The organism is uncultured Pseudacidovorax sp. (assembly GCF_913773995.1).
Lineage (GTDB): Bacteria > Pseudomonadota > Gammaproteobacteria > Burkholderiales > Burkholderiaceae_C > Xenophilus.
Genome location: NZ_CAJYES010000226.1, coordinates 55,645 through 165,163, shown reverse-complemented (window position 1 = coordinate 165,163; position 109,519 = coordinate 55,645). Strand labels below are relative to the sequence as shown.

The 109,519-nt window shown below is 70.4% G+C and carries 106 protein-coding genes and 1 pseudogene (2 of these 107 running past the window's edge); 47 read left to right on the top strand and 60 right to left on the bottom strand.

What is annotated here, in order from left to right; genetic code table 11:
* Nucleotides 1-1,838: the 3' portion of a phosphoenolpyruvate carboxykinase (GTP) gene (locus tag QZ772_RS21515; protein ID WP_295530788.1), read on the top strand. Its footprint begins 16 nt before the window's first position; only the last 1,838 of its 1,854 coding nucleotides appear in the window; the start codon falls outside the window, past its left edge; it ends in the stop codon at nt 1,836-1,838.
* A gap of 286 nt (nt 1,839-2,124) precedes the next feature.
* Here QZ772_RS21515 and QZ772_RS21510 read toward each other — a convergent pair whose 3' ends face one another.
* Nucleotides 2,125-2,631, bottom strand: a complete 507-nt coding sequence (locus QZ772_RS21510) for a hypothetical protein (protein WP_295530785.1) — start codon at nt 2,629-2,631, stop codon at nt 2,125-2,127.
* A gap of 116 nt (nt 2,632-2,747) precedes the next feature.
* Between QZ772_RS21510 and QZ772_RS21505 the strand changes: the two genes are divergently transcribed.
* Entirely contained in the window at nt 2,748-3,731 is a 984-nt protein-coding gene (locus QZ772_RS21505) for a LysR family transcriptional regulator (RefSeq protein WP_295530782.1), read from the top strand.
* Between the two features lie 66 nt (nt 3,732-3,797).
* On the opposite strand, the gene QZ772_RS21500 is transcribed toward QZ772_RS21505, so the two are convergent.
* Nucleotides 3,798-3,938 (bottom strand): hypothetical protein, encoded by a 141-nt coding sequence (locus tag QZ772_RS21500; protein ID WP_294366310.1) that lies wholly within the window; start codon nt 3,936-3,938, stop codon nt 3,798-3,800.
* Nucleotides 3,939-4,117: 179 nt separating this feature from the next.
* Between QZ772_RS21500 and QZ772_RS21495 the strand changes: the two genes are divergently transcribed.
* Both QZ772_RS21495 and QZ772_RS21490 read left to right on the top strand, forming a co-directional pair.
* Complete coding sequence (locus QZ772_RS21495; RefSeq protein ID WP_295530776.1) at nt 4,118-4,945, top strand: metallophosphoesterase; 828 nt, start codon at nt 4,118-4,120, stop codon at nt 4,943-4,945.
* 47 nt (nt 4,946-4,992) lie between these two features.
* A complete protein-coding gene (locus QZ772_RS21490; protein WP_295530773.1) occupies nt 4,993-5,196 on the top strand; it encodes a hypothetical protein in 204 nt (67 codons plus the stop codon).
* Nucleotides 5,197-5,258: 62 nt separating this feature from the next.
* On the opposite strand, the gene QZ772_RS21485 is transcribed toward QZ772_RS21490, so the two are convergent.
* The 17 genes and pseudogenes from QZ772_RS21485 to QZ772_RS21405 all read right to left on the bottom strand — a co-directional run bounded on the left by QZ772_RS21485 (nt 5,259) and on the right by QZ772_RS21405 (nt 24,032).
* Nucleotides 5,259-6,065, bottom strand: a complete 807-nt coding sequence (locus QZ772_RS21485; protein ID WP_295530769.1) for a crotonase/enoyl-CoA hydratase family protein — start codon at nt 6,063-6,065, stop codon at nt 5,259-5,261.
* A 38-nt stretch (nt 6,066-6,103) separates the two neighbouring features.
* Nucleotides 6,104-6,994 (bottom strand): SDR family oxidoreductase, encoded by an 891-nt coding sequence (locus tag QZ772_RS21480; protein ID WP_294366301.1) that lies wholly within the window; start codon nt 6,992-6,994, stop codon nt 6,104-6,106.
* The gene (locus QZ772_RS21475; RefSeq protein WP_295530765.1) at nt 6,991-7,815 is read right to left on the bottom strand and encodes an enoyl-CoA hydratase-related protein; all 825 of its coding nucleotides are present in this window, start codon (nt 7,813-7,815) and stop codon (nt 6,991-6,993) included. Before QZ772_RS21475 ends, QZ772_RS21480 begins: the two co-directional genes overlap by 4 nt.
* Nucleotides 7,815-8,996, bottom strand: a complete 1,182-nt coding sequence (locus QZ772_RS21470) for an acyl-CoA dehydrogenase family protein (RefSeq protein ID WP_295530762.1) — start codon at nt 8,994-8,996, stop codon at nt 7,815-7,817. The genes QZ772_RS21475 and QZ772_RS21470 overlap by 1 nt, the downstream gene beginning before the upstream one ends.
* Nucleotides 8,997-9,045: 49 nt before the next feature.
* Complete coding sequence (locus QZ772_RS21465) at nt 9,046-10,608, bottom strand: long-chain fatty acid--CoA ligase (RefSeq protein ID WP_295530759.1); 1,563 nt, start codon at nt 10,606-10,608, stop codon at nt 9,046-9,048.
* 20 nt (nt 10,609-10,628) lie between these two features.
* Nucleotides 10,629-11,711: a CaiB/BaiF CoA-transferase family protein gene (locus tag QZ772_RS21460; protein ID WP_295530755.1), complete on the bottom strand. Its 1,083-nt coding sequence runs from the start codon at nt 11,709-11,711 to the stop codon at nt 10,629-10,631.
* 122 nt (nt 11,712-11,833) lie between these two features.
* Complete coding sequence (locus QZ772_RS21455; protein ID WP_295530752.1) at nt 11,834-12,715, bottom strand: thioesterase family protein; 882 nt, start codon at nt 12,713-12,715, stop codon at nt 11,834-11,836.
* 29 nt (nt 12,716-12,744) lie between these two features.
* Entirely contained in the window at nt 12,745-14,394 is a 1,650-nt protein-coding gene (locus QZ772_RS21450; RefSeq protein WP_295530749.1) for a long-chain-fatty-acid--CoA ligase, read from the bottom strand.
* Nucleotides 14,395-14,431: 37 nt separating this feature from the next.
* Nucleotides 14,432-15,646: an ABC transporter substrate-binding protein gene (locus tag QZ772_RS21445; RefSeq protein ID WP_295530747.1), complete on the bottom strand. Its 1,215-nt coding sequence runs from the start codon at nt 15,644-15,646 to the stop codon at nt 14,432-14,434.
* 132 nt (nt 15,647-15,778) lie between these two features.
* Nucleotides 15,779-16,603 (bottom strand): enoyl-CoA hydratase-related protein, encoded by an 825-nt coding sequence (locus QZ772_RS21440; protein WP_295530744.1) that lies wholly within the window; start codon nt 16,601-16,603, stop codon nt 15,779-15,781.
* Between the two features lie 38 nt (nt 16,604-16,641).
* Nucleotides 16,642-17,649 (bottom strand): branched-chain amino acid ABC transporter permease, encoded by a 1,008-nt coding sequence (locus QZ772_RS21435; RefSeq protein ID WP_295530741.1) that lies wholly within the window; start codon nt 17,647-17,649, stop codon nt 16,642-16,644.
* A 4-nt stretch (nt 17,650-17,653) separates the two neighbouring features.
* Nucleotides 17,654-18,526 carry a branched-chain amino acid ABC transporter permease gene (locus QZ772_RS21430; protein ID WP_017761967.1) on the bottom strand — a complete coding sequence of 291 codons (873 nt, stop codon included), beginning with the start codon at nt 18,524-18,526 and terminating at the stop codon, nt 17,654-17,656.
* 7 nt (nt 18,527-18,533) lie between these two features.
* On the bottom strand, nt 18,534-19,259 hold the full coding sequence (locus QZ772_RS21425; protein ID WP_295530738.1) for an ABC transporter ATP-binding protein: 726 nt from the start codon (nt 19,257-19,259) through the stop codon (nt 18,534-18,536).
* Complete coding sequence (locus QZ772_RS21420) at nt 19,243-20,091, bottom strand: ABC transporter ATP-binding protein (RefSeq protein WP_295530735.1); 849 nt, start codon at nt 20,089-20,091, stop codon at nt 19,243-19,245. The genes QZ772_RS21425 and QZ772_RS21420 overlap by 17 nt, the downstream gene beginning before the upstream one ends.
* A gap of 131 nt (nt 20,092-20,222) precedes the next feature.
* Complete coding sequence (locus QZ772_RS21415) at nt 20,223-21,407, bottom strand: acetyl-CoA C-acetyltransferase (RefSeq protein WP_295530732.1); 1,185 nt, start codon at nt 21,405-21,407, stop codon at nt 20,223-20,225.
* Nucleotides 21,408-21,525: 118 nt separating this feature from the next.
* A pseudogene (locus QZ772_RS21410) lies at nt 21,526-23,493 on the bottom strand (FUSC family protein).
* Between the two features lie 80 nt (nt 23,494-23,573).
* Nucleotides 23,574-24,032, bottom strand: coding sequence for a MarR family transcriptional regulator (locus tag QZ772_RS21405; protein WP_295530730.1), 459 nt, complete (start codon nt 24,030-24,032; stop codon nt 23,574-23,576).
* Between the two features lie 187 nt (nt 24,033-24,219).
* On the opposite strand from QZ772_RS21405, the gene QZ772_RS21400 reads away from it, so the two are divergent.
* Together QZ772_RS21400 and QZ772_RS21395 are read left to right on the top strand one after the other, a co-directional pair.
* Nucleotides 24,220-24,477 (top strand): type II toxin-antitoxin system Phd/YefM family antitoxin, encoded by a 258-nt coding sequence (locus tag QZ772_RS21400; protein ID WP_295530726.1) that lies wholly within the window; start codon nt 24,220-24,222, stop codon nt 24,475-24,477.
* The gene (locus QZ772_RS21395; protein WP_295530724.1) at nt 24,474-24,887 is read left to right on the top strand and encodes a type II toxin-antitoxin system VapC family toxin; all 414 of its coding nucleotides are present in this window, start codon (nt 24,474-24,476) and stop codon (nt 24,885-24,887) included. Before QZ772_RS21400 ends, QZ772_RS21395 begins: the two co-directional genes overlap by 4 nt.
* A 163-nt stretch (nt 24,888-25,050) precedes the next feature.
* Here the strand turns inward: QZ772_RS21395 and QZ772_RS21390 are convergent, their stop codons facing one another.
* The 3 genes from QZ772_RS21390 to fadB form a co-directional block, all read right to left on the bottom strand.
* Nucleotides 25,051-25,488: a GNAT family N-acetyltransferase gene (locus tag QZ772_RS21390; protein ID WP_295530720.1), complete on the bottom strand. Its 438-nt coding sequence runs from the start codon at nt 25,486-25,488 to the stop codon at nt 25,051-25,053.
* 111 nt (nt 25,489-25,599) lie between these two features.
* A complete protein-coding gene (locus QZ772_RS21385) occupies nt 25,600-26,382 on the bottom strand; it encodes an SDR family NAD(P)-dependent oxidoreductase (protein WP_295530717.1) in 783 nt (260 codons plus the stop codon).
* A 66-nt stretch (nt 26,383-26,448) separates the two neighbouring features.
* Nucleotides 26,449-28,599 (bottom strand): fatty acid oxidation complex subunit alpha FadB, encoded by a 2,151-nt coding sequence (gene fadB, locus QZ772_RS21380; RefSeq protein WP_295530713.1) that lies wholly within the window; start codon nt 28,597-28,599, stop codon nt 26,449-26,451.
* Nucleotides 28,600-28,746: 147 nt separating this feature from the next.
* Here fadB and QZ772_RS21375 point away from each other — a divergent pair, with 147 nt between their 5' ends.
* The 5 genes from QZ772_RS21375 to QZ772_RS21355 all read left to right on the top strand — a co-directional run bounded on the left by QZ772_RS21375 (nt 28,747) and on the right by QZ772_RS21355 (nt 34,724).
* Nucleotides 28,747-31,419 (top strand): LuxR C-terminal-related transcriptional regulator, encoded by a 2,673-nt coding sequence (locus QZ772_RS21375; protein ID WP_295530710.1) that lies wholly within the window; start codon nt 28,747-28,749, stop codon nt 31,417-31,419.
* 48 nt (nt 31,420-31,467) lie between these two features.
* Nucleotides 31,468-32,298 (top strand): crotonase/enoyl-CoA hydratase family protein, encoded by an 831-nt coding sequence (locus QZ772_RS21370; protein WP_295530707.1) that lies wholly within the window; start codon nt 31,468-31,470, stop codon nt 32,296-32,298.
* On the top strand, nt 32,295-32,753 hold the full coding sequence (locus QZ772_RS21365; RefSeq protein ID WP_295530704.1) for a GNAT family N-acetyltransferase: 459 nt from the start codon (nt 32,295-32,297) through the stop codon (nt 32,751-32,753). The genes QZ772_RS21370 and QZ772_RS21365 overlap by 4 nt, the downstream gene beginning before the upstream one ends.
* A gap of 111 nt (nt 32,754-32,864) precedes the next feature.
* Nucleotides 32,865-34,094, top strand: a complete 1,230-nt coding sequence (locus QZ772_RS21360; RefSeq protein ID WP_295530701.1) for a nucleoside recognition domain-containing protein — start codon at nt 32,865-32,867, stop codon at nt 34,092-34,094.
* 120 nt (nt 34,095-34,214) lie between these two features.
* Entirely contained in the window at nt 34,215-34,724 is a 510-nt protein-coding gene (locus QZ772_RS21355) for a flavin reductase family protein (protein WP_295530698.1), read from the top strand.
* 29 nt (nt 34,725-34,753) lie between these two features.
* Here QZ772_RS21355 and QZ772_RS21350 read toward each other — a convergent pair whose 3' ends face one another.
* The 3 genes from QZ772_RS21350 to QZ772_RS21340 are packed head-to-tail and all read right to left on the bottom strand — an operon-like array spanning nt 34,754 to nt 37,863.
* A complete protein-coding gene (locus tag QZ772_RS21350) occupies nt 34,754-36,160 on the bottom strand; it encodes an aldehyde dehydrogenase family protein (RefSeq protein WP_295530695.1) in 1,407 nt (468 codons plus the stop codon).
* A gap of 28 nt (nt 36,161-36,188) precedes the next feature.
* Nucleotides 36,189-37,118, bottom strand: a complete 930-nt coding sequence (locus QZ772_RS21345) for a 2-oxoglutarate and iron-dependent oxygenase domain-containing protein (RefSeq protein ID WP_295530692.1) — start codon at nt 37,116-37,118, stop codon at nt 36,189-36,191.
* Between the two features lie 25 nt (nt 37,119-37,143).
* Complete coding sequence (locus QZ772_RS21340; protein ID WP_295530689.1) at nt 37,144-37,863, bottom strand: GntR family transcriptional regulator; 720 nt, start codon at nt 37,861-37,863, stop codon at nt 37,144-37,146.
* 125 nt (nt 37,864-37,988) lie between these two features.
* Between QZ772_RS21340 and QZ772_RS21335 the strand changes: the two genes are divergently transcribed.
* From QZ772_RS21335 to QZ772_RS21305, 7 genes are all read left to right on the top strand, one after another.
* Nucleotides 37,989-39,008 carry a tripartite tricarboxylate transporter substrate binding protein gene (locus QZ772_RS21335; RefSeq protein WP_295530686.1) on the top strand — a complete coding sequence of 340 codons (1,020 nt, stop codon included), beginning with the start codon at nt 37,989-37,991 and terminating at the stop codon, nt 39,006-39,008.
* Nucleotides 39,009-39,018: 10 nt separating this feature from the next.
* A complete protein-coding gene (locus QZ772_RS21330; RefSeq protein WP_295530683.1) occupies nt 39,019-39,768 on the top strand; it encodes a sulfite exporter TauE/SafE family protein in 750 nt (249 codons plus the stop codon).
* A 51-nt stretch (nt 39,769-39,819) separates the two neighbouring features.
* On the top strand, nt 39,820-41,235 hold the full coding sequence (locus tag QZ772_RS21325) for an amidohydrolase family protein (protein WP_295530679.1): 1,416 nt from the start codon (nt 39,820-39,822) through the stop codon (nt 41,233-41,235).
* Between the two features lie 61 nt (nt 41,236-41,296).
* Nucleotides 41,297-42,187, top strand: coding sequence for a DMT family transporter (locus QZ772_RS21320; RefSeq protein ID WP_295530676.1), 891 nt, complete (start codon nt 41,297-41,299; stop codon nt 42,185-42,187).
* Nucleotides 42,188-42,281: 94 nt separating this feature from the next.
* On the top strand, nt 42,282-43,217 hold the full coding sequence (locus QZ772_RS21315) for a glutaminase (protein ID WP_295530673.1): 936 nt from the start codon (nt 42,282-42,284) through the stop codon (nt 43,215-43,217).
* Nucleotides 43,218-43,236: 19 nt separating this feature from the next.
* Nucleotides 43,237-44,139 carry a 2-dehydropantoate 2-reductase gene (locus tag QZ772_RS21310; protein ID WP_295530670.1) on the top strand — a complete coding sequence of 301 codons (903 nt, stop codon included), beginning with the start codon at nt 43,237-43,239 and terminating at the stop codon, nt 44,137-44,139.
* Entirely contained in the window at nt 44,136-45,317 is a 1,182-nt protein-coding gene (locus QZ772_RS21305; protein WP_295530667.1) for an MFS transporter, read from the top strand. Before QZ772_RS21310 ends, QZ772_RS21305 begins: the two co-directional genes overlap by 4 nt.
* On the opposite strand, the gene QZ772_RS21300 is transcribed toward QZ772_RS21305, so the two are convergent.
* The 3 genes from QZ772_RS21300 to QZ772_RS21290 all read right to left on the bottom strand — a co-directional run bounded on the left by QZ772_RS21300 (nt 45,281) and on the right by QZ772_RS21290 (nt 48,215).
* Complete coding sequence (locus QZ772_RS21300; protein WP_295530663.1) at nt 45,281-45,871, bottom strand: DUF3253 domain-containing protein; 591 nt, start codon at nt 45,869-45,871, stop codon at nt 45,281-45,283. The genes QZ772_RS21305 and QZ772_RS21300 overlap by 37 nt on opposite strands.
* A gap of 10 nt (nt 45,872-45,881) precedes the next feature.
* Nucleotides 45,882-46,940, bottom strand: a complete 1,059-nt coding sequence (locus QZ772_RS21295) for a phosphotransferase (RefSeq protein ID WP_295530661.1) — start codon at nt 46,938-46,940, stop codon at nt 45,882-45,884.
* Between the two features lie 144 nt (nt 46,941-47,084).
* Nucleotides 47,085-48,215, bottom strand: a complete 1,131-nt coding sequence (locus tag QZ772_RS21290) for a citrate synthase/methylcitrate synthase (RefSeq protein WP_295530659.1) — start codon at nt 48,213-48,215, stop codon at nt 47,085-47,087.
* Nucleotides 48,216-48,300: 85 nt separating this feature from the next.
* On the opposite strand from QZ772_RS21290, the gene QZ772_RS21285 reads away from it, so the two are divergent.
* Nucleotides 48,301-49,479 carry a citrate synthase gene (locus QZ772_RS21285; protein ID WP_295530656.1) on the top strand — a complete coding sequence of 393 codons (1,179 nt, stop codon included), beginning with the start codon at nt 48,301-48,303 and terminating at the stop codon, nt 49,477-49,479.
* Nucleotides 49,480-49,545: 66 nt separating this feature from the next.
* On the opposite strand, the gene QZ772_RS21280 is transcribed toward QZ772_RS21285, so the two are convergent.
* Nucleotides 49,546-50,448 (bottom strand): LysR family transcriptional regulator, encoded by a 903-nt coding sequence (locus QZ772_RS21280; protein ID WP_295530653.1) that lies wholly within the window; start codon nt 50,446-50,448, stop codon nt 49,546-49,548.
* Between the two features lie 114 nt (nt 50,449-50,562).
* Between QZ772_RS21280 and QZ772_RS21275 the strand changes: the two genes are divergently transcribed.
* Complete coding sequence (locus QZ772_RS21275) at nt 50,563-50,853, top strand: hypothetical protein (RefSeq protein WP_295530649.1); 291 nt, start codon at nt 50,563-50,565, stop codon at nt 50,851-50,853.
* 9 nt (nt 50,854-50,862) lie between these two features.
* On the opposite strand, the gene QZ772_RS21270 is transcribed toward QZ772_RS21275, so the two are convergent.
* Together QZ772_RS21270 and bla are read right to left on the bottom strand one after the other, a co-directional pair.
* Nucleotides 50,863-51,288 carry a DUF1330 domain-containing protein gene (locus QZ772_RS21270; RefSeq protein ID WP_295530645.1) on the bottom strand — a complete coding sequence of 142 codons (426 nt, stop codon included), beginning with the start codon at nt 51,286-51,288 and terminating at the stop codon, nt 50,863-50,865.
* A 154-nt stretch (nt 51,289-51,442) separates the two neighbouring features.
* Nucleotides 51,443-52,372 carry a class A beta-lactamase gene (gene bla / locus QZ772_RS21265; protein WP_295530642.1) on the bottom strand — a complete coding sequence of 310 codons (930 nt, stop codon included), beginning with the start codon at nt 52,370-52,372 and terminating at the stop codon, nt 51,443-51,445.
* Between the two features lie 177 nt (nt 52,373-52,549).
* On the opposite strand from bla, the gene QZ772_RS21260 reads away from it, so the two are divergent.
* Genes QZ772_RS21260 through QZ772_RS21250 form a run of 3 tightly spaced genes read left to right on the top strand, consistent with a single transcriptional unit; the run spans nt 52,550 to nt 55,679 of the window.
* The gene (locus tag QZ772_RS21260; protein ID WP_295530639.1) at nt 52,550-54,208 is read left to right on the top strand and encodes a hypothetical protein; all 1,659 of its coding nucleotides are present in this window, start codon (nt 52,550-52,552) and stop codon (nt 54,206-54,208) included.
* A 57-nt stretch (nt 54,209-54,265) separates the two neighbouring features.
* Nucleotides 54,266-54,736, top strand: a complete 471-nt coding sequence (locus QZ772_RS21255; RefSeq protein ID WP_295530637.1) for a CopD family protein — start codon at nt 54,266-54,268, stop codon at nt 54,734-54,736.
* Between the two features lie 46 nt (nt 54,737-54,782).
* Entirely contained in the window at nt 54,783-55,679 is an 897-nt protein-coding gene (locus tag QZ772_RS21250) for a DMT family transporter (RefSeq protein ID WP_295530635.1), read from the top strand.
* Between the two features lie 22 nt (nt 55,680-55,701).
* On the opposite strand, the gene QZ772_RS21245 is transcribed toward QZ772_RS21250, so the two are convergent.
* The 4 genes from QZ772_RS21245 to QZ772_RS21230 form a co-directional block, all read right to left on the bottom strand.
* Nucleotides 55,702-56,181: a hypothetical protein gene (locus QZ772_RS21245; RefSeq protein ID WP_295530632.1), complete on the bottom strand. Its 480-nt coding sequence runs from the start codon at nt 56,179-56,181 to the stop codon at nt 55,702-55,704.
* Entirely contained in the window at nt 56,178-56,948 is a 771-nt protein-coding gene (locus QZ772_RS21240) for a hypothetical protein (RefSeq protein ID WP_295530630.1), read from the bottom strand. The genes QZ772_RS21245 and QZ772_RS21240 overlap by 4 nt, the downstream gene beginning before the upstream one ends.
* Before the next feature lie 61 nt (nt 56,949-57,009).
* On the bottom strand, nt 57,010-58,248 hold the full coding sequence (locus QZ772_RS21235; protein ID WP_295530627.1) for a CaiB/BaiF CoA-transferase family protein: 1,239 nt from the start codon (nt 58,246-58,248) through the stop codon (nt 57,010-57,012).
* A 2-nt stretch (nt 58,249-58,250) separates the two neighbouring features.
* Complete coding sequence (locus QZ772_RS21230; protein ID WP_295530624.1) at nt 58,251-59,450, bottom strand: acyl-CoA dehydrogenase; 1,200 nt, start codon at nt 59,448-59,450, stop codon at nt 58,251-58,253.
* Nucleotides 59,451-59,657: 207 nt separating this feature from the next.
* Here QZ772_RS21230 and QZ772_RS21225 point away from each other — a divergent pair, with 207 nt between their 5' ends.
* Nucleotides 59,658-60,557 (top strand): LysR substrate-binding domain-containing protein, encoded by a 900-nt coding sequence (locus tag QZ772_RS21225; protein ID WP_295530621.1) that lies wholly within the window; start codon nt 59,658-59,660, stop codon nt 60,555-60,557.
* Between the two features lie 87 nt (nt 60,558-60,644).
* Here the strand turns inward: QZ772_RS21225 and QZ772_RS21220 are convergent, their stop codons facing one another.
* On the bottom strand, nt 60,645-61,631 hold the full coding sequence (locus QZ772_RS21220) for a LysR family transcriptional regulator (protein WP_295530618.1): 987 nt from the start codon (nt 61,629-61,631) through the stop codon (nt 60,645-60,647).
* 135 nt (nt 61,632-61,766) lie between these two features.
* Between QZ772_RS21220 and QZ772_RS21215 the strand changes: the two genes are divergently transcribed.
* Together QZ772_RS21215 and QZ772_RS21210 are read left to right on the top strand one after the other, a co-directional pair.
* Nucleotides 61,767-62,753, top strand: coding sequence for a tripartite tricarboxylate transporter substrate binding protein (locus tag QZ772_RS21215; protein WP_295530615.1), 987 nt, complete (start codon nt 61,767-61,769; stop codon nt 62,751-62,753).
* Between the two features lie 30 nt (nt 62,754-62,783).
* Nucleotides 62,784-63,584: an alpha/beta fold hydrolase gene (locus QZ772_RS21210; protein WP_295530612.1), complete on the top strand. Its 801-nt coding sequence runs from the start codon at nt 62,784-62,786 to the stop codon at nt 63,582-63,584.
* Between the two features lie 97 nt (nt 63,585-63,681).
* Here the strand turns inward: QZ772_RS21210 and proC are convergent, their stop codons facing one another.
* The 6 genes from proC to QZ772_RS21180 form a co-directional block, all read right to left on the bottom strand.
* A complete protein-coding gene (proC, locus tag QZ772_RS21205) occupies nt 63,682-64,500 on the bottom strand; it encodes a pyrroline-5-carboxylate reductase (RefSeq protein WP_295530609.1) in 819 nt (272 codons plus the stop codon).
* A 321-nt stretch (nt 64,501-64,821) separates the two neighbouring features.
* The gene (locus tag QZ772_RS21200) at nt 64,822-65,175 is read right to left on the bottom strand and encodes an alpha/beta hydrolase (protein ID WP_295530606.1); all 354 of its coding nucleotides are present in this window, start codon (nt 65,173-65,175) and stop codon (nt 64,822-64,824) included.
* Between the two features lie 239 nt (nt 65,176-65,414).
* Nucleotides 65,415-66,695 carry a biosynthetic peptidoglycan transglycosylase gene (locus QZ772_RS21195; RefSeq protein WP_295530603.1) on the bottom strand — a complete coding sequence of 427 codons (1,281 nt, stop codon included), beginning with the start codon at nt 66,693-66,695 and terminating at the stop codon, nt 65,415-65,417.
* A gap of 27 nt (nt 66,696-66,722) precedes the next feature.
* On the bottom strand, nt 66,723-67,301 hold the full coding sequence (locus QZ772_RS21190) for a hypothetical protein (protein WP_295530600.1): 579 nt from the start codon (nt 67,299-67,301) through the stop codon (nt 66,723-66,725).
* Nucleotides 67,288-68,172, bottom strand: coding sequence for an exosortase Q (xrtQ, locus tag QZ772_RS21185; RefSeq protein ID WP_295530597.1), 885 nt, complete (start codon nt 68,170-68,172; stop codon nt 67,288-67,290). The genes QZ772_RS21190 and xrtQ overlap by 14 nt, the downstream gene beginning before the upstream one ends.
* A 17-nt stretch (nt 68,173-68,189) precedes the next feature.
* Nucleotides 68,190-70,256 (bottom strand): VIT and VWA domain-containing protein, encoded by a 2,067-nt coding sequence (locus QZ772_RS21180; protein ID WP_295530594.1) that lies wholly within the window; start codon nt 70,254-70,256, stop codon nt 68,190-68,192.
* Nucleotides 70,257-70,600: 344 nt separating this feature from the next.
* Here QZ772_RS21180 and QZ772_RS21175 point away from each other — a divergent pair, with 344 nt between their 5' ends.
* Nucleotides 70,601-73,045, top strand: a complete 2,445-nt coding sequence (locus QZ772_RS21175; RefSeq protein ID WP_295530591.1) for a penicillin-binding protein 1A — start codon at nt 70,601-70,603, stop codon at nt 73,043-73,045.
* A gap of 88 nt (nt 73,046-73,133) precedes the next feature.
* Here the strand turns inward: QZ772_RS21175 and QZ772_RS21170 are convergent, their stop codons facing one another.
* The 5 genes from QZ772_RS21170 to QZ772_RS21150 form a co-directional block, all read right to left on the bottom strand.
* Nucleotides 73,134-73,523, bottom strand: a complete 390-nt coding sequence (locus QZ772_RS21170) for a DUF4440 domain-containing protein (protein WP_295530588.1) — start codon at nt 73,521-73,523, stop codon at nt 73,134-73,136.
* A 67-nt stretch (nt 73,524-73,590) separates the two neighbouring features.
* Complete coding sequence (gene creC / locus QZ772_RS21165; protein ID WP_295530585.1) at nt 73,591-75,060, bottom strand: two-component system sensor histidine kinase CreC; 1,470 nt, start codon at nt 75,058-75,060, stop codon at nt 73,591-73,593.
* Entirely contained in the window at nt 75,057-75,860 is an 804-nt protein-coding gene (gene creB, locus QZ772_RS21160; RefSeq protein WP_295530582.1) for a two-component system response regulator CreB, read from the bottom strand. The genes creC and creB overlap by 4 nt, the downstream gene beginning before the upstream one ends.
* 1,168 nt (nt 75,861-77,028) lie before the next feature.
* Entirely contained in the window at nt 77,029-77,475 is a 447-nt protein-coding gene (cueR, locus tag QZ772_RS21155) for a Cu(I)-responsive transcriptional regulator (protein ID WP_295530579.1), read from the bottom strand.
* 31 nt (nt 77,476-77,506) lie between these two features.
* Nucleotides 77,507-77,713 carry a heavy-metal-associated domain-containing protein gene (locus tag QZ772_RS21150; RefSeq protein ID WP_295530576.1) on the bottom strand — a complete coding sequence of 69 codons (207 nt, stop codon included), beginning with the start codon at nt 77,711-77,713 and terminating at the stop codon, nt 77,507-77,509.
* A 178-nt stretch (nt 77,714-77,891) separates the two neighbouring features.
* Between QZ772_RS21150 and QZ772_RS21145 the strand changes: the two genes are divergently transcribed.
* A complete protein-coding gene (locus QZ772_RS21145) occupies nt 77,892-80,153 on the top strand; it encodes a cation-translocating P-type ATPase (protein WP_295530573.1) in 2,262 nt (753 codons plus the stop codon).
* Between the two features lie 88 nt (nt 80,154-80,241).
* On the opposite strand, the gene QZ772_RS21140 is transcribed toward QZ772_RS21145, so the two are convergent.
* Nucleotides 80,242-81,351: an alkene reductase gene (locus QZ772_RS21140; RefSeq protein ID WP_295530570.1), complete on the bottom strand. Its 1,110-nt coding sequence runs from the start codon at nt 81,349-81,351 to the stop codon at nt 80,242-80,244.
* 183 nt (nt 81,352-81,534) lie between these two features.
* On the bottom strand, nt 81,535-82,143 hold the full coding sequence (gene gstA, locus QZ772_RS21135) for a glutathione transferase GstA (RefSeq protein ID WP_295530566.1): 609 nt from the start codon (nt 82,141-82,143) through the stop codon (nt 81,535-81,537).
* A 229-nt stretch (nt 82,144-82,372) separates the two neighbouring features.
* On the opposite strand from gstA, the gene QZ772_RS21130 reads away from it, so the two are divergent.
* The 11 genes from QZ772_RS21130 (at nt 82,373) to QZ772_RS21080 (ending at nt 90,438) form a co-directional block, all read left to right on the top strand.
* Entirely contained in the window at nt 82,373-82,558 is a 186-nt protein-coding gene (locus QZ772_RS21130; RefSeq protein WP_114801744.1) for a DUF1328 family protein, read from the top strand.
* Nucleotides 82,555-82,749 carry a hypothetical protein gene (locus QZ772_RS21125; protein ID WP_295530564.1) on the top strand — a complete coding sequence of 65 codons (195 nt, stop codon included), beginning with the start codon at nt 82,555-82,557 and terminating at the stop codon, nt 82,747-82,749. The genes QZ772_RS21130 and QZ772_RS21125 overlap by 4 nt, the downstream gene beginning before the upstream one ends.
* 155 nt (nt 82,750-82,904) lie before the next feature.
* Nucleotides 82,905-83,156: a type II toxin-antitoxin system Phd/YefM family antitoxin gene (locus QZ772_RS21120; protein WP_017760147.1), complete on the top strand. Its 252-nt coding sequence runs from the start codon at nt 82,905-82,907 to the stop codon at nt 83,154-83,156.
* A gap of 3 nt (nt 83,157-83,159) precedes the next feature.
* Nucleotides 83,160-83,579 carry a type II toxin-antitoxin system VapC family toxin gene (locus QZ772_RS21115; RefSeq protein ID WP_295530561.1) on the top strand — a complete coding sequence of 140 codons (420 nt, stop codon included), beginning with the start codon at nt 83,160-83,162 and terminating at the stop codon, nt 83,577-83,579.
* Nucleotides 83,580-83,613: 34 nt separating this feature from the next.
* Nucleotides 83,614-85,560 (top strand): tRNA uridine-5-carboxymethylaminomethyl(34) synthesis enzyme MnmG, encoded by a 1,947-nt coding sequence (gene mnmG, locus QZ772_RS21110; RefSeq protein WP_295530558.1) that lies wholly within the window; start codon nt 83,614-83,616, stop codon nt 85,558-85,560.
* Nucleotides 85,557-86,210 carry a 16S rRNA (guanine(527)-N(7))-methyltransferase RsmG gene (rsmG, locus tag QZ772_RS21105; RefSeq protein WP_295530555.1) on the top strand — a complete coding sequence of 218 codons (654 nt, stop codon included), beginning with the start codon at nt 85,557-85,559 and terminating at the stop codon, nt 86,208-86,210. The genes mnmG and rsmG overlap by 4 nt, the downstream gene beginning before the upstream one ends.
* Before the next feature lie 81 nt (nt 86,211-86,291).
* Nucleotides 86,292-86,906 (top strand): LysE family transporter, encoded by a 615-nt coding sequence (locus tag QZ772_RS21100; protein WP_295530551.1) that lies wholly within the window; start codon nt 86,292-86,294, stop codon nt 86,904-86,906.
* 37 nt (nt 86,907-86,943) lie between these two features.
* A complete protein-coding gene (locus tag QZ772_RS21095; RefSeq protein ID WP_295530549.1) occupies nt 86,944-87,837 on the top strand; it encodes an AAA family ATPase in 894 nt (297 codons plus the stop codon).
* Between the two features lie 35 nt (nt 87,838-87,872).
* Nucleotides 87,873-88,436, top strand: a complete 564-nt coding sequence (locus QZ772_RS21090; protein WP_295530850.1) for an alpha/beta hydrolase — start codon at nt 87,873-87,875, stop codon at nt 88,434-88,436.
* On the top strand, nt 88,436-89,404 hold the full coding sequence (locus QZ772_RS21085; protein ID WP_295530546.1) for a ParB/RepB/Spo0J family partition protein: 969 nt from the start codon (nt 88,436-88,438) through the stop codon (nt 89,402-89,404). The genes QZ772_RS21090 and QZ772_RS21085 overlap by 1 nt, the downstream gene beginning before the upstream one ends.
* Nucleotides 89,405-89,589: 185 nt before the next feature.
* Entirely contained in the window at nt 89,590-90,438 is an 849-nt protein-coding gene (locus QZ772_RS21080; RefSeq protein ID WP_295530847.1) for a CsgG/HfaB family protein, read from the top strand.
* An 82-nt stretch (nt 90,439-90,520) separates the two neighbouring features.
* On the opposite strand, the gene QZ772_RS21075 is transcribed toward QZ772_RS21080, so the two are convergent.
* Nucleotides 90,521-91,945, bottom strand: a complete 1,425-nt coding sequence (locus QZ772_RS21075; RefSeq protein WP_295530543.1) for an FAD-linked oxidase C-terminal domain-containing protein — start codon at nt 91,943-91,945, stop codon at nt 90,521-90,523.
* 80 nt (nt 91,946-92,025) lie between these two features.
* Here QZ772_RS21075 and QZ772_RS21070 point away from each other — a divergent pair, with 80 nt between their 5' ends.
* The 3 genes from QZ772_RS21070 (at nt 92,026) to QZ772_RS21060 (ending at nt 94,359) form a co-directional block, all read left to right on the top strand.
* Nucleotides 92,026-92,610 (top strand): cob(I)yrinic acid a,c-diamide adenosyltransferase, encoded by a 585-nt coding sequence (locus QZ772_RS21070; RefSeq protein ID WP_295530540.1) that lies wholly within the window; start codon nt 92,026-92,028, stop codon nt 92,608-92,610.
* Nucleotides 92,611-92,619: 9 nt separating this feature from the next.
* The gene (locus QZ772_RS21065) at nt 92,620-93,534 is read left to right on the top strand and encodes a LysR substrate-binding domain-containing protein (RefSeq protein ID WP_295530537.1); all 915 of its coding nucleotides are present in this window, start codon (nt 92,620-92,622) and stop codon (nt 93,532-93,534) included.
* Between the two features lie 84 nt (nt 93,535-93,618).
* Nucleotides 93,619-94,359, top strand: a complete 741-nt coding sequence (locus QZ772_RS21060) for an OmpW family outer membrane protein (RefSeq protein ID WP_295530534.1) — start codon at nt 93,619-93,621, stop codon at nt 94,357-94,359.
* Nucleotides 94,360-94,427: 68 nt separating this feature from the next.
* Here the strand turns inward: QZ772_RS21060 and QZ772_RS21055 are convergent, their stop codons facing one another.
* The gene (locus QZ772_RS21055) at nt 94,428-95,666 is read right to left on the bottom strand and encodes a D-amino acid dehydrogenase (protein WP_295530531.1); all 1,239 of its coding nucleotides are present in this window, start codon (nt 95,664-95,666) and stop codon (nt 94,428-94,430) included.
* Between the two features lie 307 nt (nt 95,667-95,973).
* Here QZ772_RS21055 and QZ772_RS21050 point away from each other — a divergent pair, with 307 nt between their 5' ends.
* Nucleotides 95,974-96,867 (top strand): transporter substrate-binding domain-containing protein, encoded by an 894-nt coding sequence (locus QZ772_RS21050; protein ID WP_295530528.1) that lies wholly within the window; start codon nt 95,974-95,976, stop codon nt 96,865-96,867.
* Nucleotides 96,868-97,183: 316 nt separating this feature from the next.
* Here QZ772_RS21050 and phaP read toward each other — a convergent pair whose 3' ends face one another.
* The 6 genes from phaP to QZ772_RS21020 form a co-directional block, all read right to left on the bottom strand.
* The gene (gene phaP, locus QZ772_RS21045; protein WP_295530524.1) at nt 97,184-97,702 is read right to left on the bottom strand and encodes a TIGR01841 family phasin; all 519 of its coding nucleotides are present in this window, start codon (nt 97,700-97,702) and stop codon (nt 97,184-97,186) included.
* A 74-nt stretch (nt 97,703-97,776) separates the two neighbouring features.
* Entirely contained in the window at nt 97,777-98,061 is a 285-nt protein-coding gene (gene minE / locus QZ772_RS21040) for a cell division topological specificity factor MinE (protein ID WP_295530521.1), read from the bottom strand.
* A gap of 5 nt (nt 98,062-98,066) precedes the next feature.
* Nucleotides 98,067-98,879: a septum site-determining protein MinD gene (gene minD / locus QZ772_RS21035; RefSeq protein ID WP_295530518.1), complete on the bottom strand. Its 813-nt coding sequence runs from the start codon at nt 98,877-98,879 to the stop codon at nt 98,067-98,069.
* A gap of 74 nt (nt 98,880-98,953) precedes the next feature.
* On the bottom strand, nt 98,954-99,700 hold the full coding sequence (minC, locus tag QZ772_RS21030; protein WP_295530515.1) for a septum site-determining protein MinC: 747 nt from the start codon (nt 99,698-99,700) through the stop codon (nt 98,954-98,956).
* A 112-nt stretch (nt 99,701-99,812) separates the two neighbouring features.
* A complete protein-coding gene (locus QZ772_RS21025; RefSeq protein WP_295530513.1) occupies nt 99,813-101,105 on the bottom strand; it encodes a solute carrier family 23 protein in 1,293 nt (430 codons plus the stop codon).
* Between the two features lie 95 nt (nt 101,106-101,200).
* Nucleotides 101,201-101,623: a hotdog fold thioesterase gene (locus tag QZ772_RS21020; protein ID WP_295530511.1), complete on the bottom strand. Its 423-nt coding sequence runs from the start codon at nt 101,621-101,623 to the stop codon at nt 101,201-101,203.
* A gap of 307 nt (nt 101,624-101,930) precedes the next feature.
* On the opposite strand from QZ772_RS21020, the gene QZ772_RS21015 reads away from it, so the two are divergent.
* Nucleotides 101,931-102,263, top strand: coding sequence for a hypothetical protein (locus QZ772_RS21015; protein WP_295530508.1), 333 nt, complete (start codon nt 101,931-101,933; stop codon nt 102,261-102,263).
* A gap of 4 nt (nt 102,264-102,267) precedes the next feature.
* Here the strand turns inward: QZ772_RS21015 and QZ772_RS21010 are convergent, their stop codons facing one another.
* Both QZ772_RS21010 and QZ772_RS21005 read right to left on the bottom strand, forming a co-directional pair.
* Nucleotides 102,268-102,981 carry a glutathione S-transferase N-terminal domain-containing protein gene (locus QZ772_RS21010; protein ID WP_295530505.1) on the bottom strand — a complete coding sequence of 238 codons (714 nt, stop codon included), beginning with the start codon at nt 102,979-102,981 and terminating at the stop codon, nt 102,268-102,270.
* Nucleotides 102,982-103,099: 118 nt separating this feature from the next.
* Nucleotides 103,100-104,017, bottom strand: a complete 918-nt coding sequence (locus QZ772_RS21005) for a LysR family transcriptional regulator (RefSeq protein ID WP_295530502.1) — start codon at nt 104,015-104,017, stop codon at nt 103,100-103,102.
* Between the two features lie 73 nt (nt 104,018-104,090).
* On the opposite strand from QZ772_RS21005, the gene QZ772_RS21000 reads away from it, so the two are divergent.
* The 3 genes from QZ772_RS21000 to QZ772_RS20990 all read left to right on the top strand — a co-directional run bounded on the left by QZ772_RS21000 (nt 104,091) and on the right by QZ772_RS20990 (nt 108,955).
* Nucleotides 104,091-105,524, top strand: a complete 1,434-nt coding sequence (locus tag QZ772_RS21000; protein ID WP_295530498.1) for an aspartate aminotransferase family protein — start codon at nt 104,091-104,093, stop codon at nt 105,522-105,524.
* A gap of 135 nt (nt 105,525-105,659) precedes the next feature.
* Nucleotides 105,660-106,637 carry a tripartite tricarboxylate transporter substrate-binding protein gene (locus tag QZ772_RS20995; protein WP_295530495.1) on the top strand — a complete coding sequence of 326 codons (978 nt, stop codon included), beginning with the start codon at nt 105,660-105,662 and terminating at the stop codon, nt 106,635-106,637.
* Nucleotides 106,634-108,955 carry a N,N-dimethylformamidase beta subunit family domain-containing protein gene (locus QZ772_RS20990; protein WP_295530491.1) on the top strand — a complete coding sequence of 774 codons (2,322 nt, stop codon included), beginning with the start codon at nt 106,634-106,636 and terminating at the stop codon, nt 108,953-108,955. Before QZ772_RS20995 ends, QZ772_RS20990 begins: the two co-directional genes overlap by 4 nt.
* A 46-nt stretch (nt 108,956-109,001) precedes the next feature.
* Here QZ772_RS20990 and QZ772_RS20985 read toward each other — a convergent pair whose 3' ends face one another.
* On the bottom strand, nt 109,002-109,519 hold the 3' portion of the coding sequence (locus tag QZ772_RS20985; protein WP_295530488.1) for a feruloyl-CoA synthase. The gene runs 1,288 nt beyond the window's last position; only the last 518 of its 1,806 coding nucleotides appear in the window; its start codon lies off the right edge, out of view — the gene reads right to left on this strand; it ends in the stop codon at nt 109,002-109,004.

Here is a 109,519-nt window from a genome sequence, read left to right as displayed (position 1 = left end):
TGCAGGCCCCCGACTACGTCAAGAATCCCAAGCTCGTCGCCTGGGTGGCCGAGATGGCGGCCCTGTGCAAGCCCGAGCGCATCCACTGGTGCGACGGCAGCCAGGAAGAATACGACGCGCTGTGCAACCAGCTGGTCGAGGCCGGCACCTTCAAGCGCCTGAACGCGGCCAAACGGCCCGGCTCCTTCCTCGCCTGCTCCGACCCGAGCGACGTCGCCCGCGTCGAGGACCGCACCTTCATCTGCAGCGAGAAGAAGGAAGACGCCGGCCCCACCAACAACTGGATGGCCCCGGCCGAGATGCGCACCACGCTGCAGCCGCTGTTCGACGGCTGCATGAAGGGCCGCACCATGTATGTGGTGCCCTTCAGCATGGGCCCGCTGGGCTCGCCGATCGCCCACATCGGCATCGAGCTGTCCGACAGCCCGTACGTGGCCGTGAACATGAAGATCATGACCCGCATGGGCCGCGCCGTGTACGAGGTACTGGGCGCCGAGGGCGAGTTCGTGCCCTGCGTGCACACCGTGGGCGCGCCGCTGCAGCCGGGGCAGAAGGACGTGGCCTGGCCCTGCAACAAGACCAAGTACATCGTCCACTACCCCGCCACCCGCGAGATCTGGTCGTACGGCTCGGGCTACGGCGGCAACGCGCTGCTGGGCAAGAAGTGCTTCGCCCTGCGCATCGCCTCCAACATGGGCCGCGACGAAGGCTGGCTGGCCGAGCACATGCTGATCCTGGGCGTGACCAGCCCCGAGGGCAAGAAGTACCACGTGGCCGCCGCCTTCCCCAGCGCCTGCGGCAAGACCAACTTCTCGATGCTCGTGCCGCCGGCCGGCTTCGAGGGCTGGAAGGTCACGACCATCGGCGACGACATCGCCTGGATCAAGCCCCAGGCCGACGGCAGCCTGCGCGCCATCAACCCCGAGGCGGGCTACTTCGGCGTGGCACCGGGCACCAACTTCAAGACCAACCCCAACTGCATGGCCAGCCTCGACAAGAACGTGATCTTCACGAACGTCGCGCTGACCGACGACGGCGACGTGTGGTGGGAAGGCATGGAGGCCGACGCCCCCGGCAAGGCGATGCCCGCGCACCTGATCGACTGGCAGGGCAAGGACTGGACGCCGCAGATCGCCCGCGAGACCGGCGCCAAGGCCGCCCATCCCAATGCCCGCTTCACCGTGGCCGCGACCAACAACCCGGCGCTGGACGAGGCCTGGGACGACCCCAAGGGCGTGAAGATCGACGCCTTCATCTTCGGCGGCCGCCGCTCCACCACGGTGCCGCTGGTGACCGAGGCCCGCAACTGGACCGAAGGCGTCTACATGGCCGCCACCATGGGCAGCGAGACCACCGCCGCCGCCGCCGGCCAGCAGGGCGTGGTGCGCCGCGATCCCTTCGCCATGCTGCCCTTCATGGGCTACAACATGAGCGACTACTTCCAGCACTGGCTGGACCTGGGCAAGAAGCTGCAGGCCTCGGGCGCCAAGCTGCCGCACATCTACACCACCAACTGGTTCCGCAAGGGCGACGACGGCAAGTTCGTCTGGCCCGGCTACGGCGAGAACATGCGCGTGCTCAAGTGGATGATCGACCGCATCGAAGGCCAGGGCCAGGGCGACGAGCACGTCTTCGGCGTGAGCCCGCGCTACGAAGACCTGAACTGGACTGGCCTGAACTTCAGCCGCGAAGAGTTCGACAAGGTGACCAGCATCGACAAGGCCGCCTGGCAGGCCGAACTGAAGCTGCACACCGAGCTGTTCGAGCAACTGGCGCACCATCTGCCGGAAGAGCTGCCGCAGACCAAGGCGGCCATCGAGCAGCGCCTGGCGGCTTGAAATAAGCACCCCCCATGCCGCTTCGCGGCTCCCCCCTCCCTTGCGCCTTCGGCTTGGAGGGGGGGCACCCAGCGGCCTGGCAAAGCCAGTTCCGCGGGTGCCCTGGCATGGCCTGCTCCGCGGCCTTTGGATTCTGTTGCCCGACGTGCGTGTCTGCGCCCGCAGCCACGCGGTCCCGCAGCCAGCGCATCCGGCCCTGTGCGAGCCGCAGACGCAAAAAAACCGCCCGAGGGCGGTTTTTTTCGTGGGCGCTTGCAGCCTTCCGGGGTGGCGAGCCAGGCTGCGCTCAGTAGTAGCGGGCCAGGTGGCTGGCGGTGGCCTGGTGCACGCGCATCTTGGTCTGGGCGGGCACGGCGCTGTCGACCGACGAGACCGACTCGGCGCGGGTGATGGCCGCCTGCAGGTCGTTCATGATGCGGGTGTCGCGGTGCGCGGCGGCCAGGAAGCGCTCGTCGGCGCGGGCAGCGGCCTGAGCGCGCTGCAGGCTGTTCCAGCGCTCGACCAGGCCGATGGCCAGGCTCTGCGCTGCGCCGGCGGCGTACAGCGACAGGCCACCGAACACCAGGGCCCAGAGCACCATCCAGGCGGCCAGCAGGCTGCCGTCGGTGATCTCGGCGACGAAGCGCTCGGCCACCACCAGCGTAGCGGCCAGCAGGGCGGCGACGACCATCATGAGCGCGCCGCCGCGGGCCTTGAAGCTGCGGCCGGCACCGCGGAAGTAGGCGGCGGTTTCCTCGGCGCGGCGGACGCCGGGGTGCGAGACGGGTTGGTCGACGTGGACGAAGGTGGTCATGGCAATCCCCTCCTAGGGAAGAAAACGGTGGGCAACAGTGCCGATGGGCTGAATATTAGGGTTTGCCCCAGTACTCTTCCACTTTATAGTGGTGATGCCCTTCATTCACTGGAATGATGAACGTCAACTTCCGTACCCTCGACCTGAATCTGTTGCGCGTCTTCGATGAAGTGATGGCCGAGCGCAGCCTCACCCGCGCCGCGCGCAATCTCTCGCTGACCCAGCCCGCGGTGAGCAATGCCCTGCGCCGCCTGCGCGAGACGCTGGGCGACGAGTTGGTGCACCGCGCCGGCAGCGGTGTCGAGCCCACGCCGCGGGCCCTGGCGCTGTGGCCGGTGGTCCGCGACGCGCTGCGTCACATCCAGCACGCCATCGCGCCCACGGCCTTCGAGCCGGCGCAGGCGGACGACAGCTTCGTGCTGGCCATGGCCGATGCCACTGCCACCGAGCTGATCCCCGGCGCCGTGCGACTGCTGGAGGCGGAGGCGCCCGGCATCTCGCTTCGGGTGGTGCCGCTGAACACCCGCGATCCGCGGTCGCTGCTCGACCAGGAATCGGCCGACATGGCCATCGGCCACTTTCCGGCGGTGATGGCCGACCTGACGGCCCGCACCCAGGCCGGCGAAGCCGTGGCCTTCGAGTCGCACCGCCTGTACGTGGGGCGCTATGTGTGCGTGATGCGCAGCGGCCATCCGCTGGCCGCGCAGGAACTGACGCTGGACACCTTCTGCGCCGCGCGCCACCTGCTGGTGAGCTTTTCCGGACGGCCCTGGGGCTTCGTCGACGAGGCACTGGAGGCCATCGGCCGTCGCCGGCGCATCGTGTTGACGGTGAACCAGTTCTTCACGGCCGGCAAGGTGGTTGCCGATTCGGACCTGCTGACGGTGCTGCCGCGTCATTTCGTGAGCAGCACCGGCGTCAGCGACGGGCTGGTCGTGCGTGAGTTGCCGCTCACCCTGCCGCTGGTGCATGTGGATGCGCTGTGGCACCGGCGCATGCAGGCGGCGCCGGGTCATGCGTGGCTGCGCGACCTGATCGTGAGGGCGGCGGGCGACGCCTTTGCCCGCACGTTGGCGGAATACGTGCTGCCGCGCGCCTGAATCACTTGCGGCCAGGGCCCGCCGGCGCCCGGGTTGCCGTTGATCTCGCGCCAGCCGGACGACACCTCAGCGGACGACGCGCAGCCAGGCGGAAGCGGCTTCGCGCAGTTCCTGCGCGTGGTGCGGGTCCAGGCCGGCCATGGCGTCGGCCGATTCGAAGAGATCGGCGGCCGGGCTGGCGGGCACGGGGGCGGCGGTCGGTTGCATCCAGCGGGACCAGAAAGTGAACAGGGAAGACATGATGTTTCGCGGCTCCACGCCGCGTGTGTGTAAGTATGGGTAGAAGAATAGGGTTTTCCCTAGTTTTCACAACCCCATCTCCATGCATTCCGCGCATGGCGCCGCCGCGACCGCGACATGGGCTGTGAATTTCTACACTGGTGCGCATGAAGATCCAGCTGCTGTCGGACCTGCACCTCGAGACCTATCCCGAATTCGTCGCCCAGCCCGCGCCCGGCGCCGAACTGCTGGTGCTTGCCGGGGACGTGGGCTCCTACCAGCGCGGCTCGCAGCTGACGGACCGGGATTTCGGCCTGGGCCGCTTTTCCCCGAAGCGGGGCTGGCCGGTGCCGGTGATCTACGTGCCTGGCAACCATGAATACGACGGCCTGGATTTCGACGAGACCCATGCCCGTCTGCGCGAGCACTGCGAGACGCTCGGCATCGTCTGGCTGGAGCGCGAGACGCATGTGCACCAGGGTGTGCGCTTCGTCGGCACCACGCTCTGGGCCGACTTCGACGCCCTGGCGACGCCGCAGGATGACACCGTCGCCCACGTTCACAAGCGCGGCAAGGCCATGCGCGCCGCCGATTTCTACCTGGCCAAGGCCGCCACCACGCGCGGCGGCCAGCCTTTCATGGCGGCCGAGCTGCGCGCGCAGGCCCTGGCCTGTCAGGACTGGCTGCGGGAGGCGCTGTCCCAGCCCTTCGACGGTGTGACGGTAGCCATCACTCACTTCGCGCCCTCGCTGGCCAGCGCCGATCCGCGCTATGGGCTGGCGCCGGGCACGGCCGGCTTTTGCAATGCGCTGGACGAGTTGCTGCCGCTGGCCGATGTCTGGATGCACGGCCACCTGCACTGCGCCTTCGATTACGTGAAGTCAGGCTGCCGCGTGGTCGCCAATCCGCGCGGCTATGAAGAAAAGGGCGAACAGGCCGGCTTCCTGCCGCTGGGCTGCGTGGAACTGCCGGCGCAGCCGCGGAGTCGACCCTGAAGAGCCCGGCACTCAATGCCGGCCACCCTCATCCAAGGAACCGTCCGATGACCCCTCGATTCGTCCCCGGCGCCCGGCGCGCCGCCCTCACCCTGGCACTGATGCTGGGCCTTGCCGCCCTCGGCTCCGGCTGCGCGAGCAACGGTGCGGGCAGCGGCGGCAGTACCGCATCCACGGGCGGCAGCGGTGTGGAGGTGTTCGGCACCATCGACGCCGGCGTCAGCGGCGTGCGCAACAAGTCGGGCCGCTGAGCGGCGGGGCGCCACCCCGCGGATCGGGCGGGAAGCGCTGTGCCGCGAAGCGGGAAGATGGGTCAGTCCTCGTACTTCGCCGGCCGCTTCTCCATCCCCGCGCGCACTGCCTCCCTCTGATTCGGGCTGCCGATGAGCGCCTGCTGCTCCCGGGCTTCGGCGAGCAGCAGTTCCTCGGGCGTGGCATGGGCCGTCAGGCGCATCAGCCGCTTGGCCGCACGGATGGCGCTGGGGCTGCTGGCGGCGATCTGCCGCGCCAGCGTCCGGGCCTCGGCCAGCGGATCGGCGCTGACCCGCGTCGCCAGGCCCAGCGCAGCGGCTTCGGCGCCATCGATCACGCGGCCGGTGTAGACCAGCTCCCGCAGGTGGTCGCCACGCACCAGCGGTGCCAGCAGTGCGCAGCCCGCCATGTCGGGCACCAAGCCCCACTTGATCTCCAGCACCGACAGCCGCGCATCGACCGCCACCAGGCGGATGTCCGCCCCGGCCGCGAGCTGCAGGCCTCCACCATAGGCCACACCGTGCACCGCGGCGATGACGGGCACCGGCAGCTCCTGCCAGCCCCAGCAGACCTGCTGGAAGCGGTTGGCGATGCCATGGGTGCGCGGCAGCAGGTCGGTGAAACCACCGGCGGCTTCGCCGCCCGCCATGCCGGCCATGCTGCCCATGTCCAGCCCGGCACAGAAGGCGCGGCCCTCCCCATGCAGGACCACGGCGCGCAGGCCCGGCTCGGCCTGCAGTTGTGCCAGGGCGTCCAGCAGCGCGTCGAACATGGCGGGGTCGAGCGCATTCATCTTGTCGGGGCGGGCGAGCGTCACCTCGGCCACGCCGCCGTCCATGTCGATCCGCACACGGGTGGGGGAAGTCATCGAAAAAAGTCTCCTGTGCAAAGCCCGGCGGCCGGATCTCAGGCCGTGCGCTGGGCGCGGTCGGCCGCGTTGCGCGAGGCGATGGACTCGCGCGCCTTCGCCCAGTCGTCATCGCCCCAGGCGGCCAGGCTGGCGAAGTTGCCGCCGGTGGCCTGATATTGCCCGCCATCGATGGCAATCGTCTGTCCCGTGAGGTACTCGGCCTGCCGGCTCATCAGGAAGACCGCCAGGTTGGCCAGCTCGGGCATGCGGCCGGCGCGCTGCATGGGATTGCCCTCGGGCTTGTGCTCCCCGCCTTGCGGATTGAGGCGCGCGCTCATGCCCTCGGTGGGGAAGAGCCCCGGCGCAATGGCGTTGCAGCGGATGCCGCGGTTGCCCCATTCCACCGCCAGCGACTGGGTCATCGCATGCACACCGGACTTGGCCATGGCCGAAGGCACGGTGAAGGCGGAGCCGTTCCACACCCAGGTGGTGAGGATGGACAGCACGCTGCCGCGCTGTCCGGCCGCCAGCCAGCGCCGGCCGCATTCCAGCGTCATGTTGAAGCTGCCGCGCATGACGATGTTGGCCACGGCGTCGAAGGCGCGCATCGACAGGTCCTCGGTGCGGCTGACGAAATTGCCGGCCGCGTTGTTGACCAGGCCGGTGAGCGGCCCGCCGTCGGCCCAGATGGCGTCGAGCATGGCCTCGATGGCGTCAGGCTGCCGCACGTCGCAGGCATGGCCGGCCGCCTTGCCGCCGTGGGCCGCCATCAGCTCGCGTGCGGTCTCTTCCACCACCGGGCCGCGCCGGCCGCAGAGGTAGACGTCGGCGCCGAGCATCAGGAAGGCCTCGGCCATGACGCGGCCCAGGCCGGTGCCGCCGCCGGTCACGAGGATGCGTTCGCCGGCCAGCAGGCCGGGCTTGTACATGAGGTCGTCGAGGGTCATGGAAGAGGGCTTTGGAAGGAAGCGCCGTAGCGCGGTTCGCGCCGCGCCAGGAAGGCGCGCACGCCCTCCTGGAAGTCGGGCGTCTGGGTGCACAGCACCTGGTTGCGGTCTTCGAGGGCCATGGCCGCCTCCAGGCTGGCGGCGTCCACCGCATGGCCCAGCGCGTCCTTGGTGAGGGCCAGGCCCAGCGGCGTGGCACGCAGCATGTCGGCGCACAGGCTGCGCGCCTCGGCCTCGATCTCGTCCATGGGGCCCACGCGGCTGACCAGGCCCAGTTGCTGCGCGCGCTGCGCGTCGATGAAGCGACCGGTCAGCAGGTATTCGGCGGCCACCGAACTGCCGACCATGCGCGGCAGGAAGTAGCTCACGCCCACATCGCAGGCCGACAGGCCGATGCGAATGAAGGCGGCGTTCATGCGGGCGTCGGGCGTAGCCAGCCGGATGTCGGAGGCCAGCGCCAGCGCGAAGCCGCCGCCGCTGGCCGCGCCCTGCACCAGGCTCACGATGGGCTGCGGGCAGCGCCGCATCGCGACCATGATGTCGCGGATGCCTCGCTGGCGCTGGAGCATGGTGGCGGCATCGGGCATGTGGTCGAGGTCCAGCGCCTGCAAGTCCAGCCCGGCGCAGAAGGCGCGGCCCGCGCCGCGCAGCACCACCACGCGGGCGGCGGACTGCAGCGTCAGTCCCTGGAAGTACTGGCGCAGCGCCAGCACCAGCGTGTCGTCCAGCGCGTTCAGGCGCTCGGGCCGGTGGAGCGTGAGCCAGGCAACGCCGGCTTCCTCGCGCACCTGCAGCACATCGTCGGCGGCGGGCGTCGTCATCACAGCGCCCGCGAGATGACTTCCTTCATGATCTCGCTGGTGCCGCCGTAGATGCGCTGCACCCGTGCGTCGGCATACATGCGCGTGACCAGGTATTCGTTCATGAAGCCGTAGCCGCCGTGCAGCTGCACCAGCTCGTCGAGCACGCGGCCCTGGGCCTCCGAGCCCCACAGCTTGGCCATGGAGGCGGTGGCCGTGTCCAGCTCGCCAGCCACGATCTGCTCCACGCAGCGGTCCATGAAGGCACGGCCCACCATGATCTGCGTGGCCACCTCGGCCAGCTTGAATTTGGTGTTCTGCATCTCGGCGATGGGCTTGCCGAAGGCCTTGCGCTCGCGCACATAGTCCAGCGTCGCGGCATAGGCGCCCTCCATGCAGGCCACGGCACTGACGCCGATGATCAGCCGCTCGTAGGGCAGGTCGCCCATCAGCTGATAGAAGCCCTGGCCCTCCTGGGCGCCCAGCAGGCTGTCGGCCGGCACCACCACGTTGTCGAAGAAGAGCTCCGAGGTGTCCTGGGCCTTCATGCCCATCTTGTCGAGCACGCGGCCCACGCGGAAGCCCTCGCGCCGCATGCCGGGCGCGTCGTCACCCGCCGGCGCCGCATCGGTCTCCACGATCAGGATCGAAGTGCCGCGCGCGCCCTGCGTGGGGTCGGTCTTGCACACGACCAGGATCACGCCGGCCAGGAAGCCGTTGGTGATGAAGGTCTTGCTGCCATTGAGCACGTAGTGGTCGCCCTGACGCTCGGCCCGGGTGCGGATGCCCTGCAGGTCCGAGCCGGCGCCGGGCTCGGTCATGGCGATGGCGCCGATCAGTTCGCCGCGGGCCATGCGCGGCAGGTACTTGCGCTTCTGCGCCTCGGTGCCGTGGTTGAGGAAGTAGTGCGCGACGATGGAATGCACCGAATTGCTCATGCCGGAAAGGCCGCGGCGTGCCATCTCTTCGTAGATCACCGCCTCGTGCCGGAAGTCGCCGCCACCGCCGGCGTAGTCCTCGGGGATGTCGGTGCACAGCAGGCCCAGTTCGCCGGCGCGGCGCCAGAGCGCATGGCCGACATGGCCGCGTTTGCGCGCCGCTTCGTCCTGCGGCTGCATCTCGGATTCGATGAAACGCACCGCGGTGTCGCGCAGCGCCTCCAGCTCCTCGTTGCTCCAGGAGCGCCTCAGGTTCAGGGGCATGTCTGTCTCCTTGTCGTGCGCAGCCGGCCGCGCCGGGCTGCGCGGTCGGTCAATTGACGTTGCGGCTGCGGCCTTCCCAGAAAGGCGCGCGCAGCTCGAACTTCTGCAGCTTGCCGGCGGCCGACAGCGGCAGCGCGGCGCGGAACTCCACCGAGCGCGGGCACTTGTAGCCGGCGATGTGCGCGCGGCAATGGGCGATGACCTCGGCCTCGTCCAGCGACTGGCCCTCGCGCAGCACCAGCACCGCATGCACGCGCTCGCCCCAGCGCTCGTCGGGTACGCCGATGACGGCGCACATCGACACCTGCGGCAGCTGGGCGATGGCGTTCTCCACCTCGGCCGAATACACGTTCTCGCCACCGCTGACGATCATGTCCTTGAGCCGGTCGACCACGAAGAGGTAGCCGTCGGCGTCCATCCGGCCCATGTCGCCGGTGTGCATCCAGCCGTCGCGCAGCGCCGCGTCCGTCTCGGCCGGCTTGTTCCAGTAGCCCTGCATCACCATGGGGCCGCGGGCGGTGATCTCGCCCACCTCGCCGGCCGGCAGTTCGCGGCCCTCGCCGTCGACGATGCGCACCTCGGCGATGGGCACCGGCCGGCCGGCGGCGCGCAGCAGGCGCTCGCGCTGCGGGCCGGGGCGGTGCTCCTCGGGGCCGAGGGTGACCACGGTGGGCGCCAGCTCGGTCATGCCGTAGGCCTGGGCGAAGTCGGCGCCGGGCAGGGCAGCCATGGCCTGCGCCAGCAGCGTCGCGTCGATGGGCGCGGCGCCGTAGAGCATCAGCTTGAGGCTGGAGAGGTCGAAGTCGGCGAAGCGCGGATGCTCGATCAGCCGCTTGATCATGGTGGGCACCAGGAACATCTCGTTGGCCCGGTGCGCCTGCACCGCCGCCATGATGGCCACCTCGTCGAAGGCCGGCACGATGACCTGCGGCACCAGCCGCTGCGCCATCAGCAGCGACAGCCCGCAGCCCGCCACATGGAACATGGGCGAGACGACCAGCCCCACCTGCACGCCCACGCGCGGCACCGCGCTCGCGTTCGACAGGGCATTGATGTAGAGGTTGTCATGGCCCAGCATCACGCCCTTGGGCCGGCCCGTGGTGCCGCCGGTGTACATGACGGCGGCCAGGTCGGTGCCGCCACGCCGCAGGTCGTCGCGCGGCGCGGCCTCGGCCAGCAGGGCTTCGTAGCCCAGCGCGCCCTCGGGCGGCGTGCCGCGGCCGCAGAAGATCACCGTGCGCAGGCTGCGCGACAGCTGGCGCAGCTGCGGCACCAGCGGGGCGAAGGCATCGTCCACGATCAGCACGCGGGTGTCGCAGTCGTCCAGCGAATAGGCGACCTCGTGCGGATTCCAGCGGATGTTGACCGGGTTGACCACGGCGCCCGTCCACCAGCAGCCGTAGAAGTACTCCAGGTAGCGCACCGAGTTGAGGGCCATCATGCCCACGCGGTCGCCCGGCGCCACGCCCAGCGCGGCCAGCGCGCCGGCCAGGCGCTCGATGCGGCCGGCAAGCTCGGCCCAGCTGCGGCGCTCGTCGCCGCAGATGGCCGCGGTCTCGTCCGCCTTCTCGCGCCGGCCCTTGTGGATGGATTGGCTGAGGGACATCGTCATGGCCGTCCGCTCCGGGGCCGTCAGACCTTCGCGCCCCAGGCGGCCAGCACCTCGTCCAGGCTGGCGGCCTGCGGTGCGGCGGGCTCGGTGGGCGTGCTGCGCGAGAAGCGCGGCGCGGGCGCCGGCTGCACCACGCCGTCGACCTCGGTGAAGGTGCCGCGCGCACGGTTGTGGGCATGCTGCGGCGCCTCGTCCCAGTCCAGCACCGGGGCGAAGCAGGCGTCGGTGCCTTCGAGCAGCGCGCACCATTCGTCCCGCGTGCGGGTGCGGAACACGTCGGCCAGCCGCAGCTTGAGCAAGGGCCAGCGGGCCGGGTCCATCTGGCCATCGAAGAGCGGATCGTGGATGCCGCAGCGCTCGCGCAACTCGGCATAGAACTGCGGCTCGATGGCGCCGATGGCCACGTACCTGCCGTCGGCGCAGGCATAGGTGTCGTAGAAATGGGCGCCACCGTCCAGCATGTTCTCGCCGCGCTGGTTGCTCCACTGGCCCTTGGCCTTGAAGCCGTACATGAAGGCCGACAGCAGCGCCGTGCCGTCGGTCATCGCCGCATCGATGACCTGCCCGCGTCCGCTGCGGCCGGCCTCGTGCAGCGCGGCCAGCAGGCCCACGGCCAGCAGCATGCCGCCGCCGCCGAAGTCGCCCACGTAGTTGAGCGGCGGAACCGGCGCCTCGCCCGCGCGGCCGATGGCATGCAGCGCGCCGCTGATGGCGATGTAGTTGATGTCGTGCCCGGCCGCCTTGGCCAGCGGACCGTGCTGCCCCCAGCCGGTCATGCGGCCGTAGACCAGCCGCGGGTTGCGGGCCAGGCAGTCGTCGGGGCCCAGGCCCAGGCGCTCCATCACGCCGGGGCGAAAGCCCTCCACCAGCAGGTCGGCCTTGTCGATGAGGGCCAGCGCCGCCGCCTGGCCGTCGGGGCCGCGCAGGTCGATGGCCACCTGGCGACGGCTGCGGGTGGTGATGTCCTGCGGATCGGGCGCGACGCCGGGGCGGACGATGCGCAGCACCTCCGCGCCCAGGTCGGCCAGCAGCATGGCGCAGAAGGGGCCGGGGCCCAGGCCGGCGAACTCGACCACCCGGACGCCGTGGAGCGGACCTGCCATCGCGTTGTCTCCTTGTGTGTGCATGGCGCGGGCCGGCATGTTCGCCGGTCCCTGGCCCGATCATGGCGCAGCCGGCGCCGCAGCCGGAATCGTCGGAACGGACGAAAGTGCCGCGTCGCGCTTCAGGCGGCCGGCAGCAGCGCCGACCAGCGTGCGCGCACCGCGTCGGGCAGCGGCGCGGGCCGGTGCGTGGCGGGATCGATGGCGACCAACACGGCTTCGCTGTCGGCCTGCAGTGCTGCGCCATCGAACAGGCGGCAGCGCAGCGCCACCGAACTGCGACCGAGCGCCTGTACGCCGGTGCGCAGGCGCCAGGTGACCGGCACCGGGGTGGCGCGGTGCACGCGCAAGGCGATGTGGGCCACCATCACGTCGACGCCGCCCGTGAGCGGCAGCCGGCTGGGATCGGCGCCGCCATCCAGCCACCAGCGGGAGCGGCCGTGCTCCAGGTAGCGGGCCAGTGCCACGTCCGACAGCAGTCCTTCGGCGTCGACATCGGCATACCGGGTGGCCAGCAGCTCCTCGATGGCCTGGGTGGCGGGCGCACCGAAGGCCGCATGCACCTCCGCGGGCAAGGGGCGCGGCTGTTCGTGCAGGCGCAGCTGCTGCACGAGCGCCGCGGGCAGCGGCACGCGCTCGCCGTCCTGCCAGGCCGCCAGCTCGGTGTGCTGCAGGCCGATGCAGCGGCCCTGCTGGAAGAGGGCCGTGGCGATGTGGGCCGCCTCGGCATCGACACACAGCAGCGCCACGCCAGCCTCCAGCGCCTCGGGATAGGTGCCCTCGGCCAGGAAGTCCGTCCACAGCCCGGCGGGTCGCAGGCGCAGACCATCGCCCGCAGGCTGCGGCAGCACCGCATCGAGCCAGCGGACGCGCGCCTCGATGTGCAGGCCGATCACCGCGGCATTGTTCAGGTGCCGCAGCAGGTCCAGGTCGGCATGCCTCGGCGCCAGGGTCGTATGCCAGCCGTAGGCCTCGCGCGCCTGGCGCCAGCCCTGGCGGCGCATGGCTTCGTGAGGAGGGGCGGCAACACCGCTCATGCCGTGGGCAGCCGGTAGTCGCGGTACTGCTCGCGCAGCCGCGTCTTGAGCAGCTTGCCGGTGGCGGTGTGGGGCAGCTCGGGCACCACGACCACGTCGTCGGGCAGCCACCACTTGGCGATGCGGGTCGACAGGAAGTCGAGCACCGATTCCTTGCTGGGCTGATGGCCCGCGCGCGGCACCACCAGCAGCAGCGGGCGCTCCTGCCACTTGGGATGGGCCACGCCGATGATGGCCGCCTCGGCCACGCCCGGATGGCCCATGGCCGCGTTCTCGACGTCGATGGACGAGATCCACTCGCCGCCGGACTTGATCACGTCCTTGGCCCGGTCCACCAGCTGCAGGTAGCCGTCGGTGTCGATGGTGGCCACGTCGCCGGTGCTGAAGTAGCCCTCGTCGTCCATCGGCGATCCGCCCTCGCCCTTGAAATAGCCCGAGGCGATCCACGGGCCCCGCACGCGCAGGTGGCCGCGCGACTGGCCGTCCCAGGGCTGCACCTCGCCCATGTCGTCGACCAGCTTGAGGTCCACGCCCCACACGCCGCGGCCCTGCTTGAGCTTGACCTTGACCAGCTCGTCCTCGGCCACGCTGTCGTGCTTGGGCAGCAGCTTGCTGATGACGCCGATGGGGCTGGTTTCGGTCATGCCCCAGCCCTGCACCACCTGGGCGCCGAACTGCTTCTCGAAGCGCTCCAGCATGGCGCGCGGCACGGCGGCGCCGCCGATGCCGATCATCTTGACGCCGAGCGCGCGCGGGTCGATCTCGGGGTGCGCGTCCAGGTACTGGAAGAGCATCAGCCACACGGTGGGCACGCCCTGCGAGAAGGTGACCCGCTCGTCCTTCATCAGCGTGTAGACGCTCTCGCCGTCCATGTGCGGCCCCGGAAACACCAGCCGCGTGCCCACCATGGCCGCCGCATAGGGCGTGCCCCAGCCGTTGGCATGGAACATGGGCACGATCAGCATCACCGTCTCGCGCGAGCTGATGCCGAAGGTGTCGGGCGCCAGCTCCATCAGCGTGTGCAGCATGGTCGAGCGGTGCGAATAGAGCACACCCTTGGGATTGCCGGTGGTGCCGGACGTGTAGCAGAGCGAAGAGGCGGTGCGCTCGTCGAAGTCGGGCCAGTCGTACTGCTCGCTCTGGGCGGCGAGCAGCTCGTCCCAGCAGCGCAGGTCGGGCAGATCCAGCGCAGGCATGTGCTCGCGCGAGCTCATGCAGACGTAGGTCTTCACCGTCTTGAGCTTCGGTGCCAGCTTCTGCACCAGCGGCGCGAAGGTCACGTCGAAGAACAGCACGCGGTCCTCGGCATGGTTGGCGATGTACTCGATCTGCTCCAGAAAGAGCCGCGGGTTGACGGTGTGCAGCACGGCGCCCGTGCCCGAGACGCCGAAGTACAGCGCCAGGTGGCGCCAGCTGTTCCAGGCCAGCGTGGCCACCCGTTCGCCGCGCTGGATGCCCAGAGACTGCAGCGCGTTGGCGATGCGGCAGGCGGCATTGCGCACGCCCAGCCAGTCGGTGCGGTGCGTGCCGCCCTCGGGCAGGCGCGAGACGATCTCGGTGCGCGGATGGAAGCGCGCCGCATGCTCGATGAGCGACGAGATCAGCAGCGGGCGGTCCTGCATCAGGCCGAAGAGGGGTTCGGGCATGGGGGTGTCTCCTGGATGCGGTGGCGGTGCGGTGGCCTCAGCTGCCGAGCAGCTCGCCGAAGGGCACGTAGCGCGTGCCATCGAAGCGCACCGGCTGCATCTTCTTGATGGGGAAGAAGTCGTCGGCGCCGGTGCTGAGCGTGATGCCCGGGTAGAGCATGGGCGGGGCCATCTTCAGGCTCGCCGCCTGCTTCATGACGTTGGCGCGGGTCAGGTCGTCGCCGCAGCGGCGCAGCACCTCGGCCAGCGTCTGGGCCTGCGAGTAGCCGATGACGTTGAGCGAGTCGTTCGGGTCGCCCGCCGGGTAGTACTGCTTCATGAAGGCCAGGTAGTCGGCCAGCTCGCGCGTGCCCTGGTTGCTCGGGTCCGAGGGCTCGCGCAGGTAGGTGGCGGTGATGATGCCCTGCGCGTTGTCGGCACCGGCCGGCTTGATGACGGAGCTGATCGACAGCGACACGCTCACCAGGTAGTGGGCCGGCTTCCAGCCGATGTCGGCGGCCTTGCGGATAGACTGGGCCGCGAACTTGGGCGTCGTGATGTTGATGAAGGTGTCGGCGCCCGAGCCCTTGAGCGCGACCATCTGGCTGTCCACCGTCGGGTCCGTCACCTCGTAGGTCTGTTGACTCACGATGAACTGCTTGGCCTTGTCGCCGAAGCCGTCCATCACGCCCTTGAGGTAGTCCTTCCCGAAGTCGTCGTTCTGCATCAGGATGCCGACCTTGGCATTGGGCCGGGTGGCCATGATGTGGCGCGCGAAGATCGCGCCTTCGAGCTGGTAGGTGGGCTGCCAGCCCATGGTCCATGGGAAGTTCTTGGGGTCGCCCCAGCGCGTGGCGCCGGTGGAGACGAACAGCTGCGGCACCTTGCGCTGGTTCATGTAGCGCTGCACGGCCTGGTTGTGCGAGGTGCCGAGCGCGCCGAACATCAGCAGCACGCCGTCGCGCTCGACCAGCTTGCGCGTCTGCTCCACGCTCTGCGCCGGGTTGTAGGCATCGTCGGCCGACAGGTAGGTGATCTTGCGGCCATTGATGCCGCCCTCGGCATTGAGCTTGGCGAAGTAGGCCGCATGGGTCTTGCCGATGGTGCCGTAGGCGGATGCCGGGCCGGAGTAGGGCACGAAGTTGCCGACCTTGATCTCGCTGTCGCTGGCCACGGTGTCGTACTTCTTCTGGGCCTGCGCGGCAGGCGCCAGGGCCAGCAGCGAGAAGGTGGCAAGCGCGGCCCCCAGGCCGCGTGCGATGGAAAGGCGCATGGTTGTCTCCTGGTTTGTCGTCGGCCCGTTCTGTGTGGTGTGGGCCTTGGTGCGGGGTCGCGAGGCGATGGTAGGAATCGCCTCTGCCGGTGCCCATCGTCGGTTCCGACGATTGGGCGGGCGCATGGGGAATCAGCCGGCGCTGCGGGGCGGGAACACAGGGTCGCGCTTCTGCACGAAGGCGCGCACGCCTTCGGCGAAGGCGGCGCCATCGATCAGTTCGCGCTGGCGCTCGGCCTCGTAGTGCAACTGGTCGGCCAGGCTGCCGGTGGCCGCGGCGTCGAGGGCGCGCCGCGCCTCCATCGCGGCATGGGCGGGCAGGCGGGCCAGACGGCGGGCGAGGGCGAGCGCCTCTTCCTGCAGCGCGGCATCGTCCGCGCAGCCCCACACCAGGCCCCAGTCCAGCGCCTGCTGGGCCGACAGGCGCTCGCCCAGCAGCGCCAGGCCCATGGCCCGTGCGCGGCCCAGCCGGCGCTCGATGAACCAGGTGGTGCCCAGGTCGGGCACGATGCCCAGCCGCGGCAGGAAGGGCAGGAAGAAGTAGGCCGAGCGGGCCATGAGCGTGAAGTCGCCCGCCAGCGCCAGGCCCGCACCGGCGCCCGCCGCCGCACCGTTGACGGCGCAGACCACCGGCATGGGGAGGGTCTGCAGGTCGAGGATGAGCCGGTTGGACAGCGCATGCATGGTGTCCGCCGTGTGCGCGCCCAGCGTGCGCTCGTCGCGGGCCGGCACGCCGCCCATGGACTGCAGATCGGCGCCCACGCAGAAGCCCTTGCCCTCACCGGTGAGCACCAGGGCGCGCACGCCGGCATCGGTCGCCAGCTCGGCCAGCCGCGCACGCAACTGCTGCTGCAGGCCTATGCCCAGCGGGTTGAGGCGGGCGGTGTTGCACAGCGTGAGCACCGCCACCTCGTCATGGCGGTGCAGTCGGAGCACGGTGTCGGTGTCGGCGGTCATGCGGTTTTCCTTGGGCATTGAAGGTCAGCAAAGAGGGCTCAGCCACGGCGCGCGAATCTGGCCCGCAGCCGGTGCAGCAGCCCCATCACCCCGCCGGGCATCACGAACATGAAGAGGATCAGTACCACGCCATACACGGCCCAGGGCGCGGACTTGGACACCTGCTCGGCCAGCCCCGGCACGAAGAGGATGAACAGCGCACCGAACAGCGCCCCCCACAGCGTGCCCACGCCGCCCACCACGATTCCCACCAGCAGCGAGATGGACAGGAAGAAGGTGAAGGAGTCCGGCGCCACGAACTGCACCGCGATGGCCGCCAGCGCACCGCCCACGCCGGTGTAGCCGGCGGAGACGGCAAAGGCCATGGACTTGGCATGCGCGTTGTTCACGCCCATGGCCTCGGCCGCCACGCCGTGGTCGCGAATGGCCCGCAGCGCCAGCCCGCTGCCGCTGTCGATCAGGTTGCGCGCGCCCCAGAACAGCAGCACCGCCACGGCCAGCGCGTAGAGGTAGAACCACTGGTCGGCATCCAGCGGCAGGCCCCAGGGCGCCTCGGGCTTGGTCAGCACGATGCCGCCCACGCCGCCGGTCCACGCCTCCAGGTGCTTGTACTTGAGCAGCTGCGGCATGGCCACGCCGAGCGCGAAGGTGGCCAGCGCCAGGTACAGGCCTTCGAGCTTGAGCGCCGGTCGCCCGAAGAGGTAACCCACCCCCAGGCTCACGGCGCCAGCAACCGGCACCGCCAGCCAGTAGGGCACGCCGCCGCGGTCCATGAGGATGCCGGCCGCATAGGCGCCGATGGCGTAGAAGGCGCCATGGCCCAGCGAGATCTGGCCGTTGTAGCCGGTGAGGATGTTCAGCCCCACCAGCGCCACCGCATAGGCCAGCACCATGGTGGCCTGGAAGAGCTGGTAGCCCTGCGCGATGAAGGCCAGCGCCACACCGGCCACGATCAACGTCAGCGCGAAGACGGACGAAGGCGAGAGCCGCCGGCGCGTGGGCGCCGCCTTCAGCGGCACGGCATCGGAGGTGAGCAGGGTGGACATGCGGTCAGACCCTTTTGACGATGCGCCGGCCCATCAGGCCGGCCGGGCGGACGATGAGCACGCCCACGATCAGCACCAGCGCCACCGAGAGCTTGAGCTCGGTGCCCACCACGTAGCTGCCCATCAGGTTCTCCAGCACGCCCACCAGGAAGCCGCCCACCACCGCGCCCACCGGGTTGTCGATGCCGCCCAGCAGCGCGCCGGCAAAGGCATAGAGCAGCACGCCGGTCATCATGTGCGGGTCGAGGAAGACCACCGGCGCCACCATCATCCCGGCCACCGCGCCGATGGCGCCGGCCAGGCCCCAGCCCAGCATCAGCATGCGGCCCACCGAGATGCCCACCAGCCGCGACGAGGCCGGGTTCTGCGCCGCGGCCCGCATGGCCAGGCCCAGCGGCGTGAGGCGGAAGAAGCCGAAGAGCAGCGCCACGATGGCGAGCGCCACGGCGATGGCGCCCACCTCGTGCGCGGACATCAGTGCGCTGGCGTACCAGGCGTCCTTGGGAAAGGGGCTGGGGAACTCCTTGATCGTGTAGCCGAAGAGCCAGCCCGCCAGGCTGTGGAACACCACCAGCAGCCCGATGAAGACCACCACCTGCGCCAGGTCGGTGGCCTTGTGCATCGGCCGGATGATGGCGAACTCCACCGCCGCGCCCACCACGAAGGACAGCGCCACCGTGGCGAAGAAGGCCACCCAGTACGGCAGCCCCGCCTGCATCAGCGACCAGGCGATGAAGGTGGAGAACATTGCCATCTCGCCCTGGGCGAAATTGATGTGGTGCGTGGCCTGGTAGATCATCACCAGCGCCAGCGCGACGGTGGCATAGATGCCGCCGGTGGCCAGGCCGGCGAAGAGCTGATGCAGGAATGCGTCCATGGTGTGGTCAGCCTCCCAGGTAGGCGCGGCGCACCGCGTCGTTGCGGCCCACCTCGTCGCTCGTGCCGTGCAGCACGATGCGGCCCGTCTCCAGCAGGTAGGCGGTGTCGGCCAGTTCCAGCGCCAGGCGCGCGTTCTGCTCCACCAGCAGGATGGCCATGCGCTGCTCCCGGTTGATGCGCCGCATGATGGCGAAGATGTCGCGCACCACCAGCGGCGCCAGGCCGAAGGAGGGCTCGTCCAGCAGCAGTAGGCGCGGCTCGCCCATCAGGGCGCGGCCGATGGCCAGCATCTGCTGCTCGCCGCCGGAGAGGGTGCCGGCCTGCTGCGCCCGCCGCTCCTTCAGCCGCGGAAAGTAGGCATAGATGCGTTCCAGCGCCTCGGCCATGGCCGCGCGGCCCGGATGGCGCGGCCGGGCCTGGGCGCCCAGGCGCAGGTTCTCCTCGGCCGTCAGGTGCGCGAAGGTGCCGCGGCCGTCGGGCACATGGCCCACGCCCAGGCGGGCGATCTGCTCGGTGCTGCGGCCGTCGATGCGCTCGCCGGCCAGCCGCACCTCGCCGCGCACCGAGACCATGTGCCGGCAGACGGCGCGCAGCAGCGTCGTCTTGCCCGCGCCGTTGGCGCCCAGCAGCGCCGTGACGCGGCCTTCGGGCACGTCCAGGTCGATGCCGTGCAGCACGGCGGTGGGGCCGTAGGCGGCATGCACGCCGCGCAGTTCAAGCAGCGCGGGCATGCTGGCGCACCTCCAGGGCCGGCTCGGCGGCACCGTCGTCGCCCAGGTAGGCGCGGATCACCTCGGGATGGCTGCGCACCGCCTTGGGCGTGCCCTCGGCGATCTTGCGGCCGAAGTTGAGCGCGACCACCTTGTCGCTCACCCGCATGACCAGGCCCATGTGGTGCTCCACCAGCAGCACCGTCAGGCCCAGCCGCGCACGCAGCGAAAGGATCAGGTCGCCCAGGCCCTCCAGCTCCTCGTGGTTGAGGCCGCAGGCGGGCTCGTCCAGCAGCAGCAGCCGGGGGCGCGCCGCCAGCGCGCGTGCCAGCTCCACCCGCTTCTGGGTGCCGAAGGGCAGGTCGGCCACGCGGCGGCCGGCCACGGCGCCCAGGTCGAGCAGGGCGATGCATTCGTCGGTGCGCGTCTCGGCCTCTTCCTCCAGCCGCCGCACGCCGGGCAGGCGCAGCGCGTCGCGCAGGAAGCCCGCATGCTGGCGGGTGTGCGTGCCCACGCGCACGTTCTCGCGCACCGTCATGCTTGCGAAAAGCGCCAGGTTCTGGAAGGTACGGCCGATGCCCAGCGCCGCCATGCGGTGGCGCGGCAGCGTGTCCAGCGCGCGGCCGGCGAATTCGATGCGCCCGGCCTGCCAGCCGTACAGGCGCGAGAGGCAGTTGAACAGCGTGCTCTTGCCCGCACCATTGGGCCCGATCAGTCCGCAGACTTGGCCGGCGGCCACGTCGAAGCCCACGCCGTCGAGCGCCACGATGCCACCGAAGCGCACCGACAGCCCCTCGATGCGCAGCAGGGGTACGGCGGCGGCGGCGTGTCTGTCTCCGAAGTCCTGGGTCATGGAAGTCCTGCCCTGGTGTTGTGATGGAAGGGCCGGCGCGCGCTGGTCCGCACCCGGGCTTCGACAGGCTCAGCCTGAACAGTCTCGGGTCACCGGGCGTACATCGCCCGTGGTGATGTCCTGGCCGCGGCTCAGAGCCGCTCGACGATGGTGACGTTGGCCATGCCGCCGCCCTCGCACATGGTCTGCAGGCCGTAGCGGCCACCCCGGTCGTGCAGGGCATGGACGAGCGTGGTCATCAGCTTGGTGCCCGAGGCGCCCAGCGGATGGCCCAGTGCGATGGCGCCGCCATTGACGTTCAGGCGCGCCGGATCGGCGCCCGTCACCTGCAGCCAGGCCAGGGGCACGGGGGCGAAGGCCTCGTTGACCTCGAACAGGTCGATGTCGTCGATCTTCATGCCGGCCTTCTGCAGCGCGCGCTGCGTGGCGGGGATGGGGGCCTCCAGCATGATCACCGGGTCGTGGCCGATCATGGTCATGTGGTGGATGCGCGCGAGCGGCTTGACGCCCAGCGCCTTGAGGCCGCGCTCGTTGACCACCATCACGCCGGTGGCGCCGTCGCAGATCTGGCTGGCGGTGGCCGCGGTGCAGCGGCCGCCCTCCTGGATCAGCTTGACGCCGGCGATGCCCTCCAGCGTGGCGTTGAAGCGGATGCCCTCGTCCACCATGTGCGGCTGGCCCTCGCCCTCGGCGCCGCCTTCGGCGCTGCGGGCCTCGACCGCCAGGATCTCCCTGGCGAAGCGGCCCTCGTTCGTCGCAGCCACGGCGCGCTGGTGGCTCTGCAGCGCGTAGACGTCGAGCTGCTCCTTCGAGAGGCCGTACTTCTTGGCCATCATCTCGGCGCCCATGAACTGGCTGAACTCCACGCCGGGGTAGCGCTTCTGCATGGCCGGGCTCATGTAGCCGCCCAGGCCCGCCTTCAGCGGCAGGGCGTTGGGCGTGAACATGGGCACGCGCGACATGCTCTCCACACCGGCGGCGATCACCACGTCCATGCTGCCGCTCATCACGGCCTGGGCCGCGAAATGCAGCGCCTGCTGCGAGGAGCCGCATTGCCGGTCGACCGAGGTGCCCGGCACCGACTCGGGCAGCGACGAGGCCAGCACCGCATTGCGCGCCACGTTGGTGGCCTGCTGGCCCACCTGGCTGACGCAGCCCATGATCACGTCCTCGACCAGGGCCGGATCGGCATCGGCGCGGCGCACCAGTTCGTCGATCACCTGTGCTGCGAGGTCCACCGGGTGCCAGCCCGAGAGTCGGCCGCCGCGCTTGCCGCCGGCGGTGCGGGTGGCGGCGACGATGAATGCTTCTGCCATGGTGTCTACAGTCTCCAATGCGGTTCGTCGGAAGTCCGCGTGGATTCTGGGCGGCGAAGGCGGCGGCGTCGCTCGTCCGAAGCGACGAATTTCGGTGGCCGCGGACCGCGGGGGCTCCTCAGGCCGCCCGCGCCAGCACCCGGGCAGCGTGCCGCAGCGCCGACACCACCTGGGGCCCGGCGGGCGCGAGGTCCAGCCGCAACGCATCGCGCGCCAGCAGGCGGCCTCGGCGGTGGGCCTGTGCCGGACTGCGCACGGGCCGGGCCAGCCGACGCTGCCAGGTCTGTGCGCGGCGGCGGTCGGCGTCGGGCCATGCATCCTGCGCCAGCATCTGCCCCAGCGCGAGCACCGCCTGCCCGGTGGCCAGCACGGCCAGGCCTTCGCGTGCGGCACGCCCCGGAGCCAGGCCGACCGCATCGGCGCAGCGGACCAGACGCAGCACGCGGTGCTGCAAGCGGGCCCGCCACACCGCAGCCCGTTGCCAGGCCTGCGGCTGTGCGGCCATGGCCGCGACCTCCGCCCGCATCAGCGCCGACAGCTGCGCATAGCGACGCCGGCCGCCTGGCGGAAAGACGAGGCGGAAGGCCGCCAGCGCCACCAGCGGCCCGGCCACCACGGCGGCCGCCTCGGCCAGTCCCGTCGGCTAGGCGAACGCCCGGGCATGCATGGGCTGCAGGAGCAGCAGGCCGACGAGGTTGAAGTCGAAGCCGAAGCGCGCCGTGCGTGGATGTGCCAGCACGAAGGCGCCGGCCAGCACCAGCGGCAGGCACATCAGCAGTCGCCCTGCCGCGCCGTCCACCCACGGCCAGAGCAGGGCCTGCACCGCCAGCGCCGCGGCGGCGCCGAGCAACTGGCCGCAGAAGACCGAGCGCATGAGCCGCGCCGGATCGTCGGCGGTGGAAAAGAGTGTGGTCATCACCGCCACGCCCAGCATGAGCAGCGGGGCCGCGGCCCAGCCGGTCGCCAGCCACAGCGCCCCGATGAGGCCGAGCGTGAGCACGGAGCGCAGGAAAGTCTCGCGGGCGGCGATCCAGTCGCGGTGCAGCACGACGGTCGGTTCGAAGGTGGCCTGCGACTGTGCGCCGGACGCAGGGCCGCTGGCGGCGCCGCGTTGCGTCGGCAAAGCTGCGGCGCTCTCGATGCTCACGGCCGCCGCGCCGAGACGACGCAGCACCGCAGCCAGTTCGGCGTCCTGCGCTTCGGCGACCGCGGCGGCCTGAAGGAGCGAAGGACCCACCGGCCAGCCGGCGACGGCGGCATCGAGCGTGGCCTGCAGAGCATCGCCCAGCGCGGCGCCATCGGCGCGTGCGAGCGGCTCGGCCCCGGGCCACCACAGCAGCAGGCCGACCTGGGCGGTCAGCGCCTGGCGCAGCGCGCGCACCTCGCGGCGGGAGTCGAGACGGCCGGCGACCTGCAGTTCCAGCCCTTCCTCCAGCCGCGCCAGTTCGGCCAACTGGGTGTCGCGCGCCGTGTGCACCGGCAGCGCCCCGGTGCGCGCCCAGGCGGCCAGTTCGCGCAGCCGCTCCAGGCAAAGCGTGCGCGTGCGAAGGTGCAGCGCATCGGCCGGCGGCCGGGCCGCGAAGCGCAGGCTCACGGCCAGCGCGACCCCCACGCCCAGGCCAATGGTCAGCAGCCGGTCCAGCCCGAAAGCAGCAATGTGCGTCGGATGGCTGGCGTCGAGCAACGCCACCATTGCCGCCGAATAGCCGGCCAGCAGCGTGCCGTAGCTGGCAAAGCCGCGCAGCAGCTGGCCCGCGCCGGCGCATAGCCCCGCCCACAGCGCCAGCCCGGGCACCAGCACCGCCGGCGAGCCCTGGCCCAGGGCCACCAGCGCGACGCCATAGGCGGCACCGGCGGCCGTGCCCAGAAGGCGGAACAGGCTTTTCTCGATCAGGTGGCCGCGCAGCGGCTGTGCGGCGATCCACACGGTCATGGCCGCCCATTGGGGATGTTCCAGGCCCAGCAGGCCCGCCAGCAGCAGCGCCATGCCCGAACCCGCCGCGGTGCGCAGGGTGAAGGCGAGGCGGGCGGGCTCGAAGCCGAGGTGGCGCGCGAGGCGGTCGAAGGAAGGGGTGCCACCGGCCACAACGGCCGGGTGGGCCGTCACTGCACTGCCTCCGGGCCCGCCTGCGGCAGAAGCGCCTTTCGGAGCCGCCGGGCGAGCGCTCATGCCTCGGACTCCATCGCCGCGATGCCTTCGCCGATGCGGTCGAAGCCATCGAGCAGCGCCTGCAGCTGCGCGTCGTCCAGCCCGGCGAGCATGCGACCCTCCACCCGGTCCAGCACCGTCTGGATGCGGCGCACCACCGCGCGCCCGTCGCGGGTGAGGAAGAGCCGCCAGGTGCGGCGGTCCTGCGGATCGTCGCGGCGCTCGATCCAGCCGGCGCGGGCATGCTGGTCCAGCAGCCGGACCAGGCTGGAGCCGTCGATGCCGATGCGCTCGGCCAGCTCCCGCTGCGTGAGCCCGCCGCCCGCCTCGGCCAGGTACATCAGCGGCGGCCAGCCCGCATCGGTCAGGCCCAGGGCGGCAAGTTGTGCGTCCAGCGCCCGCCGCCAGCGACGGGCCAGCACGACGAAACGCATGCCGAAGCGCTGGCGGGGCAGGGTGGGGCTGTCGTCATCCATTGGGGGAATGATAGGCGAATCATTGGAATCCCAACGATTTGGAAGGTATCGATTTGCGCCGTGACTGCAGCCTGGATGCGAGCGAGCCGAAACCCCGCCGGGGAACGGGCCGCAAAGTCTCTCGTTTGACAGCCCAGGGTCCTGCTGACAGACTAGTTGTCTGACCAGTTCAACAGGGAGCTTCTCGATGCACACATGGCCCGTTCAGGACGCCAAGGCGCGGTTCAGCGAATTCCTCGATGCCTGCCTCGAGCAAGGCCCGCAAATGGTGACCCGCCGTGGCGCCGAGGCGGCCGTGCTGGTGCCGGTGCAGGAATGGCGCCGGCTGCAGTCGGCGGCGCGTCCGTCGCTCAAGCAACTGCTGCTGTCGGACGACGGCCGCACCGATCTGCTGGTGCCCGCTCGCGGCCAGGCGCGCAGGCGCAAGGTGGAGCCGCAGCGGTGACGCAGGGCTACCTGCTCGACACCAACGTCGTCTCCGAGTTGCGCCGCCTGCGCCCGCACGGCGCGGTGGTGGCCTGGTTGAAGTCGCTGGACGATGCGCAGCTGCATCTTTCGGCGGTCACGCTCGGCGAGATCCAGGCCGGCATCGAGCTGACGAAGGAGCAGGACGCGGCCAAGGCCCAGGAGATCGAGGCATGGCTCGCGCAGATCGCCAGCGCCTACAACGTCCTGCCCATGGACGCCGCGGCCTTCCGGGTCTGGGCGCGGCTGATGCACCGGAAGTCCGACACGCTTTACGAAGATGCCATGATCGCCGCCACCGCCCAGGTGCACGGCCTGACGGTGGCCACGCGCAACGTGGCGGACTTCCAGGCGCTGGGGGTTGACGTCTTCAACCCCTTTGCCCCCTGACCGCAGGGTTCACGCCATTTTTATGAATCGACCGCCTGGTGCCAGGCAGCTCGGCACGACAAAGTGCAGCTCACTTCAACTGGAAGTCCCATGCCAAAGTGCACGCTGCTCCACTAGGTTGTCATCGCCGTCGTCATCGTGATGATCTTCATGACGGACCACATCACGCGGAACAAGTGACGCGCAGCGACTTGCGCATGAGCTGAAGGTAATAGCCCGGCGCGTAGTCGTCGATGCGGGCGTAGTCCTCGTAGCCATGCTTCAGGTAGAAGCCGCGCGCCTGCCACTCGAAGGTGCTCAGCTTCGCGTTTTTCGCGCCAAACGCCATGCCCTGGCGCTCGGCGTCGGCCAGCAGCCGGCTGCCCAGGCCGTTGCCGCGCATGTCTTCTTCGACAAACAGCACGTCGATGTCGAGCCAACACAAAAACACATAGGCGCGCAGCCCGCCGACCAGCCGGCCGGATTCATCCCGCGCATTGATGCGCACGTACTGCTGCTCGGGGTACTCGCCGACGAAACCGTAGTTGAAATGGCGCAGCTTGCGGCCGAGTTCACCGGACCGGAGTTCTTCGTCGGTGGGTGTCGAAAACCTGATGTTCATGGCCGCCGGTTCCTGATGGCTGTTGCGGATGCGGAGGCGGCATTCTGCCCATCCCCGGCTGCCGCATATCGATGCGCGCTTTCCTTCGAATCCCGCATGCGCGCGTGCCGTTCACCGCGGCGCCATCCGGATCGCCCCATCCAGCCGCACGCACTCCCCGTTGAAGTAGCCGTTGGTGATCATCGTCTCCGCCAAGTGCGCGTACTCGGTCGGGTTGCCCAGGCGCTTGGGGAAGGGCACCGAGGCCGCCAGCGCAGCCTTGACGTTGTCGGGCGCGCCCTGCAGCAGCGGCGTGTCGAAGATGCCGGGCAGGATGGTGTTGACGCGGATGCCCTCGCCCATCAGGTCGCGGGCGATGGGCAGGGTCATGCCGGCCACGCCGGCCTTGCTGGCCGAATAGCTCGCCTGCCCCATCTGGCCGTCCACCGCGGCCACCGAGGCGGTGTTGACGATGGCGCCGCGCTCGCCATCGGCCAGGGGCTCCAGCGTCAGCATGCCGGCCGCCGACTTGGCGATGCAGCGGAAGGTGCCCACCAGGTTGATCTGGATGATGCGGTCGAAGTTGGCCAGCGGAAAGTGCTTGATCTCGCCGGTGGCCTTGTCCCGGCTGGCGGTCTTGACGGCATTGCCGGTGCCGGCACAGTTGACCAGCACGCGCTCCTGCCCATGCGCGGCGCGGGCCTTGGCGAAGCCGGCGTCGACCGAGGCCTCGTTGGTCACGTCGACGGCGCAGAACAGGCCGCCGATCTCGCGTGCCAGCGCCTCGCCGGCCGCTTCGTTGAGGTCGAACAGCGCGACCTTGACGCCGTGCGAGGCCAGCCGCCGCGCGGTGGCGGCGCCCAGGCCGGAGGCACCGCCGGTGACGACGGCGGCGATGGTGGCATCGAGTTGCATGAAGGGACTCTCCTGTGTCGTGGTGAAGGACGCCTGCCAGGGCGGCGGGCGACGGCGTGTGAGGGTTCAGAGCGGGTGGAAGCGCCGCTGCTGCGCCGCCATCTGCCGCAGCAGCTCGGGCGGCGCATAGGCGGGGCCGTGCGCGGCATGGGCCTCCAGCCTTCGCAGCAACTCGGCCGCACCGAGCCAGTCGGCGTACTGCAGCGGCCCGCCCAGCCAGGCCGGAAAGCCCACGCCCAGCAGCAGGGCCATGTCCAGCTCGGCGGCGCTGGCGACGCTGCCGTCCTCCAGCGCGGCGATGGCCTCGGCCAGCAGGGGCAGCATCAGGCGTTCCACGATGGCCTCGTCGGCCATGGGCGTGAAGCCGCCGGGCGACAGGTCCGCCAGCAGGGCCTGGGCAGCGGGGTCGGCGCTGCGGCGCTGCTTGCCGGCCGCGTCGCGTTCGTAGCGGTAGAAGCCGGCGCCGCTCTTCTGGCCCAGGCGGCCGGCGCGCACCATGCGGTGCACCGGGTTGGCGTCGATGGCGCGCATGCGCTTCGAATGGCCGGCGGTGATCACGTCGCCCACATGGGCGCCGGTGTCCATGCCCACCACGTCGTTGAGCCAGGCCGGGCCCATGGGCCAGCCGAAGGCCTCCATGGCGCGGTCGATGGCGGTGAAATCCACGCCCTCGGCCACCAGTTCGTTGAAGGCGTTGAAGTAGGCGGTGAGCACGCGGTTGACCAGGAAGCCCGGTCCGTCGGCCACCACGATGGGCGTCTTCTTCATGGCGAGCGTATGGGCCACCGCGGCGGCCACGGCGGCGTCGCTGGTCTGCGGGCCGCGCACGACCTCGACCAGCGGCATGGCCGGCACGGGGTTGAAGAAGTGCATGCCGACCAGGTTCTGCGGACGGGCCAGCGGCGCGGCGATGTCGGCCAGGCGCAGGCTGGAGGTGTTGGTGGCGATCAGCGCATCGGGCCGCAGCTGCGGCTCCAGCGCGGCCAGCACCTGCTGCTTGACCGCCAGCCGCTCGACGATGGCCTCGACCACCAGGTCCGCCGCATCCAGGCCCGCGTCGTCCAGCTGCGGCGTGATGGCGGCCAGCACCGCGTCGGCCTTGGCCTGCGGCAGCCGGCCCGCCTGCACGCGGCGGCCCAGCTGTTTGGCGGCCTCGGTCATGCCCAGGTCCAGCTGGTCTGCGCGGATGTCCTTCATGCGCACGGGAATGCCGGCCAGCGCGCTGCTGAACGCGATGCCGCCGCCCATGATGCCCGCGCCGAGCACGGCGGCCCGGGCCGGCGCCCTGGCGCTGCCGGCCTGCTTCTTCGCCGCCTTGCGCACGGCCTGCTCGTTGAGGAAGGTGCGCACCAGCGAGGCCGCCGCCTGCGTGCGTGCGACCCGGCCGAAGGCCTCGGCCTCCAGCCGCAGGGCCTCATCGCGCGGCTGCGACGCGCCTTCGGCCATCATGGCCAGGGCCATGGGCGCGGCAGGCTGATGGCGACCCAGGCGCGGGGCCAGCTCTTCCAGCACCTGCTGCGCCGTGGCCGCGAAGGTGGCGGCATCACCGGGCAGGGCACTGCGCTTGCGCGCGACCTGGGCGCGCCAGTCCACCTCGCCGGCGACGCAGCGGCGCAGCAGGGCCAGCGCCTCGTCGCGCAATGCTTCGGGTTCGGCCACGGCCTCGACCACGCCAGCGGCATGGGCCGTGCGCGCATCGGCCGGCGTGCCGGTGGCGACCCAGCGCATGGCCGTCTCCAGCCCCGCCACGCGGGCCAGCCGCACGGTGCCGCCGAAGCCGGGGAACAGGCCCAGCTTGACCTCGGGCACGCCCACCTGGGCGGCGGTGGACATCACCCGCAGCGTGGCAGCCAGCGCCAGCTCCAGCCCACCGCCCAGCGCATAGCCATTGATGGCGGCCACGGTGGGCACCGGCAGATCCTCCAGCGCGACGAAAACCTCGTTGCTTCGGCGCACGCCGGCCGTGATGGCGTCGGCGCTCTGCTGGAAGGTGGCGCCGAACTCGGTGATGTCGGCGCCGACGATGAACACGTCCTTGGGGCTGGTGATCAGCACGCCCTGCAGGCCGGTGTCGGCCGCGAGCAGGGCCACGGCCTCGCGCAGCTCGGCGACGGTGCGGGCGTCGAACTTGTTGATGGCCTCGCCGCGGCGGTCGAAGACGAGCTCCACCAGCCCATCGGCCAGGGGTTGCAGGCGGATGCTGTTTCCTTCGAACACGGTGTTGTCTCCTGGGTGTCTCGGCCTTCGATGCCGGCGGCAGTCTAGGAATCGTCCCTTCTTGCGGCCATCGTCCAAACCGACGAAAGTGGCCGGCCGCCCCCGCGCGGCCCTTGTCACTCCGCGCCACGCGCGCCGCCTCGTCCCATGTCCGCCCCGCCGCCTTCCGTGCCCGTCCAGCCCGCCAAGCTCAGCCCACCCGCACCGCCTGCGGCGCAGGTGCTGCGGCAGGCCATCGCGCGGCAGGTGCACGAGGCGGCCCGCGCGCGGCTGCTGCTGGTGCGCGCGCCGGCCGGCTTCGGCAAGACCACCGCCATGCGCCAGATGCGCGATCGCTTCGAGGCCGAAGGCATCGCCACGGCCTGGCTCACGCTGGACAGTGCCGACAACGACGTGCCGCGCTTTCTGCAAGGCCTGGGCGCGGCGGTGCAGGCCCTGGGCATCGAGCCCGCACCGGGCAGCGGCCTGGGCGACCCGATCGCCGCGCTGGGCCATGACGCGTTGCCCTTCGCACTCTTCCTCGACGACTTCGAGGTGCTGCAGTCGCCCGCCGTCATCGGCCTGGTGCGGCAGCTGCTCGACGGCCTGCCGCGCCAGGCCCAGCTGGTGATCGGCTCGCGCAGCCTGCCCGACCTAGGCCTGGGCCGGCTGCGGGCCCGCGGCCAGCTGCTGGAGATCGATGCCGCCCTGCTGCGCTTCTCGGCCGCCGAGGCCGAGGAGTTCTTCCGCCTGCGCGGCGAGGCGCTTCCGCGCGACACGCTGGAGCGACTGCTCGCCAAGACCGAGGGCTGGGCCGGCGCGCTGTGGCTGGCCTCGCTGGCGCTGCAGCGCCATGGCGAGGCCGGCAGCGATTTCGTCGAGCGCTTCTCGGGCTCCGACCGCGCCGTGGCCGACTACCTGGCCGAGGATGTGCTGGCCCAGCAGAGCGAGGCCGTGCGCGACTTCCTGCTGCGCACCAGCGTGTTGCGCGTGCTCGATGCCCAGGTGTGTGCCGCCGTGGCCCCGCGCGCCGATTGCACGGCGATGCTCGCGCAGCTGGAGGCCGGCCACCTCTTCCTGGCACCGCTGGCCAGCGATGCGCGCAGCTACCGCTACCACAGCCTGTTCGCCGACTTCCTGCGGGCGCAGCTGGCACGCGAGCGGCCCGGCGACGCGGCGCGGCTGCACCTGGCGGCCTCGGGCTGGTACGAGGCCCATGGCCGGCCGGTTCCCGCCATCGACCATGCCATCGAAGGCGGCGACCATCCCCATGCGTTGGCCCTGCTGGCACGCCATGCCGAGCGCTTCCTGGAAGAAGGCCGCATGCGCCTGCTGGACCGCTGGTTCGCCGCGCTGCCGCCCGAGCAATTGGCCGGCCAACCGCTGCTGCAGATGGTGGCCACCTGGGCCGAATGCTTCACCCGCGGGCCCTGGCAGGCGCTGCAGCGGCTGCGCGCCAGCGGCTGCGAGACCAGCGAGGACGCCGCCGTGCGCGCCCACGTCAACGGCCTGCAGCCGCTGCTGCTGGCCATGATGGACCATCCCGAGGACGCCTACCCCGTCGGCCATGCCAACCTGCGGCGGCTGCCCACCTGCCGCGCCTTCGCCGACAGCGCGCTGGCCAATGCCATGGCCTACATCGTCTCGGTGATGGGCGAGCAGCACGAGGCCCACCGCCTGCTCGACGCCGCCCGTCGCAGCCAGGCCGGCAGCATCTTCAACCGCATGTACACCGAGGCCATGGAAGGTGTGCTCGATCTGGCCGAAGGCCGGCTGCGCCAGGCCGCCGCGCGCTTTCGCGTGGCCCTGTCCGCCACGCCGCGCAGCGCCTCGTACAACCCCACGCAAGGCAATGCCTGGGCCGGCGTGCTGCATGCCGGCGTGCTGTACGAAAGCGACGACCTGGCCGGTGCCGAGCACCTGCTGAGCGTGTACCTGCCGCTGGCCCGCGACGTGGGGCTGCCCGACCATGTGATCGCGGCCTACCGCATGCGGGCGCGCATCGCCTTCCTGCAGGGCGATGTGGACGGCGCCTTCCAGCTGCTGACCGAGCTCGAATACCTGGGCCACGACCGCCAGCTGCCGCGCGTGGTGGCCAGCGCCAAGCTGGAGCATGCGCGCCTCCTGATGCTGCAGGGCAACCGCGACGCGGCCGCCGACATGCTGGAGCGCGCCGACGATGCCGCCGTCTGGGACCGCGTGCGCCGCCTCAACCTGCCGGCCCACCAGGTGGACGACATCGCCATCGGCCGCTGGCGCTGGCTGCTGCGCTTCGGCGATGCGGAGGGCGTGCGGCACGCGCTGATACCGGCCATTGCGGAGGCCGACACGCAGGCGCGGCGGCACCGGGCGCTCAAGCTGCGCGTGCTTCTGGCGCTGGCTCATGCGCGTGAAGGGACAGTGGCCGAGGCACAGACCACGCTCGCCGCCGTGCTCGCCGAGACCGCCCGCGAAGGCTTCGTGCGGCTGCTGCTGGACGAGGGCCCTGCCCTGGCGCCGCTGCTGCGCGCCGTGTTGGCAGACCGCGCTCGGCTGGACGAGGCCGGGCCCATCTACGCCGACCATGTGGCGCGTCTGGCGGCCGCCTTCGGCGAGGCGCATGAGGACGAGCCCGCCGTCGGCGACGCATCGCCCACGCCCCTGGCCGAGCCGCTGACGCGCAAGGAGATCCGTGTGCTGGAACTGCTGGCCGCCGGCTATTCCAACGCGGCCATGGCCGAGAAGCTGTTCGTCTCGGACAGCACCGTGCGCACGCACCTGCGCAACATCAACCTCAAGCTCGGCGCCCGCAGCCGCACCCAGGCGGTGGCGCTTGCGCGGCAGGCGGGGGTGGTGCGGTAGGGCGGGCGCCTTGTCGGCCGCAGAGCTTTTCAACCGGGAGCCTCGCCCATGACCGATCTCTCCGCATCTGCCCTGCAGACCAGCGTGCATTACGCCGCCGATGGCCCCGTCTGCACCATCACCCTCGACCGCCCGCACAAGCGCAACGCGGTCGACGGCGCCACCGCCGAAGCGCTGCGAAAGGCCTTCGAGCGCTTCGAGGCCGACGACGCGCTGCGCGTGGCGGTGCTCACCGGCGCCGGCGGCCACTTCTGCGCCGGCGCCGACCTGGCGGCCGCCACCGACCCGGCGGCGCGCAATGCGCTGGATGCCCGCGGCGAGGGCCCCGGCCCCATGGGTCCCACGCGCATGGCGCTGGCCAAGCCGCTGATCGCCGCCATCGAGGGCTATGCCGTGGCCGGCGGGCTGGAACTGGCCCTGCTGGCCGACCTGCGCGTGGCCGCCGACGACGCGGTGATGGGCGTCTTCTGCCGCCGCTGGGGCGTGCCGCTGATCGACGGCGGCACCGTGCGGCTGCCGCGCCTGGTGGGCATGGGCCGGGCGATGGACCTGATCCTGAGTGGCCGGCCGGTACCCGCGGACGAGGCGCTGGCGATGGGCCTGGTCAACCGTACCGTGCCGCGTGGCAACGCCCTGGCCACCGCCCAGGCCTGGGCGCGCGAGCTGGCAGCCTTTCCGCAGCAGTGCATGCTGGCCGACCGCCGCTCGGCCTACGCACAGTGGGACCTGCCGCTGGATGAGGCATTGCGCCAGGAGGGCGCGAATGGCGTGCCGGCCTTCTTCGCCGAAGGCGAGGCGGGGGCGGCCCGCTTTGCGGCGGGCGCCGGCCGGCATGGGCGTTTCGGCGAGATACATACCGACGCGCGCCAGACGACATGAGCCCGCCGCTGTTCTCGCTAGAGCCGGCTACGGTCGACGACGCCGACTTCTGCTACCACGTGCTCGTGCAGGCCATGAAGATCTACGCGGTGCAGACCTGGGGCCACTGGAACGAAGCGGCCGCACGCTCGGCCCAGACGGAGCTTTGCGGACAGGGCCGCATCCAGCGCATCCTCATGGATGGGCATCCGGCCGGTACCTTGCGTGTGGACGAACATCCCATGCACCACCAACTGGAGCAGCTGTTCCTGCTGCCCGCCTTCCAGCGGCTGAATCTGGGGGCGGCCGTGCTGCAGCATGTGCAGCAGAAGGCGCGCCAAGCCACGCTGCCGGTTCATTTGCGCGTGCTGCGGGTCAATCCGGCGCAGCGTTTCTATGCACGGCATGGATTCACGGTCTTTCAGGAGGAGCCCGAGCGACTGCACATGCGGTGGAACGCGCCTCCAGACGACTGATAGCGCCAGCGCAAGCGGGCGCCTCGCGATCGCGCCTGGCCGGAGCGGCGGAGGGCCCTCCTATGATCCCGGGTTCCCTCCCAGTTGCCGCTCCTGCGGCAATCCACTCCCATGCTCAACGGCCTCTGGCTGTCCTTCTTCCTCGTCGCCGCCGTCGCTGGCTTTTCGCGCTGGCTGGTGGGTGGCGACGCGACGGTCTTCGCCGCCATGGTCGAGGCACTGTTCGCCATGGCCAGGCTGTCGGTGGAGATCATGCTGCTGCTGTTCGGCACGCTCACGCTGTGGCTGGGCTTCCTGCGCATCGCCGAGGCGGCTGGGCTGGTGGCGCTGCTGGCGCGGGCGCTGGGGCCGCTCTTTCGGCGGCTGATGCCCGAGGTGCCGGCCGGCCATCCAGCGCTGGGCCTGATCACCATGAACTTCGCGGCCAATGCGCTGGGCCTGGACAACGCAGCCACGCCCATCGGCCTGAAGGCCATGCGGGAGCTGCAGACGCTCAACCCACGGCCCGACACGGCCAGCAATGCGCAGATCCTGTTCCTGGTGCTCAACGCCTCGTCGCTGACGCTGCTGCCCGTGACCATCTTCATGTACCGCGCGCAGCAGGGCGCGGCCGACCCGACGCTGGTCTTCCTGCCGATCCTGCTGGCCACCAGCGCGTCGACGCTGGCGGCGCTGCTGTCGGTGGCGGTGGTGCAGCGCCTCAAGCTGTGGGACCCGGTGGTGCTGGCCTACCTGCTGCCCGGCGCGGCGCTGCTGGCCGGCTTCATGGCGCTGCTGGCCACGCTGTCGGCCCAGGCGCTGGCGCAGCTGTCCTCGCTGATGGGCAATCTGGTGCTGTTCGGCATCGTCATCGCCTTCCTCGTCGTCGGCGCGCTGCGGCGGGTGGCGGTGTACGACCGCTTCGTCGAAGGCGCCAAGGAAGGCTTCGACGTGGCCAAGGGCCTGCTGCCCTACCTGGTGGCGATGCTGTGTGCCATCGGCGTGCTGCGGGCCTCGGGCGCGCTGGACCTGCTGCTGAGTGGCATCCGCTGGGTCGTGGCGCAGACGGGCGCGGACACGCGCTTCGTCGACGCGCTGCCCACCGCGATGGTCAAGCCCTTCTCGGGCAGCGCGGCGCGGGCGTTGTTGATCGAGACCATGAAGACCCACGGCGTGGACAGCTTCCCGGCGCTGGTGGCAGCCACCATCCAGGGCAGCACCGAGACGACGTTCTACGTGCTGGCGGTGTACTTCGGCGCCGTGGGCATCCAGCGCGCCCGGCATGCGGTGGGCTGTGCGCTGCTGGCCGAACTGGCAGGGGTGCTGGCGGCCATCGGCGTGTGTTACTGGTTCTTCGGCTGATACCGTCTGCCGGCCCTTCGACCGTTTGCCACCGGCTCCCGCCCGACCCTGCCGCCGCCCCCGTCAAACAGCCTGCGGGACAATGCCGGCCGATCGCCTCCTGCCGCCAGGCCCCCTGCCGTGACCGCTCCCCTCCAGGCCCAAGCGCCCGACTTTTCCGCCGCCGAGTTCCGCGCCGCCCTTGGCATGTTCGCCACCGGCGTGACCATCATCACGGCGCGGGCAGCCGACGGGCGGCTGGTGGGCTTCACGGCCAGCTCCTTCAACTCGGTGTCGCTGGCGCCGCCCCTGGTGCTGTGGAGCCTGTCGCGCAGCGCGGGCTCGATGCCGGACCTGCGTGCCGGCTCCCACTACGCCATCAACATCCTGGCTGCCAACCAGCAGGCGCTGGCCGAGCGTTTTGCCACCCGTGGCGTGGACCGCTGGGAAGGTGTGGACTGGACACCCGGCATTGCGGGTGCGCCGGTGCTCAGCGGCAGCGTGGCCAGCTTCGAATGCTTCAACCGCAGCCGCTACGAGGAGGGCGACCACGTCATCTTCGTCGGCGAGGTGGAGCGCTGCGCCCACCAGGCGGGCGTGCCGCCGCTGCTCTACCACGGCGGGCGCTTCTACACCGAGCACCCGCTCTGAGGCACCGCGCGGCGGTTCGCGGCTCCGCTTCAGCCGCGCCGACGCATGAAGGCCAGCAGCCGCTCGGTGCGCGGGCCGTAAGGGGGATGCATCAGCCCGCCCAGCGACCAGCGCGACTGCACCAGCACGGCGCGCTCGTGCGTGAAGCGCAGAAAACCCGCCTCGCCATGCGATGCGCCCCAGCCACTGTCGCCGACACCGCCGAAGGGCAGGCCGGGATGGGCGATGTGCACCAGCGTGTCGTTGACCGTGACGCCGCCGCTGACGGTGCCGGCCAGCAGCGCATCGCGCGCCCGGGTGTCCTCGCCGAACCAATAGAGGGCGAGTGGGCGCGGCCGGTCATTGATGAAGCGGATGGCGGCCGCCGTGTCGGCGCAGTCCAGCACCGGCAGGACGGGGCCGAAGATCTCCTCCTGCATCAGCGCCATCCCGGGCTTCGCGCCCAGCACCAGCCGAAGGGCCATCTGGCGCCCTGCCGGCGCATCCGTGCCCAGCACCCGGACCTGCGCACCCTGGGCCACGGCATCGTCCACCAGGGCCTGCAGCCGCTGCGCCTGCCGCGCATCGACCAGGGCGGTGTAGTCGGGATTGCCCGCCACGGTCGGGAACAGGCGCTGCACCGCTGTCGCCAGGGCGTCGGCCAGTGCGCCGTGCAGCGCGGCGGGCGCCAACACATAGTCGGGCGCGATGCAGGTCTGCCCGGCATTGAGCAGCTTGCCATGTGCGATGCGCGGGGCCACCGCATCGAGCCGGCAGGAGGCGTCGATCACACAGGGCGACTTGCCACCCAGCTCCAGCGTGGTCGGCGTGAGGTTGGCCGCGGCCGCTGCCGCGACATGGCGGCCCACGGCGGTGGAACCGGTGAAGAACAGATGGTCGAAGGGCAGCGCCGAGAACTCGGCCGCCAGCGCGGCATCGCCGTTCGTCACGGTGAATTCGTCGGGGGCGAACCGCCGGGCCACGGCCTCGGCGATGGCGTCGGAGCAGCGCGGCGTCCGCTCGCTGGGCTTGAGCATCACCCGATTGCCCGCGGCCAGCGCCATGCCCGCCGGTCCCAGCGACAGCAGCAGGGGATAGTTCCAAGGCGACAGCACGCCCACGACGCCGACCGGCTGTCGCTGCACCCAGGCATGCGCCGGCTGCAGCGTGAGCGGCGTGCGCACCCTGCGCGGCGCGGACCATCGCGCCAGGTGACGCAGCGCGTCCGCCAGCCCTTCGCGCAGCAGCAGCAGGTCGGCGATCTCGGTGAGCGTGGCCGAGCGCACGCCGAAGTCGGCCTCCACGGCGCGCACCAGCGCCGGGCCGTCGGTGTCGAGCAGCGCGCGAAGGCGCTGCAGCCGGTCCCGGCGCAAGGCCAGTTCGGCCGGCGGCTGGCTGCGGCTGGCCCCGCGCTGGGCCTCGAACAGACCGCGCAGGGCGAAGGATTCGGAGGTCATGGCGGCTGGCTCCAGGGACGGGTGGGGATCAGGCGCGGGCGGCCGCGCCGTAGGTGGCGGCAAAGCGGGACTGCAGGTACGCCTGCGTCGTGACCGGCGCATGCCGCGGTGCCTCGCCGGGGGGCACGCAACTGGGGATGGCGCTGACCAGCGCATCGGGGTTGGGGTCGAGGAAGAAGGCGATCGAATAACGCTCGGCCGCCGGCCGCACCACGCGATGGGGCGTGGACAGGTAGACGTCGTTGGTCCAGCGCATCAGGCAGTCGCCGATGTTGCAGACGAAGGCGCCGGGCAGCGGCGGCACATCGATCCATTCGTCGCGGGCGCGGCCCTGCACCTGCAGGCCCGAGACACCGTCGGTGGCCAGCAGCGTGACGTTGCCGTAGTCGGTGTGTGCGCCCGCGCCCACACCCTGGTCGGCCGCCTGCCCAGCGGGGTAGTGCAGCAGGCGCAGCGTGGCCAGGGGCCGGTCGATCTTGTCGACGAAGAAGTCTTCGGGCAGGCCCAGGTCCAGCGCAAAGGCGGCATGCAGCCGGCTCGCCGCGGCGAACACCGCATCGAAGTAGGCCTGGACCGGCGCGCGCCAGCCGGACAGCGCGGGCCAGGCGTTGGGCGGACGCGTGGCCTCGTCCGTCCAGATGAGGTTGAAGGCCTCCTTCTGGTCGGCACCGCGCTTCTCGTCCAGGGCCTCGACGCCCATGCCCACGTAGCCGCGGTTGTGACTGAGCGAGGCATAGGCCAGCGCGGCCTTGTCGGCCACCGGCTGCGCGAAGAAGTCGCGGCTGGCGGCGAAGGCGCCGTCGATCACCGCCGCCGGCACGCCATGGCCGGTGATGGCGAAGAAGCCGATGTCGCGGCAGGCGGCGCCCACCTCGGCCGCCACGCGGCGACGCGCGTCGGCGTCGGAGGAGGCGAGGGCGGCGATGTCGATGACGGGAATGGTCGAGGTGGCGGTCATGGCGGGCGGGCGTACGGATCTGGAATCAGCGTTGCAGGCTCAGCCGGTAGCGGAAGGTGTCGGCGCGGTAGACGGCGCTTTCCACATGCACCGGCGTGCCGGCCTGGTCGTGCACCACGCGTTCCACCTCCAGCACCGGCGCGCCGGTGTCGAGCTTGAGCAGGCGGGCATCCGCCGCGCGGGCGGTGCCGGCACCGATCTCCAGGTCGGCCCGGCCGACGGCGATGCCACCCTCGTGCTCGAACACGTCGATCAGGTCCCGCTGCGAGAAGTCCACCCGCGACAGCCGCTCGCCCAGCGTCGCCAGCAGCCAGGAGTTGTTGACCGACAGCGGCTCGCGCTCCAGGTAGCGCACGGTCTGCAGGTGGTAGACGGTGGTGTTGCCCGGCAGGCCCAGCTTCTGCGCCACGGCGGCGGGCGCCCGCACCTCGCGCCAGGCCAGGCGCTTGTTGCTGACGGCGCGCGCCTCGGCGGCCAGCGCCTCGTTCAGGCCCTGCAGGCGGTTGAGGCTCTGCGCCGCTTTCGGGTGCGAGACGAACGCACCCTTTCCGTGCAGCTTGACGATCAGGCCCTCGGCCTGCAGCGCGCCGAGTGCCTGACGCACGGTGATGCGGCTGACGCCATGGGCGGCCTGCAGCTCGGATTCGGAGGGCAGCTTGTCGCCTGGCTTCAGACGGGCGTCGAGGATGGAGGCACGCAGCTCATCGCGCAGGCGGGCATGCAGCGACTGGGGAATCTCAGCCAAGGCGCGGCCCTTCCGCATGGCTGGCATGCCGCTTGCATCGCTTGTTATAACTTGTCATAACGAGTAGATTCTCGCACCGTCGAGGTGCTCTTCCATCCTTCATCACTGCCGAACGAGGAACGACCATGGCCCATCCCGCCCGCACCATCCATTCCCTGAGCTTGACCCGCCGCACCCTGGCTGCCGCCCTGGCGGCGGGCATGACCCTGGCCGCATTGCCCGGCGCCGCACAGGCCCAGGCCTGGCCGGCCAAGCCGCTCACGCTGATCGTACCGTTCGCGGCCGGCGGCGGCGTCGATGCGACGGCCCGTCTCATCAATGCCAAGCTGGGCGAGGTGCTGGGCCAGCCGGTGGTGATCGACAACGTGGCCGGGGCCGCCGGCACCATCGGCACGCAGAAGGCAGCCCGCGCGCCGGCCGACGGCTACACGCTGCTGTTCGCCGTGGCCAGCCCGCTCAACGTGGCACCGCTGGTGGCGCCCTCGGCCGTGCGCTACGACACCTTCAAGGACTTCACGCCTATCGCCACCGTCGGCTTCTCGCCCTTCGTGCTGGTGGGCAAGCCGCAGCTGCCGGCCCAGACCGCGGCCGAGCTGATCACCTATGCCAAGGCGCACCCCGGCCAGCTGAACTTCGGCACGGACGGCGTGGGTACCTCGCTGCATGTGACGGCCGAGCTCATCAAGCAGCGCGCCGGCATCGACATCGTGCATGTGCCCTACAAGTCGGGCCCGCAGGTGCTGACCGACGTGGCGGGCGGCCAGCTGGACCTGGCGGTGCTGCCGCTGTCGCTGGCGCTGCCCTTCATCAAGGACGGCAAGGTCAAGGGCCTGGGTGTCACTTCCGCCGCACGCGCGCCCATCGCGCCGCAGCTGCCGGCCCTGGCCGAGACGCCGGCACTCAAGGGCTTCGAGCTCGACTCCTGGCTGGGCATCCTGGCGCCCGCCAACGTGCCTGCCCCGGTGGCGGCCAAGCTGGCCGAGGCGATCCAGACCACGATGAAGGACCCTGAGGTGGTGCGCCGCCTGGCCGAGATCGCGGTGCGCCCCGTGGTGACCACCGGCCCGGCCTTCGGCGACTACCTGAAGAAGGAGCGCCAGACGATCCAGGACGTGGTCACCCGCGCTGGCATCAAGGCAGAGTGAGGCTTCCCCCATGCCGCTGATCGCCCACGCCTGGATCGTCGCGCCGCTGCTGCTGGTGGCCGGCGCGCTGATCGGCGCGACGGGCATCGGTGGCGTGCTGGTGGTGCCGCTCTTGACCACGCTGGGCGGCGTGCCGGCGCCGCAGGCCATCGCGGCCTCGTCGCTGGCCTTCCTGCTGCCGGCGCTGGTGGCACTGGGCCCGCTGCGGCGCAGGCCCGAACTGGCGCGCCGCTGCGTGCCGTTGCTGGCGGGTGCGCTCGTGGGTGCGGTGCTCGGCGCGCTGGTGGTGCGCTGGCTGCCGGTGCAGGTGCTGCTGGCGGGCGTCACGGCGCTGGTGCTGCTGGCAGGCTGGCGCGGGCTGCGGCCGGCGTTGGCCGCCGTCCACGAAGGCGCGCCGACGCTGGGCACCGGGGCGCTCGCGGCGCTGGGTGGGGCGGTCGGTGCCGGCTCGGCGCTGACCGGCACCGGCGGCCCGGTGCTGCTGCTGCCGCTGCTGATGCTGCTGCGCCAGCCGCTGGTCTTCGCGGTCGCCGCGGCGCAGGCCGTGCAGCTGCCGGTGGCCGTGTCGGCCAGCACCGTCCATGCGCTGGCGGGCCGGCTGGACTGGCGCCTGGCGCTGATGTGCGGCCTGTTGCTGATGGCCGGCAGCCTGCTGGGCCAGCGCGCCGCGCGGCGGCTGCCCATCGCCCAACTGCAACGCGGCGTGGCCGTGCTGCTGCTGGCCACGGGTGGCTGGTTCGCCCTGCTGATCCTGAAGTGACCCGTCCTTCTGCGCTCCGCGGTGAGCGCGCCTTTCCGAGCACCTTCTCCCATGCTGTCCGCTGACCAACTCCGCCTCGCCGGCGATGCCCCGCTCCTGATCGCCCCCGGCCACCTGCTACAGCCGGACGGCATGAAGCAGGGCCTGGCCGTCGCCGTGCAGAACGGCCGCTTCACGCAGGTCGGCCCGGTCGACGAGGTGCGGGCCGCCCATCCGGGCCTGCCTGTGCACGAGGCGCCGAACCATCTGCTGATGCCCGGCCTCATCGACACCCACACCCACCTCACGCAGGCCTTCGGCAAGTCGCTGGCCTTTGGCGAGCCCTCGGAGATCTTCCGCCGCATCTGGGTGCCGATGGAAGGCGTGCTGGACGAGCATGCCGCCTACCTGTCGGCCAAGCTGGCCGCGCTGGAGTCGCTGCGCGGCGGCTTCACCACCGTGGTCGATGCGGGCACGCGCTCCGAAGAGGGCCTGGGCGGCGTGGCGCGCGCGGCGCGCGAGGTGGGCATCCGCTGTGTGCTGGGCCTGATCTGCAACGATGCCGGCAACACCGAAGGCGAGGCCGGGGCCCGCCGCATCCTCGACCGGGCGGCGGGCTTCCTGGCGGCGCACGAGCACGATCCGCTGGTGCATCCGTCATTGGCCATCTCCATCCCCGAGGCCGCCACCGACCGCATGCTGCACGACGTGGCCGCGCTCACGCGCGAGGCCGGCGCGCGCTTCCAGACCCATGTGAACGAACACCTGGCCGCCGTCGAACGCTCGCTGGTCGCGCGCGGCCTGCGGCCGCTGGAGCTGCTGCATGCCGTGGGCGCCCTCAACGAGAGCGCACTGCTCGCCCACGCCACGCTGCTGACGCCGCGCGAGCTGGGCCTGCTGCGCGACAGCGGCGCCGCCGTGGCCTACAACCCCTTGGCCAGCGCCTGGAAGGGCAACGCCGTGCTCGACGCCGGCCTGCTGCAGATGCTGGGCGTGCCCTTCGGCCTGGGCACCGACGGCACCCGCGCCGATGCGCTGCGCCTGATGGATGCCGCCGAGATGGCCCAGCGCCTGACCCAGGGCATCGCCAAGGGCGACTCCTCCTGCGGCGGTGGCTGGACCTGGCTGGACCATGCCGCGCACGAAGGCGCGCGCGCCGCCGGCCTGGGCCACATCACCGGCCGCATCGCGGCCGGTCACGCGGCCGACTTCCTGCTGCTGGATGTCGACGTGCCCGAGTTCGTGCCCAGCTGGGACCTGGGCTGGGAGCTGGTGCGCTTCGCCAACCGCGACCAGATCGACGCCGTCTTCGTGCAGGGCGCGCTGCGGCTGTGGCAGGGCTGGCCGGTGGACTGGGACGCCCGCGCGCTGATGCGCGAGGTGGCCACCATCGCGCGACGCGACGTGGCTCGGGCGCCCATCCAGCGTGTGCATGCGACCTCGGATGCGCACCGCGCGCAGGCACTGCACGCGCCCAGCAGCATTTAGCCCCGCGGGCTAGGATCGGCGGCTGCTCCCAGAACAACGCCGAGACACCGCCGCCCGCTGCATGACCGACCGCAAAGACCACCTCGACACCCGTGCCCTCCTGATCCTCGTCGTCTGCTGCGCCTTCTGGGGGCTGCAGCAGATCCTCATCAAGACCACCGTGGTCGAGGTTCCGCCCATGTGGCAGGCCACGCTGCGCATGGTGGGTGCGACGATGCTGCTGCTGCTGTGGTGCGCGGTGCGCGGCGTGGCGCTGTTCCGCCGCGATGGCACGCTGGCGGCCGGGCTGCTCGCCGGCCTGCTCTTCTCCGGCGAGTTCATCTGCATCTACCTGGGTCTGCAGCTGACCACCGCCTCGCGACTCACCGTCTTCCTCTACACCTCGCCCTTCTTCGTGGCCCTGCTGCTGCCGCGGCTGGTGCCGGCCGAACGGCTGCGGGGCGTGCAGTGGATCGGCCTGGCCCTGGCCTTCGCGGCCGTGGTGGTGGCCTTCAGCGAGAGCCTGGGCCATGCCCAGCCCGGGCAGTTGCGGGGCGACGCGCTGGCCCTGCTGGCCGGCCTGCTCTGGGGCCTGACCACGCTGGTGATCCGCAGCAGCCGGCTGGCCACCGCCAGTGCCGAGAAGACACTGTTCTACCAACTGGCCGTCACCGCCGTGGTGGTGCCGGTGGCCTCGCTGGTGCGCGGCGAGACCTGGGGCCTGGGCTATTCGGCCTACGCCTGGACCTCCATCGCGGCCCAGACCTTCATCGGCGCCTTCGCCAGCTACCTGGCCTGGATGTGGCTGCTGCGGCACTACCCGGCCACCCGCATCTCGCCCTTCACCTTCCTCACGCCGCTGTTCGCGCTGCTCTTCGGCGTGCTGCTGCTGCGCGAGCCACTGACGGCACAACTGGTGGTTGCGCTGGCGGGCGTGTCGGTGGGGCTGGTGCTGCTCAACCGACGGGGCTGAGCCCGGCCCTGCAAATTGAAGAAAATTTCTTCAATTTGCACGGATGGCCAACCGCGACGTCGCATGTCGCAACTCCCTCCCTGCCGTTGCCTTCATGAACACCTCTCCAGACTTCCAGGCCGTCCTCGACGACATCGTCCACACCCTGCAGCCCGAGGCCGGACGCGAAGGCAAGGTCGCCAGCTACATCCCCGCCCTGGCGCGGGTGGACGCCCACCGCTTCGGCATCGCGCTGCGCACCTGCGACGGCCACGAGGCCGTGGCGGGCGATGGCGATGTGCCCTTCTCGATCCAGAGCATCTCCAAGCTCTTCTCGCTGACGCTGGCCATGCGGCACATGCCCGAGACCGCGCTGTGGGCGCGCATCGGGCGCGAGCCTTCGGGCAATCCATTCAACTCGCTGGTGCAGCTCGAAAGCGAGCAGGGCAAGCCGCGCAACCCCTTCATCAATGCCGGCGCCATCGCCGTGGCCGACCGCATCGTCGACCTCTACGGCGCCGATGCGCGGGGCACGCTGCGCGGCTTCCTGAGCCACCTGGCAGGCGAGCCGGTCGGCTTCGACGAGGAGGTCGCCGCCTCCGAGGCCGCGACCGGCCACCGCAACCTGGCACTGGCCCATTTCATGAAGAGCTTCGGCAAGCTGGACCACCCGGTGGCCGAGGTGCTGGACCTGTACTTCCACCAGTGCGCGCTGGCCCTGAGCTGCCGCCAGCTGGCCCGCGCGGCCGGCTATCTGGCACGCGACGGCGCCCATCCTGCCAATGCCGACGAGCAGGTCGTCACCGAACGCCAGGCGCGCCGCATCAATGCGCTGATGCTCACCTGCGGCACCTACGACGCGGCGGGCGAATTCGCCTTCCGCATCGGCCTGCCCTGCAAGAGCGGCGTGGGCGGTGGCATCGTCGCGGTGGTGCCCGACCGGCTCACGCTGTGCGTGTGGTCACCCGCGCTCGATGCCACGGGCAACTCGCACCTGGGCATGAAGGCGTTGGAGCTGTTCGTGGCCCGCACCGGGCTGTCCGTTTTCTGAGGATGCGAAGGAGCGAAAGATGAAGGTTGCAGTGATGGGCGCCGGCGCGGTCGGCTGCTACTACGGGGGCATGCTGGCCCGCGCGGGCCATTCGGTGGTGCTGATCGGCCGGCCAGCCCATGTGGAGGCGGTGCGCGCCAAGGGCCTGCGCATGCAGACCACGCGCTTCGACGAGCAGGTGCCGCTGCAGGCCGCCACCGGGCCCGAGGCGGTGGCCGGCGCCGACCTGGTGCTGTTCTGCGTGAAATCGCCGGACACCGAGGCCGCGGGCGAGCAGATGCGCCCGCACCTGCCGCCCGGCGCGCTGGTGCTGAGCCTGCAGAACGGCGTGGACAACGCCGAGCGCCTGCAGGCGGTGCTGCCGCAGCAGACGGTGGTGCCGGCCGTGGTCTACGTCGCCACCGAGATGGAAGGACCCGGCCATCTGCGCCACCACGGCCGCGGCGAACTGGTGATCGGCCCGTCCGCGCGCAGTGCCGACGTCGCGGCCCTGCTGGAGGCCGCCGGCGTGCCCACCGAGGTGTCGCCGCAGGCCATCGGCGCGCTGTGGGCCAAGCTGATCCTCAATGCCGCCTACAACGCGATCTCGGCCATAACCCGCCAGCCCTATGGCGTGATCCATCCGGCGCCGGGCATGCTGCCGACGCTGCGCGCCATCGCCGACGAATGCCTGGCCGTGGCGCAGGCCGACGGCGTGCAGGTGCCGGGCGATCCCTATGCCGCGGTCGACGCCATCGCGGCCACCATGCCGGCGCAGTTCTCTTCCACCGCGCAGGACCTGATGCGCGGCAAGCCCACCGAGATCGACCACATCAACGGCTATGTGGTGCGGCGTGGCGATGCGCTGGGCGTGCCGGTGCCGCTCAACCGGCTGCTGCACAGCGTGGTCCGGCTGCTGGAGGCGCCGCCGGCGGCACGATGAACCGCAACCTCTGGCTGCTGACGGCCCTGCAGGGGCTGTTCCTCACCAACAACGTGACCTTCATCGCCATCAACGGCCTGGTGGGGCTGGCCCTGGCGCCGTATGGCTGGATGGCGACGCTGCCGGTGATGGGCTATGTGGTGGGCGGCGCGCTGTTCACCGCGCCGGTGGCCTGGGTGCAGGGGCGCTTCGGGCGCAAGACGGGCTTCTTCCTCGGCCTGCTCGTGGCGCTGAGCTCGGCGCTGCTGTGCGCCTTCGCGGCCTTCACGCGGCAGTTCTGGCTGCTGTGCGTCGCCACGCTGCTGGCGGGCTACTACTCGGCCAACGGCCAGCTCTACCGCTTCACTTCCGCCGAGCTGTGCGCGCCGGCCATGCGCAGCAAGGCGGTGTCGTACGTGATGGCGGGTGGGCTGATCGGCGCCATCGTGGGGCCCAACCTGGCGGCCCGCACGCGCGACCTCACGGCCGCGCCCTTCGTCGGCGCCTACCTGGCGCTGGCGGTGGTCGCGCTGCTGGCCATGGGCCTGCTGGCCCTGATGCGCTTTCCGCTGCCGCTGGCCACCTCGTCGGCCTCGGCCGGCCGCAACGTGGCGCAACTGCTGCGGCAGCCCACCTTCCTGGTTGCGGCGATGGGCGGCGCGCTGGCCTATGGCGTGATGAACCTGCTGATGGCGGCCACGCCGCTGGCCATGCAGCAATGCGGCCTGCCCTTTTCGGACGCGGCCTTCGTGCTGGAGTGGCATGTGATCGGCATGTTCGCGCCCGGCTTCTTCACCGGCCACCTGATCCAGCGCTTCGGCACGCTGCCGATCATGGGCACGGGCGTGCTGCTGAACATGCTGTGCGTGGCCATCGCGCTGTCGGGCGTGGAACTGCAGCACTTCACCATCGCGCTCTTCCTGCTGGGCGTGGGCTGGAACTTCCTGTTCACCGGCAGCACCACGCTCTCGCTGCAGTCGCACACGCCGCAGGAGCGCAACCGGGCGCAGGGGGCGATGAACTTCCTGCAGTTCGCCGTGCTGGCGGGCACCTCCTTCGCCTCGGGCGCGCTGGTCACCACACGGGGTTGGACGCTGCTGAACCTGGGCTCGCTGCTGCCGCTGGCACTGATCGCCGCGGCGCTGCTGTGGCTGGGGCTGCGTCAGTCGTCCGGCAAGGCGGCGAACCAGTCGCGGTAGGGCGTGTTGCGGGCCATGCGGCGGTTGAAGTCGGGCGCGCCGTCGGTCCACCACACGGGCCCGCGCTCGCCCAGGGCGCGCTTGGCCTGGTCGACCTGTTCGCGCGCGGCTTGGCGTTCGGCGTCGGAGCGGCGGCCGCGCAGGGCGCGGCGGGCGTCCATCAGCTGCCGCACGAGGGCATCGCGCTTGTCTTGCGGCAGGTCCGGGTTGGCCTTGCGCCAGAGCCGGCCGCGCACGACGAAGTAGCGGCCGTCGGGCGTCGTGGGATGTCCAGCCGTGTCTGTTTCGGCGGAGGCCATCGATGCCCTTCGACTCAGTCGGATCGGGCCGTGCAGTTCGGCATCGGGCGAGAGGGCCGTGCCGCGCTGGCGGATCTCCAGCCGGCCCTGGCGGGCCATGTCGATGGCCACGGCACGCACCTGCGGCATCAGTGGCCGCCAGTTCTCGGCCGACAGCGCGCGGGCCACTTCCGACGGACACACGGTCGCCTCGGCAGCGCGCTGCGACAGCAGGTCGGCGATGGCGAGGCGGACAGTGGCGTCGGTCGGGCGCATGACGGCATCGTCACACGGGCGGCCCCACCACGCTGTCGGCGGACGCCGGATGCAGGTCCAGCTTCTCCCACGCCGCCATCACCTCGATCTGCTTGCGCAGCCAGTCCTCGGGCGCCGCGCTGGTTCCCCAATGGTGCAGGCGGCCGACGGCCTCGCCGAGGTTCCAGAGATGGCGCAGCTGGATGAACAGCGGCAGGGCCGCCAGGTCCGCCTCGGTGACCACGCCCCCGGCAGCGCGGTAGCCGGCCAGGTAGTGCGCCCAGCGCTCGCGCAGCACGTCGTCGGTTTCGCGCAGGCCCTTGCGCAGCAGGTAGGACCAGGGCATCACGCCCAGGTCGTAGGCCAGGAAGCCCGGGCCGGCATCGTCGAAGTCGAAGAGGAGCGCGCGCTTGCCGCCCGCGTCGTCCGTCACCACATGGTTGTTGAAACCATGGGTGTCGCCGTGGCACAGCACGCGGGTCAGTGCGGGCTCGGCCGCGGCAAGCTCCTTCAGCAAGGAACCGATCAGCGATTCGTAGCTGGCGAGCACGCCGGCATCGAGCCCGGGATAGGCCCGCAGCCAGGCCCGCGTCCGGCCGGCCATGCCGTGGCCGTCGAGTGGGTAGAGGCTGGGCGGCCCCTCGTAGTCCCGCGCCGCGGCATGCAGGCGGGCCAGCGCCTCGCCGGTCGCGGCGAACTCGTCCAGGGCGTCCGGCACGGCGCCATCGACGTGGTGGAAGAGTGCCAGCGCGCGCTCGCCTTCGGGACATTGCAGGCGTACATGCGAGCCGCCCGCCGCCGTGTCGACGGGGGCGGCCACGCCCACGCCGCGGCCTTGCAGGTGCTTCAGCAGCGCGGTCTCGAATTCGACGTTGAAAGGGCCGCGCGGGCGGATGGTGTAGAGCCGCGCCACGTGGCGGGCACCGCCTGCCACGCGCAGGGCGTAGTTGTCGTTGAGCCCGCGGCGGATCAGCGCGCAGTGCTCCACCGCCAACCCATAGTGCCGCTGCACCCAGGCCGCCACGGAACGCGCGGCGACGGTGGTGTGGGTGGGGACGAGCGCGGGATCGCACGGATCGGATGGGGCCATGGTTCGCTTTCTGCCGCCCATGCCACTGAGCGCCGGATGCGCGGGGGTCGGCACGGGGCGCGGAGTCTAAGGGGCGTTGGCTTCGGCGATGCCAAAGGCCGACCCCCCCAATGGCACGTCCCGCGGCCTCGCGCCGTCTCGCCGTCAGACCGCGGCCGGCTCGGCCACCCGAGTCGCCGCCGCGGGTGCTGGCCCAACGTACACCGACTGCGGCCGGATCAGCCGCCCGCGCTGCACCTGCTCGCGCGCATGCGCCACCCAGCCACCGACCCGGCCGGCCGCGAAGACGGCAGTGAAGGCCTCGCGCGGCAGGCCCACGGCTTCGAGCAGCAGGGCGGTGTAGAACTCGACATTGGTCTCCAGCACCCGGCCCGGCTTGCGGGCCTGCAGCGAGGCGAGGGCGGCGCGCTCCACGGCCTCGGCCAGCGCGACGCGGCCGGCTTCCACGCCGCCGGCCTGAGCCAGTTGGCGCAGCGCCTTCTTGAGCGCGTCGGCGCGCGGATCGCGCACCCGGTAGATGCGATGGCCGAAGCCCATCAGCCGCTCGCCGCGGTCCAGCGCCGCCTCCAGCCAGCGCGCGGCCGCATCGGCACTGCCGATGGCATCGAGCATGTCCAGCACCGGCCCGGGCGCGCCGCCATGCAGCGGACCCTTGAGTGCGCTCAGACCCGCCAGCACGGCCGAGGCCAGGCCGGCGCCCGTGGACGCGACAACGCGCGCCGCGAAGGTCGAGGCGTTGAGGCCGTGGTCGGCCACGGTGACCAGGTAGGCGTCGAGCGCCGCCGCCTCTGCCGATGTCGCCGGCCGGCCCGACACCATGCGCAGGAAGTCGGCCGCATGGGACGCGTCGGGGTCGGGCGCCATGGCCGACTCGCCCGCCTTCCAGCGCAGGACCGCGGCCGTGAACACGACGGGCGCCGCCACCAGGCGCAGGGCGGTGGGCAGGTCATCGCCGTCGGGCACGCGGGCGAGCAGGGCACGCATGGCTTCCAGCGGCGTCAGCGCCGACAGCATGGTGTGATCGTCTGCACGCATAAGGGCCGCGACATCGGTACGCGCACGGCCCAGCGCAAGGGCCATCTCAGGCGCCGCAGGCAGCTGCGCGAAGAAGCCCTGCCAGAGCAGCGCCAGCACCTCTTCGTAGCGCCAGCGGCCAGCGATGTCATCCAGCGCATGGCCGCGCAGCACCAGCCGGCCGGCGGCGCCGTCCACCTCGGACAGCACCGTGTGGGCCGCCACCACGCCTTCCAGCCCGTTGTTGTCGTCGCCCGTCATGTCGCAGCCTTTCGTGTGTCGTTGGGATGAAAGGCATTGTGGAAACCGCACAATATTGACGTCAATCTTGATTGATTCCATCAACATGACCGCCCCTGAGAAGCTGCCGCTGTGGCTGCCCGCTGCCGATGCCCTGGCCCTCTTGAAGGTACGTCCGCAGACGCTCTATGCCAACGTGAGCCGCGGGCGTATCCGCACGCGGCCCGATGCAGGCGACCCGCGGCGCAGCCTCTACCACCGCGACGACCTGCAGCGCCTGGCGGCGCGCCGGCAGGGCCGGCGCAGCGATGCGGTGCTGGCGGGCGAGGCCATCCAGTGGGGCGAGCCGGTGATGGCCTCGGCGATCTCGACGGTCATTGCCGGGCGGCTCTACTACCGCGGACAGGACGCGTGCGCACTCGCCGATGCAGGCACGCTGGAACAGGTGTCGGCCCTGCTGTGGGACGGGACGGCCCCACCCTTCGCCTCATCGGCGGCAACGCTCGCACCGGCTTCGTCCACCGCCCCGCTCGCGGGCGCGATGACCGCGCTGGCCTTGCGCGCGGCGGCCGATCCGCCGGCGCGCGGTCGGGGCCGCGCCGCGCTGCTGCAGGAGGCCGCGGGACTGATGGGGCTGATGGCCGATGCCCTGGCCGGGCCGGCCCGCGGTGCGCTGCTGCATGAACGTCTGGCCGCCGCCTGGCGCCGGCCGAAGGCGGCCGACCTGATCCGGCGCGCGCTGGTGCTGCTGGCCGACCACGAACTCAACGCCTCCACCTTCGCGGCACGCGTCACCGCGTCCACCGGCGCCTCGTTGGCTGCCAGCGTGCTGGGCGGACTCGCTGCATTGAGCGGCCCGCTGCATGGCGGCGCCGCGCGGGCCACGCTGGGCCTGGTCCGCACGGCCGAGCGCGAGGGCGTGGACGCCGCGATGCACGAATGGCTGTCGCTCGGCCGGCGGCTGCCCGCCTTCGGCCATCCGCTCTATCCACAGGGCGATGTGCGATGCGAAGCCCTGCTCGCCCACATCGACTTGCCCGCGCCCTATGCTGACCTGCGCGAGGCCGGCGAGCGATTGATGGGCGAAAAGGCCAATGTGGACTTCGCACTCGCAGCGCTCACCACCGCCCACCGGCTGCCAGCGCATGCGCCGCTGGTGTTGTTCGCCCTGGCGCGTGCCGTGGGCTGGATCGCCCATGCGCTGGAGCAGCAGGCCACGGGCACGCTGATCCGGCCGCGTGCGCGCTACACCGGCCCGGCGCCGGGCGGCTCCGCCGCACATTGAACGAAGCCCCGCAGCCAGCGCGGACCAGCACGGCGACTGAATGGACGACGCGATCCGGCGCGCCCTTCAGCCCACCTGGCCCGCCATCTCCATCAGCATGTCCACCACCCGCCGCACCGGGCCACCGGCAGGCTCCTGCGTGCGGTGACCGATCACCAGCTGACGCACCAGCCGGGGGCTGAGCGGCAGCACCCGCACGCGCGAGCCGGCGGGCTCTTCATGGCTGGCCCGCAGCGGCAGCAGCGCTGCGCCGTAGCCGGCCTCCACCAGGCCGCGCATGGCGACGTCGTAGTTGTGCTCGATGCGCGCCCGCGGTGAGAAGCCGGCGCGACCGAACCATTCGAGCGTGAGCGTCTGCATGCGCGTGCCCGGCTCGTTCATGATGAGCGGCCGCTGTGCCAGCCAGGCGGGTGTGGCGCGCTTGGGCAGACCGGGCCAGGCTGCGGGCACCAGCGCACGCATCTCGTGGCGCAGCCAGGGCGTGAAGCGCACGCCGGGCAGCGCCGGCTGGGGCAGGGCGACCACCGCCAGGTCCACCGCGCCGCCCACCAGCCCGGTGGCCGAGTCGGCCGAGCCCACGAACACGGGCGAAAGCTCGATGCCCGGATAGCGGGCGGCCAGCGCCTCGAAGACCGGCGGCAGCAGGTCGACCACCACGCTGGTGGTAGAGACGCCGATGCGCACCCGCCCCTCCAGTCCCGCATGCCGCCGGCGGGCCGCATCCATGGCTTCGTCGGCATCGCGCAACAGGCGACGGCCACGCTCGACCAGCTCGGCGCCAGCCGGCGTGGGCTGCACAAGCCGCGGTGAGCGCAGCAGCAGCGGCACGCCCAGCCGCGACTCCAGCTCGCTCACATGCAGGCTCACGGTGGGTTGGGCCAGGTGCAGGGCCTGGGCGGCGGCCGAGAAGCTGCCGAGGTCGGCGATGGCGACCAGGGTGCGGACCTGGTCGAGGTTCAATTGGCGCATCAGGCATTCTGATCGCAGCCCTCAGAACTCTCAACTTCTCCGATGCTGCGCCGCGGCGCATCATCGCGGTTCCTTTCACCACCTCGTGCCAGAAACACACGCCAGGAGCCGATCATGAACACCCTCGTGCTGCAACCCGCCACCGCCTGCCCGAGCGCCGCCGTGGCCCGACGCGCCAACGCGCCCGGTGCCGTGCCGCGCGACGCCATGATCGAGGCCGCTGCGAATCCGGCCCGCGCCGGCCTGCTGCAGCGTCTGCGCGATGCAGCAGCGCAGCAGCGCGTGCGCCGCATCCAGGCGCGCCGCCTGCGGGAAGAGGGCGCGCTGCTGATGGCCATGGGCCAGCACGAGCTCAACGACCTGGGCGTGGGCCGCTGCGAACTGCTCGGCCATCTGGGCCGCTGAGGCGGAGCCTCAAGGCCTCTGCGTGGTGGCGATCAGCCGCGCGTCGCGCAGCGCCGCCGTGCGGTGATGCACGATGGCCCGGTACTCGGGCGACTGGATCATGGCGGCGAAGGCGTCGCGCGTGGGGTATTCCACCAGCAGCACTTCGTCCCAGGCCTCGCCGGGCGGCGCCACCAACGCATGACGCGCATCGCCCACCCAGCGCACCTGCCCGCCGACCTTCGCCAGCAGCGGCACCACCGCCTCGCTGTAGGTGGCGTACGCGGCGCGGCCCGAGCGCACCGGCGCGCCCGGTGCATCGGCGGCCTGCGCGCGAAAGGCCAGCAGGTTGAGCATCAGTACCGGGGTGTCCGCCGGCACCTGGTCGAACAACTGCTTGAAGCTGTCGCGCGTCGGATCGATGGCGACGCGGTCTGAAGGCAGCGACATGGACATTCGGGTCTCCGTTCAAGGTGCCTCCACGCGGGACCGTGGATGGACGCTCGCCCATGGTGACCGGCGTGCGCGCCCGGCGCTGTTGCGCCCGTGACAGCGCCGGGCGGCGCGGCATCGACACGAAAGCCGATGGCCTGGTCGCGCGAAGGTGGGCTCAGGCCGTCCGTCCCGCGCCCGCCCAACGGGCCACGATGCGCGCCGCTTCTGCGATCACGGCCTCGTCGGCCGGTGCATCCGCCTTCGGCCGCGTCGTGTAGATGGCCAGCGCCAGCGGTGCCATGCCCGGTCGCCACACGACGCCGATGTCGCTGGCCGAGCCGTGGGCGCCGGTGCCCGTCTTGTCACCCACGGTCCAGGCCGCGGGCATGCCCGCGCGGATGCGTCGTGCGCCCGTGGTGTTGCCGCGCAGCCAGTCGCCCAGTTGCTGCCGCTCCCGCGGTGGCAGGCCCTCGCCGAGCACCAGCCGCTGCAGCAGCCGGGCCATGGCGTCGGGCGTGGTGGTGTCGCGCTCGTCGCCCGGAATGGCACTGTTGAGTGCGGGCTCGATGCGGTCGAGCCGGAAGATGCCGTCGCCCTGGCTGCGCGCGAAGGCGGTGAGCGCCTGCGGGCCGCCACTCTGGGCCATCAGCAGGTTGGCGGCGCCGTTGTCGCTGTACTGCACCGTGGCGGCACAGAGTTCGGCCACGGTCATGCCCTCGCCCACATGGCGTTCGGTGACGGGCGAATAGCTGACCAGGTCGGCCTTGGCGTAGCGCACGCGATGGGCCAGCCAGTCCGGCTGCCGCCGGCGGCGGTCCAGCATGGACGCCGCCAGCACGGCCTTGAAGCTGCTGCACATGGGAAAGCGTTCGCCCGCACGCTGGCCCAGCGTGGCGCCGGAGCCGGTGTCGAGCGCGAACACGCCAAGCCGGCCATCGAAGCCCTCGTCCAGGGCCGTAAGCGCGGCCTGCGCCTCGCGGTCGGCGGGCGCGGCGGCGGTGGCGCATGCGGTCGTGGCCAGCACCAGCGGCGCGGCGGCGAGGGCGGACAGAAGGCGACGGCGCTGCGCGAGTTCAGGAGATGCAGCCGGGTGGCGGAAGGTCATGGGGATCCTGTGGACAGATGATGGGAGCGGGAAGGCCGCCCACAATGCGGGGCAGGCGGTCGCGGGCCAAGGCGTCGCGACGAGCCCGCATCGTAGGAAGGCCCGCCCCGGCCACCAAGCCCGCGGGGCCGGCTGCGCCGCACTGCTGTCACACCTGTCACATCGCCGTCTTCCCGCATGCCATTGCCCTCCATCGACATCGAACTCAGCTCGCCCCAGTCGGTGGACGGACGGCCGGCGGCCTATCAATCGCTGTGGCTGCTGGTGCGGCTGCACCATGCGCAGCGAATTGGCGAGGTGGTGGCGCTCGATGCCCTGCGCGGGCAGGTGTCGTCCGCGCGAACCCTGCGCATGGTGGTCAGTCGCGCCTTCCGCGACTTCAAGGCCTGGGGCCTGCGCGTCGGCTGGGGCCCGGACACGGCGCGCGACCCGCGCTTCCTCAATGCCGAGGGCCGCAGCCAGGGGCCGTTCTGGCTGCCTGCGGCCGAGGCGCGGCGCCTGCGTCTGCGCGTCGATGGGCAGGCAGCCCGGCCGGCCGATGTGGCGGCGTTCCTGGGTCTTTCCGCATCGCCGCGGCGCGCGCGTACCAGCGCCGCAGAAGCACAGGCCAGCGCGGTGCAACTGCAGGACGCCCGCTTCTGGCACCAGCTCGCCGCCGCGCAGCAGGCCATGCGGCAGGGCCGCTGGGCCGCTCCGGTGCAAGGCCAGCGCGATGCCAAGGCGCCCACCAGCGCGCTGGCCGCCATGCGCCAGGCGGCCGACCTGGCCCAGGACGACTACCAGCGCGCGCTGGTCACGCTCAACGAGGCGCTGCTCTGGCGCCGCCTGGGCGATGACGCGCAGGCCCGCAAGCGCCTGGCCGCGTTGCAACGCCAGCGCCTGGCCCGGCAGGTGGCCAGCCACGACTACCTGGGCGCGATGGCGGCCATCGTGGGTGCGTGGTGCAGCTACACCGCGCGCGACCTGCCGCAGGCCCAGGCCCAGCTGGCCGCCATGACGCGCGATGCGCAGCAGGCACCACTGCTGCGCCACCATCCGCAGGTGCGCTTCGAGTGGAGCAACCTATGGGCGCTCGCCTGCCGCTCGCGTGCGCTGGGCCTGGCCACCACGGACGCTGCCGCCGCCACACTGCAAGCCGACGAGGCCATGCAGCACTTCGGCCGCGCCCTGGCCGCGGCCTTCGAATCGCATGCTTTCGATGCCGCCCAGCACGTGGCCGCCAACATGGGCATGGCCGTGTGGCTGTTCGACCGCGTGGGCCTGGGCGTGCAGGCAGCGGCGCAGGCACGCGGTGCGCAGGCGCGCCGGCATGCGGTGCAGTGGATCGCCTTCAGCGAATGGCTGTGCGGCCTGGCCGATGGGCACGGCCGCTCGGCCTGGAACGCCATCTACCTGATGCGCATCGCCCGCGGCGACTGTCAGCCGCGCCCCGGCCTGCCACTGGCCGAGTTCGCCGCCCTGCGACCGCTCACGCCCCGCGCCCTGGCCGAGGAAAGCGCGGGGGACCGCCTCGCGCCCAGCCTGGACGGCCCCGCCACGCGCGGCGGCTGGGCCGGGGTGGCCGCGCAGCATCTGGCCGATCACGACGCAGGCCAGCGCCGCTACCCCGGCCTGCAGCTGGCCGGCCTGCTGTTCGAGCAGGCCTGGTTCTCCGCCCATGGCCGAGACCTGCGCACCGCCGCCACGGCCCTGGCCCGGCTGCGCACCGTGCTGCCGCAGCTGGTGGCCAGCGACCGCGCCTACTTTCGCGACGTATGGAACGACGCGCTGCCCGCCGAGCTGCTGGCGCTGGAGCCGCCACCACGGCGTGCCGTCCGACGCGCGGCAATGGGATGATCGGCCGGCCCACGCCCTTCGAGACATCTCCCACCTTCCCCCAGAACCCGACCCCCCATGAGCCCCACCATCCTCTACGCCCTGCTTCTTCTGCTGCATGTGCTGGCCGCCACCTTCTGGGTGGGTGGCATGGCCACGCTGCACCTTGCCGTGCGGCCCGCTGCGGCCGCGCTGCTGGCCCCGCCGCAGCGACTGCCGCTGATGGCCGCCGTGCTGCGGCGCTTCCTGATCGGTGTGGACATCGCCATCGCCACGCTGTGGCTCAGCGGCTTCGCGATGCTGGGGCAGATGGGCGGCTTCGCGAACGCCCACTGGCGGGTGCATGCGATGGCCGGGCTGGCGGCGGTGATGACGCTCATCTACATCACCATCCGCGCCAGCGCCTTCCCGGCACTGCGCCGCGCGGTGGCTGCCCACCAGTGGCCCGAGGCCGGTGCGGCGCTCAACCGCATCCGCTTGCGCGTGGCCTTCAACCTGGTGCTGGGCGTGCTGGTCTTCGTGGTCGCGCTGCTGGGTCGCGCCGGATGAGGGCGCATTCGCACGCGCACTCCGCCCAGTGCGGCGGACCCGGCCGGTGAGCGGGGCGGTCCCCGGCGCGCGCCTGTCGGGCACGCTGCGCGGCATCGTCGCCATGCTGGCCGCCTGTGCTGCCTTCGGCGTGGTGGACGCCATGCTCAAGGTGCTGGGCGGCCACTTCGCGCCGGCCCAGGTGGTGGCGCTGCGGGGCTGGAGTTCGCTGCCCATGATCGCGCTATACATCCTGTGGCGGCGCGAGGGCGGGCAGGTGTTCCACCGCGGCATGCGCTGGCACCTGCACCTGATGCGCGGTGTGCTCAGCGTGTTGATGCTGGTGCTGTACACCGCCGGTCTGCGCACCATGGGGCTGGGCGAGGCCTACACGCTGAGCTTCGTCGCGCCGCTGCTCATCAGCCTGCTGGCCGTGCCGCTGCTGGGCGAGCGGATCCAGCCGCGGCACTGGGTGGCCATCGTGGTGGGCTTCGGCGGCGTGGTGGTGGCGCTTCGGCCGGACGGCGACGCCTTCCTCACGACCGGCGCCCTGGCGGTGCTGGGCGCCGCCGTCTGCTATGCGCTGAGCAATGTGCTGGGTCGGCTGGCCAGCCGCACCGAGCCGAGCAGCGCGCTGGTGTTCTGGACCACCGTGAGCCTGGCCGTGGGCGGCGGCGCGCTGGCCCTGCCCGTGTGGACGCCCGTGTCGGCCCAGCATGTGCCGGCCATTGCGACGCTGTCCGTCGCGGGCTTCCTGGCGCAGCTGGCCATTTCGGAGGCCTTCCGCCACGGCCAGGCCGCCGCCGTGGCGCCCTTCGAATACAGCGCCCTGGCCTGGGGTCTGCTGCTGGACTGGCTGATCTGGCGCGCCACGCCCGACGCGTGGACGCTGGCGGGCAGCGCCACCATCATCGCCAGCGGGCTGTACCTGGTGCGGCGCGAGGCGCCGCGGGCGGCGGGCTGAAGCCGCCTCGGCCTACTTGGCCTCAGTCCCCGAGCAGCCGACGCTGCCCGCCTTCGAACCAATCGGTCTCGAAGCCGTCTGCCAACAGAACAGCCCTGGCCGTCGTCAGTCCTTGGTCATGCAGGCGTGCCAAGTGCTTGGCGGCAAGGTTGCGGTCTTCGGTCAGCAGATGCGTGATCGATTCGCACACCATTTGGCCGATCAGCTTGATGTCGTCCTTCACAGCGGCACGGTCGTCTTCGCGATCCCGCTGCAAAGAGCGCATGAGCTGTCCGGCCGTCATCGCATGGTCGATGTTGAACGGCAGTACCTGCAGATTTCGCAGCGGCAGGTCCGTGACGGCCTGCTTGACCTGGAACTCCGATGCCACGATCGACGAGAGGTACAGCGGACATGCCCGCTGTAATGCCTCGCGAAAGTAAAGCACGGCGGTCTGGTGATGCGGCCTCCCAGGATCTGCCAATGTGATGAGGAAGCTCGTGTCCAGAAGAATGGAAATCAAGCCTTGTTCCCCCTCATGCCGTCGACCCAGCTCGATGCCGAGGGGATGTCCTTCCAGGCTTTGGCGCCGCGCTCGGTCAAACGTGCGAGGGACGCTTCGTCGAGTACGTTGTGGTGCTCCTCGAAGGCCAGCAGATGAACATCGCGGTATTCACGGGTGACCACGTTGTATTCCGCGACGATGCGCGCCATGGCCACCTTGTAGAGACGATTCACCTTGTCGCTGCGAAACACTTCGCGACTCGATTCGGCGATCAGCGTGCGGCCATCGGGCAACCGGATATGGGCATTGACGGTTCGTGTTCCGCCCATCTCCACGACCTCGCCTTGCAGATAGCGCTCAACGCGCACCCACTGATCGGCATCATCAGCACGAAAGTCAGTGGCTGCCGACACCACCAACGGTTGCGCCAGGGCGGGTGTGGCGATCGTGATCCATAACCTGCGATGGGAACGTGCCATCTTCTGCCATCGCTCGACCACTTTGCGGCGACGGGGATCGATGCCGTCCAGCAGGGAGGACGTACTCAGCCGCCGCAGATCCGCAAACAGCCCGGTATGCGCAATCGGCTCGGTGCGGATGCCGATCGAACCATGGACCACGGACACGTCGAGCGCCGAGGTGTCGACCTCACCCGATTCGCCCTTCAGAAAGTCATCGACGTCTTTGGTGAAGTTCCGCAGGACGGCCATCGGCACTCGCTCGGGCGAGATCTCGTAGCCCTCCGACTCATCGTGCAAGCTGAGGCTGACCCGTTGCATGTCCATCATGCGATTCTAGGTAGCGACCCGTCGCCACAGCGCCCTGAAGGACAGATTTGTCTGTGGTCTACACCACCGCTTCCGCCCTGAAGCGCGCAATGTCCTCAGCCGAAAAACCCAGCTCCCCCAACACCTCGTCCGTGTGCTGCCCCAAGGCCGGGGGCGCGCGGCGCAGCACGGGCGGCGTGGCGGTCAGGCGCAGCGGACTGGCCACGCCGGTGATGGCCTCGATGCCGTCGCCCGCATCGCGCGGCAGCGTGACGGCCAGACCCCGGGCGCGCACCTGTGCATCGCCGAAGGCCTGGCCGATGTCGTTGATGGGGCCGCAGGGCACGGCCTTGTCTTCGAGCAGCGTTACCCACTCGGCCGTGGTGCGGGTGCGGGTGACGGCCTCCATCAGCGCGATCAACTCGGCCCGGTGCTTCACGCGCAGTGTGTTGCTGGCAAAGCGCTCGTCGGCCGCCCATTCGGCATGGCCCGCCGCCTCGCAGAAGCGGGCGAACTGGCCGTTGTTGCCGATGGCCAGCAGCATGGACCCGTCCTGCGTGGCGATGTCCTGGTAGGGCGCCAGGCTGGGGTGCGTGTTGCCCTGGCGTTGCGGCGGCTTGCCGGTGTTGAGGAAGGCGGTGGCCTGATTGGCCAGGATGGCCATGGAGACATCCAGCAGCGCCATGTCGATGTGCTGACCCTCGCCGCTGGCCTCGCGGGCGCGCAGCGCGGCCAGGATGGCGGTGGAGGCATAGCAGCCGGTGAACAGGTCGATCAGCGCCACGCCCACCCGCAGCGGACCGCCGCCGGGCTCCGCATCCGGCCGGCCGGTGATGCTCATCATGCCGCTCATGGCCTGGATCATCAGGTCGTAGCCGGCCCGCTCGGCATAAGGACCGTCGTGGCCGAAGCCGGTCACGCTGCAGTACACCAGCCGCGGGTTGAGAGCACGCAGGCTGGCGTAATCCAGCCCGTACTGGGCCAGGCCGCCGGTCTTGAAGTTCTCGACCACCACATCGGCCTCGGCCGCCATGCGGCGCAGGATCTGCTGGCCCTCGGGCGAGGCCATGTCCACCGTCATGCTGCGCTTGTTGCGGTTGCAGGCGGTGAAGTAGGTGGACTGCGTGGTGTCCTGGCCCTCGGCGTCCTTGAGGAAGGGCGGGCCCCAACTGCGGGTGTCGTCGCCCACGCTGGGCCGCTCGATCTTGACCACGTCCGCCCCCAGGTCCGCCAGGATCTGGGTGCACCAGGGGCCCGCGAGCACGCGGGACAGGTCGAGGACCTTGATGCCGTCGAGCGCGGCTGGGCTGCTGCTCATGCTCAGTTGCTGAATGCTGCAATACCCGTGATCGCGCGGCCCAGGATGAGCGCGTGCACGTCGTGCGTGCCCTCGTAGGTGTTGACCACCTCCAGGTTCACCAGATGGCGCGCCACGCCGAATTCGTCGCTGATGCCGTTGCCGCCCATCATGTCGCGCGCCAGGCGGGCGATGTCCAGCGACTTGCCGCAGTTGTTGCGCTTCATGATCGAGGTGATCTCGACCGCGGCGACGCCCTCGTCCTTCATGCGGCCCAGTCGCAGGCTGCCCTGCAGGCCCAGCGTGATCTCGGTCTGCATGTCGGCCAGCTTCTTCTGGATCAGCTGGTTCGCGGCCAAGGGCCGGCCGAATTGCTTGCGGTCGAGCACGTACTGGCGCGCGCGGTGGAAGCAGTCCTCGGCAGCACCGATGGCGCCCCAGCTGATGCCGTAGCGGGCGCTGTTCAGGCAGGTGAAGGGGCCCTTGAGGCCCTGCACCTCGGGGAAGGCGTTCTCTTCGGGCACGAAGACATCGTCCATGACGATCTCGCCCGTAATGGAGGCGCGCAGGCCCACCTTGCCGTGGATGGCCGGGGCCGACAGGCCCTTCATGCCCTTCTCGAGCACGAAGCCGCGGATCGGGCCGACGGCGCCGCCTTCGCTCACTTCCTTCGCCCAGACGACGAAGACGTCGGCCACCGGCGAGTTGGTGATCCACATCTTGTTGCCCTTGAGGCGGTAGCCGCCGTCGGTCTTGTAGGCGCGGGTGGCCATGCTGCCGGGGTCGGAGCCGTGGTCGGGCTCGGTCAGGCCGAAGCAGCCGATGAATTCGCCGCTGGCCAGCTTGGGCAGGTACTTCTGCTTCTGCGCCTCGGTGCCGAATTCGTAGATGGGCACCATCACCAGCGAGGACTGCACGCTGGCCATGGAGCGGTAGCCGGAATCGACGCGCTCGACCTCACGGGCGATCAGGCCGTAGCAGACGTAGTTGAGGCCGGGGCCGCCGTACTGCTCGGGGATCGTCGGGCCCAGCAGGCCCAGCTCGCCCATCTCGCGGAAGATCGACAGGTCGGTCTTCTCGCCGCGGAACATCTCGAGAACGCGCGGCGCCAGCTTGTCCTGACAGTAGGCATTGGCCGCCTCGCGCACGGCGCGTTCGTCGTCGGTCAGTTGCTGGTCGAGAAGGAAGGGATCGTCCCAGTGGAAGGCGGCTTTGGTGGCCATGGCGTGCGGTCTCCGTGCGCGTGAGCGGCTGCAGGTTGCGGGGGATGCGCGGCATCGTACGCCCGGCGCCAACATCGGCGCAAACGAGAAATCGGCACCCAGGCATGCGCGTCTCTCATATCTCGCGACAATGTGCCGCGGCTCAGCTGTGCGGAGAGCCGTCATCAACTATGTAGCGACGGCATACCTTCACCGTTGAACCGGACCATGCGACGCAAGATCCCCTCCACCCAGGCGCTGGCCTGCTTCGAGGCCGCGGCCCGGCACGAGAGCTACACCCGCGCCGCCGAAGAGCTGGCCCTGACGCAGAGCGCCGTCTCGCGCCAGATCGGCGCGCTGGAGGCCTTCATGGGCCTGGCGCTGTTCCGCCGCACCCGCCACGGCGTGCAGCTCACGGCGGCGGGCGCCGACTATGCGCGGCAGATCCGCCGCCAGCTCGACGCCATGGAGCGCGACACGCTGGACGCCATGGCCCGGCAGGGCACCGGCGGCTCGCTGCAGCTGGCGGCGGTTCCCACGCTGGCCACGCGCTGGCTGATCCCGCGGCTGCCGCTGCTGGCGAAGGCGCATCCGGACATCACCGTCCACATCGAGACGCAGACGCGGCCCTTCCTCTTCAACGACACGCCCTTCGATGCCGCGCTCTACACCGGCACGCCGCAGCAGGCCGCGACCTGGGCCGGCACGCGCCACACGCTGCTGCGGCACGAGGAGGTGGTGCCGGTGTGCTGTCCCGCGCTGATGGACGGCCGCGCCGCCCTCACGCCGGCGCAGGTGGCGCGCCTGCCGCTGCTGCAGCAGAGCACCCGGCCCGACGGCTGGCGGCAGTGGTTCGAGGCACAGGGTGTGGACAACCCGCGCGGCGGCGCCGGGCCGCGCTACGAACTCTTCTCGATGCTGGCGGTGGCGGCGGCACATGGGCTGGGCATCGCGCTGCTGCCGCCGCTGCTGATCGAAGCCGAATTGGCCCGCGGTGAACTGGCCATCGCCTGCCCGCGCCCGCTGCGCGGGGAGCGCAGCCACTACCTGGTGGAGCCGGCGGTGGACGATGCACGGCCGGCGCTCGCGCTGTTCCGGCAGTGGCTGGTGGGGCAGGCGGCGACCTGAGCCGTCGGGACCGCGGCGGTCGGCCGCCGGAGGCCGGGCAACCCGCGCCCTTCGATCCCACGCCGACCCCACACGCCGGACGGCCGTTCAGTCGCCGGGCCCGATCCGCCTGCGCAGGAACTCGCTGAGCGCCAGGGCCGCCTCGCCCATGCCCGACTGCGGCTGCAGGAGGCCGATGGGCTCGATGGCAGCCATGTCGGGCAGTGCCAGCTCGCGCAGCTCGCCGGTCGCCAGCCAGGGCCGCGCCAGGTTCAGCGGGAGCAGTGCCAGCAGCGGCTGGTGGCGCAGCAGCCAGCCCATGAGCGGCAGCGAGCGGGTGCTGACCGGATAGATCGGCGGCGTGCGGCCGAAGCGCTCGCACAGCGCGTCGAAATGCCCGCGTGCGGCCACGCCGGCCGGCAGCAGCAGCCAGGGATGGGCCGCGAGCGCTGCCCAGGCCTGATCGGCCGGCAGACCGGCCGCGGGTGAGCCGCCAAGGACGGCGGGATCGGCCAACAGCGGATGGTCCGCGCGGCAGACCACGGCAAAGCGGTCCTTGCGCAACGCATGGAATTCCCAGCCCTGCGGCATGGCCCCCGGCCGGCGGCAGACCACCAGGTCGACCTCGGCGCGGGCGATGGCCAGCAACTGGTCCTCGCCCTCCGCCTCGGCCAGCTGTACCCGGATGGCCGGCTGCACCTGGGCGAAGGCGGGCAGCGCATCCACCAGCACGCCATGGATGGCGGAGACCGACGCGAGCACCCGAACGAAGCCCAGCCCCTGGCGCCGCCGCGCATCCACTGCGCCCGCCACGTCGGCCATGCCCAGCATCAGCTGGCGGGCCACCGGCAGCAGGTCGGTACAGGCCGGCGTGGGCCGCACACCGCGGGCGTGGCGCTCGAACAGGCGCACGTCCAGCAGCCGCTCCAGGTAGGCCAGCGTCTGGGTGACGGCGGACTGGGTCATGCCGATGGCATCGGCCGTGCGCTGCACGCTGCCCAGCTCGGCCAGCTGCAGCAGCACCTGCACATGGCGGAACTTGCCGCGGGCGAGCAGGCGATTGAGCAGGGTGGTGGCCAGGGGCGGGGTCGTCATGCCATCGCAAAGTCTAATGACTGGCCGCCCGATTTAATTGGTCGCTGATCGCTGCGGCGATGAAGATGCCGGTTCCATCTGCCGCACCGCGGCCTGCGAGCGCGTCCACGCGCCACCCATTCCGGAGACACGACCATGCATTCCCCCGACCGCCGGCGCGCGCTTGCCGCCCTGGGCGCCCTTCTCGCCACGGCCACCACCGCCCACGCCCAGGGCGGCAGCGCCGACTGGCCGAGCCGTCCCATCCGCATCATCGTGCCGGCCCCGGCCGGTGGGCCCTACGACCGCACCATCCGGCCGCTGGCCCAGCAGATGAGCCAGGTGCTCAAGCAGCCGGTGGTGATCGACAACAAGGCCAGTGCCGGCAACATCGTGGGCACGCAGATGGCGGCTTCGGCGCCACCCGACGGCTACACGCTGGTGGCCACCGGCTCGCTCAACGCCATTGCGCAATCCATGTACGACGGCATCGGCTTCGACATCGTGCGCGACTTCGAGCACATCGGCAGCATCGGCGAAGGCGCGCAATGGCTGGTCGCCCGGCCCGATGCCGGCTTCAAGGACTTCAACGACTTCGTGCAGCAGGCCCGACGCGAGCCCGGCAAGTTCGATTACGCCAGCTCGGGCGCCGGCAGCACCGGCCACCTGGTGATGGAGCAACTGCAGCGCGCGACCGGCGTGAAGCTGACGCATGTGCCCTACAAGGGCGGCGCGCCGGCGCTGCAGGACGTGCTGGCCGGCGTGGTGCCGATGATCGTGATTCCGCTGAACAGCGCGCTCGCCCCGGTGCAGGCAGGCAAGCTCAAGGTGCTCGCCGTGTCCAGCGCGCAACGCAGCCCGCTGGTACCGCAGGTCCCCACTTTCGCGGAGCTGGGTTATCCGCAGCTCACGGTCAGCGCCTGGATCGGCCTGTCGGCCCCCAAGGGCACGCCCGCGCCCATCGTGCGGCGGCTGCATGCAGCGTTGACGGCCGCACAGGCCGATCCGGCCACGCGCAAGCAGCTCGAGTTCGAGGGCATGACGGTGCTGTCCACCACGCCCGAGCAATACATGCAGCTGGTGCGCACCGACACCGAGCGCTGGGGCCAGCTGGTGCGCAGCCTCAACCTCAAGGCCAACTGAGGTCCTTTTCTTCTTTCCACCCGCACATCCATGCCCTTCGTCACTTCCCACGGCCGCGCCATCTACTACGAACGCCAGGGCGACGGCCCGGCCGTGCTGTTCTGCCACGGAGCCGGTTCCAATGCCGCCACCTGGTGGCAGCAACTGCCGGCCTTCGCTGGCCGCTACAGCTGCCTGACGATGGACATCCGTTGCTTCGGGCGCTCGGCCGCGCCGCTGGCCGAGTTCGACCTGCCACTGTTCGTGGACGACGTGATCGCCATCCTCGACCAGGAGGGCATCGAGCGCGTGCGGGTGGTGGGCCAGTCGCTCGGCGGCATGATCGGACTGAAGCTCGCGCTGACGCATCCGGGGCGGGTGGCGGCCTTCGCGGCCTGCGACACGTCGCTGGCGGTGGACCATCCCGTGCTGCTGGACATCCTGGCCACGCGCCAGCTGTCGCAGAAGGCGGTGAGCATCGAGCAGCGTTCGCTCGGTCGCTGGTTCCTGGACCATGAGCCGGAAAAGGCCGCGCTCTACGCCCAGATCAACCACTTCAACCCCAGCGCCCATTCGATTCCCGCCGCCGACTGGGGCGCGGCGCTGCAGGGGCTGATGGCGCCCGACCGGCTGATTCCGCTGGCTGCACTGGACGCACTGGCCTGCCCCACGCTCTTCCTGGTGGGCGACCAGGATCCGATCGTGCCGGTGGCCGTGGCCCGCGAGTTCCACGAACGGGTGGCCAGCAGCGAGCTGGTGGTGGTGGCCGATGCGGGGCACTCGGCCTACTTCGAGCAGCCGCGCGTCTTCAACGCGGCGGTGCTGGACTTCCTGGCGCGGCGCGCCACCTGAACGTCCGGCGTCCGCTTTCACCCTACGGTCTGCGGGCCATCCGCATGCCGCAATCGAAGCAACAACCGAAGTCGCGAGCCGCAGCGCAGACGCGCGGTCAGCCGCCCGCCGAGAGTTCGACGGCGCGCCGGTGCGCCGCCTCGGCCGCCTTCTTCACCAGCGCGCGCAGGGCCTCACCCTCTTCGAACACCGCGATGGCCGCCGCCGTGGTGCCGTTGGGCGAAGTGACGGCTCGGCGCAGGGCCGCAAAATCGGCATCCGGCTGGTGGTGCTGCAGCGCGGCAGCGCCCCAGGCCGTGTCGGCCGCCAGCGCGCGGGCCAGTTCGGGCGACAGGCCGAGCGCCACGCCGGCCTGCGCCAGCGCCTCGCTGAACAGGTGGTAATAGGCGGGGCCGCTGCCGCTGATGGCGGTGACCAAGTCGATGTGCGACTCCTGGTCCACCCAATGCGCGCTGCCCACGGTGGCGAACAGGGCGCCGACCTGCTCACGCCGGGCCTCGTCCACGCCGGGCGCGGCATAGAGCCCGGTGCAGCCGGCTCGCAGCATGGCCGGTGTGTTGGGCATGACGCGAATGACCGGCGTGCCCAGGGGCAGAGCAGCTTCCAGTGTGGCGACGGTGACGCCAGCGGCCACGCTCACCACCACGGCCTGGCTCAGCCAGTCTGCCGGCAGCGCGCGCAGGGCGCCGGCCGCCATGGCTGGCTTCACGGCCACCACCACCAGATCCACGCCGCCTGCGGCTTCGCCGGAGGACTGCAGCGCCTGCACACTGGCATGGCGGCCGGGCACCGGCGAAGCGCCTTCAGGCAGGGGCGCGGGATCGATGGCCAGCAGGGTCTGGATGCGACCGCTGTCGCGCCAGGCCTCGCCGAGGGCGCGGCCCATGTTGCCGTAACCGAGGAACAGGACTTTCATGAGGGATGCGGTGAGAAGGAGGGTGGGAAAGACGAGTCGGGCGGCATTGTCGTGCGCCGGCCTCGCCGCGTCCTCCCGCTCGCTGTGCCGAGGGCGGCTGCGGTCGCGCGCACAACGAAAAAGCCGGCACGCTTTCGCATGCCGGCTGCAGTCAGGCGCCTCCCAGGCCCCATCCCGGACCTCTTTCACAGGCGGTGCCCGCCTGAGGAGATGGAAAACGAACCCGGTGTCAGGCCCGGTCCGCCTCCATCCCGTTCTGCCGGGGGATCGCCACGCGCTACCGATCCCTTAGGAATCGCACGGCGTGGCGTGGCGGCCTGTTTACAGGCCGGCCTTGCGATAGACCGACAGGCTGCCTTGCGTGTACTGCGTGGGGATCTTGCTGTTCACGAAGGCCTTGGAATCCAGGTTCCAGGTCGGGTTGTGGGCAGCGGCCACGGCTTCGGCCTGCACGGCGGCACGGCTGCGGGGAGCGGCCGGTGCAACGGCGACTTGCTGGCCGGCGTATTCCAGGTTCTGCTCGGCGCGAGCAGCCTGCACGCCCTGGGCGTTCACTTCGGCGCGGCTGAAGGCCGACACGGGGGCGATGACGCCCTGGTATTCCTCGGCGCTGGCGCCGGCAACAGCGGCGAACGACAGAGCGGCGAGGGCGATGATCTTCGAGGTCTTGGTCATGATTTTTCTCCTAAGCAGAGCGTTGAACAGAGCTGGCGGGGCACCTGCCCCACCGGCTTCGGGTCTGCGTTCAATCGCTGGCCCGTGAGATGAATTGTGGACCTCTCATCTAGGGAAAACCCTGGTCGTTGCCGAACGTGCTGTTCATGATCGGGAAACAATCTAGGCCGGCCGCCTGTGGGATTGTTCCTACGTCTACCCGGACCTGCGCGTGGCAGGAAGCCACGAAGACGTGACGTTCAGCGAGCGGGCGATGAGGGCAACGGGGCGCCCGGCCAGGGGTAACGCGCCTGTGCCACGCTGCGCAACAGCGCCTCGCGCTGGCCGCGGCTGATGCCGCGGATGCCCTCGGCCACCCACTGGACGCGCTGCGGGTCGAGGCCCCCCTCACGCTGCCAGCGTTCGGCGGCGGCGCTCGGTGCATGCAGCATGGCCGCCAGCCATACCGCCTGGGCCGGCTCCAGCCGCGCCGCCGGACGACCGAAGTAGAAACGCGCCGCTGCCTCGGCGCCGCAGACGCGGCCCCAGGGCGCATGGTCCAGGTACAGCTGCAGGATGCGGGCCTTGCCCAGCTGCTGCTCCATATCCACCGCATAGAGCAGCTCGCGCAGCTTGCGCTGCAGACTACGCTCGCTGCCGGTCACCAGCACCTTGGCCAGCTGCTGCGTGAGCGTGCTGCCGCCGCGCTCGACAGCGCCCTTGCTCTGGTTGCGGTCGAAGGCGGCCTGCAACTCGATCAGGTCGAAGCCCGGATGCTGGAAGAAGCGCTGGTCCTCCGCCGCGACGACGGCACGGGCCAGCCAACTGTCGGCCTTCAGGTTGGCGGCCGGGCCGCACTGGCTGCGCGCGTTCAGCAGCGCCTCGGTGCCCAGGCCCTCGACGCTGAAGCCGCTGATGCGCGGGTGCAGCCCCAGCGTGCCCGAGGGCAGCTGCACCTGCAGGCGGCCAGACGCCGTGCCGCCGATGCGGGCGCGTTCCAGCTCGGGCATGCCGGCCGCCAGCACGGCGTACCAGCGGGCGATGGGCGCCTCGTCGAAGCTGGCGTCGAGGTGCAGGTCACGCTGCGTGAGCCGGCCCTGCCAGCGGCCGTGCAGGCCTTCGGTGCTCGCGCTGGTCGGCACCGCGTCGACCTCGCCGCGCAGCACGTCCACCTCGCGACGCGCGGTCAAGCGAAGTTCGGTCAGCTGAAGAGGCTGTGAGCCCATGGCGGTCAGGCCGATGCGGCAGGGTGCGCAGCGCAGGGCCAGCTGCTCGCGCGGCGCGTCCCAGCGCAGGTCGATCGGCCCCTGCGCCGTCTGCAGCCGGCGGCCGTCCAGCCGCGGTGCGATCCAGGGCGAGGTGGCCAGTCGCAGCACCGTGGGCACGCCCACGGGCACCGTGAACGGACCCACGCGCCAGTCCACCGCCCATTCGTCCTTGGCCGGGGCGAGCGCGATGCGCACCACCGCCACGGCCGCCACCGCTGCCGTCAGCAGCAGGGCCAGCAGGCCCCACAGCAGCAAACGCAGCCCCTTGTTCACATCGCGTCCCGTTGTCTGTCGTGTCGTTCATGGCGGCGAGACCACGGTCACCGCCGTCCAGGGCCCGGCGGCGCTCGCGCGCCAGCTGGCCCAGTACCAGGCGGAAGTGTCGGTGAAAGATTGGCCGGCGGCATCCTCGATGCGCTCGCACACGCGCTGGGTGTCGCTGCCTGTGCGCTCGGCGTGGAAGCAGCGCCACAGCCGGCCGCGTGCGTCGTGTTCGAGCCGGGCCTGAACGACGCGATAGCCCAGCGCGCGCCAGCAGTCCTCGGCCGGATGCAGCAGGCGCGTGGCACGCTCGACCTGCCGCATCACCAGCACCCGCCGGCCATCGGTGAAGCGGGCGATGTGGCCGGGAAAGTGCCGGGCGAAGCGGGCTTCCACCTCGCCGAGCGCCTGCGGCCTCAACGGCGCGCCGTCCCAGGTGGGGGGCCACTCGGGCGAGGCTGCGTACGAGGACGAGGACGCAAGGCCGTCCTGCCCCAGCGGCCAGAAACTGGCCAACAGGCCGGCCGCCAGCGCGAATGCGAACGCCAGCTTGTGCAGCACACGGTGCGCGAAGTGGTTGCGCCAGGGCGAAGGCGCGAAGACGTCAGGCCAACGCATGGCGGTCCTTTCCGAGGCCCAGGTCTTGCGGTGCCGTGCGCAGCATGCGCCGCCCGATCGCGCCACACACCACGGCCAGCAGCGCCAGCCCCAGAACCTGATGCAGCAGCGGCCCGGGCGCATGGCCGGCGCCCTCCAGGCCCACCAGCAGGGCATTGCGCAGCACATTGCCGCCCAGCACCACCAGCCCGACCACGGGCAGCCGGCGCAGGAAGGCGCGGTCGTCCATCCGAGTCATGAACAGCGCCACCACGCAGGCGGTGAAGTACCCCATCCACACCATCTGCACGCCGGAGCAGGGCGCATCCACGATCACCAGCCGGCCATCGATCCACAGGCTGCTGCCAGCGCGCTCGACCACGAAGAAGGGTGCCAACAGCCAACGCGCCGCCTCGGCCGTGACCAGCCGCAGCGGATAACCCGCATAGAACTGCAACGAGGACAGCAGCGGCAACGCCAGCACCGCGAGGCCCAGCACCGGCAAAGCGGGCTGCCCAATCGGCAGGAAGGCGAGCAGCGCGCAGGCCATGGCCAGCACGGCCAGCAGGCCGGTGGCCAGCGGTGGCAGCACGCTGCCGGCCCGCAGTAGTGAAGACGCCAGCACACCCAGCGCAGCCACCGACAAGAGGCCCAGCCGCGGCGATGCGCGCAGCGCCCTCCGGGACCGCCACGCGAACAGGCACAGCGCACCCAACGCCAGCAGGCCCAGTGGATCGTCCGAACGGTCCAGCATGCGGGCGCCCATCCAGAGCCAGGTGGGCCAGAGCACCAGGGCGGTGGCGACCAGCCACAACACGGGCGGCAGGCGGTCGAGACGGATCGCCGCCTCCAGGCTGCGGGGATGGCGGCCCGCCCAATCGACGAGGTTCATTGGCGTTGCTCCCTCGATCAGGCGGTCATCCGCCGCGCATCGTGCCGGCACAACCGGCGACGCAGCATGGCGAGCATGCCCAGCGCCACGGCCACGGCGCCCAGCGTCTCGGGCTCGGGCGTGGCCGGCACCGGCATGCCCAGCGCGAGTTCGCTCACACCTTCGGGCAAGGCTTGAGGCTGATCGACCGTCGTGCCGGCATCGCCCGCACCGCGCACCACCTGGTCGACGGCGACGAAGCTGGTGTAGGCCGTGAGCAGGCTGTACTTGAGCCCCAGCGCGGTGATGGCTTCGCGCTGCTGGCCGCTGCCTTCCAGGCCCTCCTGGTCGTCCAGTGCCGCGATGCGGTCGCGGGCCCACAGGGCGCGCAGGGCCGTGGCCTGCGGGGCCAGGCTGCCTGCGTCCACCGGCAGCACCTGGCGCCACGCGCCTTCGGCGCTGCGGCCTTCCACCACCAGCTGGCCGCGCAGCGCACCGCGCCACTTGCCGAACAGCACCACGGGCCGCTCGCCCAGCACATCGGGCAGATGGGCCGACTCCACGTCGTACACCTCCAGGCCCTCGAAGCGCGCCTTCAGGCCGGTGAGCACGGGCGACTCCGCCATGCGACGGAAGCGTGCCGCCTGCTCGGGTGCCTGCCGTTCATCGGTGATGACGAAGGGCTCGCCACGGCCGGCGCGAGCCAGACCCTCGATCAGGTGCCGGTTGACCGAGGAGCCGATGCCGAAAGCGAACAGGTTGGCCTGGTCCAGATGCTCGCGCACCAGCGCGAAGGCCTCGCGCTCCACGGTGACGTAGCCGTCGGTCACCACCACGATGCTGCGCGAGACCCCCTCGGCCTTGGGCTGGGCATAGGCCTGGCGCAAGGCCGGGATCAGCTCGGTGCTGCCGCCGCCCTGGATGTCGGTGAGCGTCCTGAGCGCCCGCTCGATGTTGGCCCGCGTGGCCGGCACCGACCGGGCCGACAACATGCGGTTGCTGCCAGCGAACAGCATCACGTTGAAGGTGTCGCTGGGCCGCAGGCCGCCGATCAGCCGCTCGAGCAGAGCGCGGGCCGTGTCCAGCGGAAAGCCGTGCATGGAGCCGGAGATGTCCACCACGAAAAGGTAGTCGCGCGGCACGATGCGCTCGGCGGCCACGGCGCGCGGCGGCTCGACCATCGCGAGGAAGAAGTTCTCCGCATCCGCCCCGCTGCCCGGATAGAGCATCAGGCCCGACTGGATGCGCTCACCGGCGAGCGCGAAGTCGAGCACGAAGTCGCGGTTGGCCAGCGGCCGGCCATCCTCGCGCAAGGTGAGGGTGGCATGCCGGTCGTCGGGCCCGGGTTGGATGGCCAGCGCATGGCTGGACGAACGGATGTCCGCCAGCGGCAGCGGCGCATCGAGGCTCAGCTTGAGCGAGAAGGCCGCGGCACTGGCCGTGCCGGCAGGCAGCGTGGGCTGGGCGCTCCAAGGTCCCCCGCCTCCATCCGTGCCCGAGTAGCGCGGGCCCACCACGGTGGGGTAGACGAACTGGTAGCGACCCGACTGCGGCAGAAGCAGCTCGCTGTAGCGCAGTTCCGCACGCACCTCGTCGCCCGGCCGGATGTTGGCCACGTTCATCTGGAAGACGTTGGGCCGCTCGGCCTCGAGCAGCGCAGCCGTCTGGCCGGCCTGCTTCGCTTCCTGGTATTCCAGCCGCGCCTGCTGCTTCTCGCGGATCTGCGCCGTGATCAGCCGGTCGGCAATGCGCACGTTCATGCCCCCTACGGCCGCGCGCGTGGAGCCGGGAAAGACGTAGCGCGCCTCCAGCGTGCGCTCGCCTTCGTTGCGGTAGGTCTGCGTCACCCGCACGTCGGCGATGACCCCGGCGATGCGCACGTCGACGTCGGTTCGCTTGAGGGGCAGGCGGTCGGTGCCGGGGGTGTCGCTTTGCACCACCAGATAGGGGCTCGCGGTGGCATCGTTGCCAGTTTCCTGTGCAAGGACGGGCCGGCACACCAGCAACGCAAAGGCGGCCAGCGCCATCAGCGCCGTGAACGCCCACAGGCCGCAGCCGCGGGCTTCGGGACTGCGCCGGCGGCGCCAGGACAAGTTTGGATTCATGGTCGGTTCCTTCCTCGGTGTCTGCGATGGGAAGGACTGTCCGCGCGGCATCCGAAGCCAGAAGGAAGGGCCGATGAAGCCCCACGCGCCATGTGAAGCTTGTGTGAAGTCCGTGTGCAGCGCCCTTCAGCCTCCTTTCAAGATCCGCGGCGACGATGGCCCTGCCGACGGCGTGGCACCCGCCGCACCGAGAATGCTGCCGCCGTCCGACAGCGTGGCTGCCGTGACAGCGCGAGGCTTGCGCGCCTGCCGGCGTGCAGGCAACGCCTTGTTACGGCGGCCTTCCGGCGGGCGGGCATGCTCGCCTTCCCTCCCGCCGGCCGACCTCTTCCTGTTTCTTTCCCATGTCCTTCAAAGACCGTCTGTCCGATCCCCGCCTGCGCCGAGCCGCCAAGTGGACCGCCATCGGCAGTGCCACCGCGGTGGTCTGCGGCGCCGCCATCGTCGGCATTGCCGCGGCGCTGATGTCGCGCCAGCTTCCCGACGTGAGCACGCTGCAGAACTACCAGCCCAAGCTACCGCTGCGCGTGTTCACCGCCGACGGCGACCTGATCGGCGAGTTCGGCGAGGAACGCCGGCAGCTGGTGCCCATCGACAGGATCCCCAAGGTGCTCAAGGACGCGGTGCTGGCCACCGAGGACGCGCGCTTCTACCAGCATGGCGGACTCGACACCATCGGCCTGACGCGGGCGGTGATCTCCAACGCACTGCATGGGGGCGTGCGGCAGGGCGCTTCCACCATCACCCAGCAGGTGGCGCGCAACATGTTCCTGAGCTCGGAGCGCACCTTCACCCGCAAGCTGAAGGAGGCGCTGCTGGCCTGGCGGCTTGAGGACGAGCTGACCAAGGACCAGATCCTCGAGATCTACCTGAACCAGATCTACCTGGGCAACCGCGCCTACGGCTTTGCGGCCGCCGCCCAGACCTACTTCGGCAAGCCGCTGCAGGACATCACGGTGGCCGAGGCCGCCATGCTGGCCGGCCTGCCCAAGGCGCCCAGCAGCAACAACCCCATCGCCAACCCGCGCCGCGCGGTGGCCCGCCAGCAGTACGTGATCAACCGCATGGTGGAGACCGGCTACCTGAGCGAGGCCGACGCCGCCAAGGCCCGCCAGGAGCCGCTCAAGCTGCGCGATGCCGGCGATCCGTCGCAGCTGCATGCCGACTATGTGGCCGAGATGGTGCGCCAGCAGATGGTGGCCAAGTACGGCGACGACACCTACACCAAGGGCTTCAAGGTCTACACGACCGTGGCACGGAATGATCAGAGTTCAGCCTACGACGGCCTGCACGAAGCCATCGTCGACTACGAGCAGCGGCAGCCCTACCGCGGCCCCGAGGGCTTCGTCGAACTGCCTGCCGACGGCACCGATGTGGACACGGCCGTGGACGATGCCCTCTCCGACAAGCCCGACAGCGGCGGCATGATGGCCGCGGTGGTGCTGGAGGCCAGCCCGCGCAAGCTGGTGGCCGTGCGCGCCAACGGCGACTCGGTGGAAATCACCGGCCGCGGCCTGCAGGCGGTGCAGCGTGGCCTGGTGGAGAAGGCGGCCGAGCCGCTGCGCATCCGCCGCGGCAGCATCGTGCGCATCGCACGTTCGGGCCCGCAGAACAGCTGGGAAGTGACCCAGCTGCCCGAGGTCGAAGGCGCCTTCGTGGCCATGGACCCGCGCGATGGCGCCATCAAGGCGCTGGTGGGCGGCTTCGACTTCAACAAGAACAAGTTCAACCATGCCACGCAGGCCTGGCGCCAGCCGGGCTCCAGCTTCAAGCCCTTCATCTACTCGGCCGCGCTGGAGAAGGGCTTCACGCCCGCCACCATCGTCAACGACGCACCGCTGTCCTTCGATGCCGCGGCCACCGGAGGCGCGCCCTGGGAGCCCAAGAACTACGACAACAGCTACGCCGGCCCGATCACACTGCGGCAGGCGCTGGAGCAGTCGAAGAACGTGGTGACCATCCGCGTGCTGGACGCGATCACGCCGGCTTATGCGCAGGAATGGATCACGCATTTCGGCTTCGCGGCCGACAAGCACCCGGCCTACCTCACCATGGGCCTGGGCGCCGGCTCGGTGACACCGCTGCAGATGGCGACGGCCTACTCGGTCTTCGCCAACGGCGGGCTGAAGGTGGAACCGCGCCTGATCGCCCGCATCACCGATGCCCGCGATCAGGTTTTGGAGGACACGCCGCCCAAGCCCGCCGACGAAGCGGGGCGTGTGATCCCCGCGCGCAATGCCTTCGTCATTGACACGCTGCTGAACAGCGTGGTGAAGAACGGCACTGGCCGCCGCGCCTACACCACGCTGCGGCGCGACGACCTGTACGGCAAGACCGGGACCACCAACGACTCGCACGACGCCTGGTTCGCCGGCTTCCAGCCGACCCGCGTGGGCGTGGCCTGGATCGGCTACGACACGCCGCGCCAGCTCGGCGTGCGCGGCGAGACCGGCGGCAGTCTGGCGCTGCCGGCCTGGACACGCTACATGCAGGGTGCGCTCAAGGGCGTGCCGGTGGCCAAGCTGGACGTGCCGCCCGGCGTCACCAACGCCAGCGGCGAATGGATGTATGACGAATACGCCAACGGCCAGGGCGTGCAATCGCTCGGGGTGGAAGCCGCCCTCACGCCGATCACGCCGGTGGAGGTCAACAGCAGCGCCCCGACGACCGGCCCTGCGCCGTCCTGGGGCAACCAGCCGGTGATTCCGGTCCTGCCTGCCCAGCCCGGGCAGCCTGCCGCACCTGCACAACAGGACGAGCGCAACCGGATCCTGAACATGTTCCGCTGAGACGCACCGCGCTGCGTTTCGCGACGACCCGGCCGAGGCCGGGTTTTTTCATGGCCACTGTCCGAACCGGCATGGCGGCCTGCGCGGTTCAATCCTGCGCGGCCTCGGGCGTGCCCTGGTGATAGCGAAGCTGCCAGCCGCCGGCGCCTCGCAGCCACAGCGAAGACCGCAGCGTACGCAGGTCGGCCCCGCCATCGGCCGGTCGCTGCACCGAGCGATAGTGCAGCAGGGCGACATCGGGGGCGAGGCGTTCCACGCGGAAGTCGGAAGACACGACCGTCGGCGGAGCCACCACCTGCGACAGGTAGCCCAGGACGGTGGTGCGGTCATAGGGCCGGCCCGAACGGCCCACTTCATGGAAATCCGCGTGGAGCAAGGCCTGAAGCCGGCCGGCGTCGCAGGGCAGGCCAGGATGGTGCAGTTCCACCTCCAGCTTCTGCAAGTGGGCGCACAGGTCGTGGTGGTCATGCGGGGTCATGGCAGCAGGGCTCGTCGTGGAACGGAAAGGGACGCACCGCGGGTCCGCGCGTGACCACCGGGCCGCATCAGCGCACCGGCCCGCTGATCAGCGGCAGGGTGAGCGTGGCCAGCGCCCCGCCGCCTTCGGCATTGCCGAGCGCGATGCTGCCGCCGTGCAGCGCCGCGATCTCGCGCACGAAGGCCAGCCCCAGGCCGGTGCTCTTCTTCTGGCTGTGCGGCCGCGCCAGCGAATAGAACTTCTGGAAGACCTGTGCCTGCGCATAGGCCGGGATGCCCGGCCCCTGATCGCGCACCGAGACCACGCCGCGCCGGCCCTGCAGCCGCAGGCTGAGGCGCACGGTGCCGCCCTCGGGCGAGAAATCGATGGCGTTGTCCAGCAGGTTGCCCACGGCCTGGCGCAGCAGCAGCGGATCGCCTTCGGCATGCACCTCGCCCAGGTCCTCGCGCAGGCCCTGGACGTCGATCACGACGCCACGGCGCGCGGCGGCCGGTGCCACGCCCTGGGCGGCCTCGCGCAGTAGGGCGCCCAGAGCCACGGGCTGCACTTGGTCGAGCACGCGGCGCGTCTCCAGCGCGGTGAGCTCCATCATGCGGTCCACCAGCTGCTGGATGCGTTCGCTCTCGCGGCCGATGTTGGCCAGGAAGCGCTCCCGCTCCTCGGGCGGCATGCCGGCCTCCTGCAGCAGCTCGGCAGCGCCGCGGATCGCCGAAAGCGGGCTCTTGATCTCGTGGGTGAAGGTCTGGACATAGTCAGCCACGTAGTTGCGGCCGGTGAACGCGTCGCCCATCTCCTGCAACGCGCCGCGCGCCATGGCGGCGGCGCGCCGCAGCATGCGCAGCGGATGGAAGCCCCGCTGGGTGCGCAGCCAGCGGATGTAGTCGGCGGTGAGGCCGAAGGGCCGCACCAGCCACACCGAGACGATCAGCGCCAGCACCAGCAGCGCCGCCGCCGAACCGGCACCGACCCAGACCACGCGCTGGCGGGCGTCTTCCACGAACTGGCCGAAGCTCTGCACCGGCTTGCCCACGCCCACCATGCCGACGATCTCGCCGGCCCAGCGGATGGGTGCGCCCACGTAGAGCACCGAACTGAGGGGATCGGCCTCGACGTCGCGCGTGGCCCGGGCGCCGTAGCTGCCGGCCAGCGTCCGGCTGACGTCGATCCAGCGCGAATAGTCGGCACCGACGGCCCGGCCGGTGGAGTCGTAGATCACCCGGCCGCTGCGGTCGGTGACGTAGACGCGCAGTTCCACCTTCTGCTTGTGCAGGTTGTAGATCTGGGCCGAGAACTCACGCGCGTAGAGGGCGCGGAACAGCGGCTCCAGCCGCCGGGTGTCGATGGCGCCGGCGATCACGTCCTGCTCGACCAGCGTGGCCATGAGCTGGGCGATCTCCACCTGCGCCTCCTCGGCCGATTCGCGGTAGCGCGGATCGATGTCGCCCACCACCCGCCACAGCAGCCAGGTGATGCCGGCCACGTAGATCAGCAGGACGGCCAGGAAGATGCGGGTGCGCCGGCTCGGCGAACGCATCATGGGACCAGGGGCGTGGACGGCGGCAGGTCTTCGTGCAGCGCGTAGCCGGTGCCGCGGTGGGTGCGGATGGCCTCGACCTCGGGCGCCATGGCCCGCAGCTTGGCGCGCACGGTCTTGACATGGGCGTCGACAGTGCGGTCCAGACTCTCGCTGTCGCCGCCCCAGACGCGGTCGAGCAGTTCTTCGCGGCTGAACACACGGCCCGGGCGCTGCACCAGCAGGCGCAGCAGGCCGAATTCGTAGCGCGACAGCTCGAGCACGCGGCCGTAGTAGCGGATCTGCAGGCGTTCGTCGTCGACCACGAAGGGCAGGGCGGGTGCCTGCGGCGCCGTGGCCGGTGTCGCCACCGGCATCGCAGCACCTGGACCCGCCCGCTGGCTGCGCCGCAGGATGCCCCGCACCCGGGCCACCAGTTCGCGCGGCGAAAAGGGCTTGGCGATGTAGTCGTCGGCCCCCAGCTCCAGCCCCACCACGCGGTCGATCTCGTCGGTGCGGGCCGTGAGGAAGACGATGGGCACGTCCGCCGCGCCCGGCAGGGCCTGCAGTCGCCGGAAGAGGTCGAAGCCGTTCATGTCGGGCAGGCCGATGTCCAGGATGGCGAGCGCCGGCGGCTCGGCGGCGAATTCCGCCAGGGCTGCGCCACCGGTGGCACACCACACCGGCGCAAAACCGTCGCTGCGCAGCACGTACTGCACCGTGTCGGCGATGCCCGGCTCGTCCTCCGCCACCAGGATGCGCGGCCGAACCCCGACCGATGGCGCGGTCGGGGCCGTGGCGACGGCAGGGGGTGGATTCGGCATGGGGGCGGATCGTAGCGGTGCGGACGCAGGGCACCCAGCGATTTCGGAAAGACCGTGAATTGCGCTTTGACGCCCGGCGCAGGAGTTGTCCTGACTTTGTTCTTTTCTTTTATTTCAACATTAGTCGTCATAGGTAAGGATGCTCTCGGCCTGTGGATAACCATGGTTTTTTCCGGCCGGCCAAGGATTTGGCGTCGAGCGACGGATGTGGGCAACCCTGCGTCCGTGCTGTCGTGGGTGGGCGAACAACCTCGGCCGAAGCGCCCTGGCTGTGGATAAGACGGCGCTTGTTCCACAGTGGTCCCCAGAGTTGTTCTTTGACAGGGCGTCTGCTTTGTGGCTGCCAAGCGCCAACGCCGGCCCAAACTATGCACTGCCAAAAATATGAGCAGACCAAAGATATGTGTTGTAGATCAACGAGTTGCGATGGCTTTACAAGGCAGTCCGACAGTTGCCCACAAAGTTGTCCAACGAATATGGGGACAGACGGCGGTTTCGGCGTCCCGAAGCCGGCGTCGCATCGGTCGTTCTCCGTCGGACCGGTTGCAGCGTGCCATCGGATCGGCGCGCCGCGACATCCCCACTTTTTTTGCGGGCGCCCGTTGTCCCGGTTTTCCTTCCTTCATCTTCAATATCTGAATAGTCGTAATAGATAAGGAAGCCACCGGCCTGTGGAAAACCCACGAATCCCTCGGCCGGACAGGCATTTGGCCTTCCTTGGCCCATGTGGGCAGGGTTGCTTCGTGGATGTCGCGCCGATGGGGACAAATGCCGGCCGTCCGCCCTCGCGTGTGGATAACCGGGCAGTTGTGCCGGATTCATCCCCACAGTTGTCCTTTGACAAGGGGGGTGCAAATGTGGGATTGGGCTTTGGACGCCTTGAATATGCACTGCTGATTATTTGTGCAGATTGTTGAAAGTCCATTGATATCAAGGACTTGCAGTGGCTTTACAAGACAACGCGCGAGTTGCCCACAAAGTTATCCAGTCCAGCTGGGGAGAAGCGGACAATACGGCTTCTTGAGCGCCGTTCAGGGGTAGAGCGGCCGCTTTTCCACAAACGGAGGCTTTCCGCGGCTTCGCGCAAGCGTTCGTGTGGCGTGATCGAAGGCCGCGAAGCACACATTCGCCCGGCCGGATCACCGGGCCTGGGCGATCCGACGCGTGTTCAGCGCGGCTGGCCGCTTCCTGCCAGGTCTTCGAGGATGGGGCAGTCGGGCCGATGGTCGCCCCGGCAGCCATGGACCAGGTGGGCGAGCGTGCCGCGCATGGCCTGGAGTTCGGCAATGCGCCGGTCCAGGTCGTCGAGGTGGGTGCGGGCGATGCGCTTCACATCCGCGCTCGAGCGGCTGCGGTCATGCCAGAGGCCGACGAGCTGCTGGATCTCGTCGATGGAGAAGCCCAGGTCGCGGGCCCGCTTGATGAAACGGAGGGAGTGGACGTCGGCATCGCCGTAGAGGCGATAACCGGCGTCGGTGCGCGAGACGGCGGGCAGCAGCCCCAGCGTCTCGTAGTGGCGCACCATGCGGGCCGACACGCCGGAGCGGGCGGCGGCCTGGCCGATGGTGAGCGGTGGGGCCGTCGCTGTGGACGGCGAGGAGGAACGGGGGGCCACGGCCGGACCGGGTTCCGTGAGGAAAAAGGCGTCAGCCTTGGACGGTATAGCCCGCTTCGCGGATCGCGTCCTGCAGTGCGGCGGGGGCTTCGGCGCTCTGCACCTCGACGCGGCCGGCCGGCAGATCGATGCGCACCTCGGCATCGGGATCGACATCCTGGACCGCCTGGGTGACGGCACGGACGCAGTGTTGGCAGCTCATTCCGCTGACCTGGAAGACATGAAGAGGAGAAGTCATAAAAAAAACCTGGTGGAGGGCCTAAAAAAAAGGGAACACCCTGGAGTGTGGACCTTGACACGATGTGAAGGTCAAGGCAACAAATTCGGTGCTGCCGCGGCACCATGGCCTTCGATTTCCGTCAGCGCGACAACGCGTGCTTGACCTTGCCATGGCGTCAAGCCGTAGCCTTGGGCTCATGAACGCTTCTTCGATCGACATCGCGACCGCCGAAACGACCGCGCAGACGCTGGACCTCGGCATCGGCGGCATGACCTGTGCCTCGTGTGTGGCCCGGGTGGAAAAGGCCCTGCGCCAAGTGCCGGGTGTGCAGGAGGCCAGCGTGAACCTGGCGACGGAATCGGCCCGCGTCCGCTGGTCGGGTGACGACGGTGCCGATGCCGCACTCCGGCTGCGACGCGCCATCCGGCAGGCCGGCTACGAACCGCGCAGTGCCGAGGCGACGCAGGCAGAAGCGGAGGCGGGGCCATGGGCAGGATTCGGCCCGGTGGCCGCGGCGCTGCTGCTGTCCTTTCCTCTGGTGCTGCCCATGCTGGGGATGCCCTTCGGGCTGGACTGGATGCTGCCTGCCTGGCTGCAACTGTTGCTGGCGGCGCCGGTGCAGTTCGTGCTGGGCGCGCGCTTCTACCGGGCCGGCTGGCATGCGGCGCGGGCTGGCACCGGCAACATGGACCTGCTGGTCGCCCTGGGCACCAGCGCTGCCTTCGGGCTGTCGCTGTGGCTCTGGTGGCGCGCCCGCCTGCATGGCGCGCACGGGGGCGAACCCCATCTCTATTTCGAAGCCTCGTCGGTCGTGATCGCGCTGGTGCTGCTGGGCAAGTGGCTGGAGGCGCGGGCCAGGCGGCAGGCCACCTCGGCGATCCGCGCGCTGCAGCAACTGCGGCCCGAGACGGCGCACTTGCTTCAGTCGCGTGGTCGCCGCACCGAGGAAAGCGATGTGCCGCTGGCCGAGGTGATGGTGGGCGACCGGCTGGCCGTGCGGCCCGGCGAACGCATCCCGGCCGATTCGCGTGTGCTGGAAGGCGAGTCGGAGGTGGACGAATCCATGCTCACCGGCGAACCGCTGCCCGTGGCCAAGTCGGCCGGCGCCCGCTTGACGGGCGGCTCGGTCAATGGGGCCGGCCGGCTGGTGGTGGAAGTGCTGGCAGTCGGCACGGAAAGCGTGCTCGCCCGCATCATCCGGCTGGTGGAGGACGCGCAAGCCGCCAAGGCGCCGATCCAGCGGCTGGTGGACCGGGTGGCCGCCGTCTTCGTGCCGGTCGTGCTGGGCCTGGCTCTGCTGACGCTGCTGGGCTGGCTGTTCCTGGGCGGTGCGCCGCTTGAAACGGCGCTGATCCACGCGGTGGCCGTGCTGGTGATCGCCTGCCCTTGCGCACTGGGCCTGGCGACGCCGGTGGCGGTGATGGCGGGTACCGGCGTGGCCGCGCGTCACGGCATCCTGATCAAGGACGCGACGGCGCTGGAGCGCGCACACCGGGTGGACACGGTGGCCTTCGACAAGACGGGCACGCTTACGCGGGGACAGCCGCGGCTCAGCCGGCTCGACGCGACGGGGACCTTGGACGAAGGGCAGGTGCTGCGCATCGCCGCCACGCTGCAGCAGGGCAGCGAACATCCGCTCGCCCGGGCGGTGATGGAGGCCGCGAAGTCGCGGGGCCTCGCGCCCGATGAGGTGCGTGATGTTTGCGCCGTGCCGGGTCGCGGGATACGCGCCGTGATCGACGGCGCGCCCTGGGCGCTCGCCAGCCTGCGCTGGTGCGAGGAATTGGGTGCTGCCTTGCCACCGGAAAAGGTCGAGGCACTGTTGTCCACAGGTTCCTCGGTGTCCGCGCTGCTGAGCTTGGATGCGGAGGGTGAGCGGGTGAAGGCGGTCGAGGCATTGCTCGGCTTCACCGATGGGCCCAAGCCGGGCGCGGCGGAGGCGGTGGCGGCCCTGCGTGCGCGCGGGTTGCGGGTGGTGATGATCTCCGGCGACAACGTGCGTGCCGCACAGGCGCTGGCCCGGCGCGTCGGCATCGCTGCCGAGGATGTGCGCGCCGAGGTGCTGCCGGCCGACAAGGCGGCCGCCGTGGCGGCCTTGAAGGAAGGCGGCGCACGCGTGGTCGCCATGGTGGGCGACGGCGCCAACGACGCGCCTGCGCTGGCCGCAGCCGACGTGGGCCTGGCCATGGCCAATGGCACCGACGTGGCCATGGAAGCCGCCGGCATCACCCTGATGCGCGGCAATCTGGCCCTCGTGGCACAGGCCTTCGACCTGTCGGCCCGCACGGGGGCCAAGATCCGGCAGAACCTGTTCTGGGCCTTTGCCTACAACGTGGTCGGCATCCCGTTTGCGGCCTTCGGGTTGCTCAGCCCGGTGGTGGCAGGGGCGGCCATGGCGGCATCGAGCGTCAGCGTGATGGCCAATGCGCTCCTGCTGAAAAGAAGCCGGCCACGCTGAGCGCGTCGAAGCGCCGCGCGAGGCTTCGACAGGCTCAGCCCGAACGGCTGGGCAGAGGCATCGGCGGCTGTTTGGCCCCCGCAAGCGCTCAGCTCAGCGTCGGATAGTCGGTGTAGCCCTTCTCGCCGCCGCCGTAGAAGGTCTTCGTGTCCGGCGTGTTGAGCGGGGCGTTCTCCTTCAGGCGGCGCACCAGGTCCGGGTTGGCGATGTAGGGGCGGCCGAAGGCGACCAGATCGGCGCCCTTCTTCACCGCTTCTTCGGCCAGTTCGCGGGTGTAGCCGTTGTTGACCATCCAGGCGCCCTTGCCACCGGCCTCGCGGTAGGCCTTCTTGAGCGCGTCATAGTCGAAGGGACGGCCTTCCACCTCGCGCGGGCCGCCGGTGGCGCCTTCGATCACATGCACATAGGCTAGGCCCAGCGGGCCCAGTTGCCGCACCACATGGTCGAACAGCGGCTGCGGATCGCTGTCGACGATATCGTTGGCCGGGGTGACCGGTGACAGGCGGATGCCCACCTTGCCGCCGCCCACCGCGTCGACCACGGCGCGGGTGGTTTCCAGGAGCAGTCGCGCGCGGTTCTCGATGCTGCCGCCGTAGTCGTCGGTGCGCTGGTTGGCGCCGTCCTTGAGGAACTGGTCCAGCAGGTAGCCGTTGGCGGCATGGATTTCCACGCCGTCGAAGCCGCAGGTTTCCACCGCATTGCGGGCGGCGGCCGCGAAGGTGTGGACGATGCCGGGCAGCTCTTCCAGGTCCAGCGCGCGGGGCGTGGAGGTGGGCGCGAAGCTGCCATTGCCCTGCGCGTCGATCAGGTAGGTCTTGGTCTTGGCGGCGATGGCCGAGGGTGCGACCGGCGGCTGGCCGTCGGGCTGCAGGCTGTCGTGCGAGACGCGGCCCACATGCCACAGCTGGGTGACGATCTTGCCGCCCGCCTCATGCACCGCGTGGGTGACGCGCTTCCAGCCGTCGAGCTGCTCGGTGCCATAGAGGCCCGGCACGTCGGCATAGCCCTGGCCCTGGTGGCTGATGGCGGTGGCCTCGGTGATCAGCAGGCCGGCGGTGGCACGCTGCGCGTAATAGGTGGCGGTGATCGGCTTGGGGATGGCGTTGGGCGAACGGTTGCGCGTCAGCGGCGCCATCACGATGCGATTGGCGAGCTGGAGGTCGCCGGCCTGGACGGGGTCGAAGAGGGAAGAACTCATGGCTCGATCGATGTAGAGGTGGAGATGAGAAAGACGAAGGCGGCAGGGTAGGTCAGGGCCAGTGACGGCGCTACGGCAGGGTTGTGGTTTTCGGTGTAGGCGTGCCGGCCGCGCTGCCCAAAAAAAAAAGCGGGCGTCGCGCCTTGGCACGTCGCCCGTCCTTGTTGACTGATGGACGCCGCCTTACTTCAGCAGGCCTTCTGCCTTGAGCGCTTCCTGTACGGCAGGGCGCGCACCCACGCGCGCATGCCAGGCCAGCAGGTGCTTGTAGGCGCTGAGGTCGATGTTCATCGGCTTGGCCCAGTTGACGGTGGTGAACAGGTAGCCGTCGGCGACGCTGAAGTGCTCGCCCATCAGGTACTCCTTGCCTTCCAGCTGGCTGTCCAGCCACTGGAAGCGGGTGCGCAGCTTGTCGGCGAAGACCTTCTTGGTGTCTTCGGGCACGGCCGGGTTGAACAGCGGGCTGAAGCCCTTGTGGATCTCGGTGCCGATGAAGGTCAGCCATTCCTGCAGGCGGTAGCGCTGCAGGGTGCCATTGGCGGGTGCCAGATTCTTGGTCGGAACCTGGTCGGCGATGTACTGCACGATGGCCGGGCCTTCGCGCAGGCGGGTGCCGTCGTCCAGTTCCAGCATCGGCACGTAGCCCAGCGGGTTGATGCCGTAGTAGTCGGTGCCGTCCTGCAGCTTGTGCGACTTGGTGCTGGCCAGCACCGGTTCGAAGGCCAGGCCGGCCTCGCGCAGGGCGATGTGCGGGGAGAGCGAACAGGCGCCGGGGGAGTAGTACAGCTTCATGGAAAGGGCTCCTTCTGTTGGAAAAGGTCTGGAAGCGAGAGGGCGGCATGCAGTCCGGTGGCGGCCTGCACGGCAGCGCGAATGTACTTGGATCGGCGCGCGAGCTTGTCCTACGGGGTCTTGGGCGGGGCACTGTCCAGGTTGGTGCACAGGCCTTCACTACGCTTCAGGCACCGCGGCAGGCTCAGTCGAACGCTCGCCGCACAACGAGACGACAAAGGAGTCAACCATGCTCAAGTACGCACTGATCTTTGCCCTGATCGCCCTGGTGGCGGGTGCCCTGGGTTTTGGCGGCGTGGCCGCCGGTGCCGCCGGCATCGCCAAGCTGCTGTTCGGCCTGTTCCTGCTCATGGCCGTGGTTTTCGTGGTGCTGGCCGCCCTGGGTGTGGGCGCTGCCAAGAAGGTGCTGGATTGAACACCGTGGACACGCTGGACATCCTCCGTTCCATTGCAGGGACGCGCCGGATCGGCGCGTTGGTGTCGCCCAAGGAGCGGGTACGTCATGTCATCGACGTCACCCAGCGCAATTGGCAATTGCCTGTGAGCCGGCGCAAGCGTGCGGCGATCAAGGCGGTCCAACACGTTCGCGAACTGGCTGCAGCCTGAGTGACCGGACTTGAAGGGACTGCAGTTCCCATTACCGACAAAAGAGCGCAGGCGATCCCTGCGCTCTTTGCTTTTGGGGCAGGCGCGCACACCCTTCGGCGGCGAAGGAATTGCGGTCCTTTCTAGAATGTACAAAACGCTGATTTTGTACATTCATGCACACCCTTCCTCTGAGTGAGTTCCGTGCCAATGCGTCGGCCATGCTCGATCTCGTCGAGCGTGGCGAGCGCGTGCGCATCCTGCGCCACGGCCGGCCGGTAGCCGACCTGGTGCCAGTGGGCGAGGCGGCCGAGCCGGTGGCCCGCGTTCCGCGTTGGAAGCAGCCCATCGAACCGCTGCAGCTGGTGCGCCCCGATGGCCGCACGGGCGCCCAGCTCATCATCGACGAGCGCGAGCGGGGCGCCTGAGCCATGCGCGTTCTGTTCGATGCCTCGGCGCTGGCCAAGCGCTACATCGCCGAACCCGGCCGTGAGCAACTGCTCGCACTGAGCGACCAGGCCTCCGCCGTGGTGGTGGCGGCCCATTGCAAGGCCGAGATTGCCAGCGCCCTCAACCGGCAGCGCCACGAAGGCGTGCTGGCCGATGAGGACTACCGCCGCATCATGGCGGTCATCCACGAAGACTTTGCCGAGCTGGAGTGCATGGCGATGGACCGGCGCGTCGAGGCGCTGGCCATGGCGGCCATGGAAGCGACCCGGCTCCACGCCTTCGATGCACTGCCGATCGGCACGGCACAGGCGGCCGGCGTCGACCTGTTCGTGACGGCCGACCGGCGCCAGGCGGCCGCAGCCGCGGCCGTCGGCTTGCGCACCGAGCTGATCGAGGCCTGAGCCACCTCCGACACCTTCTTTTCGAGACATCCACATGTACATCCATCCCGATTCCTTCGACGTGATCGTCGTCGGTGGCGGCCATGCCGGCACCGAGGCGGCGCTGGCCGCGGCCCGCATGGGCTGCCGCACGCTGCTGCTCACGCACAACATCGAAACCCTGGGCCAGATGAGCTGCAATCCGTCCATCGGCGGCATCGGCAAGGGCCATCTGGTCAAGGAAGTGGACGCCCTGGGCGGCGCCATGGCCATCGCGACCGACGAGGCGGGCATCCAGTTCCGCATCCTCAATTCCAGCAAGGGACCGGCCGTGCGCGCCACCCGGGCGCAGGCGGACCGCATCCTGTACAAGGCCGCGATCCGGCATCGGTTGGAGAACCAGCCCAACCTCACGCTGTTCCAGCAGGCCGTGGACGATCTGCTGCTGGAGGGTGACCGCGTGGTCGGCGCGGTTACGCAGGTGGGCATTGCCTTCCGCGCGCGGACCGTCGTGCTGACGGCCGGTACCTTCCTGGATGGCCGCATCCACGTCGGCCTGGACAACTACCAGGCCGGCCGGGCAGGGGACCCGCCTGCGGTCAGCCTGTCGGCGCGGCTCAAGGAACTCAAGCTGCCGCAGGGACGCCTGAAGACCGGCACGCCGCCGCGCATCGATGGCCGCACCATCGACTTCTCCCAGTGCACGGAACAGCCGGGCGACGGCATGCCCGGCGGCGGCAATCCCGCCATGCCGGTGTTCAGCTTCATGGGCCGGGCCGACATGCATCCGCAGCAGATGCCGTGCTGGATCACGCACACCAATGCGCAGACGCACGACATCATCCGCTCGGGTTTCGACCGTTCGCCCATGTTCACAGGCCGCATCGACGGCGTGGGCCCGCGCTACTGCCCCAGCGTGGAAGACAAGATCAACCGCTTCGCAGACAAGGACAGCCACCAGATCTTCCTGGAGCCCGAAGGCCTGACGACCCACGAGTACTACCCCAACGGCATCTCCACCAGCCTGCCCTTCGATATCCAGCTGGCCATGGTGCGCAGCATGCCGGGCCTGCAGAACGCCCACATCCTGCGGCCGGGCTATGCCATCGAGTACGACTACTTCGACCCGCGCGGTCTGAAGAGCAGCTTCGAGACGCGCGCGATCCAGGGCCTGTTCTTTGCCGGGCAGATCAACGGCACCACTGGCTACGAGGAGGCCGCGGCGCAGGGCCTGTTTGCCGGTCTGAATGCCGCGCTGCTGTGCCAGGAGAGGGAGGCCTGGGTGCCCCGGCGAGACGAAGCCTACCTGGGCGTGCTGGTGGACGACCTGATCACCAAGGGCGTGACCGAGCCCTACCGCATGTTCACCAGCCGGGCCGAGTTCCGACTCCAGCTGCGCGAGGACAACGCGGACATGCGCCTGACCGAAGCGGGCCGTCAACTGGGGCTGGTGGGCGATTCGCAATGGGACGCTTTCTGCCGGAAGCGCGACGCTGTTTCACGTGAAACAGAGCGGCTCAAATCGACCTGGGTGAATCCCCGCAACCTGCCGGCCAGCGAGTCCGAACGGGTTCTGGGCAAGGCCATCGAGCACGAATACAACCTGGGCGATCTGCTGCGCCGGCCGAACATCAGCTACGACAGCCTTTTGTCGCTGGACGGCGGCAAGTACCGGCCCGCGCAGCCGTTGGCACCGGACGAAGTGGAGCAGGTGGAGATAGCGGCCAAGTACGCGGGCTACATCGAGAAGCAGCACGAGGAGGTGCAGCGGGCGGCGCACTTCGAGAGCCTGCGCCTGCCGGACGACCTCGACTACATGCAGGTCCAGGCACTCAGCATCGAGGTGCGGCAGAAGCTCAGCAAGCATCGGCCGGAAACCCTGGGGCAGGCGTCGCGCATCTCCGGCATCACGCCTGCGGCGATTTCCTTGTTGATGATTCATCTGCGCAAGGGTGGCTACAAGGCCTTCCAGCAGAAGGACGCGGAGACGGTGCCCGCATGAGTATCGTGAGCCAAGCGCAACGCGAACAACTGGAGGAGGGCGCACTGACGCTGGGACTGGACCTGACCGATGCGCAGATCCGTCAGCTGCTGGACTACGGCAGTGCCATCCTCAAGTGGAACAAGGTCTACAACCTCACGGCGCTGCGCGATCCGGCGCTCGTCATCACCCACCACCTGCTGGACAGCCTCGCAGCCGTTCCGGCCCTGGGGCGACAACAGTCGGAGTCAGGGCGCCTGCTGGACGTGGGCTCGGGCGCCGGCCTGCCTGGTGTCGTAATTGCCATCTGCCGGCCCGACCTGGAAGTGCATTGCCTGGATGCGGTCGCCAAGAAGATGGCCTTCGTGCAGCAGATGGCGGGCGCTCTTCAACTGCCTCGACTTCGAGGCCTCCACGCGCGCGTGGAGACACTGGAAGGTCGCTACGAGGTGATCACCTCGCGGGCCTTTGCGTCGCTGGTCGACTTCGTGGATGGCTCAGCCCAGCTTCTGAGTCCCGCGGGCGTCTGGATGGCGATGAAGGGAAAGCGGCCAGAAGAGGAGATCGAGCGGCTTCAGACCTCCGTGGATGTGTTTCACGTGGAACAACTCGTCGTCCCCGGCCTGGATGCCGAGCGCTGCATCGTCTGGATGCGCAAAAAACAAAGCTGACTCGCCTGCAAGCGGCTGCCAAACGGCAGCTCAGTCGCCTTGCTCGCGTAGACTCGCCGCTCCCTCCAGCAGCTCAATCCCATGTTCGGCATCTCCGACTACGGCGCCTTCGTGGCCGCCATCCTCGTGTTCCTGGCCATCCCCGGCCCAGGCAATTTGGCCTTGGTGAGTTCCACGGCCAAAGGCGGCGTGCGTGGGGGAATCGCGGCCACGCTGGGCGTGATCCTGGGTGACCAAGTGCTGATGTGGTCCGCCGTGGCAGGCGTGGCAGCGTTGCTGGCGGCCTATCCGGCGGCCTTCCACGCGGTTCAATGGCTGGGCGCCGGTTACCTTGCCTGGATGGGGCTGCGGATGCTGCGGGCGCGTCCGGGTGACAAGGCGGTGATCGACATCCGTCCGGGACATTACCTTCGGCAGTCGCTGACGATCACCCTGCTGAATCCGAAGGCCATCGTGTTCTACATGGCCTTCTTTCCCCTCTTCATCGATCCCGCCCACCATCAGGGCATGCTGACCTTCGCCGCGATGTCGCTGACCATCGCGGCCCTCACCTTCGGCTACGGTTTGGTGGCCGTGCTGCTCACCCGCCATCTGGCCGACAAGCTGCGCGCCAACCGTCGCCTCTCCAGCCTGCTCGAAAAGACGGCGGGGGGCGTGCTGGTGGCTTTCGGCGTCAAGCTCGCACTCAGCCAGTAAGCGCCCCCACCCCCGCCGACATCAGGATCCACGCGACATGGCCCGCATCTTCTGCATCGCCAACCAAAAGGGTGGGGTGGGCAAGACCACCACCACCGTCAACCTCGCCGCCGGCCTGGCGAAGGTCGGCCAGCGTGTGCTGATGATCGATCTGGATCCGCAGGGCAACGCGACCATGGGCTCGGGCATCGACAAGCGCAATGCCGAGTACACCGTCTACGACGTGCTGCTCGAGTCCGCCTCCGTGGCCGAGGCCCGGGTTTCGGTGGAGGCCTGTGGCTACGACGTGCTGCCCGCCAATCGTGAGCTGGCGGGGGCCGAGGTGGAGATGGTTGCCCTCGACCGCCGCGAAAAGCGCCTGCGCACGGCGCTGGCCGCCGTGGGCGCCGAATACGACTTCGTGCTCATCGACTGCCCGCCCTCGCTCAGCCTGCTGACGCTCAACGGCCTGTGCGCCGCCCATGGTGTGATCGTGCCGATGCAGTGCGAGTACTTCGCGCTCGAAGGCCTGACGGACCTGGTCAACACCATCAAGCAGGTGCACGCCAACCTCAACAAGAACCTGCAGATCATCGGCCTGCTGCGGGTGATGTTCGATCCGCGCATCACGCTGCAGCAGCAGGTGAGCGACCAGCTCAAGGCGCACTTTGGCGACAAGGTGTTCGACACGGTCATTCCCCGCAATGTGCGTCTGGCTGAAGCGCCGAGCTACGGCCTGCCGGGCGTGGTGTTCGACCCTGGCGCACGGGGCAGTCAGGCCTATGTGGCCTTTGCCGAGGAACTCGTGCGCAAGATGCCACCCGCCAGCGCCGCGGCCGCCGCTACGCCCCCTGCACCGCAGACGGTGCCGGTATTGCATGCAGTGGCGGCCGAGGGGCAGGCCGACGCGGACTCCGATGACGCCGGCGACGGTGCATCGCGGCGCGGCTGACCGCTACGCTTTTTATAGCAATGAATCCAGATCCCATTGAGCCGGTCTCCGTCTTCCTGCTGCCGGGTTGGCAGAACAGCGGCCCCGGCCACTGGCAGACGCGCTGGGAGGCACTGTACGGCGACCACCGCATCGAGCAGCACGACTGGATGCGCCCGCTTCGCGGTGACTGGTGCGCGCGGCTGGAGGAGGAGATCCTGGCCGCTCCCGGGCCGGTGGTGTTCGCCGCTCACAGCCTGGGTTGCATCCTGACCGCCGCCTGGGCCGCCCATTCGCGCCACACGGTCCGGGTGCGGGGCGCGCTGCTGGTGGCGCCGGGCGACGTCGAACGCGAATCGCTGCGCCACCAGATCCCCGGCTGGGCGCCCATCGTGCGCCAGCCCTTGCCTTTCCCGGCGGTGCTTGTGGGCTCCACCGACGACCCCTACTGCGACGCCGACAAGGCCCGCGACCTGGCCCGCCACTGGGGCGCCCGCTTCGTGGATGCCGGCGCCCGTGGCCACCTCAACGCCGACTCGGGCCTGGGCGACTGGCCGGAAGGCCGCGCCCTGCTGGATGCGCTCATCCAGCCCCCGCAACCCACTTCTTCCTCCTGCTGATGGCAACCAAGAAACCCAAGGGCCTCGGACGCGGCCTCGAAGCCCTGCTGGGCCCCGCGGCTGGCCGCAACGCCGACGATGCGGCCTCGGCCGATGCACAGGCGGCCGCGCCGCGCCGCGACGGCAATCCCAGCACCTTGGCCCTGAACCAGATGGTGGCGGGCGTCTACCAGCCCCGCACCCGCATGGACGAGGGCGCGCTGTACGAGCTGGCCGAGAGCATCAAGGCGCAGGGCATCATGCAGCCGATCCTTGTGCGCCGGCTGGACGCCGAGCAGGCGGCCGCCAAGAACGCCGAATACGAAATCATCGCCGGCGAGCGCCGCTTCCGCGCGGCCAAGATCGCCGGCCTCGACAGCGTGCCCGTGCTGGTGCGCGACGTGCCCAACGAGGCCGCCGCGGCGATGTCGCTGATCGAGAACATCCAGCGCGAGGACCTCAACCCGCTGGAAGAAGCCCAGGGCCTGCAACGGCTGGTCAATGAATTCGGCCTGACGCATGAGCAGGCGGCGCAGGCTGTGGGCCGCTCGCGCAGTGCCGCCAGCAACCTGCTGCGCCTGCTCAACCTGGCCGATCCGGTGCAGGGCCTGCTGATGGCTGGCGATCTGGACATGGGCCATGCCCGCGCGCTGCTCGCCCTGGACCGTGCCGCGCAGATCACGGCCGCCAACCAGATCGTGGCCCGCAAGCTGTCGGTGCGCGAGACGGAGGGGCTGGTCAAGAAGCTGTCCGCCGAATTCAGTCTGCAGCCGCAGGCCCAGCGCGCAGCCCCCGAGAAGCCGCGCGACCTGCAGCGCGTCGAGGAGGAGCTGGCCGACCTGCTGACCGCCGCCGTCGAGGTGCGCATCAAGAAGCAGAGCAAGCGCGGCGGCCAGACCCAGATGAGCGGTGAGCTGGCGATCCATTTCGGCTCGCTGGATGCGCTGAACGGCCTGATCGAACGGCTGCGTGCCTCTCCGGCGGGATAGGCGACCCGGAAGAGGGCGGCGGCCGTTCTATGCCGCCGCCCTCGACTTTCGTCGGATGCGCGGCGCGCGGGTGCGCCGATAAGCTGCGGCCGCGCCGTCTGCTCCGGTACGACGGCATGTCTGCAACCCGCGAGAGGCCGACCATGAATCCGACGACGCCCATTCCTCCCCGCCTGGCCCTCGCCATGGCATTGACCGGTCTGCTGGCCCTGGCCGGCTGCCAGACGACCGACATGCAGATGGGCAGCCAGTCCGCCAAGACCGTGGCCACCGGTGGCGCGGCGGGCGGAACCAGCGTCAATGCCAGCGGCCAGCTGGAGCGTTGCGAATCGCCACTGGGCACCGTCTCGCTCATCGAGAACCAGTCTGCCGGCTGGTACACGGTGCTCACCAATCAATACAAGCTGCCGCCCACGGCCACCCTCCTGCGCCTGTTGATCCAGCAGTCCAACTGCTTCGTCGTGGTGGAGCGCGGCGCCGCCGGCATGAATGCCATGAGCCGCGAGCGAGCCCTGATGCAGTCGGGCGAGATGCGCCAGGGCAGCAACTTCGGCCGTGGCCAGATGGTGGCCTCGGACTACGGCCTGTCGCCGGAGATCGTCTTCAACAACAACGACGCGGGTGGCATCGGCGGCACGCTGGGCGGCCTGATCGGCGGCAACCGGGGCCGCGCCCTGGCGGCCGTCGGCGGCAGCATGCAGACCAAGGAAGCCAGCACGATGCTGACCCTGATCGACAACCGCTCGGGCGTGCAGATCGCGGCGGCCGAAGGCAGCGCCTCCAAGACCGACTTCGGCGCCATGGGCTCGCTCTTCGGCAGTCGCGCAGGCGGTTCGGTGGGCGGCTATGCGAACACGGCCCAGGGCAAGGTGATCAGCGCCGCCTTCATGGATGCCTACAACCAGATGGTGGTGTCGCTGCGCAACTACCAGGCGCAGACGGTGCGGGGCCAGGGTCTGGGCGGTGGCGGCCGGTTGGGCGTGGACGGTGGCGTCGCGCCGTCGCAGACCTCGGCGCCGCGGCAGAAGAAGTAAGGGCGGGGCCGGTGGACGCCGGCTTCTTCTCGCGACCGTTCGGGCTGAGCTCGTCGAAGCCGCGGCCCGCCGCGGCATGCGCTTACAGGCTGAAGATCTTGCCCGGGTTGAGGATGTTCTTCGGGTCCAGCGCCTTCTTCAGCGTGCGCATCATGCTCACCGCGCCTTCGCCGGCCTCGTCGATGAGGAAGCTCATCTTGTGCAGGCCGATGCCATGCTCGCCGGTGCAGGTGCCGCCCATCGCGATGGCACGCGACACCAGGTTGTGGCTCAGCTGCTCGGCGCGCAGCCGCTCGTCGGGGTCGTGCGGGTCGATCAGGTAGCCGAAGTGGAAGTTGCCGTCGCCTACGTGGCCCACCAGGAAGTAGGGGATGCCGCTGGCATCGACCTCGTCCACCGAGGCCAGCAGGCAGTCGGCCAGGCGCGAGATCGGCACGCAGGTGTCGGTGGTCACGGCGCGGCAGCCGGGCCGTGACTGCACGGCCGCGAAGTAGGCGTTGTGCCGCGCCGTCCACAGGCGGGTGCGCTCCTCCGGCGTGGTGGCCCATTCGAAGTCGTTGCCGCCCATCTCGCTGGCGATGGCCTGCACCGTCTCGGCCTGCTCCTGCACGCCGGCGGGCGAGCCGTGGAACTCCATCAGCAGCATCGGCTGCTCGCGCAGGCTCAGCTTCGAATGCGCATTGACCATGCGCACCGAGTTCACGTCGATCAGCTCCACCCGCGCGATCGGCACGCCCAGCTGGATGACCTGGATGGTGGTGCGCACCGCCGCCTCGATGCTCGGGAAGGAGCAGATGGCGGCCGAGACCGCCTCGGGCAGCGGATAGATGCGCAGGGTGATCTCGGTGGCGATGCCCAGCGTGCCTTCGCTGCCCACGATCAGTCGCGTGAGGTCGTAGCCGGCCGAGGACTTGCGCGCGCGCGTGCCGGTGCGGATGGTCTCGCCGCTGGCTGTCACCACCTCCAGCGCCAGCACGTTCTCGCGCATGGTGCCGTAGCGCACGGCATTCGTGCCACTGGCGCGCGTCGCCGTCATGCCGCCGATGCTGGCATCCGCGCCCGGGTCGATGGGAAAGAAGAGGCCGCTGCAACGCAACTCCTCATTGAGTTGGCGGCGGGTCACGCCCGGCTGCACGGTCACCGTCAGGTCCTCGGCATCCACCGACAGCACCCGGTTCATGCGCGACATGTCGATGCTGATGCCGCCCTGCACGGCCAGCAGGTGGCCTTCCAGCGAGGAGCCCACACCGAAGGGGATCACCGGTACATCGGCGTCCGAGGCCAGCCGGACCGCATCGGCGACGTCGCGCGTGCTCTCGGCGAACACCACGGCCGCGGGCGGCGGCACGTCGAAGGGCGATTCGTCGCGGCCATGCTGTTCGCGCACGGCCAGCGCCGTGGAACATTGCGCGCCGAAGCGCTCCCGCAGCGCCGCCAGCAGCGACTCGGGCACGGGGCGCGGCGCCACGGCGGGATGCAGGCGGGCAAGGTCGGCGGGGGCGTTCATTGGAGGTCTCCTTCGTTGCGCCGGGTGCATGGCGGGGCGGTCTACCATTCTAGGAACCGCAGCCACAGAAGGACTTCCGCATGGGCAACCGCCTCACCCAGATCGCGACGCGCACCGGCGACGACGGCAGCACCGGCCTGGGCGACAACACCCGCGTCTCCAAGGGCCATCTGCGCGTGCATGCCATGGGCGACGTGGACGAACTCAATTCCCACATCGGCCTGCTGCTGTGCGAGCCGTTGCCCACCGAGGTGCGCGAGCTGCTGGTCGATGTGCAGCACCAGCTCTTCAACCTGGGCGGCGAGCTGGCCATGCCCGGCTACACGCTGCTCAAGGACGAGGCGCTGCTGCAGCTGGACCAGGCGCTGGAGACGCACAACGCCACCCTGCCGCGACTGGCCGAATTCATCCTGCCGGCCGGCACGCGCGCCGCCTCGCAGGCCCATGTGTGCCGCACCGTGGCGCGCCGGGCCGAGCGCGCCATCGTCGCGCTGGGGGCGGTGGAGGTGGTCAACGATGCGCCGCGGTGCTACCTCAACCGGCTGTCGGACCTGCTCTTCGTGCTGGCCCGCGTGCTCAACCGCATGGATGGCGGCGACGACGTGTACTGGAAGAGCGAGCGCATGGCGCGCGCCGCGCAGGACGCATCGGCCACAGGCGACTGACAGCGCCGCATGCGCCTGCGCCACATCGAGGTCTTCAACGCCGTCATGCTCACCGGCAGCGTGAGTGCGGCCGCGCGGCTCATCAACGTCACGCAGCCGGCCGTCAGCCGCACGCTGCAGCATGCCGAGCTGCAGCTGGGCTTCGCGCTGTTCCGGCGTGCCAAGGGACGGCTCATTCCCACGGCCGAGGCGCAGGCGCTGTATCCGCGCATCGAGCGGCTGTTCGCGCAGCTCGACGAGGTGCAGCGCCTGGCCAGCCAGCTGCGCCATGGCGGCGAGGTGGCCGGCGAGCTGCGCATCCTGGCGGTGATGGCGCTGACCCACGAGGTGCTGCCGCGGGCGCTGGTCGCCTTCCGCGCCAGGCATCCGGCGGTCGCGATCCGCGTGGAGGCGCTTCACACGCCGCAGATCGTTTCGGCCCTGCTGCTGCGCGAGGCGGACATCGGTTTCGCGTTCAGCGCCTTGCCCCACGCAGGACTGGTCAACGAGGCCGTCGCGGACAGCCGCATGGTCTGCGTGGCGCCGCGCGGCCTGCTGCCCGACGCGCTGGTGAAAGCGGGCCGGCTCTCGCTGCCCGACCTGGCCGATGTGCCTGTGATCGCGCTGGATGGCCGCGACCCGCTGGGCCTGGGCGTGGCCCAGGCCTGCCGCGAGGCCGGCGTGGGCCTGCAGGCGGTGGTCACGGTGCAGACCTACCACGCGGCGCTGGCCATGGCCCACCATGGCCTGGGCGCGGCGCTGGTGGACGGCTGCACCGCGCTCTCGGCCGACCCGGCCAAGGTCGACCGCCTGGCGCTGGTGCCGGCCTTGCCGGTGCCGGTGCGCGTGTTGCGGGCCGAGCACGGTGCAGAGTCGGTCGCCATGCGCACGCTGCTCGCGTGTGTAAGGCAGACGCTGACGTCGTTCTCCGCCGATTTGGGATAAAAAGCGAACGGTCGTTCACATTGTTTGACTCTGCCTGGGTCCAGCGGGTGAGCGGCACGCATCCCTCATCCAAAGGACTCTTCCATGCAGAGACAACAACGACTCCTCCAGACTCTGACCCTGGCCGCCCTGAGCGGCCTGGCCGCCACGCCGGCGCTGGCCCAGCAGGCGGGCGACTGGGTACTGGGCGCCGGCTGGCTCCATTTCTCGCCGCGCGACTCCAGCAAGCCGCTGACGGTGACGGCGCCCATTCCCAGCGTGGTGCCGGGCTCCGGCGCCGGCGTCAGCAGTGCCGACACCCTGGGCCTGAGCGCTGTCTATTTCGTCGACCCGAACTGGGCGGTGGAAGGCGTGCTGGGCGTGCCGCCCAAGTTCAAGCTTAATGGCGAAGGCACGCTGGCCCGCGTCGGCCAACTGGGCGAGGCCCGGCAGTGGAGCCCCACCATCCTCGGCAAGTACTACTTCGGCAACGGCAACGATGCCTTCCGGCCCTACGTCGGCCTGGGCGGCACCTATGTCTGGTACAGCGACGTCAGCCTGACGCCAGGACTGCAGAGCGCCGTCGGCGGCCTGGCCGGTCGCCCACCGCTCAGCACCGCCACCTCGGCCAAGCTCGACAGCTCCTTCGCGCCGGTGTTCAACGTGGGCGCGGCCTGGCAGTTCGATCGCCACTGGGGCATCTCGCTGTCGGTGTCGTACATCCCGCTGAAGACCAAGGCCACGCTGACCACGACGACCGCGACCGGCCTGCCACTGCTCACCAGCGAGGCGCGGCTCAAGCTGAACCCGGTGGTGACCTACCTGTCGGCCACTTACCGCTTCTGATCAAAGGCTCGCAAGGGTGAATTGAACCCGGCGTGTCCGACCGGACACGGCGGGTTCGTTCCAGTGCTTCAGGCGGGTGCCAGGGCGGTGCCGGTGGCCAGCAGGCGTGCCACCTGGCGCGCCGTGCCGAAGGCCAGCGTGAAGCCCAGCGCGCCATGGCCGACGTTGAAGAGCACGTTGGCCGGCGCTCTTCCGGCACGGCCCACCAGCGGAAGGCCGCTGGGGGTGGCCGGTCGCAGGCCCGCCCAGGGCTGCGGGTCGGCGGCTTCCACCGCGGCATGCGGAAACACGGCCTGCGTGGCCGCCTGCAGCGTGGCGATGCGCGCGGGCGGAATGCGCAGGTCTTCGCCCACCAGCTCCGCCATGCCGGCCACGCGCAGGCGCTGGCCGATGCGCGCGAACACCGTCTTGCGCGCCGTGTCCGTCACGCTCACCACCGGCGCGGCGCCGGGCGCATCGTGTACCGGCAGCGTGATGCTGTAGCCCTTGAGCGGATAGACCGGCAGGTAGGCGCCCAGCATGCGGCCGAAGCGCGCCGCGGCGGCGCCGACGGCGACCACGAAGGCATCGGCGGCGATGGCGCCTCGCTCGCGCGTACGCACCGCCCTTGCACGGCCACGCGAGGCTTCGAAGCCCTGCACCTCGGCCGTGACCAACTGCACCCCGCGCGCCTGCAGGGCCGCAGCGAGCGCCTGGCACACCTTCAGGCAGTCGGCCACGCATTCGCTCGCGGTGTAGACGGCGCCCGCAAAGCGACTCCGATAGCCCGCCAGCGCCGGCTCCAGCGCGACCGCTTCGTCCGGCGTCACCACGCGCTGCGCTGCGCCGCCCAGCGATTGCTGCAGCGCCACCTGCCGGCGTGCCGCGTCCACGCCCGCGGCACTGCCGTAGAGCACCAGCTTGCCGGCCTCGGCAAAGTCGCTGTCGGGTTGAAGCTGCGCGCGCATGGCCTCAAAGCCCTCGCGGCTCGCAGCGGCCAGCTTCAGCAGGGCCTGCGTCGTGCGTGTCGCGCTGCGGTCGTTGCAGGCGGCCATGAAGCCCAGTCCCCAGCGCCACTGCTGCGGGTCCAGCTGGGGCCGCAGCTTCAATGGCGAATCGGCGGAGAACATCAGGTGCGGCAGCTGCCCCCAGATGGAGGCATCGGCCAGCGGCGCGACATACGAGTAGCTCAGCTGCGCGCCGTTGCCGCTGCTGGTGCCGCTGCCGGGCGCTGCGCGATCCACCACCGTCACGGTATGGCCCTGGGCCTGGAGTTCCCACGCGGTGGCCAGGCCGACGATGCCGGCGCCGAGGATGCAGATGTGCATGGTGTGAGGACAGATGAGAAGCAGCGCTCGAAGGGGCAGGCAGTCCTGCCAGGGTTATCCCGCACTCTACGGAGCGCCTTCGTGCGCCACCAATGCCAAAGCCATCAAGGGCCATGCCGCCAGCTCATGGGACCGGTCAGCCCCCCATAAGCTTTGGGCATGGCCGGCCGCGAAAAAACCATGAGCGGCAGGCCCGGCCTGCGGCCACACTGGCCGGCGCCTTGCTTGGGTCCACGCCGAGTCCGTCCTCTTCCGCCGTGCTCGCTTCCTTCCTCTACACGCATCTTCGACAGAAAGGTTTTCTTTCATGAAGCTTTCCCCCCTCCTGACCGCTGCCCTGCTGGGCATCGCCGGCCTGCAGGCCGCCCAGGCCCAGGGCCAGGACACGCTCGCCAAGATCGAGAAGGACAACAAGATCACGCTGGCCTACCGTGAGTCCTCGGTGCCCTTCAGCTACCTGGAGGCGCCCGGCAAGCCGATCGGCTTCGCGGTGGAGCTGAGCAATGCCGTCGTCGCCGAGGTCAAGAAGCAGCTCAACAAGCCCAACCTGGAGGTGGCGCTGATGCCCGTCACCTCGGCCAACCGGATCCCGCTGCTGACCAACGGCACCATCGATCTGGAGTGCGGCTCCACCACCAACAACAGCGCCCGTGGCAAGGACGTGGCCTTCGCCATCAACCACTTCTACACCGGCACCCGCGCGCTGGTGAAGAAGAGCGCCAACATCAAGGACTGGGCCGACCTCAAGGGCAAGAAGGTGGCCATCACCACCGGCACCACCAACATGCTCGTCGTGCGCAAGTACAACGAGGAGAAGAAGCTGGACATGGACATCATCGGCGCCAAGGACCATGCCGACGCGCTGCTGCTGGTCGAGAGCGACCGCGCCGCGGCCTTCCCGATGGACGACATCCTGCTCTTCGGCCTGAAGGCCAACGCCAAGGACCCCGCCAGCCTGGACGTGGTGGCCGAGGCCCTGCAGGTGGAGCCCTATGCCTGCATGCTGCGCAAGGACGATCCCAAGTTCAAGGCACTGGTGGATGGCGTCTTCACCGGCCTCATGAAGTCGGGCGAGTTCGAGAAGATGTACGCCAAGTGGTTCATGGGCCCGATCCCGCCGAAGAACCAGGCCATCGGGTTGCCGATGAGCAAGGAACTGAGGGACAACTTGAAGGCGCTGAGCGACAAGCCAGCGACTTGATAGGCTCCCCCCAGGCCAATGCAAGTCAGTGAACCAGAGGCCGTTCGGGCTGAGCCTGTCGAAGCCTGGGCGCGAGCCCTTCGACAGGCTCAGGGCGAACGGGTGATCGACTGGTGCAGCCCATCCCCGGCCGGGTGCGCTTCCAACGGCCTGGCAAATCCGGTTCTGCTGGAGCCGCTGGTATGGCCTGCTCCGCGGCCTCCTGTGCAGCTGTGGGCTGACGTTGCCGCGAACGGCGATCCTGCGTTCGCTACCTGCCAATTGAAAGAGCCTCCCGCGGGAGGCTCTTTTGCATGGGTTCGGCGGCTGACCGGGCTCAGCGCTTCTTGTGCGCGTCCATGCCCTGGGCCAGCAGCTGGCGGGCCTGTTCCACGTTCTCGTTGACGCGCTGGCGCACGATCTCGAAGGCTTCGGTCTGGGACTTGGCGGTGAGGTCGGCCAGTTCGCGGATGTCCTCCAGCGCCTGCTGGAAGCTGGCGCGGCCCATGCTGTCGATCTTGCCGAGCTGGGCCTTCATGTCCTGGCCGGGCATGGACTGTAGCGTGTCGCGCCACTGCTCGATGGACTGCTTGAGCATCTCGGTCTGGCGCTGCACGACGCTCTGCAGGCCCTCGCGCGCCATCGAACTGGCCTTGACCATCGCCTCCATGTCCTTGCGGCTGTTCTCCAGCAGCAGGGCCGCGGTGCCCGTCACATCCATGCCCTGCATGCGCTGTGCCATTTCCTGCAGCGACTTGGACGCGGCTTCCTGCATGCCCGCCAATGCGGCCATGGGATCGGGCAGCGAGCCGGCACTGCCGGCGGACGTGGACGAGGAGGTCTTGCGGGTGGCCATCGGGCGTCTCTCCATGGAGTGTTGCGGGGAGCGGCCACGATAACCGCAGCCGCCCCGGGCGCAAAGCCTGGGCCTCAGCGGGCCGCGGGCGTGGAGGCGGTGGTGGGCAGGTCCGGCAGCTCGATCTTGACCTCGAGCACTTCCAGCGCGTCCTGCTTCTCCAGGTGCACCTTGATGTCCTCGGCCTTGATCGACACGTACTTGGAGATCACCTCCAGCAGTTCGCGCTGCAGCTGCGGCAGGTAGTCGGGCCGGCGCGCGTTCAGGCCACGCTCGTGGGCCAGGATGATCTGCAGCCGTTCCTTGGCGACGGCCGCGGACTTCTTCTTCTCGCCCAGCAGGAAGGAGAGGAAGGACATGCCCCTTACCTCCCGAAGATTCGCTTGAAGAAGCCGGGCTTGGCCGCTTCGGTGAAACGCATGGGCCGCTCTTCGCCGAGGAAGCGCGCCACCACGTCCAGGTAGGCCTGGGCCACGTCAGTGTCCTTCTCGTGCACCGCCGGGATGCCCTGGTTCGAGGCCTGCAGCACCGACTCCGATTCGGGGATCACGCCGATCAGCGGAATGCGCAGGATGTCCTGGATGTCCTCCAGCGACAGCATCTGACCGTCGGCCACGCGGCTGGGGTTGTAGCGCGTGATGAGCAGATGCTCCTTGATCGGCTCGGCGCCGTCCTTGGCCCGCTTGGTCTTGGAGCTGAGCATGCCCAGGATGCGGTCCGAGTCGCGCACCGAGGACACCTCGGGGTTGGTCACCACCAGAGCTTCGTCGGCGAAGTGCATGGCCATCAGCGCACCGGTCTCGATGCCGGCGGGCGAGTCGCAGACGATGTAGTCGAAGTCCATCGTCTTGAGCTCTTCCAGCACGCGGCCCACGCCTTCCTGCGTCAGCGCCTCCTTGTCGCGGGTCTGCGAAGCGGCCAGCACGAACAGGTTGTCGCACAGCTTGTCCTTGATCAGGGCCTGCGTCAGGTTGGCCTCGCCCTGGATCACGTTGACGAAGTCGTACACCACGCGGCGCTCGCAACCCATGATCAGGTCCAGGTTGCGCAGGCCCACGTCGAAATCGATCACGGCCGTCTTCTTGCCCGCGAGGGCCAGGCCCGACGAGAAGCTCGCGCTGGAGGTCGTCTTGCCGACGCCGCCCTTGCCCGAGGTCACCACCACGATCTTGGTCATTTGCCTGAATCCTTTTTTGACTGTTTCGCGCCGCTTGTTGCGCTTGGGAATGGGGGGTTTTTTGCGGGGAGCCATCAGCCGGTGATGGCTTCCAGCAGAAGCTTGTCGTCCTGCAGGCGGATCTGCGCCGGCTTGCCGGCCACGTCCGCGGGCAGTGCAACTTCGGAGGTGCGATACACGCCGGCCACGGCCACCAGCTGCGCTTCGAGGCAGGTGGTGAAGATGCGCGCGCCGGTGTCGCCGCGCGCCCCGGCGATGGCCTTGCCGCGCAGCGGCGCGTACACATGCACGTTGCCGTCGGCGATGACCTCGGCGCCGAAGCTCACCAGGCCGGTGACGATCACGTCGCCGCCGCGGGCATACACCTGCTGGCCCGAGCGCAGCGGCCGGTCGATCAGCAGCGTGCCGCCCTGCGGCACCGGCACCTCGCGCACGATCTGCGGCGCGGGGCTGGGCGGCTCGGGCGGCCGGGCGGGGGCCGGGCCGGGCAGGGCGGCGATGGCCAGGCCCGCGGCGCGCGCGGCCTGCGCGTGGCGCGCATCCGCGCCGCGCACGGCCACAGGCTGGGTCTGGTGCCGTGCGAGGATGGTGCGCAGCTTCTTGAAGTCGATGCTGCGGGCGGCCTCGTCCTCGGGCAGCTGGGAGAGGTCGATCACCACCGGCTCCTGCTCGAAGAAATCGGGCGAGTCGGCCAGCTGCGCGTCGAGCGCAGTCGTCAGCACGGACAGGTCGGCGGTCTTGAGGATCACCGCCACCAGGGGCAGCGTGGCGCTCTTGAATTCGAAAACCGCGCGTGCGCGTGCGGCGGAAGCATCGGCCATCGAGGGACGGTGGAGAGAAAAAGACGGTGAATGAAAAAAAGGCTTCGCCAGAACGGCGAAACCTTCGAAGTCTAACGGCGCGGCACCGTCCGGCGGCGCTGCGCACGGGCCTTCAATGTGACCGGGCGTTTGCGTTGCGGCCCAACATGGCCCACAGCAGCAGGGCCCCGAAAGTGGCGGTGCCGATGCCGCCCAGCGCGAACTGGCCGAAGCGCAGCGTGAAGTCGCCCGTGCCCAGGATCAGCGTGATGGCGGCGACGATCAGGTTGCGGTTGTCCGAGAAGTCCACCCGGTTGTCGACCCAGATCTTGGCGCCGGCCACGGCGATCAGGCCGAACACCACGATCGACACGCCGCCCATCACCGGCAGCGGAATGGCCTGGATCAGCGCGCCGAACTTGGGACTGAAGCCGAGCACCAGCGCGATGACGGCCGCCACCACGAACACGGCGGTCGAGTAGATGCGCGTGGCCGCCATCACGCCGATGTTCTCGGCATAGGTGGTGACACCCGTGCCGCCGGCCGCGCCGCTCACCATGGTGGCCAGGCCGTCGCCCATGAAGGCACGGCCGATCAGCGGGTCGAGGTTGCGGCCGGTCATGGCCGTGACAGCCTTGAGGTGGCCGAGGTTCTCGGCCACCAGGATGATGGCCACCGGCGCGATCAGCAGCATGGCGCCGGTGTCGAAGCGCGGGCCGGTGAAGGCCGGCATGCCCAGCCAGGCCGCGGCCGCCACGCCCGACAGATCCAGCGGCTTGCCCAGGCCCAGGCCATTCGCCAATACGGCATAGACCACGCTGGCCAGCAGCAGACCGGCCAGGATCAGCAGGCGCTGCAGCATGCCGCGCGCGAACACCGCCACCAGGCCCACGCACAGGAAGGTCATGGCCTGCATCCAGCTGTCGAAGTTGCCGGCCGCCATGTTCTTGATCGGCACGCTCGCGAGGTTGAGGCCGATCACCGCCACCACCGCGCCGGTGACCACCGGCGGCATGAAGCGCTCGATCCAGCCGGTGCCGATGGCCTGCACCAGCAGGCCGATGCCGAAGTACACCAGTCCGCAGACGATGATGCCGCCCAGCGCCACCGGCAGATTGGCATTGGGCCCCTGGCCGCCATAGCCGGTGGCGGCGATCACCACGCCGATGAAGGCGAAGCTCGAGCCCAGATAGCTCGGCACGCGCCCGCCGGTGAGTAGGTAGAACATCAGCGTGCCCAGCCCGCTCATCAGGATGGCCACGTTGGGGTTGAAGCCCATCAGGATGGGCGCCAGCACCGTGGCGCCGAACATGGCGATGACGTGCTGCACGCCCATGGCGCCGGTCTGCGGCCAGGACAGGCGCTCATCGGGCGCGACGACGGTGTTGCCCGTCATGGCGACTTCGCGCCATTGGAAAAGGCTCATGGGTGTCTCCTCGGAGGTGTGTTGTCGATGACGAAGGCGCGGCCGGGCCTCGCTGGGCCGCGGCAGGGCAAAGGCGGGGTCCGGCGTGGGGCGATTCAGCGCGGCTGCAGCACGGCCATGGTCAGCCGCGAGACGCAGGTCAGCTCGCCATCGTCGTTGCGCAGCTCGATCTGCCAGACCTGTGTGCTGCGGCCGCGGTGCACCGGCCGTGCGGTGCCGGTGACCCAGCCCCTGGAAGCGGCGCGCAGGTGGTTGGCGTTGATGTCCAGACCCACGGTGCGCTCGTTCTCGGGCACCGAGTAGTGGGCGCCGCAGGAGCCCAGCGTCTCGGCCAGCACCACCGACACGCCGCCGTGCAGGATGCCGTAGGGCTGGATGGTGCGGGCGTCCACCGGCACGCGGCCGACGATGTAGTCGTCGCCGATCTCCACGAACTCCAGGCCGATGTGGCCGCCGACGGTGCCCACGTGGCTGCGGGTGAGTTCCTCGATCGAGATGGGCTTCTGCCAGATGCGCATGGTGTCTCCGTCGGCGTTGGGGATGGGGATGGGGATGAAAGAGCCGCGGAACTATAGCCAGCGCACCCGGACGGTGCAGTCGCCTGCGGGCTGCGGGCTGCGGGCTGCGGGCTGCGGGCTGCGGGCGGCCGGCGGCCGGCGGCGGGAAGCCGCGCATGTGTCCGCAGGTTGCGGACGCGCCGCTGTTCCTACCCGATTCGCGGCGTGGTCCCACAGTCTGCGCACGCAGGCGCGCTACGCTGGTCGAGCCGCCCGCAACGCGCACGCACTGCGGACGAACCGACACCCCATGGAACGAGGAGCCCCCATGAGCCAGGACGACAAGAACACCCAGCCCGACGCCTTTCGCTTTCCCACGGCCGCCGACCCGCAGGCGGCGGAGAAGGTGGCGCCGCCCGAGAAGCGCGAACCTGACGAGGACGCCCTGGACCAGGGCATTGCCGAGTCCTTCCCGGCCAGCGACCCGGTGTCGGTGACTGTCAGCCCACCGCCACGCAAGCGGGAGCAAGGCATTCGTCGGCCCGTCAAGGGGCTGGTCGTGTCCAAGTCCTTCGCACTGATCGCCTCGGCCGCCATCGCGGGCCTGGCCATTGCCGCCATCAGCCGGCCCGTGGTGCGGCGCCGGCTGCATCTGCGCTGATCGTCTACTTGGCGGGCGCGCCCGGAATGCCCAGGCCGCGCACGACCGCAGGCCGTGCCACGAAGGCATCCAGCACCCGCTGCACGTGCGTGAATTCGCCGAAGCCGACCAGCTCGCGCGCCTCGTAGAAGCCCACGAGGTTGCGCACCCACGGAAAGATGGCGACGTCGGCGATGGAATAGTCGTTGCCGAGCACCCAGTCCTTGCCCGTCAGGTGCCTGTCCAGCACGCCCAGCAGACGCCTGGACTCGGCCACGTAGCGGTCGCGCGGCCGCTTGTCCTCGTAGTCCTTGCCGGCGAACTTGTGGAAGAAGCCGAGCTGGCCAAACATGGGCCCGATGCCGCCCATCTGGAACATCAGCCACTGCAGCGCGTGATAGCGGCCGGCGGCGTCCTTGGGGATGAACTGGCCGGTCTTGTCGGCCAGGTAGACCAGGATCGCGCCCGACTCGAACAGCGCCAGCGGCTGGCCGTCCGGCCCGTTGGGGTCGAGGATGGCCGGGATCTTGTTGTTCGGGTTGAGCGAGAGGAACTCCGGCGAGGTCTGATCGTTGGCCCCGAAGTCCACGCGGTGCACCTCGTAGGGCAGGCCGCATTCCTCCAGCATGATCGATGCCTTCACGCCGTTGGGCGTGGGCAGCGAATAGAGCTGCAGCCGGTCCGGATGGGTGGCCGGCCACTTGCGGGTGATGGGGAAGGCGGAAAGGTCGTTGGACATGGGGAGTCGAAGTCTTGGGGAGCGAGCGCGCCAGCATGCCAGAAGGCCGGTTGCGGTGCCGGCATGGCTGCCAAAGCGCCCACGCGGCGACCTCCTGCCCGGCCCGCGCTGCAGGCGCTCAGGCCGCGGGCCGGAATCCGGGCAGGCGGTGCATGCGCCGCCGCAGCGCATCGATGAAGGCCGTGACGCGCGCGGGCCGATAGGCGCCCGGTGGCATGGCCACATGGATGCTCACCGGCTCCAGCCACCATCGCGGCAGCACGCGCCGGATGCGGCCTGCGTCGATATCCGCCTGGCACATCCAGGGCGCTGCGGCGCCGATGCCGTCGCCGTTCAGGATGGCGCGGTAGCTGGACAGCAGGCTGTCGGTGCGCAGCGGTGTGTCGATGGGGACCATCTGCGCCCGGCCGCTCCTGTCCAGCAGCCGCAGCGTGCCCATCACATGCGGCACCAGGCCCACGCAGGGCAGGGTGGGCAGGCGTGCCAGCGTGACGGGACCGGTTCGTGCCAGCAGGGCCGGACTGGCCACCAGCACACGCTCCATCGAACCCAGCGCACGACTGACCAGCCCGGGGTCGCGCACCTCGCCCACGCACACCCAGCATTCGGCACCTGACGCAGCGAGGTCCACCACGCGGTCGGTCAGCGTCAGCTCGACCCGCAGTTGCGGCCAGGCGGCGCGCAGGTCGGTCACGGCATCGGTGAGAAAGCCCGTGCCGTAGCCCGATGGCCCAATCACGCGCAGCGTGCCCTCCGGCCGGCTGCGGGCGCCGGAGATGCGCTCGGCCAGTCCAGCCCACCGGTCGGCCAGCGCGCGCGCCTCGGCCACCAGCTGCCGCCCTTCGTCGGTGAGCGAAAAGCTGGCCGTGGTGCGCAGGGCGAGCTTGCAGCCCAGCATGCGTTCCAGCTCCAGCAGGCGGCGGCTGGCGGTGGGCTGTGTGATGCCGAGCGTCCGGGCGGCCTTGCTGAGCGAGCCGGCCTCGGCCACACGCACGAAGGTGTCGAGCAGGTCGAGGCGGTCATGGATCGGCTTCATGCGGCGAGCGTATAGGACTTCATCGTTCCATGCGACTACTGCAATTGCCGGGCCCGCCTTATCGTGCGGCCCCATGAACCGCGCCGCCTCCGACATCGACCCGCTGCCTGCCAGCGCTGACCCGCAACCTGCCCGCCTGATCGGCGACACGCCGCGTGGCGGCTCCGTGCTCAGCTTCTACAGTCCCCGCGGCGCGGCGCGACCGCCGCGCGTGGGCCGGGGCGAGGGCGTCTGGCTCTGGGATGCGGATGGCCGCCGCTACCTCGACGCCACCGCCGGTGCCGTGGTCGCCAACATCGGCCATGGCAACCGGCATGTGATCGCGGCCATGCAGGCGCAGGCCGAGCGCGTGAGCTTCGCCTATCCGCGCTTCTTCGAAAGCGAGCACAACATCGCGCTGGCGGATCGGCTCTGTGCGCTGGCCGGGGAGGGCTTCGACCGGGCCTTCTTCGTCTCGGGTGGGTCGGAGGCCAACGAATCGGCCCTCAAGCTCGCGCGGCAGTACGCCGTGGTCACGGGCCAGGCGGGGCGCTGGAAGGTGATCTCGCGCGACCCCAGCTACCACGGCTCCACCCTGGGCGCGCTGGCCGTGACCGGGGACGCGCACACCCAGGCCATCTACGGTCCCATGGTCAAGCCCATGCCGAAGGTGCCGGCGCCGCTGAGCTATCGCCTGCCGGAAGGCCACACGGCCGAGAGCTACGCCATGGCCTGCGCCGATGCGCTGGAGCGCACCATCGAGCAGGAAGGTCCCCAGACCGTGCTGGCCTTCATCCTGGAGCCCATCGGAGGGCTTTCCACCGGCGCCGTGGTCTCGCCGGCCGCCTACTTCCAGCGGGTGCGGCAGATCTGCGACCGCCACGGCGTGCTGCTGATCTACGACGAGATCATGAGCGGCGCCGGCCGCACCGGCGAATTCCTCGCCGCGCACCACTGGCCGGGCGCCCGGCCCGACCTGGTGACGCTGGCCAAGGGCCTGGCGGCCGGCTACACGCCGCTGGGCTGCCTGCTGGCACCGGCGCGCATCGTGGACGCGGTGGCAGGCGCGGGCGGGTTCGTGCACGGCCATACCTACTTCACCAATCCGATGTCCTGCGCCATCGCCAACGCGGTGATGGACGAGGTCGAGCGTCTGGACCTCGTGGCGCGGGCCCGGGAGCGCGGTGTCGGCCTGCGCCGCCGCCTGGAGGCCGTCGCTGCGCGCTCGCCGCTCGTGGGTGATGTGCGCGGCCTGGGCCTGTTCAGCGCCATCGAGCTGGTGGCGGACAAGGCCACGCGGCGTTCACTGCCGGCCGACTTCAACGCACCGGCACGGCTCACCGAACACGGTCTGCGCCACGGCATCGCGCTCTACAACCGCCGCGCCAACCTGGGGGCCTTCGGCGACTTCCAGATGATCACGCCCCCGCTGACCATCAGCGAGCTCGAACTCGACGAGCTGGTCGACCGCCTGGGCCGCGCGCTGGACGATCTGGCTGACGAAGTGGCCCGGCGCGGTCTCGCCTGAGCCCGGATCGGCCATCGACAACCCTACAACCAGCCGTCTCGCGCTCCTTGCAGGGACGGCGCCCTTGCCGGCCCCGGCTGTCAGCACGCCGACGGGCCGACCCCGCCTTTTCTTCCACGACCCGCGAAAAACACCATGACACTGCCTGCCTTCCTCCGCCTCGGCCTGGCCTGCGCCGGCCTGGCCTTCGCCTGCGCCGCACCGGCGCAGGTGCCCACGGGCAAGGGCCCGCTGCGCCTTGTCGTCGGTTATCCGGCCGGCGGCTCGGCCGACGTGCAGGCGCGCACGCTGGCCGACAAGCTGGCGGCCGACCTCGGCGTGGCCGTGGTGGTCGAGAACCGCACCGGCGCCGGCGGCCAGATCGCCGCCGACTACGTGCGCGGCACCCCACCCGACGGCCTGACGGTGCTGCTGGCCAACATGCACATGATGGTGATGCTGCCGCTGACCTCGCGCTCGGTGCGCTACGACCCCGTCAAGGACTTCGCCGCCGTCGGCCGCATCGCCACCTTCTACGAAGGCCTGGCCGTGCCCGCGGCCCTGCCGGCCAAGGACGTGCGCGAATGGCTGGCCCTGGCACGCACCGACGCCTCGCGCGGCAGCTACGGCGTGCCGGCGCCGGGCAGCGTCTCGCAGTTCATCGGCTTCCGCCTGGGCAGCGAGGCCGGTGTCAAGCTCACCGCCGTGCCCTACCGCGGCGCCGCGCCGCTGGTGCAGGACCTGCTGGGCAACCAGGTGGCGGCCGGCATCACGCCCATCGCCGATCTGGTGCAGTACCAGCAGGCCGGCAAGATCAGGGTCCTGGCGGTCAACGGCGCCCAGCGCGCGGCCCAACTGCCGGACGTGCCCACGCTCAAGGAGCTGGGCCAGCCGCATTTCGACAACCTGGAATGGACCGGCCTGTTCGTGCCGGCCGCCACGCCCGCCGCCACGGTCGCCCAGCTGCATGCCGCCCTCGGCAAGGCCCTGGCGCAGCCGGACGTGAAGGAGCGGCTGGCCAAGCTCAGCAGCGATGCCAACCCGAGCACGCCCGAGGCCCTGACACGCCTGATCGCCGAGGACCTGCAGCGCTGGGGGCCCGTCATCAAGGCCTCCGGCTTCTCCACCGAATGACGGCGGCGATCCCGCCCCACCATGCGCTGGCGCTGCCGGGTGTCCATGGCTACACGGGCGCCAAGACCGTGCATGCCGGCGAGGCCATCGACCTGCACCTGAGCGTGGACCGGCCCTGCCGGCTGGGCATCTACCGCCTGGGCGACGATCCCGAGGACCGCGCCAGCGATCGCCTGGTGGCCGACCTGGGCAGGGTGCAGCCGCACATCCAGCCGATTCATCCCGGCTCCTATGTCCATGTGCCACGTGGGCTGCCGGCCGGCATCGCCCTGCCGGGCCTCAGCCTGGAGTGCTGGGTGATGCCCTGGCGCGTGGACGGTCCGCGCCAGGCGCTGATCACGCAGTGCGATGACCCGGCACAGGGCGGCTTCGGCCTCTTCATCGCATCGGACGGTGCGCTGGGCCTGTGCCTGGCCGATGCCGGAGCGCCGTCGGCCGGCGCTGTCCCCACCCATCGCTGGACCGCCGGCCGGCTGAAGGCCCGCGCCTGGCAGCATGTGGCCGCGACCTGGGACGGCCGCACGTCGGCGCTGTGGATCGACGGCACCTGCGTCGGCCGCCAGACCTGGACCGGCCCCCTTCGTCCCGGCGCCGCGCCGTTGCGGCTGGGCGCTTGCGGCGACGGGGGCGTGGCGCAGGCCTTTGCCGATGTCGACGTCGCCCTGCCGGCCATCCACGAATGCGCGTTGCCGGCCGAGGCGCTGGCGCAGCGCGTGACCGACCGCGGCCGGCACCTGCCCGCCCATCCCGGCCTGCGCGCCTGCTGGCCGCTGCGCGAGGGACGGGGCGAGGTGGTCGCCGATGCCAGCGGCCATCGGCGCAACGGCCGCATCGTCAACCACGGCACCTGGATGATCCGCGGCCCCGGTTTCGACGAGGCCGTGGCCGCCCGTGACGGCGACCCCTTCGCCACTGCCGGGCAGTGCCACGGCCTGCGGCTGGCGGCCGACGACCTCCACGACTGCCGATGGGCCATCACCCAGCGCGTGACGCTGCCGGTGGACGCGCAGCCCGGCCTGCATGTGGCGCGGCTGGGCTTCGAGCTGGACGGGCGCGACGCGGTGTACGACATCACCTTCCTGGTCAGGCGTCCGGCCGGTGCGGCGGCGGCGCCGCTGCTGGTGCTGTGCGCCATGAGCAGCTGGCTGGCCTATGCCGCGACGCCCTTCGCACGCAACACCGTGGACGCCCCGGTCTGGCCGCGCCGATCCACCGGCCTGCCCAACAGCCATCCCGATGCGCCAGCCTACTGCAGCTACACCTTCCACCGCGCAGGCCAGCCCAGCTACTTCACCGGACTGCGCATGCCCTGGCCCAACGCCAGCCCGGCGGCGCTCTACGACCCGGCCGGCAGCGGCTTCGCCCAATGGACGCGGCTGGAGCGCCGCCTGCATGTCTGGCTGGAGAAGGAAGGCTACGACTTCGACCTGCTGGCCGATCTGGACGTGCATCGCGACCCTGCGCTGCTGGCGCGCTACCGCACCGTGGTGGTCAATGGCCACAGCGAGTACTGGTCCACGCCCGTGGTCGACGCCTTCGACGCACTGCTGCGGCGCGGCGGCAGCGCACTCGTGCTGTCGGGCAACACCATGTACCTGCGCGTGAGCTTCGACGAGGACATGGCGGTGATGGAGCAGCGCAAGAACGAGGAGCGCGGCGCCGATCCGGCCCAGGCCGCGCTGCGCCCGCCCGCGGGTCCCTTCGGCGAGGAATTCCACAGCCAGGACTGGATGCGCGGCGGCCAGCTGCGCGGCGTGGGCCGTTCGGCCGCGAGCATCATCGGGCTGGAGACCGCGGGCTGGGGCTTCGCCGATGCGGGCGACTTCGGCGTCTACCAAGTGACGGCGGCGCAGCATCCCTTCTTCGCGCATCCGCAGCCCGTCGGTCTGGCCGAGGGCGACACCTTCGGCCATGCGCCCGGTGGCGGCCTGCCGCGCGCCATCGGCCACGAATGGGACCTGACGGTGGCCAGCCTGCGGCGAATGACGCGCACTGCGCCTCCGGCGGGCGAGGCCCTGCCCGAGCCGCCCTCGGGCCTGCAGGTGATCGCGCAGGGCCGCCGCCGCGTGCCAGGCGCCCTGGACGCCTACCTGGACTGGTTCTCGCGACCCACCGAGGCGCTGGACGGCGGCCTGTCGGCCGAGATGATCGACTGGCAGCGGCCCCAGGGCGGGCGGGTCTTCCATGCGGGCGCGGTCGGTGCGGCCTGGGTCGTAGGGCACGATCCGGCCTTCGACCGGCTGCTGCGCAACGTGCTGCACCACTTCGACGTGCCTGCACCGCATGGCAGGCGCCCACCCGGCGGCCTGACCGGCTGATCGCACGCGCGGCGGCAGCCGGACCCTCGCGCCGGCATCGCTCGATTCAAGCGGCGACCACCTCGGCATCCACCACCGCCGCATGCAGCCGGGCCACTGCATCGGCGCGCCGCGCGAGCACGGCACGCTGGTTGACATAGGCCTTGTCGGTGATCTCGCCATGGTCGGCACTCGGGGGCGCTGACAGCACCAGCGCACGCGTGGGGCAACGGGCCGAGCCCAGGCCGGCGGCCAGGCGCTGGCGCATCGCGACCTGCAGCGCCTCGCGCAGCTTCGCCGGTTCGGCCGTCCCTTGCGGACTGGGAAAGACCAGCAGGCCCACGGCCTCGCGGTCGTGGCCGGTGAGCACCAGGTCCTGCACCCAGGGCGCGAGCTGCGACACCAGCTCGATGCGCAGCGGGCCCACCGACACCCAGGTGCCGCTGCCGAGCTTGAAGTCCTCGGCCACGCGGCCGTCGAAGACGATGCCCCGCTCGGGCCGCGCCGGGTCCACCAGGTAGCCGGCATCGCCGATGCGGTAGTAGCCCTCGGCGTCGAAGGCGGCGGCCGTCTCGCGCGGCTGGT

What these genes read in the sequence shown, in the direction of transcription:
- mnmG (WP_295530558.1), top strand. Translation starts at nt 83,614, where the DNA reads ATGTACATCCATCCCGATTCCTTCGACGTGATCGTCGTCGGTGGCGGC.
- QZ772_RS21300 (WP_295530663.1), bottom strand. Translation starts at nt 45,871, where the DNA reads ATGCGCCCGACCGACGCCACTGTCCGCCTCGCCATCGCCGACCTGCTG.
- QZ772_RS21055 (WP_295530531.1), bottom strand. Translation starts at nt 95,666, where the DNA reads ATGCACATCTGCATCCTCGGCGCCGGCATCGTCGGCCTGGCCACCGCG.
- QZ772_RS21065 (WP_295530537.1), top strand. Translation starts at nt 92,620, where the DNA reads ATGCGCCTGCGCCACATCGAGGTCTTCAACGCCGTCATGCTCACCGGC.
- proC (WP_295530609.1), bottom strand. Translation starts at nt 64,500, where the DNA reads ATGAAAGTCCTGTTCCTCGGTTACGGCAACATGGGCCGCGCCCTCGGC.
- xrtQ (WP_295530597.1), bottom strand. Translation starts at nt 68,172, where the DNA reads ATGAACCTCGTCGATTGGGCGGGCCGCCATCCCCGCAGCCTGGAGGCG.
- QZ772_RS21200 (WP_295530606.1), bottom strand. Translation starts at nt 65,175, where the DNA reads ATGACCAAGACCTCGAAGATCATCGCCCTCGCCGCTCTGTCGTTCGCC.
- QZ772_RS21485 (WP_295530769.1), bottom strand. Translation starts at nt 6,065, where the DNA reads ATGACTTCCCCCACCCGTGTGCGGATCGACATGGACGGCGGCGTGGCC.
- QZ772_RS21480 (WP_294366301.1), bottom strand. Translation starts at nt 6,994, where the DNA reads ATGACCCTCGACGACCTCATGTACAAGCCCGGCCTGCTGGCCGGCGAA.
- QZ772_RS21150 (WP_295530576.1), bottom strand. Translation starts at nt 77,713, where the DNA reads ATGACTTCTCCTCTTCATGTCTTCCAGGTCAGCGGAATGAGCTGCCAA.
- QZ772_RS21330 (WP_295530683.1), top strand. Translation starts at nt 39,019, where the DNA reads ATGCCGCTGATCGCCCACGCCTGGATCGTCGCGCCGCTGCTGCTGGTG.
- QZ772_RS21290 (WP_295530659.1), bottom strand. Translation starts at nt 48,215, where the DNA reads ATGACGGGCGACGACAACAACGGGCTGGAAGGCGTGGTGGCGGCCCAC.
- QZ772_RS21235 (WP_295530627.1), bottom strand. Translation starts at nt 58,248, where the DNA reads ATGAGCAGCAGCCCAGCCGCGCTCGACGGCATCAAGGTCCTCGACCTG.
- bla (WP_295530642.1), bottom strand. Translation starts at nt 52,372, where the DNA reads ATGACCTTCCGCCACCCGGCTGCATCTCCTGAACTCGCGCAGCGCCGT.
- QZ772_RS21050 (WP_295530528.1), top strand. Translation starts at nt 95,974, where the DNA reads ATGAAGCTTTCCCCCCTCCTGACCGCTGCCCTGCTGGGCATCGCCGGC.
- QZ772_RS21080 (WP_295530847.1), top strand. Translation starts at nt 89,590, where the DNA reads ATGGCATTGACCGGTCTGCTGGCCCTGGCCGGCTGCCAGACGACCGAC.
- QZ772_RS21315 (WP_295530673.1), top strand. Translation starts at nt 42,282, where the DNA reads ATGAACACCTCTCCAGACTTCCAGGCCGTCCTCGACGACATCGTCCAC.
- QZ772_RS21260 (WP_295530639.1), top strand. Translation starts at nt 52,550, where the DNA reads ATGCCATTGCCCTCCATCGACATCGAACTCAGCTCGCCCCAGTCGGTG.
- QZ772_RS21420 (WP_295530735.1), bottom strand. Translation starts at nt 20,091, where the DNA reads ATGACCCAGGACTTCGGAGACAGACACGCCGCCGCCGCCGTACCCCTG.
- QZ772_RS21400 (WP_295530726.1), top strand. Translation starts at nt 24,220, where the DNA reads ATGCACACATGGCCCGTTCAGGACGCCAAGGCGCGGTTCAGCGAATTC.
- QZ772_RS21305 (WP_295530667.1), top strand. Translation starts at nt 44,136, where the DNA reads ATGAACCGCAACCTCTGGCTGCTGACGGCCCTGCAGGGGCTGTTCCTC.
- QZ772_RS21370 (WP_295530707.1), top strand. Translation starts at nt 31,468, where the DNA reads ATGACCGATCTCTCCGCATCTGCCCTGCAGACCAGCGTGCATTACGCC.
- QZ772_RS21390 (WP_295530720.1), bottom strand. Translation starts at nt 25,488, where the DNA reads ATGAACATCAGGTTTTCGACACCCACCGACGAAGAACTCCGGTCCGGT.
- creB (WP_295530582.1), bottom strand. Translation starts at nt 75,860, where the DNA reads ATGCCGAATCCACCCCCTGCCGTCGCCACGGCCCCGACCGCGCCATCG.
- QZ772_RS21225 (WP_295530621.1), top strand. Translation starts at nt 59,658, where the DNA reads ATGCGACGCAAGATCCCCTCCACCCAGGCGCTGGCCTGCTTCGAGGCC.
- QZ772_RS21455 (WP_295530752.1), bottom strand. Translation starts at nt 12,715, where the DNA reads ATGCGCCGCCAGGGCTGGCGCCAGGCGCGCGAGGCCTACGGCTGGCAT.
- QZ772_RS21450 (WP_295530749.1), bottom strand. Translation starts at nt 14,394, where the DNA reads ATGCCCGAACCCCTCTTCGGCCTGATGCAGGACCGCCCGCTGCTGATC.
- QZ772_RS21085 (WP_295530546.1), top strand. Translation starts at nt 88,436, where the DNA reads ATGGCAACCAAGAAACCCAAGGGCCTCGGACGCGGCCTCGAAGCCCTG.
- QZ772_RS21175 (WP_295530591.1), top strand. Translation starts at nt 70,601, where the DNA reads ATGTCCTTCAAAGACCGTCTGTCCGATCCCCGCCTGCGCCGAGCCGCC.
- QZ772_RS21120 (WP_017760147.1), top strand. Translation starts at nt 82,905, where the DNA reads ATGCACACCCTTCCTCTGAGTGAGTTCCGTGCCAATGCGTCGGCCATG.
- gstA (WP_295530566.1), bottom strand. Translation starts at nt 82,143, where the DNA reads ATGAAGCTGTACTACTCCCCCGGCGCCTGTTCGCTCTCCCCGCACATC.
- QZ772_RS21095 (WP_295530549.1), top strand. Translation starts at nt 86,944, where the DNA reads ATGGCCCGCATCTTCTGCATCGCCAACCAAAAGGGTGGGGTGGGCAAG.
- QZ772_RS21115 (WP_295530561.1), top strand. Translation starts at nt 83,160, where the DNA reads ATGCGCGTTCTGTTCGATGCCTCGGCGCTGGCCAAGCGCTACATCGCC.
- QZ772_RS20990 (WP_295530491.1), top strand. Translation starts at nt 106,634, where the DNA reads ATGACGGCGGCGATCCCGCCCCACCATGCGCTGGCGCTGCCGGGTGTC.
- QZ772_RS21385 (WP_295530717.1), bottom strand. Translation starts at nt 26,382, where the DNA reads ATGCAACTCGATGCCACCATCGCCGCCGTCGTCACCGGCGGTGCCTCC.
- QZ772_RS21015 (WP_295530508.1), top strand. Translation starts at nt 101,931, where the DNA reads ATGAGCCAGGACGACAAGAACACCCAGCCCGACGCCTTTCGCTTTCCC.
- QZ772_RS21425 (WP_295530738.1), bottom strand. Translation starts at nt 19,259, where the DNA reads ATGCCCGCGCTGCTTGAACTGCGCGGCGTGCATGCCGCCTACGGCCCC.
- QZ772_RS21060 (WP_295530534.1), top strand. Translation starts at nt 93,619, where the DNA reads ATGCAGAGACAACAACGACTCCTCCAGACTCTGACCCTGGCCGCCCTG.
- QZ772_RS21320 (WP_295530676.1), top strand. Translation starts at nt 41,297, where the DNA reads ATGACCGACCGCAAAGACCACCTCGACACCCGTGCCCTCCTGATCCTC.
- QZ772_RS21295 (WP_295530661.1), bottom strand. Translation starts at nt 46,940, where the DNA reads ATGGCCCCATCCGATCCGTGCGATCCCGCGCTCGTCCCCACCCACACC.
- QZ772_RS21025 (WP_295530513.1), bottom strand. Translation starts at nt 101,105, where the DNA reads ATGAGCCTTTTCCAATGGCGCGAAGTCGCCATGACGGGCAACACCGTC.
- QZ772_RS21140 (WP_295530570.1), bottom strand. Translation starts at nt 81,351, where the DNA reads ATGAGTTCTTCCCTCTTCGACCCCGTCCAGGCCGGCGACCTCCAGCTC.
- QZ772_RS21365 (WP_295530704.1), top strand. Translation starts at nt 32,295, where the DNA reads ATGAGCCCGCCGCTGTTCTCGCTAGAGCCGGCTACGGTCGACGACGCC.
- QZ772_RS21500 (WP_294366310.1), bottom strand. Translation starts at nt 3,938, where the DNA reads ATGCAACCGACCGCCGCCCCCGTGCCCGCCAGCCCGGCCGCCGATCTC.
- minE (WP_295530521.1), bottom strand. Translation starts at nt 98,061, where the DNA reads ATGTCCTTCCTCTCCTTCCTGCTGGGCGAGAAGAAGAAGTCCGCGGCC.
- QZ772_RS21275 (WP_295530649.1), top strand. Translation starts at nt 50,563, where the DNA reads ATGAACACCCTCGTGCTGCAACCCGCCACCGCCTGCCCGAGCGCCGCC.
- QZ772_RS21440 (WP_295530744.1), bottom strand. Translation starts at nt 16,603, where the DNA reads ATGACCGCCGACACCGACACCGTGCTCCGACTGCACCGCCATGACGAG.
- rsmG (WP_295530555.1), top strand. Translation starts at nt 85,557, where the DNA reads ATGAGTATCGTGAGCCAAGCGCAACGCGAACAACTGGAGGAGGGCGCA.
- QZ772_RS21345 (WP_295530692.1), bottom strand. Translation starts at nt 37,118, where the DNA reads ATGACCGCCACCTCGACCATTCCCGTCATCGACATCGCCGCCCTCGCC.
- QZ772_RS21070 (WP_295530540.1), top strand. Translation starts at nt 92,026, where the DNA reads ATGGGCAACCGCCTCACCCAGATCGCGACGCGCACCGGCGACGACGGC.
- phaP (WP_295530524.1), bottom strand. Translation starts at nt 97,702, where the DNA reads ATGGCCACCCGCAAGACCTCCTCGTCCACGTCCGCCGGCAGTGCCGGC.
- QZ772_RS21210 (WP_295530612.1), top strand. Translation starts at nt 62,784, where the DNA reads ATGCCCTTCGTCACTTCCCACGGCCGCGCCATCTACTACGAACGCCAG.
- QZ772_RS21375 (WP_295530710.1), top strand. Translation starts at nt 28,747, where the DNA reads ATGTCCGCCCCGCCGCCTTCCGTGCCCGTCCAGCCCGCCAAGCTCAGC.
- QZ772_RS21465 (WP_295530759.1), bottom strand. Translation starts at nt 10,608, where the DNA reads ATGACGATGTCCCTCAGCCAATCCATCCACAAGGGCCGGCGCGAGAAG.
- QZ772_RS21100 (WP_295530551.1), top strand. Translation starts at nt 86,292, where the DNA reads ATGTTCGGCATCTCCGACTACGGCGCCTTCGTGGCCGCCATCCTCGTG.
- minC (WP_295530515.1), bottom strand. Translation starts at nt 99,700, where the DNA reads ATGGCCGATGCTTCCGCCGCACGCGCACGCGCGGTTTTCGAATTCAAG.
- QZ772_RS21280 (WP_295530653.1), bottom strand. Translation starts at nt 50,448, where the DNA reads ATGCGCCAATTGAACCTCGACCAGGTCCGCACCCTGGTCGCCATCGCC.
- QZ772_RS21215 (WP_295530615.1), top strand. Translation starts at nt 61,767, where the DNA reads ATGCATTCCCCCGACCGCCGGCGCGCGCTTGCCGCCCTGGGCGCCCTT.
- QZ772_RS21350 (WP_295530695.1), bottom strand. Translation starts at nt 36,160, where the DNA reads ATGACCTCCGAATCCTTCGCCCTGCGCGGTCTGTTCGAGGCCCAGCGC.
- QZ772_RS21145 (WP_295530573.1), top strand. Translation starts at nt 77,892, where the DNA reads ATGAACGCTTCTTCGATCGACATCGCGACCGCCGAAACGACCGCGCAG.
- QZ772_RS21470 (WP_295530762.1), bottom strand. Translation starts at nt 8,996, where the DNA reads ATGCCCCTGAACCTGAGGCGCTCCTGGAGCAACGAGGAGCTGGAGGCG.
- QZ772_RS21000 (WP_295530498.1), top strand. Translation starts at nt 104,091, where the DNA reads ATGAACCGCGCCGCCTCCGACATCGACCCGCTGCCTGCCAGCGCTGAC.
- QZ772_RS21005 (WP_295530502.1), bottom strand. Translation starts at nt 104,017, where the DNA reads ATGAAGCCGATCCATGACCGCCTCGACCTGCTCGACACCTTCGTGCGT.
- QZ772_RS21405 (WP_295530730.1), bottom strand. Translation starts at nt 24,032, where the DNA reads ATGGATGACGACAGCCCCACCCTGCCCCGCCAGCGCTTCGGCATGCGT.
- QZ772_RS21495 (WP_295530776.1), top strand. Translation starts at nt 4,118, where the DNA reads ATGAAGATCCAGCTGCTGTCGGACCTGCACCTCGAGACCTATCCCGAA.
- QZ772_RS21460 (WP_295530755.1), bottom strand. Translation starts at nt 11,711, where the DNA reads ATGGCAGGTCCGCTCCACGGCGTCCGGGTGGTCGAGTTCGCCGGCCTG.
- QZ772_RS21490 (WP_295530773.1), top strand. Translation starts at nt 4,993, where the DNA reads ATGACCCCTCGATTCGTCCCCGGCGCCCGGCGCGCCGCCCTCACCCTG.
- QZ772_RS21220 (WP_295530618.1), bottom strand. Translation starts at nt 61,631, where the DNA reads ATGACGACCCCGCCCCTGGCCACCACCCTGCTCAATCGCCTGCTCGCC.
- QZ772_RS21415 (WP_295530732.1), bottom strand. Translation starts at nt 21,407, where the DNA reads ATGGCAGAAGCATTCATCGTCGCCGCCACCCGCACCGCCGGCGGCAAG.
- QZ772_RS21445 (WP_295530747.1), bottom strand. Translation starts at nt 15,646, where the DNA reads ATGCGCCTTTCCATCGCACGCGGCCTGGGGGCCGCGCTTGCCACCTTC.
- QZ772_RS21010 (WP_295530505.1), bottom strand. Translation starts at nt 102,981, where the DNA reads ATGTCCAACGACCTTTCCGCCTTCCCCATCACCCGCAAGTGGCCGGCC.
- QZ772_RS21430 (WP_017761967.1), bottom strand. Translation starts at nt 18,526, where the DNA reads ATGGACGCATTCCTGCATCAGCTCTTCGCCGGCCTGGCCACCGGCGGC.
- QZ772_RS21505 (WP_295530782.1), top strand. Translation starts at nt 2,748, where the DNA reads ATGAACGTCAACTTCCGTACCCTCGACCTGAATCTGTTGCGCGTCTTC.
- QZ772_RS21285 (WP_295530656.1), top strand. Translation starts at nt 48,301, where the DNA reads ATGACCGCCCCTGAGAAGCTGCCGCTGTGGCTGCCCGCTGCCGATGCC.
- QZ772_RS21510 (WP_295530785.1), bottom strand. Translation starts at nt 2,631, where the DNA reads ATGACCACCTTCGTCCACGTCGACCAACCCGTCTCGCACCCCGGCGTC.
- QZ772_RS21190 (WP_295530600.1), bottom strand. Translation starts at nt 67,301, where the DNA reads ATGCGTTGGCCTGACGTCTTCGCGCCTTCGCCCTGGCGCAACCACTTC.
- QZ772_RS21360 (WP_295530701.1), top strand. Translation starts at nt 32,865, where the DNA reads ATGCTCAACGGCCTCTGGCTGTCCTTCTTCCTCGTCGCCGCCGTCGCT.
- QZ772_RS21240 (WP_295530630.1), bottom strand. Translation starts at nt 56,948, where the DNA reads ATGGACATGCAACGGGTCAGCCTCAGCTTGCACGATGAGTCGGAGGGC.
- QZ772_RS21255 (WP_295530637.1), top strand. Translation starts at nt 54,266, where the DNA reads ATGAGCCCCACCATCCTCTACGCCCTGCTTCTTCTGCTGCATGTGCTG.
- QZ772_RS21270 (WP_295530645.1), bottom strand. Translation starts at nt 51,288, where the DNA reads ATGTCCATGTCGCTGCCTTCAGACCGCGTCGCCATCGATCCGACGCGC.
- QZ772_RS21020 (WP_295530511.1), bottom strand. Translation starts at nt 101,623, where the DNA reads ATGCGCATCTGGCAGAAGCCCATCTCGATCGAGGAACTCACCCGCAGC.
- QZ772_RS21435 (WP_295530741.1), bottom strand. Translation starts at nt 17,649, where the DNA reads ATGTCCACCCTGCTCACCTCCGATGCCGTGCCGCTGAAGGCGGCGCCC.
- QZ772_RS21170 (WP_295530588.1), bottom strand. Translation starts at nt 73,523, where the DNA reads ATGACCCCGCATGACCACCACGACCTGTGCGCCCACTTGCAGAAGCTG.
- QZ772_RS21130 (WP_114801744.1), top strand. Translation starts at nt 82,373, where the DNA reads ATGCTCAAGTACGCACTGATCTTTGCCCTGATCGCCCTGGTGGCGGGT.
- QZ772_RS21230 (WP_295530624.1), bottom strand. Translation starts at nt 59,450, where the DNA reads ATGGCCACCAAAGCCGCCTTCCACTGGGACGATCCCTTCCTTCTCGAC.
- QZ772_RS21475 (WP_295530765.1), bottom strand. Translation starts at nt 7,815, where the DNA reads ATGACGACGCCCGCCGCCGACGATGTGCTGCAGGTGCGCGAGGAAGCC.
- creC (WP_295530585.1), bottom strand. Translation starts at nt 75,060, where the DNA reads ATGATGCGTTCGCCGAGCCGGCGCACCCGCATCTTCCTGGCCGTCCTG.
- QZ772_RS20995 (WP_295530495.1), top strand. Translation starts at nt 105,660, where the DNA reads ATGACACTGCCTGCCTTCCTCCGCCTCGGCCTGGCCTGCGCCGGCCTG.
- QZ772_RS21335 (WP_295530686.1), top strand. Translation starts at nt 37,989, where the DNA reads ATGGCCCATCCCGCCCGCACCATCCATTCCCTGAGCTTGACCCGCCGC.
- QZ772_RS21310 (WP_295530670.1), top strand. Translation starts at nt 43,237, where the DNA reads ATGAAGGTTGCAGTGATGGGCGCCGGCGCGGTCGGCTGCTACTACGGG.
- QZ772_RS21075 (WP_295530543.1), bottom strand. Translation starts at nt 91,945, where the DNA reads ATGAACGCCCCCGCCGACCTTGCCCGCCTGCATCCCGCCGTGGCGCCG.
- minD (WP_295530518.1), bottom strand. Translation starts at nt 98,879, where the DNA reads ATGACCAAGATCGTGGTGGTGACCTCGGGCAAGGGCGGCGTCGGCAAG.
- QZ772_RS21325 (WP_295530679.1), top strand. Translation starts at nt 39,820, where the DNA reads ATGCTGTCCGCTGACCAACTCCGCCTCGCCGGCGATGCCCCGCTCCTG.
- QZ772_RS21180 (WP_295530594.1), bottom strand. Translation starts at nt 70,256, where the DNA reads ATGAATCCAAACTTGTCCTGGCGCCGCCGGCGCAGTCCCGAAGCCCGC.